Origin of the sequence: Staphylococcus sp. Ze2 (assembly GCF_048568365.1) — a bacterium.
GTDB classification, from domain to species: domain Bacteria; phylum Bacillota; class Bacilli; order Staphylococcales; family Staphylococcaceae; genus Staphylococcus; species Staphylococcus xylosus.
On record NZ_CP183486.1, the window covers coordinates 1,268,772 to 1,384,114 of the forward strand.

102 protein-coding genes, 35 tRNA genes and 3 rRNA genes are annotated in these 115,343 nt (G+C 32.9%); 111 read left to right on the forward strand and 29 right to left on the reverse strand.

Translation table 11 applies throughout. The features are described from left to right. Positions 1-76: 76 nt before the first annotated feature. Entirely contained in the window at positions 77-487 is a 411-nt protein-coding gene (locus ACM591_RS05710; RefSeq protein WP_069810220.1) for a YolD-like family protein, read from the reverse strand. A gap of 119 nt (positions 488-606) precedes the next feature. Here ACM591_RS05710 and ACM591_RS05715 point away from each other — a divergent pair, with 119 nt between their 5' ends. After that, entirely contained in the window at positions 607-1,650 is a 1,044-nt protein-coding gene (locus ACM591_RS05715) for a lactonase family protein (protein ID WP_042362386.1), read from the forward strand. Positions 1,651-1,761: 111 nt separating this feature from the next. Here the strand turns inward: ACM591_RS05715 and ACM591_RS05720 are convergent, their stop codons facing one another. The 3 genes from ACM591_RS05720 to ACM591_RS05730 all read right to left on the reverse strand — a co-directional run bounded on the left by ACM591_RS05720 (position 1,762) and on the right by ACM591_RS05730 (position 4,824). Further along, positions 1,762-3,141, reverse strand: a complete 1,380-nt coding sequence (locus ACM591_RS05720; protein WP_029378948.1) for an aldehyde dehydrogenase — start codon at positions 3,139-3,141, stop codon at positions 1,762-1,764. 149 nt (positions 3,142-3,290) lie between these two features. Further along, positions 3,291-4,217, reverse strand: coding sequence for a manganese-dependent inorganic pyrophosphatase (locus ACM591_RS05725; protein ID WP_029378949.1), 927 nt, complete (start codon positions 4,215-4,217; stop codon positions 3,291-3,293). Positions 4,218-4,272: 55 nt separating this feature from the next. Then, complete coding sequence (locus ACM591_RS05730; protein ID WP_029378950.1) at positions 4,273-4,824, reverse strand: cysteine hydrolase family protein; 552 nt, start codon at positions 4,822-4,824, stop codon at positions 4,273-4,275. 137 nt (positions 4,825-4,961) lie between these two features. Between ACM591_RS05730 and ACM591_RS05735 the strand changes: the two genes are divergently transcribed. Continuing rightward, positions 4,962-6,050, forward strand: coding sequence for a glycosyl hydrolase family 28-related protein (locus ACM591_RS05735; RefSeq protein WP_029378951.1), 1,089 nt, complete (start codon positions 4,962-4,964; stop codon positions 6,048-6,050). Between the two features lie 136 nt (positions 6,051-6,186). Further along, on the forward strand, positions 6,187-7,746 hold the full coding sequence (locus ACM591_RS05740) for an SLC13 family permease (RefSeq protein ID WP_029378952.1): 1,560 nt from the start codon (positions 6,187-6,189) through the stop codon (positions 7,744-7,746). 301 nt (positions 7,747-8,047) lie between these two features. Here the strand turns inward: ACM591_RS05740 and ACM591_RS05745 are convergent, their stop codons facing one another. Continuing rightward, on the reverse strand, positions 8,048-8,851 hold the full coding sequence (locus ACM591_RS05745; protein ID WP_029378953.1) for a prephenate dehydratase: 804 nt from the start codon (positions 8,849-8,851) through the stop codon (positions 8,048-8,050). Positions 8,852-8,892: 41 nt separating this feature from the next. Further along, positions 8,893-9,957, reverse strand: coding sequence for a nitric oxide synthase oxygenase (locus tag ACM591_RS05750; protein WP_038678856.1), 1,065 nt, complete (start codon positions 9,955-9,957; stop codon positions 8,893-8,895). A 242-nt stretch (positions 9,958-10,199) separates the two neighbouring features. Here ACM591_RS05750 and ACM591_RS05755 point away from each other — a divergent pair, with 242 nt between their 5' ends. From ACM591_RS05755 to ACM591_RS05805, 11 genes are all read left to right on the forward strand, one after another. After that, a complete protein-coding gene (locus ACM591_RS05755) occupies positions 10,200-11,669 on the forward strand; it encodes a nicotinate phosphoribosyltransferase (RefSeq protein WP_029378955.1) in 1,470 nt (489 codons plus the stop codon). After that, a complete protein-coding gene (gene nadE / locus ACM591_RS05760; protein ID WP_418354309.1) occupies positions 11,662-12,483 on the forward strand; it encodes an ammonia-dependent NAD(+) synthetase in 822 nt (273 codons plus the stop codon). Before ACM591_RS05755 ends, nadE begins: the two co-directional genes overlap by 8 nt. An 82-nt stretch (positions 12,484-12,565) precedes the next feature. After that, on the forward strand, positions 12,566-13,144 hold the full coding sequence (locus tag ACM591_RS05765) for a DUF2179 domain-containing protein (RefSeq protein WP_017723468.1): 579 nt from the start codon (positions 12,566-12,568) through the stop codon (positions 13,142-13,144). After that, entirely contained in the window at positions 13,141-13,326 is a 186-nt protein-coding gene (locus ACM591_RS05770; RefSeq protein WP_029378957.1) for an NETI motif-containing protein, read from the forward strand. The genes ACM591_RS05765 and ACM591_RS05770 overlap by 4 nt, the downstream gene beginning before the upstream one ends. Positions 13,327-13,548: 222 nt before the next feature. After that, entirely contained in the window at positions 13,549-14,844 is a 1,296-nt protein-coding gene (gene purB, locus ACM591_RS05775) for an adenylosuccinate lyase (RefSeq protein ID WP_029378958.1), read from the forward strand. Positions 14,845-14,930: 86 nt separating this feature from the next. Beyond that, on the forward strand, positions 14,931-15,233 hold the full coding sequence (locus tag ACM591_RS05780; protein WP_017723471.1) for a YerC/YecD family TrpR-related protein: 303 nt from the start codon (positions 14,931-14,933) through the stop codon (positions 15,231-15,233). 343 nt (positions 15,234-15,576) lie between these two features. Beyond that, positions 15,577-16,188: a M15 family metallopeptidase gene (locus tag ACM591_RS05785; RefSeq protein ID WP_225489542.1), complete on the forward strand. Its 612-nt coding sequence runs from the start codon at positions 15,577-15,579 to the stop codon at positions 16,186-16,188. A gap of 116 nt (positions 16,189-16,304) precedes the next feature. Then, positions 16,305-16,997, forward strand: a complete 693-nt coding sequence (locus ACM591_RS05790) for a heptaprenylglyceryl phosphate synthase (protein WP_135059321.1) — start codon at positions 16,305-16,307, stop codon at positions 16,995-16,997. Beyond that, positions 16,994-19,204: a DNA helicase PcrA gene (gene pcrA / locus ACM591_RS05795; RefSeq protein ID WP_069796820.1), complete on the forward strand. Its 2,211-nt coding sequence runs from the start codon at positions 16,994-16,996 to the stop codon at positions 19,202-19,204. Before ACM591_RS05790 ends, pcrA begins: the two co-directional genes overlap by 4 nt. Positions 19,205-19,207: 3 nt before the next feature. Beyond that, positions 19,208-21,211: an NAD-dependent DNA ligase LigA gene (ligA, locus tag ACM591_RS05800; RefSeq protein ID WP_038678849.1), complete on the forward strand. Its 2,004-nt coding sequence runs from the start codon at positions 19,208-19,210 to the stop codon at positions 21,209-21,211. 12 nt (positions 21,212-21,223) lie between these two features. Beyond that, a complete protein-coding gene (locus ACM591_RS05805) occupies positions 21,224-22,432 on the forward strand; it encodes a CamS family sex pheromone protein (protein WP_029378963.1) in 1,209 nt (402 codons plus the stop codon). 91 nt (positions 22,433-22,523) lie between these two features. Here ACM591_RS05805 and putP read toward each other — a convergent pair whose 3' ends face one another. Continuing rightward, positions 22,524-24,059, reverse strand: a complete 1,536-nt coding sequence (gene putP / locus ACM591_RS05810) for a sodium/proline symporter PutP (protein ID WP_326013360.1) — start codon at positions 24,057-24,059, stop codon at positions 22,524-22,526. A 369-nt stretch (positions 24,060-24,428) separates the two neighbouring features. Between putP and gatC the strand changes: the two genes are divergently transcribed. The 7 genes from gatC to dinB all read left to right on the forward strand — a co-directional run bounded on the left by gatC (position 24,429) and on the right by dinB (position 32,408). Continuing rightward, positions 24,429-24,731 carry an Asp-tRNA(Asn)/Glu-tRNA(Gln) amidotransferase subunit GatC gene (gene gatC / locus ACM591_RS05815; protein WP_029378965.1) on the forward strand — a complete coding sequence of 101 codons (303 nt, stop codon included), beginning with the start codon at positions 24,429-24,431 and terminating at the stop codon, positions 24,729-24,731. A 1-nt stretch (position 24,732) separates the two neighbouring features. Next, entirely contained in the window at positions 24,733-26,190 is a 1,458-nt protein-coding gene (gene gatA / locus ACM591_RS05820) for an Asp-tRNA(Asn)/Glu-tRNA(Gln) amidotransferase subunit GatA (RefSeq protein WP_029378966.1), read from the forward strand. A gap of 12 nt (positions 26,191-26,202) precedes the next feature. Then, entirely contained in the window at positions 26,203-27,630 is a 1,428-nt protein-coding gene (gene gatB, locus ACM591_RS05825) for an Asp-tRNA(Asn)/Glu-tRNA(Gln) amidotransferase subunit GatB (RefSeq protein ID WP_029378967.1), read from the forward strand. A 390-nt stretch (positions 27,631-28,020) separates the two neighbouring features. Then, positions 28,021-28,938, forward strand: coding sequence for a diacylglycerol kinase (locus tag ACM591_RS05830; protein ID WP_225489545.1), 918 nt, complete (start codon positions 28,021-28,023; stop codon positions 28,936-28,938). A 71-nt stretch (positions 28,939-29,009) separates the two neighbouring features. Next, the gene (rlmD, locus tag ACM591_RS05835) at positions 29,010-30,371 is read left to right on the forward strand and encodes a 23S rRNA (uracil(1939)-C(5))-methyltransferase RlmD (RefSeq protein WP_225489546.1); all 1,362 of its coding nucleotides are present in this window, start codon (positions 29,010-29,012) and stop codon (positions 30,369-30,371) included. 212 nt (positions 30,372-30,583) lie between these two features. Continuing rightward, on the forward strand, positions 30,584-31,135 hold the full coding sequence (locus ACM591_RS05840; protein WP_029378970.1) for a DUF3267 domain-containing protein: 552 nt from the start codon (positions 30,584-30,586) through the stop codon (positions 31,133-31,135). Between the two features lie 202 nt (positions 31,136-31,337). After that, entirely contained in the window at positions 31,338-32,408 is a 1,071-nt protein-coding gene (dinB, locus tag ACM591_RS05845; RefSeq protein WP_029378971.1) for a DNA polymerase IV, read from the forward strand. A 48-nt stretch (positions 32,409-32,456) separates the two neighbouring features. Here the strand turns inward: dinB and ACM591_RS05850 are convergent, their stop codons facing one another. Both ACM591_RS05850 and ACM591_RS05855 read right to left on the reverse strand, forming a co-directional pair. Next, positions 32,457-33,011 carry a 3'-5' exonuclease gene (locus ACM591_RS05850; RefSeq protein ID WP_029378972.1) on the reverse strand — a complete coding sequence of 185 codons (555 nt, stop codon included), beginning with the start codon at positions 33,009-33,011 and terminating at the stop codon, positions 32,457-32,459. A gap of 282 nt (positions 33,012-33,293) precedes the next feature. Next, positions 33,294-33,797 carry a ferritin gene (locus ACM591_RS05855; protein WP_029378973.1) on the reverse strand — a complete coding sequence of 168 codons (504 nt, stop codon included), beginning with the start codon at positions 33,795-33,797 and terminating at the stop codon, positions 33,294-33,296. A gap of 168 nt (positions 33,798-33,965) precedes the next feature. Between ACM591_RS05855 and ACM591_RS05860 the strand changes: the two genes are divergently transcribed. Both ACM591_RS05860 and ACM591_RS05865 read left to right on the forward strand, forming a co-directional pair. Continuing rightward, a complete protein-coding gene (locus ACM591_RS05860; RefSeq protein ID WP_042362405.1) occupies positions 33,966-35,285 on the forward strand; it encodes a Mur ligase family protein in 1,320 nt (439 codons plus the stop codon). Continuing rightward, positions 35,282-36,004 (forward strand): type 1 glutamine amidotransferase, encoded by a 723-nt coding sequence (locus ACM591_RS05865; protein WP_029378975.1) that lies wholly within the window; start codon positions 35,282-35,284, stop codon positions 36,002-36,004. Before ACM591_RS05860 ends, ACM591_RS05865 begins: the two co-directional genes overlap by 4 nt. Before the next feature lie 200 nt (positions 36,005-36,204). Here ACM591_RS05865 and ACM591_RS05870 read toward each other — a convergent pair whose 3' ends face one another. Continuing rightward, entirely contained in the window at positions 36,205-37,191 is a 987-nt protein-coding gene (locus ACM591_RS05870; protein ID WP_029378976.1) for an FUSC family protein, read from the reverse strand. 176 nt (positions 37,192-37,367) lie between these two features. Here ACM591_RS05870 and map point away from each other — a divergent pair, with 176 nt between their 5' ends. The 5 genes from map to ACM591_RS05895 all read left to right on the forward strand — a co-directional run bounded on the left by map (position 37,368) and on the right by ACM591_RS05895 (position 40,988). Further along, complete coding sequence (map, locus tag ACM591_RS05875; RefSeq protein WP_029378977.1) at positions 37,368-38,120, forward strand: type I methionyl aminopeptidase; 753 nt, start codon at positions 37,368-37,370, stop codon at positions 38,118-38,120. Positions 38,121-38,224: 104 nt separating this feature from the next. Continuing rightward, positions 38,225-38,611, forward strand: a complete 387-nt coding sequence (locus ACM591_RS05880) for a hypothetical protein (RefSeq protein WP_326026239.1) — start codon at positions 38,225-38,227, stop codon at positions 38,609-38,611. Between the two features lie 16 nt (positions 38,612-38,627). Continuing rightward, positions 38,628-39,329 carry a cell wall-active antibiotics response protein LiaF gene (liaF, locus tag ACM591_RS05885; protein ID WP_029378979.1) on the forward strand — a complete coding sequence of 234 codons (702 nt, stop codon included), beginning with the start codon at positions 38,628-38,630 and terminating at the stop codon, positions 39,327-39,329. After that, entirely contained in the window at positions 39,326-40,369 is a 1,044-nt protein-coding gene (locus ACM591_RS05890; RefSeq protein WP_029378980.1) for a sensor histidine kinase, read from the forward strand. Before liaF ends, ACM591_RS05890 begins: the two co-directional genes overlap by 4 nt. Further along, positions 40,359-40,988, forward strand: a complete 630-nt coding sequence (locus tag ACM591_RS05895; protein WP_017723494.1) for a response regulator transcription factor — start codon at positions 40,359-40,361, stop codon at positions 40,986-40,988. The genes ACM591_RS05890 and ACM591_RS05895 overlap by 11 nt, the downstream gene beginning before the upstream one ends. Positions 40,989-41,256: 268 nt before the next feature. Here the strand turns inward: ACM591_RS05895 and ACM591_RS05900 are convergent, their stop codons facing one another. The 3 genes from ACM591_RS05900 to ACM591_RS05910 form a co-directional block, all read right to left on the reverse strand. Then, positions 41,257-42,402 (reverse strand): YihY/virulence factor BrkB family protein, encoded by a 1,146-nt coding sequence (locus ACM591_RS05900; protein WP_029378981.1) that lies wholly within the window; start codon positions 42,400-42,402, stop codon positions 41,257-41,259. Between the two features lie 355 nt (positions 42,403-42,757). Then, positions 42,758-43,042 (reverse strand): hypothetical protein, encoded by a 285-nt coding sequence (locus ACM591_RS05905; protein WP_029378982.1) that lies wholly within the window; start codon positions 43,040-43,042, stop codon positions 42,758-42,760. 6 nt (positions 43,043-43,048) lie between these two features. Further along, complete coding sequence (locus tag ACM591_RS05910; protein ID WP_326026237.1) at positions 43,049-43,513, reverse strand: low molecular weight protein-tyrosine-phosphatase; 465 nt, start codon at positions 43,511-43,513, stop codon at positions 43,049-43,051. Positions 43,514-43,647: 134 nt separating this feature from the next. On the opposite strand from ACM591_RS05910, the gene ACM591_RS05915 reads away from it, so the two are divergent. The 3 genes from ACM591_RS05915 (at position 43,648) to ACM591_RS05925 (ending at position 45,716) form a co-directional block, all read left to right on the forward strand. Next, on the forward strand, positions 43,648-43,851 hold the full coding sequence (locus ACM591_RS05915; RefSeq protein ID WP_017723498.1) for a DUF1128 family protein: 204 nt from the start codon (positions 43,648-43,650) through the stop codon (positions 43,849-43,851). Between the two features lie 17 nt (positions 43,852-43,868). Next, positions 43,869-45,107 carry an aminopeptidase gene (locus ACM591_RS05920; protein ID WP_326026905.1) on the forward strand — a complete coding sequence of 413 codons (1,239 nt, stop codon included), beginning with the start codon at positions 43,869-43,871 and terminating at the stop codon, positions 45,105-45,107. 87 nt (positions 45,108-45,194) lie between these two features. Continuing rightward, positions 45,195-45,716, forward strand: coding sequence for an acyl-CoA thioesterase (locus ACM591_RS05925; RefSeq protein WP_029378985.1), 522 nt, complete (start codon positions 45,195-45,197; stop codon positions 45,714-45,716). A gap of 148 nt (positions 45,717-45,864) precedes the next feature. On the opposite strand, the gene yfkAB is transcribed toward ACM591_RS05925, so the two are convergent. Then, complete coding sequence (gene yfkAB, locus ACM591_RS05930; RefSeq protein ID WP_038678837.1) at positions 45,865-47,019, reverse strand: radical SAM/CxCxxxxC motif protein YfkAB; 1,155 nt, start codon at positions 47,017-47,019, stop codon at positions 45,865-45,867. A gap of 257 nt (positions 47,020-47,276) precedes the next feature. On the opposite strand from yfkAB, the gene ACM591_RS05935 reads away from it, so the two are divergent. From ACM591_RS05935 to ACM591_RS05965, 7 genes are all read left to right on the forward strand, one after another. Continuing rightward, positions 47,277-47,459 carry an SE1561 family protein gene (locus tag ACM591_RS05935; protein WP_029378987.1) on the forward strand — a complete coding sequence of 61 codons (183 nt, stop codon included), beginning with the start codon at positions 47,277-47,279 and terminating at the stop codon, positions 47,457-47,459. Between the two features lie 86 nt (positions 47,460-47,545). After that, positions 47,546-48,064, forward strand: a complete 519-nt coding sequence (locus tag ACM591_RS05940) for a type 1 glutamine amidotransferase domain-containing protein (protein WP_029378988.1) — start codon at positions 47,546-47,548, stop codon at positions 48,062-48,064. Positions 48,065-48,368: 304 nt separating this feature from the next. Beyond that, positions 48,369-49,178 (forward strand): monofunctional peptidoglycan glycosyltransferase SgtB, encoded by an 810-nt coding sequence (gene sgtB / locus ACM591_RS05945; protein ID WP_029378989.1) that lies wholly within the window; start codon positions 48,369-48,371, stop codon positions 49,176-49,178. Between the two features lie 267 nt (positions 49,179-49,445). Next, a complete protein-coding gene (gene recX, locus ACM591_RS05950; protein WP_326026234.1) occupies positions 49,446-50,264 on the forward strand; it encodes a recombination regulator RecX in 819 nt (272 codons plus the stop codon). Continuing rightward, positions 50,242-50,556 carry a YfhH family protein gene (locus ACM591_RS05955; RefSeq protein WP_029378991.1) on the forward strand — a complete coding sequence of 105 codons (315 nt, stop codon included), beginning with the start codon at positions 50,242-50,244 and terminating at the stop codon, positions 50,554-50,556. The genes recX and ACM591_RS05955 overlap by 23 nt, the downstream gene beginning before the upstream one ends. 15 nt (positions 50,557-50,571) lie before the next feature. Beyond that, a complete protein-coding gene (locus ACM591_RS05960) occupies positions 50,572-52,104 on the forward strand; it encodes an ATP-binding cassette domain-containing protein (RefSeq protein ID WP_326026232.1) in 1,533 nt (510 codons plus the stop codon). 9 nt (positions 52,105-52,113) lie between these two features. After that, complete coding sequence (locus ACM591_RS05965) at positions 52,114-52,950, forward strand: sugar ABC transporter permease (RefSeq protein WP_326026230.1); 837 nt, start codon at positions 52,114-52,116, stop codon at positions 52,948-52,950. Positions 52,951-53,108: 158 nt separating this feature from the next. Here ACM591_RS05965 and ACM591_RS05970 read toward each other — a convergent pair whose 3' ends face one another. Beyond that, positions 53,109-54,086: a metal-dependent hydrolase gene (locus ACM591_RS05970; RefSeq protein ID WP_029378994.1), complete on the reverse strand. Its 978-nt coding sequence runs from the start codon at positions 54,084-54,086 to the stop codon at positions 53,109-53,111. A gap of 121 nt (positions 54,087-54,207) precedes the next feature. Here ACM591_RS05970 and mutY point away from each other — a divergent pair, with 121 nt between their 5' ends. From mutY to ACM591_RS05985, 3 genes are all read left to right on the forward strand, one after another. Beyond that, positions 54,208-55,254: an A/G-specific adenine glycosylase gene (gene mutY / locus ACM591_RS05975; protein WP_326026228.1), complete on the forward strand. Its 1,047-nt coding sequence runs from the start codon at positions 54,208-54,210 to the stop codon at positions 55,252-55,254. Between the two features lie 67 nt (positions 55,255-55,321). Further along, entirely contained in the window at positions 55,322-55,864 is a 543-nt protein-coding gene (locus tag ACM591_RS05980) for a DUF402 domain-containing protein (RefSeq protein WP_017722819.1), read from the forward strand. A gap of 206 nt (positions 55,865-56,070) precedes the next feature. Continuing rightward, positions 56,071-57,807, forward strand: a complete 1,737-nt coding sequence (locus ACM591_RS05985) for an ABC transporter ATP-binding protein (protein WP_029378996.1) — start codon at positions 56,071-56,073, stop codon at positions 57,805-57,807. Positions 57,808-57,886: 79 nt separating this feature from the next. Here the strand turns inward: ACM591_RS05985 and ACM591_RS05990 are convergent, their stop codons facing one another. Together ACM591_RS05990 and ACM591_RS05995 are read right to left on the reverse strand one after the other, a co-directional pair. Further along, the gene (locus ACM591_RS05990) at positions 57,887-58,981 is read right to left on the reverse strand and encodes an FUSC family protein (protein ID WP_029378997.1); all 1,095 of its coding nucleotides are present in this window, start codon (positions 58,979-58,981) and stop codon (positions 57,887-57,889) included. Between the two features lie 64 nt (positions 58,982-59,045). Further along, positions 59,046-60,335: a glutamate-1-semialdehyde 2,1-aminomutase gene (locus ACM591_RS05995; protein ID WP_038678831.1), complete on the reverse strand. Its 1,290-nt coding sequence runs from the start codon at positions 60,333-60,335 to the stop codon at positions 59,046-59,048. A gap of 82 nt (positions 60,336-60,417) precedes the next feature. On the opposite strand from ACM591_RS05995, the gene bcp reads away from it, so the two are divergent. From bcp to fumC, 43 genes are all read left to right on the forward strand, one after another. Continuing rightward, a complete protein-coding gene (gene bcp, locus ACM591_RS06000) occupies positions 60,418-60,873 on the forward strand; it encodes a thioredoxin-dependent thiol peroxidase (protein ID WP_058625644.1) in 456 nt (151 codons plus the stop codon). Positions 60,874-60,878: 5 nt separating this feature from the next. Continuing rightward, a complete protein-coding gene (locus ACM591_RS06005; RefSeq protein WP_326026903.1) occupies positions 60,879-61,829 on the forward strand; it encodes a phosphoglycerate dehydrogenase in 951 nt (316 codons plus the stop codon). Between the two features lie 94 nt (positions 61,830-61,923). Next, positions 61,924-62,376 (forward strand): peroxide-responsive transcriptional repressor PerR, encoded by a 453-nt coding sequence (perR, locus tag ACM591_RS06010; protein ID WP_017722825.1) that lies wholly within the window; start codon positions 61,924-61,926, stop codon positions 62,374-62,376. 704 nt (positions 62,377-63,080) lie between these two features. After that, positions 63,081-64,633, forward strand: a 16S ribosomal RNA gene (locus ACM591_RS06015). 103 nt (positions 64,634-64,736) lie between these two features. Further along, positions 64,737-64,813: transfer RNA gene (locus ACM591_RS06020), tRNA-Ile, on the forward strand. A gap of 20 nt (positions 64,814-64,833) precedes the next feature. After that, positions 64,834-64,909, forward strand: a tRNA-Ala gene (locus tag ACM591_RS06025). A 194-nt stretch (positions 64,910-65,103) separates the two neighbouring features. Further along, positions 65,104-68,026, forward strand: a 23S ribosomal RNA gene (locus tag ACM591_RS06030). A 79-nt stretch (positions 68,027-68,105) separates the two neighbouring features. Continuing rightward, a 5S ribosomal RNA gene (gene rrf, locus ACM591_RS06035) occupies positions 68,106-68,220 on the forward strand. Together the 16S, 23S and 5S rRNA genes with 26 tRNA genes alongside form the textbook arrangement of a ribosomal RNA operon. A gap of 9 nt (positions 68,221-68,229) precedes the next feature. Then, positions 68,230-68,305 (forward strand) — tRNA-Val (locus tag ACM591_RS06040). A gap of 15 nt (positions 68,306-68,320) precedes the next feature. Further along, positions 68,321-68,396, forward strand: a tRNA-Thr gene (locus tag ACM591_RS06045). A gap of 7 nt (positions 68,397-68,403) precedes the next feature. Next, positions 68,404-68,479 (forward strand) — tRNA-Lys (locus ACM591_RS06050). A 14-nt stretch (positions 68,480-68,493) separates the two neighbouring features. Continuing rightward, a tRNA-Leu gene (locus ACM591_RS06055) sits at positions 68,494-68,575 on the forward strand. A 3-nt stretch (positions 68,576-68,578) separates the two neighbouring features. Further along, positions 68,579-68,653: transfer RNA gene (locus tag ACM591_RS06060), tRNA-Gly, on the forward strand. 8 nt (positions 68,654-68,661) lie between these two features. Then, a tRNA-Leu gene (locus tag ACM591_RS06065) sits at positions 68,662-68,747 on the forward strand. A 17-nt stretch (positions 68,748-68,764) separates the two neighbouring features. Beyond that, positions 68,765-68,838: transfer RNA gene (locus ACM591_RS06070), tRNA-Arg, on the forward strand. An 8-nt stretch (positions 68,839-68,846) separates the two neighbouring features. Beyond that, positions 68,847-68,920 (forward strand) — tRNA-Pro (locus ACM591_RS06075). A 16-nt stretch (positions 68,921-68,936) separates the two neighbouring features. Continuing rightward, positions 68,937-69,012: transfer RNA gene (locus ACM591_RS06080), tRNA-Ala, on the forward strand. A 27-nt stretch (positions 69,013-69,039) separates the two neighbouring features. Continuing rightward, positions 69,040-69,113: transfer RNA gene (locus ACM591_RS06085), tRNA-Met, on the forward strand. Positions 69,114-69,140: 27 nt separating this feature from the next. Next, positions 69,141-69,214: transfer RNA gene (locus ACM591_RS06090), tRNA-Ile, on the forward strand. A gap of 9 nt (positions 69,215-69,223) precedes the next feature. Next, positions 69,224-69,316, forward strand: a tRNA-Ser gene (locus ACM591_RS06095). Between the two features lie 44 nt (positions 69,317-69,360). Further along, a tRNA-Ser gene (locus tag ACM591_RS06100) sits at positions 69,361-69,453 on the forward strand. 13 nt (positions 69,454-69,466) lie between these two features. Beyond that, a tRNA-Met gene (locus ACM591_RS06105) sits at positions 69,467-69,540 on the forward strand. Positions 69,541-69,548: 8 nt separating this feature from the next. Then, positions 69,549-69,624 (forward strand) — tRNA-Asp (locus ACM591_RS06110). 12 nt (positions 69,625-69,636) lie between these two features. Continuing rightward, positions 69,637-69,709, forward strand: a tRNA-Phe gene (locus ACM591_RS06115). A gap of 10 nt (positions 69,710-69,719) precedes the next feature. Then, a tRNA-Thr gene (locus ACM591_RS06120) sits at positions 69,720-69,795 on the forward strand. 6 nt (positions 69,796-69,801) lie between these two features. Then, a tRNA-Tyr gene (locus ACM591_RS06125) sits at positions 69,802-69,885 on the forward strand. A gap of 18 nt (positions 69,886-69,903) precedes the next feature. Next, positions 69,904-69,977 (forward strand) — tRNA-Trp (locus ACM591_RS06130). Positions 69,978-69,979: 2 nt separating this feature from the next. Next, positions 69,980-70,052, forward strand: a tRNA-His gene (locus ACM591_RS06135). 11 nt (positions 70,053-70,063) lie between these two features. Further along, positions 70,064-70,135 (forward strand) — tRNA-Gln (locus ACM591_RS06140). A gap of 9 nt (positions 70,136-70,144) precedes the next feature. Then, a tRNA-Cys gene (locus ACM591_RS06145) sits at positions 70,145-70,215 on the forward strand. 100 nt (positions 70,216-70,315) lie between these two features. After that, a tRNA-Gly gene (locus ACM591_RS06150) sits at positions 70,316-70,390 on the forward strand. Between the two features lie 105 nt (positions 70,391-70,495). Further along, positions 70,496-70,570: transfer RNA gene (locus ACM591_RS06155), tRNA-Gly, on the forward strand. Positions 70,571-70,748: 178 nt separating this feature from the next. After that, positions 70,749-71,135, forward strand: a complete 387-nt coding sequence (gene panD / locus ACM591_RS06160; RefSeq protein WP_029376875.1) for an aspartate 1-decarboxylase — start codon at positions 70,749-70,751, stop codon at positions 71,133-71,135. A 272-nt stretch (positions 71,136-71,407) separates the two neighbouring features. Further along, positions 71,408-71,490, forward strand: a tRNA-Leu gene (locus ACM591_RS06165). Positions 71,491-71,757: 267 nt separating this feature from the next. Continuing rightward, positions 71,758-72,825: a PTS transporter subunit IIC gene (locus tag ACM591_RS06170; protein WP_326025856.1), complete on the forward strand. Its 1,068-nt coding sequence runs from the start codon at positions 71,758-71,760 to the stop codon at positions 72,823-72,825. 282 nt (positions 72,826-73,107) lie between these two features. Continuing rightward, the gene (locus ACM591_RS06175) at positions 73,108-74,574 is read left to right on the forward strand and encodes an ABC transporter substrate-binding protein/permease (protein WP_029376877.1); all 1,467 of its coding nucleotides are present in this window, start codon (positions 73,108-73,110) and stop codon (positions 74,572-74,574) included. Next, the gene (locus ACM591_RS06180; RefSeq protein ID WP_029376878.1) at positions 74,567-75,289 is read left to right on the forward strand and encodes an amino acid ABC transporter ATP-binding protein; all 723 of its coding nucleotides are present in this window, start codon (positions 74,567-74,569) and stop codon (positions 75,287-75,289) included. Before ACM591_RS06175 ends, ACM591_RS06180 begins: the two co-directional genes overlap by 8 nt. Before the next feature lie 162 nt (positions 75,290-75,451). Beyond that, complete coding sequence (queG, locus tag ACM591_RS06185) at positions 75,452-76,582, forward strand: tRNA epoxyqueuosine(34) reductase QueG (RefSeq protein WP_029376879.1); 1,131 nt, start codon at positions 75,452-75,454, stop codon at positions 76,580-76,582. A gap of 1 nt (position 76,583) precedes the next feature. Continuing rightward, positions 76,584-77,054 (forward strand): tRNA (uridine(34)/cytosine(34)/5-carboxymethylaminomethyluridine(34)-2'-O)-methyltransferase TrmL, encoded by a 471-nt coding sequence (gene trmL / locus ACM591_RS06190; RefSeq protein ID WP_029376880.1) that lies wholly within the window; start codon positions 76,584-76,586, stop codon positions 77,052-77,054. Positions 77,055-77,236: 182 nt separating this feature from the next. Then, positions 77,237-77,836, forward strand: a complete 600-nt coding sequence (locus ACM591_RS06195) for a 6-phosphogluconolactonase (RefSeq protein WP_029376881.1) — start codon at positions 77,237-77,239, stop codon at positions 77,834-77,836. Positions 77,837-77,856: 20 nt separating this feature from the next. Continuing rightward, the gene (locus tag ACM591_RS06200) at positions 77,857-78,042 is read left to right on the forward strand and encodes an SAS053 family DNA gyrase inhibitor (RefSeq protein WP_029376882.1); all 186 of its coding nucleotides are present in this window, start codon (positions 77,857-77,859) and stop codon (positions 78,040-78,042) included. Positions 78,043-78,250: 208 nt separating this feature from the next. Beyond that, positions 78,251-78,661 carry a hypothetical protein gene (locus tag ACM591_RS06205; protein ID WP_029376883.1) on the forward strand — a complete coding sequence of 137 codons (411 nt, stop codon included), beginning with the start codon at positions 78,251-78,253 and terminating at the stop codon, positions 78,659-78,661. Positions 78,662-78,888: 227 nt separating this feature from the next. Then, positions 78,889-80,274, forward strand: coding sequence for a class II fumarate hydratase (gene fumC, locus ACM591_RS06210; RefSeq protein ID WP_029376884.1), 1,386 nt, complete (start codon positions 78,889-78,891; stop codon positions 80,272-80,274). Between the two features lie 372 nt (positions 80,275-80,646). On the opposite strand, the gene ACM591_RS06215 is transcribed toward fumC, so the two are convergent. Then, positions 80,647-81,474: an RluA family pseudouridine synthase gene (locus ACM591_RS06215; RefSeq protein WP_029376885.1), complete on the reverse strand. Its 828-nt coding sequence runs from the start codon at positions 81,472-81,474 to the stop codon at positions 80,647-80,649. A 190-nt stretch (positions 81,475-81,664) separates the two neighbouring features. On the opposite strand from ACM591_RS06215, the gene ACM591_RS06220 reads away from it, so the two are divergent. The 6 genes from ACM591_RS06220 (at position 81,665) to ACM591_RS06245 (ending at position 88,064) form a co-directional block, all read left to right on the forward strand. After that, the gene (locus tag ACM591_RS06220; RefSeq protein WP_186335584.1) at positions 81,665-82,774 is read left to right on the forward strand and encodes a GAF domain-containing sensor histidine kinase; all 1,110 of its coding nucleotides are present in this window, start codon (positions 81,665-81,667) and stop codon (positions 82,772-82,774) included. Positions 82,775-82,795: 21 nt separating this feature from the next. Then, positions 82,796-83,419: a response regulator gene (locus ACM591_RS06225; RefSeq protein ID WP_029376887.1), complete on the forward strand. Its 624-nt coding sequence runs from the start codon at positions 82,796-82,798 to the stop codon at positions 83,417-83,419. 120 nt (positions 83,420-83,539) lie between these two features. Continuing rightward, positions 83,540-84,820 (forward strand): dicarboxylate/amino acid:cation symporter, encoded by a 1,281-nt coding sequence (locus tag ACM591_RS06230; RefSeq protein WP_081225089.1) that lies wholly within the window; start codon positions 83,540-83,542, stop codon positions 84,818-84,820. A 275-nt stretch (positions 84,821-85,095) separates the two neighbouring features. Further along, on the forward strand, positions 85,096-86,280 hold the full coding sequence (locus ACM591_RS06235; protein WP_081225088.1) for an FtsW/RodA/SpoVE family cell cycle protein: 1,185 nt from the start codon (positions 85,096-85,098) through the stop codon (positions 86,278-86,280). Positions 86,281-86,326: 46 nt separating this feature from the next. After that, positions 86,327-87,241, forward strand: coding sequence for an LCP family protein (locus ACM591_RS06240; RefSeq protein WP_029376890.1), 915 nt, complete (start codon positions 86,327-86,329; stop codon positions 87,239-87,241). Between the two features lie 34 nt (positions 87,242-87,275). Continuing rightward, positions 87,276-88,064, forward strand: a complete 789-nt coding sequence (locus ACM591_RS06245) for a sulfite exporter TauE/SafE family protein (protein WP_029376891.1) — start codon at positions 87,276-87,278, stop codon at positions 88,062-88,064. Positions 88,065-88,362: 298 nt separating this feature from the next. Here the strand turns inward: ACM591_RS06245 and ACM591_RS06250 are convergent, their stop codons facing one another. From ACM591_RS06250 to purU, 5 genes are all read right to left on the reverse strand, one after another. Further along, positions 88,363-88,671 carry a hypothetical protein gene (locus ACM591_RS06250; protein ID WP_058625908.1) on the reverse strand — a complete coding sequence of 103 codons (309 nt, stop codon included), beginning with the start codon at positions 88,669-88,671 and terminating at the stop codon, positions 88,363-88,365. Between the two features lie 171 nt (positions 88,672-88,842). Then, a complete protein-coding gene (locus ACM591_RS06255; protein ID WP_325996764.1) occupies positions 88,843-89,643 on the reverse strand; it encodes an ABC transporter permease in 801 nt (266 codons plus the stop codon). A 222-nt stretch (positions 89,644-89,865) separates the two neighbouring features. After that, complete coding sequence (gene pflA, locus ACM591_RS06260) at positions 89,866-90,621, reverse strand: pyruvate formate-lyase-activating protein (RefSeq protein WP_029376894.1); 756 nt, start codon at positions 90,619-90,621, stop codon at positions 89,866-89,868. 26 nt (positions 90,622-90,647) lie between these two features. Next, positions 90,648-92,897 carry a formate C-acetyltransferase gene (pflB, locus tag ACM591_RS06265; protein ID WP_135059039.1) on the reverse strand — a complete coding sequence of 750 codons (2,250 nt, stop codon included), beginning with the start codon at positions 92,895-92,897 and terminating at the stop codon, positions 90,648-90,650. Between the two features lie 394 nt (positions 92,898-93,291). Then, positions 93,292-94,143: a formyltetrahydrofolate deformylase gene (gene purU, locus ACM591_RS06270; RefSeq protein WP_029376896.1), complete on the reverse strand. Its 852-nt coding sequence runs from the start codon at positions 94,141-94,143 to the stop codon at positions 93,292-93,294. A gap of 432 nt (positions 94,144-94,575) precedes the next feature. Here purU and xdrA point away from each other — a divergent pair, with 432 nt between their 5' ends. From xdrA to yhaM, 6 genes are all read left to right on the forward strand, one after another. Continuing rightward, positions 94,576-95,040 carry an XRE family transcriptional regulator XdrA gene (gene xdrA / locus ACM591_RS06275; RefSeq protein ID WP_017723171.1) on the forward strand — a complete coding sequence of 155 codons (465 nt, stop codon included), beginning with the start codon at positions 94,576-94,578 and terminating at the stop codon, positions 95,038-95,040. Positions 95,041-95,298: 258 nt separating this feature from the next. Next, positions 95,299-96,429, forward strand: a complete 1,131-nt coding sequence (locus tag ACM591_RS06280) for a DUF445 domain-containing protein (RefSeq protein ID WP_038678778.1) — start codon at positions 95,299-95,301, stop codon at positions 96,427-96,429. Positions 96,430-96,497: 68 nt separating this feature from the next. After that, positions 96,498-96,842, forward strand: coding sequence for a YlbF/YmcA family competence regulator (locus tag ACM591_RS06285; protein ID WP_017723169.1), 345 nt, complete (start codon positions 96,498-96,500; stop codon positions 96,840-96,842). Positions 96,843-97,339: 497 nt separating this feature from the next. Then, on the forward strand, positions 97,340-98,524 hold the full coding sequence (locus tag ACM591_RS06290) for a metallophosphoesterase family protein (RefSeq protein WP_029376898.1): 1,185 nt from the start codon (positions 97,340-97,342) through the stop codon (positions 98,522-98,524). A gap of 1 nt (position 98,525) precedes the next feature. Then, positions 98,526-101,459: an ATP-binding protein gene (locus ACM591_RS06295; protein WP_326026778.1), complete on the forward strand. Its 2,934-nt coding sequence runs from the start codon at positions 98,526-98,528 to the stop codon at positions 101,457-101,459. Beyond that, positions 101,459-102,400: a 3'-5' exoribonuclease YhaM gene (yhaM, locus tag ACM591_RS06300; RefSeq protein WP_029376900.1), complete on the forward strand. Its 942-nt coding sequence runs from the start codon at positions 101,459-101,461 to the stop codon at positions 102,398-102,400. Before ACM591_RS06295 ends, yhaM begins: the two co-directional genes overlap by 1 nt. Positions 102,401-102,597: 197 nt before the next feature. On the opposite strand, the gene ACM591_RS06305 is transcribed toward yhaM, so the two are convergent. From ACM591_RS06305 to ACM591_RS06320, 4 genes are all read right to left on the reverse strand, one after another. Beyond that, positions 102,598-103,590: a foldase protein PrsA gene (locus tag ACM591_RS06305; protein WP_029376901.1), complete on the reverse strand. Its 993-nt coding sequence runs from the start codon at positions 103,588-103,590 to the stop codon at positions 102,598-102,600. A gap of 222 nt (positions 103,591-103,812) precedes the next feature. After that, positions 103,813-104,376, reverse strand: coding sequence for a DUF3267 domain-containing protein (locus tag ACM591_RS06310; protein ID WP_029376902.1), 564 nt, complete (start codon positions 104,374-104,376; stop codon positions 103,813-103,815). A gap of 239 nt (positions 104,377-104,615) precedes the next feature. Continuing rightward, positions 104,616-104,987, reverse strand: a complete 372-nt coding sequence (locus ACM591_RS06315; protein ID WP_325996768.1) for a YtxH domain-containing protein — start codon at positions 104,985-104,987, stop codon at positions 104,616-104,618. 79 nt (positions 104,988-105,066) lie between these two features. Beyond that, positions 105,067-105,492, reverse strand: coding sequence for an HIT family protein (locus ACM591_RS06320; protein ID WP_029376904.1), 426 nt, complete (start codon positions 105,490-105,492; stop codon positions 105,067-105,069). Between the two features lie 128 nt (positions 105,493-105,620). Between ACM591_RS06320 and ecsA the strand changes: the two genes are divergently transcribed. Both ecsA and ecsB read left to right on the forward strand, forming a co-directional pair. Further along, positions 105,621-106,358: an ABC transporter ATP-binding protein EcsA gene (ecsA, locus tag ACM591_RS06325; protein WP_029376905.1), complete on the forward strand. Its 738-nt coding sequence runs from the start codon at positions 105,621-105,623 to the stop codon at positions 106,356-106,358. Then, entirely contained in the window at positions 106,355-107,578 is a 1,224-nt protein-coding gene (ecsB, locus tag ACM591_RS06330; protein WP_029376906.1) for an ABC transporter permease EcsB, read from the forward strand. The genes ecsA and ecsB overlap by 4 nt, the downstream gene beginning before the upstream one ends. 79 nt (positions 107,579-107,657) lie before the next feature. On the opposite strand, the gene ACM591_RS06335 is transcribed toward ecsB, so the two are convergent. Continuing rightward, complete coding sequence (locus ACM591_RS06335) at positions 107,658-108,161, reverse strand: signal transduction protein TRAP (protein ID WP_326026777.1); 504 nt, start codon at positions 108,159-108,161, stop codon at positions 107,658-107,660. Between the two features lie 263 nt (positions 108,162-108,424). Here ACM591_RS06335 and hemE point away from each other — a divergent pair, with 263 nt between their 5' ends. From hemE to ACM591_RS06395, 12 genes are all read left to right on the forward strand, one after another. Continuing rightward, on the forward strand, positions 108,425-109,459 hold the full coding sequence (hemE, locus tag ACM591_RS06340; protein WP_029376908.1) for a uroporphyrinogen decarboxylase: 1,035 nt from the start codon (positions 108,425-108,427) through the stop codon (positions 109,457-109,459). Positions 109,460-109,544: 85 nt separating this feature from the next. Further along, complete coding sequence (gene hemH, locus ACM591_RS06345; protein WP_326026776.1) at positions 109,545-110,468, forward strand: ferrochelatase; 924 nt, start codon at positions 109,545-109,547, stop codon at positions 110,466-110,468. Positions 110,469-110,485: 17 nt separating this feature from the next. After that, positions 110,486-111,880 carry a protoporphyrinogen oxidase gene (hemY, locus tag ACM591_RS06350; RefSeq protein WP_216715227.1) on the forward strand — a complete coding sequence of 465 codons (1,395 nt, stop codon included), beginning with the start codon at positions 110,486-110,488 and terminating at the stop codon, positions 111,878-111,880. A gap of 165 nt (positions 111,881-112,045) precedes the next feature. Next, on the forward strand, positions 112,046-112,603 hold the full coding sequence (locus ACM591_RS06355) for an alpha/beta hydrolase (protein ID WP_029376911.1): 558 nt from the start codon (positions 112,046-112,048) through the stop codon (positions 112,601-112,603). Positions 112,604-112,980: 377 nt separating this feature from the next. Then, positions 112,981-113,054, forward strand: a tRNA-Met gene (locus ACM591_RS06360). Between the two features lie 9 nt (positions 113,055-113,063). Then, positions 113,064-113,139 (forward strand) — tRNA-Asp (locus ACM591_RS06365). Positions 113,140-113,148: 9 nt separating this feature from the next. Then, a tRNA-Phe gene (locus ACM591_RS06370) sits at positions 113,149-113,221 on the forward strand. A 20-nt stretch (positions 113,222-113,241) separates the two neighbouring features. Continuing rightward, positions 113,242-113,317 (forward strand) — tRNA-His (locus tag ACM591_RS06375). Positions 113,318-113,330: 13 nt separating this feature from the next. Further along, positions 113,331-113,404: transfer RNA gene (locus ACM591_RS06380), tRNA-Gly, on the forward strand. Positions 113,405-113,414: 10 nt separating this feature from the next. Next, positions 113,415-113,489 (forward strand) — tRNA-Asn (locus ACM591_RS06385). Between the two features lies 1 nt (position 113,490). Continuing rightward, positions 113,491-113,562: transfer RNA gene (locus ACM591_RS06390), tRNA-Glu, on the forward strand. Between the two features lie 39 nt (positions 113,563-113,601). After that, positions 113,602-113,690 (forward strand) — tRNA-Ser (locus ACM591_RS06395). Positions 113,691-113,862: 172 nt separating this feature from the next. Here the strand turns inward: ACM591_RS06395 and ACM591_RS06400 are convergent. After that, positions 113,863-114,438, reverse strand: a complete 576-nt coding sequence (locus ACM591_RS06400) for a site-specific integrase (protein ID WP_231495823.1) — start codon at positions 114,436-114,438, stop codon at positions 113,863-113,865. 37 nt (positions 114,439-114,475) lie between these two features. Here ACM591_RS06400 and ACM591_RS06405 point away from each other — a divergent pair, with 37 nt between their 5' ends. Continuing rightward, positions 114,476-114,796 (forward strand): hypothetical protein, encoded by a 321-nt coding sequence (locus ACM591_RS06405; RefSeq protein WP_253902537.1) that lies wholly within the window; start codon positions 114,476-114,478, stop codon positions 114,794-114,796. Positions 114,797-115,343: the final 547 nt, after the last annotated feature.

Below are 115,343 nucleotides of genomic sequence, written 5' to 3' on the forward strand. Positions count from 1 at the left end.
TTTAGTTGAACTTCCTAAAGCTATATGAAGTGAAATAAGACTGAGTATAAGATTTGTAGTACAAAAACGATTGTAGCTATGGATTATATGGATTAATGCGAGTGATATCAAAAAGTGATAATTTAATAATTTCTGAGTTGTTTAGCGAATACCCCTCTAAACACATATGAATCATGTCAATATTCTTAATTTTTAAGGTTATATGTTCTAGCCAACCAGATTGGTAATATTCAATTGTAATGTGTTTTTCCGTATGTAATGCTTGATGAAGTTGTAAATTAAGTTCACTCAATTGATCGTCTGATAACATTGGGCGATCAATTTTATTTTGGTCAATCAAATATTGCTGTATGGTTTCGAATTGTTCTGGCAAGGTAGCGAACGGCTGCCATTTAACCATGCCACGACCTTTAGGTATATTGGGATTTAAATATTCTCTAGGAATATTTCTATAATCAGTTTCATTCTTAAATTCTTTCGGAATCATTTTATCACCTCGATACTATTATAGAACATATGTTCGATTAAGTGAAGTGATAATTCATTATATTGTATTTGTAATAAATCTCTATTAAAATGAAACTATCATAATATGGAGGGGTTTTCATAATGACGATAGGTTATATCGGTACTTATACAAAAAAAGAAGGTAAAGGGGTCTACCGTTTCCAACTTGATGAACAAACTGGAAAAATAATTGAAGTTGAAACTGGGTATGAACTAGAAGCATCAACTTATTTAAATCAGCATAATTCATTTTTATATGCGATAAATAGAGAAGGCGACAATTGTGGTATCGCTAGCCTTAAAATAGAGAAAGATGGCAAGTTAAGCCTCATTAATAAATGTTTAGCGTCAACAGCTGGTACTGGTTGTTATGTTTCAGTATCACCAGATGGTAAATATATTTTTGAAACTGTTTATGGTGCAGGATTAGCACGTATATATGAAGCAAATCCACACACAGGAGAAATTGTTCGACTTATACAGGAATTAGCACATGATTTTCCAACTGGTCCGTCAGAGCGACAAGATCATGCACATATTCATTTTATGGATATCACGCCAGATAAAAAATATGTAGTGGCAATGGACTTAGGTACGGACAAAATGGTGACATATGAGTTTGGTGATGAAGGATACAGTGAATATGCTGTATTTGATTTTGAACCAGGTGATGGACCTAGACATATTACCTTCCATGAAAATGGTAAATATGCCTATGTAGTTCATGAAATATCAAATATTGTAAGTACAGTAAAATATGAAGATGGTAAATTTACAGAAATAGAACGTCATTTGACGATTCCAGAAAACTTTGAAGGTGATACAAAATTAGCAGCAGTGAGATTATCAAAAGATCAAAAATTCTTATACATTAGTAATAGAGGTCACGATAGTATTGCTATTTTCAAAGTAGCTGATGAAGGAGATATGATTTCATTAGTAGATATCGTATCAAGTGGCGGTGAGTTTCCACGTGATTTTAACATTACTGATTCAGATGATTACTTAGTGTGTGCACACCAAGAAGGTGATTATGCACTTACTGTATTTAGACGTGATAAAATAACTGGTGAACTAGAAAAAGTAGACGATAAACATACTGCGCCTGAAGGTGTCTGTGTACAGTTTTTAAAAGAAACATAAACTTAGAAGTTTATTGAATAACGTAATCACTAACTTAATACTATAAAAAATGCGCCTATCCCAAATATATTGGGAGGGCGCATTTTTGCTTTAGAACTTCCATAAATAGAGTTACTTATTAAAGAAAGCTTTAATATATTTAAATTTCCCTTTATATGGTGGAAACAACAAACTAGATTCAAGTCGAGTTGATTTAAAAATATATGATTTGTCATGGCTAAAAGTATCGAAACTGTATTTACCATGATATTGACCAATGCCAGAAGCGCCAACACCACCAAATGGTAAGTTTGAATTTGCTAATTGCATCAAGGTATCGTTAATTGCGCCACCGCCAAATGATATTTCATTTAATACACGCTCTGTTGCATTTTCATCTTCACTAAACAAATATAAGCTTAGTGGTTTAGGTTTGGAACGTATTAAATCAATAGCTTCATCGAAATCATCGTACGTAATAATTGGTAAAATAGGACCAAAAATTTCGTCTTCCATTATTTTAGCGTTAAAAGTAATCCCATCTAACAGTGTAGGAGCAATGTACCTTTCATCTTCATTTGATCCACCACCAAAGACAATCTCAGCATGATGAACCTTTAATAAATTATCTAAACGACTAAAATGTTTATGGTTTACAATACGTCCAAAATCAGGGCTTTCTTGAATGTTATTACCATAAAATTCGGTAATGGTTTTTTTAAGCGCAGCGATTAATTCATCCTTAACTTTACGATTCACAAGTATATAGTCAGGAGCAACACAAGTTTGTCCAGCATTTGTAAATTTACCAAAACTGATACGTTCGCTTGCAACTTTAATGTTTGCTGTTTCATCAATGATTACTGGAGACTTACCGCCAAGTTCTAACGTTACAGGAGTTAAATTTTTACTCGCTGCTTGATACACAATTTTACCAACTTGTTCGCTACCAGTGAAAAAGATATAATCAAATGGTAACCGGATTAATGATTGCGTAGTTTCAGCATCACCTTCACAAATACTAATGTATTCAGGATCGAATACATCTTCGATTACACGTTTAATAACTTCTGAAACGTTTGGCGTGAATTCAGAAGGTTTGAGTATGGCAGTATTTCCAGCTGCTATAGCACCAATAAGTGGCTCAATTAGTAATTGGAAGGGATAATTAAAAGGTCCAATTATTAAAACTGTGCCATAAGGCTCTTTTATGATATAGCTTTTAGTTGGAAACATATAAATAGGCGTATTGACTTGTTTTCTTTTAGCCCAATTTTTGAGTTCTTTACGAGCATTTTTAATACTTTTTAAAGTGAAACCAATTTCAGTAGCATAAGCTTCAACTTTATTCTTACCTAAATCTTTTTGAAAGGCCTCTAATAAGGCGGCTTCATGATTTTTGATACTTTTACCCAAAAGTTTAAGCTGTTTTCTTCTAAATTTTAAATCTTTAGTCACGTGTGTTTTAAAATATTGAGTACTATTGTGGAAAGTTTGCTCTATTGAATTCAAATATATTCCTCCTAGTATGATAGATGTGTTTCGTAGGTATAAGTGATAAAAAACTGGAACATATGAACTATGTTCCAGTATAATGAATGTTTAAATCTAGATATTTAATTAAAATCACCTTAAAACTGTAGTAACTTAAAGGCTTTTGACTAGTTTAAAGCCTCTGTGATTTGAGGAACTACTTGTTTCTTACGTGATACAACACCAGGTAAGAATGCAGTATTGTTATCAAGCTCTACATTGAAAGCAATACCAACTTTATCTTTCTCTGCACCAACGACTAAGATTTTAGAGTCACTATTAATAATGTCTGTAACTACTAATACAAATAAATCATATTTTTCATTAGCACTTACTTCTAACATTTCTTTTTCTAACTCTTCTTGACGTGCAAATACTTCATCAATATCAACAGTATTAACTTGTGCGATACGTGTTACATAGTCACCCATGTTGAATGACTTCGCGTCCATAGTTAAAATGTCTGTTGCTGATTTTTCTTTAGTAGAAGCGCCAGCTTTTAACATTTCTAAACCATAACTTTCTAAGTCAACACCAGCAATTGATTTTAACGCTTCAGCTGCTTTTACATCTTCTTCTGTACAAGTAGGTGATTTGAATAATAGGCTATCAGAGATAATTGCTGATACCATTAATCCAGCAATTTCTGGTTTGATTTCAAAACCGCGTTCTTGATACATTTTGTATAAAATTGTAGCTGTACAACCAACTGGCTCGGAACGGTAGTATAATGGTGCAGCCGTTTCAAAGTTAGAAATTCTGTGATGATCGACCACATGGTGAATTGTAGCGCCATTAATTGAATCAGCACTTTGTTGGAATTCATTATGGTCTACTAATATTACTTTTTGATCGGATAAATCATCGTTAAGTAACTCTGGTGCAGTTACATTAAAATGATCTAAAGCATATTGTGTTTCAGGTCCTACTTCACCTAAACGGTATGCAGTAGCTTCAGTATTACCTGTTTGTTGTTCGAAATCTGCCATGATAATAGCAGATGAAATTGCGTCTGTGTCTGGATTTTTATGTCCGAAAATATAAGTTTTTGCCATATCTAAATTCTCCTTATTTATGTAATTATTATTATTCTAGCACGATTTTGCATCGTTATTCTACTACAGCACCTAGTGAATTTTTAAAATGATCTAAAGCCCACGCGTGACCCGAAGGATTAAAGGAAGCGACCCCACGATGTGAAATAGTTATTGCGTACCCTAGATTATAAGCACTAATTGCTGAATGAAGCACGCAAATATCAGTACATACACCGACAAATTCTAAATGTGTAATATTCCTCTCTCTTAGCATTATATCCAAAGAGGTTCCACAGAAAGCATCATAACGTGTTTTATCTAGGTAATGTATGTGATCATTAAACAAAATATTTTGATAGATATCATTTACTTTGCCGTACAGTTCTCTGCCAACAGTACCAATAATATTATGTGGAGGGAATAAATTACTTTCTGGGTGATATTTATTTTCTTCATAATGTAAATCCATCATGAAAAAGATATCGTGTTGTTTTTTATTGTACGCTTCAATTCGTTCAACAATATAATTTTCAATCTGCTGACCTGGAAGGCCACAAGTTAATTTCCCGTTGTCTGCTACAAAGTCATTCGAGTAGTCAACAACGATTAATGCGCTTTTTTTCATAAGATAAAAACACTCCCAATAAACAATATAAAGGTAATTATATACTAAGTCGCTCAATCAATAAAGGGAGTGTAAATGGGTTTAAAAGATATCATTTTTGTATATTATAAAGTAATAGCTCAGAAAGGAATTAGTATATGATAATTAATGCAAAAAAATTTGGTTTAAAAGGAAAGAGTAAATACACAGATACAAGAGCATTACAAAAAGCGCTAAATTATGCTAAGAAGCATAAACCAACGACGATATTCGTACCAGAAGGCGAGTATCATATACGCAAACCACTGGTTATATATGATTCAACAACACTATTATTAGATGAAGCGGCAGTACTTAAAAGATGTGGAAAAGATACATTGTTGAAAAATGGACGCAGATTCAAATTGTATTATGGGTATAAAGGTAATAGTCATATTCACATATCAGGTGGTACATTTGATATGAATGGTTTCAAATACCCATACAATAATACAACGATGTGCATGGGACACGCAGAAGATATTCAGATACAAAATGTAACTTTTAAAGATGTTGTAGGAGGGCATTGTATAGATGCGTGTGGTATCAATGGATTGTATATCAATAATTGTAAGTTTTTAGGATTTAGAGATCTTGATGGAACACGATTTTTCTCTGAAGCAGTTCAGATAGATATACAGGTACCAGGTGCTTTTCCTAAATTTGGTGCTACCGATGGAACAATTACTAAAAATGTAATTATAGAGCACTGTTATTTTGGTAATTCAGATACACTAACAATGCAAACATGGAATCGTGCAATAGGCTCACATGCCAGTCGTTATGATCAATACTATCAAAATATCCATATACGCTATAATACATTTGATGGTCTGAACCAATACGCACTCACACCACTGAAATCAAAAGATACTTATATTCATCACAATATATTTAAAAATTGTGATGGCGGTATAAGGTTTTTAGCGGTTAAAGACGGTAAAAATGCTAAAGACTTAAAAGGTAAAGAACGTGGAACGCAAGCCGGCAGCAATTTAAATATTTATCAAAATAGTTTTGTTGGAAAAATGAGTAAAGAATCGATACGTATTCAAAGCTATAATAAGATTAAACATCAAACTGTACTCATAGCTGACAATAGTTTTGATGACTCATCACAAAGTATGCATTTACAAGATATAGAATCATTATTGCTATTTAATAATAGTTATAATGATATTAAAATAAAAAAAGTCCGTGTAGAGTGATTATATTTTTGAAATAAAATCATAAATATTCTTTATGTAAGTGATTAAAAATACTAACCCTATTTAAAATGTATTATGTTATACTCTAATAAATTATTATGAATATTCAGATAATAATTAAAAGGGGGAAGACATGATGAACGATTTGAATAAAGGGGATAAGAGACGATCGCATTATTTGACGTTTTTTTCAAACAAAAAAGAAAAGAAGTCATATAATGCCGGTCAATTAACAGGTTTAATATTGGGGCCATTATTATTTGCGTTAACGTTATTGCTATTTCATCCGGATGATTTATCAGGTAAGGGAATTTATGTTTTAGCAATCACACTTTGGATAGCGACTTGGTGGATTACTGAAGCGATACCTATTGCTGCAACTAGTTTATTACCATTGATTTTATTACCAATTGGTCATGTGTTGAATCCAGAAGAAGTTTCAGCTCAATATGGTAATGATATTATTTTCTTATTCTTAGGTGGTTTTATTTTAGCAATAGCGATGGAAAGATGGAATTTACATACTCGTGTTGCTTTAACTATTATTAACACGCTTGGAACTAGTACTGGGAAGATTTTATTTGGTTTTATGATTGCTACTGCATTTTTGTCTATGTTTGTTTCAAATACGGCCGCAGTTATGATAATGATTCCGATAGGTTTGGCGATTATTAAAGAAGCAAATGAGTTGAAAAGTGAAAACACTAAATCCGAAAGTCTATCTAAATTTGAACAGTCACTCGTGCTTGCAATTGGGTATGCAGGAACAATAGGAGGACTTGGAACGTTGATTGGTACGCCACCTCTAATTATTCTGAAAGGACAATACCAATCGGCGTTTGGCGAAGAAATTAGTTTTGCTAAATGGATGATTATTGGTGTACCTACAGTTCTTGTTTTATTACTCTTAGTTTGGGGGTATATTCGTTACATTGCATTCAAACATGAAATGAAAGAATTGCCAGGTGGACAAAATTTAATTAAACAAAAGTTAAATGAGCTAGGAAATATGAAGTATGAGGAAAAAATGGTCTTAATAGTCTTTTTACTTGCTAGTACATTGTGGATAAGCAGAGAATTTTTATTAAAGCATTGGTCATATACTTCTGAAGTAGCTGATGGCACAATTGCAATGTTTATATCTGTTTTGTTATTTCTTATTCCTGCTAAAAACAAAGAAAAACATAAGAGGATTATAGATTGGGAAGTTGCTAAAGAATTGCCCTGGGGTGTTTTAATACTGTTTGGTGGCGGTTTAGCATTAGCAAAAGGCATATCCGAAAGTGGGCTAGCAAAATGGCTAGGTGAACAATTGAGACTTATTGAAGGTGTGAGTCCATTAATTATAGTTATCGTTATTACTATTTTTGTATTGTTCTTAACAGAAATAACTTCTAATACGGCAACCGCAACAATGATTTTACCAATTTTGGCAACACTCTCTGTTGCAGTAAATGTGCATCCATTATTACTTATGGTACCAGCAGCTATGGCTGCCAATTGTGCATATATGTTACCAGTTGGAACACCACCAAACGCTATCGTATTTGGAACGGGGAAGATTGGTATCAAAAGAATGGCATCCGTTGGTGTTTGGGTTAATTTATTAAGTATTATAATTGTTGTATTGGTTGTGTATTTCTTAGTACCACCAGTGTTAGGTATTGATGTTACAAAACCATTACCATTGAAATAATAAAATAAGAATCATTTATATAATACTGAAGGCATATCGTATCGAAGTTACTCAACGTAACTTTGCTACGGTGTGCCTTTTTAATAACATATCAAGTTAATTTTTTTATTTATATGAATAATAATTGTTCAAAATTTGGTGAATATGAAAGATACAAAAAAATCGACATCATCAGGTGAGACGATGTCGGTATCGCGGTATCTATTTATTGAATAATTTTTTTGACGATAGACAACGCAATTTAATAGCATTTTTAAATATAATATTAATCGTCAGGTATCTTGTTGCTTATTAGGTTGTGCTAATTCAATTTATTAAATGAACCGATGATAGTAACTTGGAAATCTAAAGTGTTGAGAATTTTAATTACTTTAGATAAATCTTCTGTTATTGGTGTGTCTGCTTGGACAAAAAAATGATACATGCCTAGTTGAGTTTTTAATGGTCTAGACTCTATCCATGATAAATTTATGTTAAACAATACAAAAGTGTTTAAGATACTAGCTAATAACCCTGGTTTATCGAACTGTGGGGTTATAAGTAACATAGTATCACTAGCATTTTCTATATGACGTGGTTGATTACTAACGACTAAAAAGCGAGTAACGTTATGAGGATAATCTTCTATATTTTGCTCTATAGGTGTGTAACTATAGGCTTCTCCACTACCCAGCGGTGCTATAGCACCGACACCATTCTTAATCATATCTAAGCTTTTAATTGTACTATCTACATAATCAATCTCGAAACCATGTGATTGAATATATTTACTAGTTTGACTAATGGCAGGCCCAATAGAATAAACTTTTGAAATATCGTTAACAGAAGCGCCGTCAACACCATATAGTGCAAATTGAATATCTAGATGGAGCTCGCCTTGTGCATAAATATTTTGTTGTGTTAATGCATCGGCAACGATATTGATAGTACCTTCTATAGAATTTTCAATTGGCACAACTGCTATGCTATCGTCATCTTCAGATACAGCAGCGACTACTTCATATAAATTAGATTTTGATACATAATCTATGTCTGTTTCTGATTGGTATTGAGTTGCAGCTAAATACGAAAAAGTCCCTTTTGGACCTAAATAATAAAGTTTCATTTGACGTTACCCCTTGTTTATATGTGTGTGTGGTAGGGTCGTTAATGAAATGGACAACCAGTAGCTTCTGTTTTTTTATAAAAGAAATTAGGCTCTTTCATAACATTTTTATATCCGTGATGATAATTGGAAACTAATGTGGGTGACAGGGAAGGAGCTAGCCATGACCATTTACCAGTAACTTCTCTACCATTTCTTGTTTCGTTTAATTCGAATCTTTCAAATTGCTTTGATGCAGTGAGATGATCAACAATAGATACCCCAGATTTTTTAAATGAATGATAAACTGCATAATTCAATTCGACAAGTGTGCGATCTTTATTGAAAGAATTATTCTTTAGTGTATCAAATTCAAACGCTTCTGCAACACTTTCTAATAAATTATAACGATAAGAATCTGTGAAATTACGTACAGCTATTTCGTTTACCATATACCAACCATTAAAGGGGGCGGTTGGATATGTAATTCCACCAATCTTTAGATCCATGCTTGATATGATTGGTACCGCATACCATTTTAATCCAAGTTGCTGTAATTTTGGAAAATGATCATGTTCAATTGTAACTTCTTTGATTAAGTGTGGTTGATAGTTATGATATTTCATTGTGCCATTAGGCATTTTATAGATTAAAGGTAAAATATCGAAGTCAGTATGTGAACCCTGCCAACCAAGATGTTCAGCAAGTTTAGTAATACTTTTTTCTGCAGGATCCCCTATATCTTCATAACCTGCATATCTGATTAACTGATTATTATATATTTGAGGAGGATCATCCTTCGAAAATATTGTGATATAAGGTTTTATTTTTCCGTTATTTGTCGCTATTGCGATATGATTTTCAATTGCGTTAATAAAGTCATTTTCAGATTGTATGTGTCTTGCATCGACAACAGTTAATGAATCCCAAAAAAATCGTCCAATACAGCGATTAGAATTTCGCCAGGCCATTTTCGTTCCATAAGTTAATTCTTCGGCGGTATGTTCATAAGTTCCGGTTGCTTCAATGGCATATTCAATTTCTCTAATTCTTTTTGAAATACTTTGATCATCATAATTTAATTCTCTATACATTGTGTCGATGAAGGATTTCGCTTCTTTTAACATATAAACACCTCAATATAGATTATAAATCATTTTTAAGATTTTATAATCTTATATCATATAAATGTCACAACATTGTCGTTAGTCATGTCACATTTTAAACAAATTTAAATCATAGATTAAATAGTATGTGAAAAAAATATAATCTTATGTTGAATTTTTCCAGTATATTTAAGTCCTTTTTCATGTGCTATCAAGCTTTCTTTTATGCTAAACTAATGGAAAAGCCGATTGGAGAGATGGTTGTGTACCAATTTGAAGACGATACGTTAGTATTGCATAATGATTTATATCAAATAAATATGGCAGAAAGTTATTGGAATGATGGGATTCATGAACGTATGGCAGTATTTGATCTATATTTTAGAAATATGCCATTTGATAGTGGCTATGCTGTTTTTAATGGATTGAAACGTGTCATTGATTACGTTAATAGTTTTCAATTTTCAGAATCAGATATCGATTATTTAAAATCTATTGGTTACCAACAAGATTTTCTAAGTTATTTAAAAAAATTGAAATTTACTGGCAATATCCGTTCAATGCAAGAAGGGGAGCTTTGCTTTGGTAATGAACCGTTACTAAGAGTCGAGGCGCCGTTAATACAAGCACAATTAATAGAAACGATGCTATTAAATATTGTTAATTTCCATACATTGATAACAACAAAGGCGAGTAGAATTAGACAAGTAGCACATGAAGATATGCTAATGGAATTTGGTACGCGTCGAGCACAAGAAGCGGATGCAGCATTATGGGGAGCTCGAGCAGCTTACATTGGTGGATTTAATTCTACAAGTAATGTGCGAGCGGGAAAACTATTTGGTATTCCAGTTTCAGGTACACATGCACATGCCATGGTACAAACATATGGTGATGAATATATTGCATTTAAAAAATATGCTGAGCGTCATAAAGATTGTGTATTCTTAGTGGATACGTTCCACACATTGAAATCTGGAGTGCCAACAGCAATTAAAGTCGCTAAAGAATTAGGTGATAAAATTAATTTCGTCGGCATTCGTTTGGATTCTGGAGATATAGCATATTTATCGAAAGAAGCACGTCGTATGCTCGATGAAGCCGGTTTTCCAGATGCTAAAATTATCGCTTCGAATGATTTAGATGAGCAGACGATTACGAGTTTAAAATCACAAGGTGCAAAAGTTGATTCATGGGGTGTTGGAACAAAACTCATTACTGGGTTTGATCAACCTGCATTAGGCGCAGTATATAAATTGGTAGCAGTAGAAGATGGTAACGGTGAGTATGTGGATCGTATTAAACTTTCTAATAATGCCGAAAAAGTTACAACACCAGGTAAGAAAAATGTTTACCGTATTATCAATAAAAAAACAAATAAAGCTGAAGGTGACTATATTACGCTCGAACATGAGGATCCATATGAAGAATCGCCTTTAAAACTATTCCATCCAGTTCATACTTATAAAATGAAATTTATAAAAACATTTATCGCAAAAGATTTACATCATGATATTTTTAAAAATGGTCAACTAGTTTATGAAATGCCAAGTGAGGGTGAGGCGCAAACGTATCTAAGAAATAGTCTTAATTACTTATGGGATGAAAATAAACGTCATTTAAATCCACAAGAGTATCCAGTAGACTTAAGTACAGCGTGTTGGGAAAATAAACACAAACGTATTTTTGAAGTTGCTGAACATGTTAAAGAGATGGAGGAAGAAAATGAGTAACCTACAAGATATTGTTGTTAGAGAAATGAAAGTGAAACCTGAGATTGAAAGTAAAGTTGAAACAAAACAGATTGTTCACTTTATAAAAAGTTATATACAATCCCATTCATTTGTACAAGCATTAGTATTAGGAATTTCAGGCGGTCAAGATTCGACATTAGCAGGGAAATTGTGTCAAATGGCAGTAGAAGAATTAAGAGAAGAAGGGAATTTATGTGAATTTATAGCTGTTAAGTTACCTTATGGTGAGCAAAAAGATGCTTCAGAGGTTGAAGACGCATTAACCTATATTCAGCCAGATGAAATCAAAACTATAAATATTAAACCTGCAGTGGATCAAAGTGTTCAATCACTTATAGATGCCGGAATTACATTAACTGATTTTCAAAAAGGAAATGAGAAAGCTAGAGAGCGCATGAAGGTTCAATATTCAATCGCATCTAACAAAAAAGGTATCGTTGTAGGCACAGATCATTCTGCCGAGAATATAACGGGTTTTTATACTAAATATGGAGATGGTGCTGCTGATATTGCGCCATTATTTGGTTTAAATAAAAGACAAGGCAAGCAATTATTAAAATACTTGGGTGCACCAAAGCATCTTTATGAAAAAGTTCCTACTGCTGATTTAGAAGAAGATAAACCCCAGTTACCTGATGAGGAAGCGCTAGGTGTAAGCTATAATGATATCGATGATTATTTAGAAGGTAAATCAGTACCTAGTGATGCAAAGACTACAATAGAAAACCATTATATTAAAACTGCACATAAAAGAGAGTTAGCATATACAAGATATACTTGGCCAAAAAATTAATTAAGTTCCAAATATTTTTAGTGACAAAATAAAAAGATGTTGGTAAAATAACTTGAATTTAATAGCAGAAAGGAAAATGGTCATGTCAGTGATAACATCTAATCCATGGTTAATGGTTTTAGCGATTTTTATTATAAACGTTGCCTATGTAACGTGTCTTACAATGAGAACAATATTAACACTTAAAGGTTATCGCTATGTAGCTGCAATTGTCAGTTTTTTAGAAGTTCTTGTGTATGTCGTTGGATTAGGTATGGTAATGTCTAGTTTAGACCAAATTCAAAATGTGTTCGCATATGCGTTTGGATTTTCAATTGGGATTATTGTAGGTATGAAAATAGAAGAGAAATTAGCGCTAGGTTATACTGTCGTTAACGTTACCTCATCTGAATATGAGTTAGATTTACCACGACAATTAAGAGATTTAGGTTATGGTGTAACGCACTACACAGCATATGGTCGTGATGGAAATCGATTAATCTTACAAATTTTAACACCAAGACGTTTTGAATTTAAATTAATAGAGACCATTAAGCAAATAGATGAAAAAGCCTTTATCGTAGCGTATGAGCCTCGTACAATTCACGGCGGTTTCTGGGCGAAAGGTGTCAGAAGTAAAAAACTTAAACAATATGATACGGATGAAGTTGAAAGTATATGAAAAAACAGCAAAAATTTAAAGTAGAAGAAAATGAGACAATTCAAGATTGTTTGCAACGCATGCGTGACGCAGGATATACACCTGTGAAGCGCTTTGAAAAACCACTTTATAAAGAGAATAAAGATGGAACTTTCGAAGTTTATAAACAAGAAATAGAATTTGTTGGTAAAATTTTACAATAATGATTGGCAAACCGTTATGGAATACCATGTCCATAACGGTTGTTTTTATCGGCGCTTAATTTTTTTATACAGATAGTTGAAAAGGTTTATACTTTTTACAAGAATTCTGTTAAACTAATAGTGAAAAGGATAAACACGAACTTTTATTAAAAATTATGTTTTAATGTACATGTTTTAAGGCGTAATACTAACAAAATTTATGTATGATAGGAGCTTATTTCAATGATTGAACGTTATTCTAGAGAAGAAATGTCTAATATTTGGACTGATCAAAACCGCTATGAGGCGTGGTTAGAGGTGGAAATCCTTGCGTGTGAAGCGTGGAGTAAATTAGGAGATATACCTACAGAAGATGTAAAAAAAATACGTCAAAATGCCAAGGTTGATGTGGCACGTGCACAAGAAATTGAACAAGAAACACGTCATGATGTCGTTGCATTTACAAGACAAGTATCAGAAACGCTTGGTGAGGAACGTAAATGGGTCCACTACGGTCTGACATCAACAGATGTTGTAGATACTGCATTAAGTTATGTTATTAAACAAGCGAACGATATTATTGAAAAAGATTTAGAGCGTTTTATTGAAGTATTGGCGAAAAAAGCAAAAGACTATAAATATACATTAATGATGGGACGCACACATGGCGTACATGCTGAACCAACAACATTTGGTGTTAAGATGGCATTATGGTACACAGAAATGAAACGTAATTTAGAACGTTTCAAGCGTGTAAGAGAAGAAATAGAAGTTGGTAAAATGAGTGGTGCAGTAGGTACTTTTGCAAATATCCCGCCTGAAATTGAAGCATATGTTTGTGAACATTTAGGTCTAGACACAGCGGCAGTTTCAACACAAACATTACAACGTGATCGCCATGCTTATTACATTGCAACACTTGCTTTAATTGGTACATCAATGGAAAAATTCGCTGTAGAAATACGTAACTTGCAAAAAACTGAAACTCGTGAAGTAGAAGAAGCATTCGCGAAAGGTCAAAAAGGATCTTCTGCAATGCCACATAAACGTAACCCAATTGGTTCAGAAAACATTACTGGTATCGCACGTGTGATTAGAGGATACGTAACAACTGCATATGAGAACGTACCACTATGGCATGAACGTGATATTTCACATTCATCTGCAGAACGTATTATGTTGCCGGATGTTACAATTGCCTTAGATTATGGATTAAATCGTTTCACAAATATTGTAGAAAGATTAACAGTATTTGAAGATAATATGCTTGATAATATAGATAAAACATTTGGTTTAATTTATTCACAACGAGTATTACTTGCCTTAATCAATAAAGGTTTGGCTCGTGAAGCTGCATATGATAAAGTACAACCAAAGGCTATGGAATCATGGGAAACAAAAACGCCGTTTAGAACTTTAATCGAACAGGATGAGTCAATTACAGAGTTATTGACTAAAGAAGATTTAGATGAATGCTTTAATCCGAAGCATCATTTAAACCAAGTAGATACAATTTTCCAAAGAGCCGGTTTAGAATAATTGAATTTTTCAAGTGAAATCGTTACACTTTAATGTATTAGTACGTTAAACTGAGATTAAATTGAAAAATACAGGGGTTGTTTTAAATGCAAATAGAAAAATTAAAAGGGAAAGCATTAGATGAATTGTTTGATGCTATTTTAACACTAGAAAATAGAGAAGAATGTTATCAGTTCTTTGATGATTTATGCACTGTTAATGAAATTCAGTCATTGTCACAGCGGTTACAAGTAGCGAAAATGATTAAACAAGGCTATACGTACGCAACAATTGAACAAGAGTCTGGTGCATCAACTGCAACTATTTCACGTGTAAAAAGATCATTGCAATGGGGTAATGATGCTTATACGATGATTCTAGAGCGCATGAATATAGAAACGGCCGATTAACGATTTCGCAAATTAGAAAAATAAAAGATTAGGCTTAGTTGAGCTAACGATAAGATGTTTTACATCTTTGTCGTTAGCTTTTTTGTTTTAATAAGAAATATTATTTGCACTATAAAACAGTCCTTTTCAACTGTAAGTACATTTTGAAACCTGATGTAAATGTTTATAAAAGGAAAGTGAGGCAATTGATATGTAACAATGAAATAAATATAATAATCAATGAACTGACTTGTGGAATTGAATGAAAGGAAGTAACGATATGTTCAAAAAATTGTTATTTGGGCTAATAATATTATTTAGCCTGATAATGTTATTCCTGTTAGCCCTTATAGTTGGAATATGTTTGGCAGTATTTTCAAATCCATACACACCCACTAAATCGAGTATTGTAAAACCTACCAATGCATTGCCAATCATTAGTAAAACACAAGGAGTTACACGTGTGAATGGTCACGTGATTGTAAATAAAAAGTATAAACTCCCAGCACAATACCAGCCAGGTGAAGATAAAGTCGCGAAACAAAATCTTAATAAATTATTGGCTAATGGTGAAGCAGACCAATTAGATTTAAAATTTACTAGTGGTTATCGAAGTTATAGAGAACAACAAGAAGTAGTGAAAGATTTTGAAGAAAAAGATGGTAAAAAAGTTGCGCATCAATACACTGCAAAACCTGGGCAATCAGAACATCAAACAGGTCTTGCATTTGATGTTGGTACCAATAAACCGTTAGATGATTTTCATAAAGATTTTGAGAAAACCAAAGAAGGTCGCTGGATAGAGCAAAATGCGTCAGACTATGGCTTTATTATTAGGTATCCAAAAGGTCAATCACATGAAACAGGTTATGCATACGAGGCATGGCATCTTCGTTATGTTGGTAAACCGCTTGCCAAGATTATTGATGAACAAGATACTAATTTAGAAAGTTACTATCATTTAAATGAAAAATGAAATTAAACAAACAAATCACTTCGAAAATTCGGAGTGGTTTTTTCTACATCATTTTTAGAACTCAAGGCATAAAAATGATATAATCTAATGTATGCTAAAAGAAGGAGTAACATGTTATGGATGAGATTAAAAAGTGGAAACATATTTTTAAATTAGATCCTGCAAAGTCAATTAATGACAAGGATTTAGAGCGGATTTGTAAATCTGGGACCGATGCTATTATGATAGGTGGTACAGATCATGTTACCGAAGATAATGTTTCACACTTAATGAAAAAAGTTAAGACTCATTCCGTACCGCTAGTATTTGAATTTTCAAATTTAGAGAGTATTGTGCCAGGGTTCGATTTATATTTTATACCTACAGTGTTAAATAGCATGGATGTAAAGTTTCATAATGGTATGCTCTTAGAAGCACTGAAAAATTATGGGTATTTAATCGATTTTGAAGAAATAGTATTCGAAGGTTATGTTGTACTAAATCCCGATTGTAAAGTGGCAAAATTAACACAAGCTAACACACAAATAACAACAGAAGATATTGAAGCATATGCACAAATGATTAATGATATTTATAAATTACCGGTTATGTATATTGAATATAGTGGTGTTTATGGAGAAGTTGATATGGTAGAAGCAGCAGCTGATTCATTATCTAATACACAATTATTTTATGGTGGTGGTATTAGTGATTATGAAGAAGCAGAGGCAATGGCTTCTGTAGCTGATACAATCATCGTCGGCAACATTATTTATGAAGATATAAATAAAGCACTAAAAACAGTTAAGATAAAGGAGACACATAAATGAATGCATTAGTTAATAAAATGAATGATGAACAAAGCCAGGCAGTACGTACAACAGAGGGCCCATTACTTATAATGGCAGGCGCGGGTTCAGGTAAAACGCGTGTCTTAACACACCGTATTGCTTATTTGTTAGATGAAAAAGGAGTGTCTCCGTATAACGTTTTAGCGATTACTTTTACAAATAAAGCAGCTAAGGAAATGAAAGCACGTGTCCAAACTTTAGTTGGTGAACAAGCTGAAGTTATTTGGATGTCAACATTCCACTCAATGTGTGTGAGAATTCTTAGAAGAGACGCAGATCGTATCGGTATTGAGAGAAACTTTACGATTATTGATCCGACTGACCAAAAATCAGTTATTAAAGATGTTTTGAAAAATGAAAATATAGATAGTAAGAAATTTGAACCTAGAATGTTTATAGGTGCAATTAGCAATTTAAAAAATGAATTAAAGACACCTGAAGATGCGCAAAAAGAAGCGAATGACTACCATACTCAAATGGTTGCGACTGTATACAAAGGTTACCAACGTCAACTTTCAAGAAATGAAGCGCTAGACTTTGATGATTTAATTATGGTCACAATCCGATTATTTGAGCGTGTTCCAGAAGTATTAGATTATTACCAAAACAAATTCCAATACATCCATGTGGATGAATATCAAGATACGAATAAGGCGCAATACACATTGGTGAAATTATTAGCATCAAAATTCAAAAATTTATGTGTAGTAGGGGATTCTGACCAATCAATTTACGGTTGGCGTGGTGCAGATATCCAAAACATCTTGTCATTTGAAGAAGATTATCCTGAGGCAAAAACAATTTTCTTAGAACAAAATTATCGTTCTACTAAAAACATATTAAATGCAGCAAATGAAGTTATTAAAAATAATTCAGAGCGTAAACCTAAGGGATTATGGACAGGCAATACAGATGGCGATAAAATCCATTACTATGAAGCAACAACTGAACGCGATGAAGCAGAATATGTCGTACGTGAAATCATGAAACATCAACGAAATGGTAAGAAATATCAAGATATGGCAATTTTATATCGTACCAATGCACAATCACGTGTACTGGAAGAAACTTTTATGAAATCTAATATTCCTTATACTATGGTTGGAGGGCAAAAGTTCTACGATAGAAAAGAAATTAAAGATTTATTAAGTTATTTAAGAATAATTGCAAACAGTAATGATGATATTAGTTTACGTCGTGTTATCAATATTCCAAAACGTGGTATTGGTCCATCTTCAGTAGATAAAATTCAAGCTTATGCCGTTCAAAATGATTTGAGCATGTTTGATGCGTTAGCAGAAGTTGATTTTATTGGTTTATCAAAAAAAGTAACACAAGAATGTATTACTTTTTACGATATGATGCAAAACATCATCAAACAACAAGAGTTTTTAGAAATTACAGAGATTGTAAATGAAGTATTAGAAAAATCAGGTTATCGTGAAATGCTAGAACGTGAGCAAACATTAGAATCTAGAAGTAGATTAGAAAATATTGATGAGTTTATGTCTGTACCAAAAGATTATGAAGAAAATACTCCTTTAGAAGAACAATCCTTGATAAACTTCCTTACTGACCTGTCATTAGTTGCTGATATAGATGAAGCGCAAATTGAAGACGGTATAACGTTGATGACAATGCACTCTGCTAAAGGTTTAGAATTCCCAATTGTTTTTATAATGGGTATGGAAGAATCACTATTTCCACATATTAGAGCGATTAAAAGCGATGATGAGCATGAAATGCAAGAAGAAAGACGTATTTGTTATGTTGCTATTACACGTGCAGAAGAAACATTATACTTAACACACGCTACATCTAGAATGTTATTTGGTAGACCACAGTCTAATATGGCATCTCGATTTTTAAGAGAGATTCCTGAAGATTTATTAGAAAATGAATCTAAGCGTAAGTCTAGTTCTCAAAGTAAAGGGAATAGTTTCCAATCAGCTACAAAACAACCAGCTAAAAGATCTTATAGTCAAAAGACTACTAGTTCAAGAAAAACTCAATCAACAACTAATTGGAATGTTGGTGATAAAGTGATGCATAAATCATGGGGTGAGGGTATGGTTAGTAATGTGAAGGAAAAAAATGGCTCAGTAGAATTAGATATTATCTTTAAATCAGAAGGACCGAAACGTTTATTAGCACAGTTTGCACCAATTGAGAAGAAGGGGGAGTAACAAGTGGCTGATTTGCAATCGCGGGTAAATGAATTACATGAATTATTAAATCGATATAGCTATGAATATTATGTTCAAGATAATCCATCTGTTCCTGATAGCGAGTATGATAAGTTGCTACACGAATTAATAGATATTGAAACAACTCATCCTGAATATCGAACAGAGGATTCACCTACAGTGAGAGTAGGTGGTAGTGCGCAATCAACATTTGAGAAAGTGCAACATGATACCCCTATGCTTAGTTTAGGCAATGCATTTAACGAAGAAGATTTGAGGAAGTTTGATCAACGTATACGTGACAACATCGGTGACGTAGAGTACATGTGTGAATTAAAGATAGACGGTTTAGCCGTATCGTTAAAATATGAAGACGGAAGATTTGTCCAAGGATTAACACGTGGCGATGGTACTACAGGTGAAGATATAACAGAAAACTTAAAAACCATTCACGCTATTCCATTAAAAATTAATGAACCTAGAACATTTGAAGTTCGTGGTGAAGCATATATGCCTAGAAAATCATTTTTTAATTTGAATGAAGCTAAAGCAGAAAATGATGAACAACCTTTTGCAAATCCAAGAAACGCAGCTGCAGGTTCACTAAGACAATTAGATTCTAAACTTGCAGCTAAACGTAAATTAAGCGTCTTCTTATATAGTGTGAATGATTTTACACAATTTAATGCAGATACTCAAAGCGAAGCGTTAGATGAGTTAGACCAATTAGGATTTAAAACAAATCAAGCACGCCAACGTGTTAAAACGATAGACGAAGTGTTGGCTTATATTGAAAAATGGACAGAGCAACGGGAAGACTTACCATATGATATTGATGGTATAGTAATTAAAGTGAACGCTTTAGAACAACAAGAAGAACTTGGATTTACACAAAAATCACCGCGTTGGGCTATTGCATATAAATTCCCTGCAGAAGAAGTAATAACAGAGTTGTTAGATATTGAGTTAAGCATTGGTAGAACGGGTGTAGTGACACCAACTGCAATATTAGAGCCGGTAAAAGTTGCAGGAACTACTGTTTCTCGCGCTTCTTTACATAATGAAGATTTGATACATGAGAAAGATATTAGAATTGGTGACAGTGTTGTCATTAAAAAAGCTGGAGATATTATCCCAGAAGTTATCAAAAGTGTGTTAGATAGACGTCCTGAAAACGCAGAGCAATATCATATGCCTACACATTGTCCTAGTTGTGATCATGAGTTAGTAAGGATAGAAGGTGAGGTTGCACTACGTTGTATCAATCCGAAATGCCAAGCACAGTTAGTGGAAGGTTTAATACATTTTGTTTCTAGACAAGCTATGAACATTGACGGTCTAGGTACAAAAATTATTCAACAATTATATGAAAATGAATTGATAAAAGATGTAGCTGATATTTTCTACCTTACGAAAGAAGATTTAGAGCCACTTGATCGCATGGGTGAGAAGAAAATTGATAATCTGCTTAAAGCTATCGAGTTAGCAAAGTCTAATTCTCTTGAACAATTATTATTTGGATTGGGTATAAGACATTTAGGTGTAAAAGCAAGTCAAGTTATAGCGGAAAAATATAGTACTATGGATAAGTTGTTCGATGTTACGGAAGAAGATTTGATAGCAATCCATGATATTGGGCATAAATTAGCCCAATCAGTAGTAACTTATTTAGAAAATGAAGATATCCGCGCACTTATTGAAAAATTAAAAGTTAAAAATGTTAATATGACTTATAAAGGTGTTAAGACAAGTGAACTTGAAGGGCATCCTGAATTTAAAGATAAAACAATTGTTCTAACTGGTAAGTTGTATCAAATGACACGAAATGAAGCATCAAAATGGTTAGCGTTACAAGGTGCAAAAGTAACTAATAGTGTTACTAAAAGTACAGATTTAGTTATTGCAGGTGAGGACGCTGGTTCTAAGCTGACTAAAGCAGAAAAATTTGGTACAGATGTTTGGTCTGAAGAAGATTTTGTTCAGAAACAAAAAGAAATTGAGGGATAGAGGAGATAATGCATGAAAAGAACGATAATATTAATCATTTCAGCAATTTTTGTATTATCAGCATGTGGTCAAAATGAAGAGAAACCAAAAGAAAAGTCGAAGGATAACGCACAGCAACAAGAATCAGGTTCTATAAAAGAAATCGCGACAGATAAAAATGTACAAGGTGATAACTACAGAACAATTTTACCTTTTAAAGAAAGTCAGGCTCGAGGATTATTACAAGATAATATGGCTAATAGTTATAACGGAGAAGACTTTGAAAATGGGCTTCTAGATTTAAGTAAAAGCGTATTTCCAACAGACGAATATTTATATCAAGACGGTCAATACCTAGATAAATCCACAATTAATGCGTTTTTAAGTCCGAAGTATACGAAATCTGAAGTAGATAAGATGGATGAAGAAGAGCGTAAAGAGAAAAAAGCAAATGAAAATTTAGGACTTAATCCTTCTCACAATGGTGAAACAGATCCTGAAAAAATCGCTGAAAATTCACCAGCCTATTTATCTAACATTTTAGAACAGGATTTTTATGGTAGTGGTGATACTAAAGGTAAAAAAATCAAAGGTATGACAATAGGTTTAGCAATGAATAGTACATACTATTATCAAAAAGAAAAAGATGGCGAAACTTATAGTAAAGATTTAGATGATAAAGAAATTAAAAAGCAAGGTAAGCAAATGGCAGGGGAAATTCTATCTAGAATTCGTGAGCATAAAGAATTAAAAGAAATACCAATCCATTTTGCAATCTACAGACAAACTGGTGAAAATTCTATTGTACCTGGAGAGTTTATTGCAGGTACAACTGTCGAAGAAGGGAAAACTCGCATCAATGATTGGAAAGATATTAATCAAAAAACAGTTTTATTACCTTCACAAGAAGCGGCTGATTTAGATGAAAACTTAAATAATGATTTTAAACAGTTTAATGATGATTTACAAACTTATTTTAATAACTTTACTCAAGCAGTCGGAACGGTTAAATTTGATAAAAAAGAAGCGAAACAATTATCTGTCGATGTACCAATTGATTACTATGGTAAAGCAGAAACAATCGGTATTACGCAGTATGTAACGGAACAAGCAGAAAAATATTTTGATGATATTGATGAATATGAAATTCATATTAAAGATGGTAATAATCCAAAAGCCTTAATTAGTAAAGCAAAAGGTGATAAAGAACCTCAAGTTCATATTTATAAAAATAATAATTAATAAATGTATGTAAAATGACACCCTTCAAAATTGTCACTATAAGTCAATTTTGAAGGGTGTCTTTATATTAATATGAATGATTAGAACATATTTATTCTTTAATAATTTGCTTGACCCTGTTGAGGTCTTTTTCGACAAAATCCCCCGGTTTTTTAGTATATTTACTAACGAGATAAGTTACAATCACACTTGCTAAGAAACCAGGAATAATTTCATACATACCAAATAACTCATTGATATTAGCTAGAGGTTTTACCCATGTAATCCAAATAATAACGACTACTGCACCTGTAATCATTCCAGATAAAGCTCCTGCATGTGATAGGCCTTTCCAATATAGGGAGAAGATGACTAAAGGACTGAAAGCAGCGCCAAATCCTGCCCATGCATTCCCAACTAAATTTAAGATGGTGTCATTTGGAGACCAAGCAATCCAAATAGCAACAATGGCTACTAACAATACAGACAATCTTCCAACCATCACGAATTCTTTTTCGTGTTCTCGGGCTTGATCTTCTCCACGAATTAATTTATAAAAATCCTCAGTTAATGAACTAGACGTTACAAGTAACTGAGAAGATATTGTACTCATAATTGCTGCCAATATCGCTGCTAATAAGAAACCACCTACAAGCGGATGGAATAAAATCTGGCTCATGACAATAAATAGAGTTTCAGGGTCTTCTAATTGAATATTGCGTGCAGAAATAAATGCAATACCAGTAAGCCCGACCGCTACAGCGCCTAACAAACCTATAACCATCCAACTAATACCAAGTCGTCTCGCTTTAGGTAATAATTTATGTGTTTTAATAGACATGAATCTAACGATGATATGTGGCTGACCAAAATAGCCCAACCCCCAAGCAAATAATGAAATTATACCTAATACGGTTGTACCTTTAAATAAATTCATATTAGTCGGTTTCATTTCAGCTACTTGTCTAAACGTATCTAAACCGCTGAGCTCTATGAGCGCAACAATAGGTACCATGACCATAGCGATTAACATGATAACACCTTGGAAGAAGTCTGTAATAGAGACGGCTAAGTAACCTCCAAAGAAGGTATAGAATATAACGATAGCCGCTACAATAATAAGTCCCCAATGATAGTTCAAACCAAAAGCACTTTCGAACAATTTACCTCCTGAAACAAAACCAGAGTGTGTATATAGCGTGAAGAAAATTACGATAATTAAACCAGAAATAATTTTTATATAATTATTTTGATCATTCAGTCTATTTTTGAAAAAATCTGGTAATGTAATTGCATCACCTGCGAGCTCAGTATAAACTCTTAACCTAGGAGCTACGACAAAGTAGTTCACATATGCCCCTAAAGAGAGCCCAATTGTAATCCACATTGCTGAAAGACCAGTGCTATACACAGAGCCTGGTAATCCCATAATCATCCAACCACTCATATCCGATGCCCCAGCTGAAAGAGCAGTGACATAAGGACCAATACTTCTGCCTCCAAGCATAAATTCACTCAAATTACTTGTAGACTGTTTATATCCATAATAACCAATAACGAGTAGTACAATGAAATATATTACAATCATAATATAAGTCTGCCAACTCGCTTGAACTTGATTAGCTAACGAAGTGCCCAAAATCAGCATGGTTCATCATCTCCCTTTATCTTTATCTATTAAATTGTTTTACATGAATGATTATACAATGAAATTTATAAATAGAGTAGTACTATTTTTATTTTTAAAGAAATATTACTTATCACAACATATAATTAAGCGCTTACATATAGTTGTTGTAATGATACACTCGTTATAAATTTTAGTGATTTATTATGCAAATTAAAAATGAGTTATCTATAGATAAAGTTAATGAATCGATTAAACTTTAAAAAGTAAATAGTACAACTTGCGAAATTAAATCGCTTTAATTTGTGTATATTATTGAAAAACTTAGATTTTTGGCTGGAATTTTGGTACAATTTTGTAATGAATGAGTAAAAAGGAGGCTTTTATTTAATGGCTAAAGTTACACGAGAAGAAGTTGAACACATCGCTAATTTAGCAAGACTTCAAATTACTGAAGATGAAACTGCAGAAATGCAAAACACTTTAGAAAGTATTTTAAACTTTGCTAACCAAATAGATACAGCGGATACAAGTAACATTGAACCAACATATCATGTATTAGATTTACAAAATGTATTACGTGAAGATAAAGCAGTCGAGGGCATTCCCCAAGAACTTGCATTAAAAAATGCTAAAGAGACGGAAGATGGACAATTTAAAGTACCATCTATCATGAATGAGGAGGACGCTTAAGATGACGATCCGTTATGAATCTGTGGAGAATTTAATCAGCTTAATCAAAAATAAAGAAATAAAACCATCACAAATTGTTAATGACATTTACGATGCAATTGAAGAAACGGATCCAACTATTAAATCATTTCTTGCGTTAGATAAAGAAAATGCAATTAAGAAAGCACAAGAGCTTGATGAGTTACAAGCTAAGGACCAAATGGAAGGTAAGTTATTCGGTATTCCAATGGGAATTAAAGATAACATTATTACTGAAGGTGTGGAAACAACTTGTGCTAGTAAAATGTTAGAAGGATTTGTACCGATTTATGAATCAACTGTAATGAATAAGTTACATAATGAAAATGCGGTACTTATCGGTAAATTGAATATGGACGAATTTGCAATGGGTGGTTCAACAGAAACATCTTATTTCAAAAAGACAGTAAATCCATTCGATCATACTGCCGTTCCAGGTGGCTCATCTGGTGGTTCAGCAGCAGCTGTAGCAGCGGGCTTAGTACCATTTAGTTTAGGTTCAGATACTGGTGGCTCAATTCGTCAACCAGCTGCATATTGTGGTATCGTAGGTCTAAAACCAACATATGGACGTGTGTCTCGTTTCGGTCTTGTTGCATTCGCATCATCATTAGATCAAATTGGTCCATTGACACGTACGGTTAAAGATAATGCACTAGTGCTAGAAGCAATTACAGGCGTTGACGAAAATGATTCAACAAGCGCTCCTGTTGAAGAAGCTGATTATACAGCTGATATAGGAAAAGACATCAAAGGCCTTAAAGTAGCTTTACCAAGTGAATATTTAGGTGAAGGTATTTCTGATGAAGTTAAAGATTCAGTTAAAGAAGCAGTTGAAACACTAAAATCATTAGGTGCAACAGTTGAAGAAGTTTCATTACCTAATACGAAGTATGGTATTCCATCTTACTATGTCATAGCTTCTTCAGAAGCGTCATCAAACTTATCTCGTTTTGACGGTATAAGATATGGCTATCATTCGCCTGAAGCTAATTCATTAGAAGAATTATATAAAATGTCTAGAAGCGAAGGTTTCGGTGAAGAAGTTAAACGTCGTATCTTCTTAGGTACATTTGCGTTAAGCTCAGGATATTACGATGCCTTCTACAAAAAATCACAAAAAGTTAGAACTTTAATTAAGAATGACTTTGATCGTATTTTTGAAAATTATGATGTTGTAGTAGGTCCTACTACACCAACAACTGCATTTAATTTAGGTGAAGAAATTGATGATCCACTTACAATGTATGCGAACGATTTACTAACAACGCCTGTAAACTTAGCAGGGTTACCAGGTATCTCTGTACCGTGTGGACAATCAAATGGTCGACCAATTGGCTTACAATTTATCGGTAAACCTTTTGACGAAAAAACATTGTACCGTGTCGCTTACCAATATGAAACACAATTCAATTTTCATAATGAATACGAAAAATTATAAGGAGTGGAAATCATGCATTTTGAAACAGTTATTGGGCTAGAAGTCCATGTTGAGTTGAAAACAGATTCTAAAATGTTCTCATCATCACCAGCGCATTTTGGAGCGAAACCAAACTCAAATACAAATGTAATTGACCTTGCATATCCTGGTGTCTTGCCAGTAGTAAATAAACGTGCAGTTGATTGGGCTATGAGAGCATCAATGGCATTAAATATGGAAATTGCTACGGAATCAAAATTTGACCGTAAAAACTATTTCTATCCAGATAATCCAAAAGCATATCAAATATCACAGTTTGACCAACCAATTGGTGAAAATGGTTATATTGATATCGAGGTTGATGGAGAGACAAAACGTATTGGTATCACACGTTTACACATGGAAGAAGATGCTGGTAAATCAACACATAAAGATGGCTATTCTTTAGTTGATTTAAATAGACAAGGTACGCCATTAATTGAAATCGTATCTGAACCAGACATTCGTTCTCCACAAGAAGCGTATGCATACTTAGAAAAATTACGTTCTATTATTCAATATACAGGCGTTTCTGATTGTAAAATGGAAGAAGGCTCACTACGTTGTGATGCTAATATTTCTTTACGCCCATATGGTCAAGAAGAATTTGGTACAAAAGCAGAACTTAAAAACTTAAATTCATTCACTTATGTTCGTAAAGGACTAGAATATGAAGAAAAACGCCAAGAAGAAGAATTGTTAAACGGTGGGGAAATTCTTCAAGAAACACGTAGATTTGATGAATCTAATGGTAAAACATTATTAATGCGTGTTAAAGAAGGTTCTGACGACTATCGTTACTTCCCGGAACCAGATATCGTTCCTCTATACGTTGATGATGAGTGGAAAGAACGAGTTCGTCAAACAATCCCAGAACTACCAGATGAAAGAAAAGAGAAATATGTTAAGCAATTTGGTTTACCAGCTTATGATGCACATGTACTTACACTTACTAAAGAAATGTCAGATTTCTTCGAAGGTGCTGTAGCACAAGGTGCTGACGTCAAATTAACATCTAACTGGTTAATGGGCGGAGTAAACGAGTATTTAAATAAAAACCAAATTGAATTATTAGATACTAAACTTACACCCGAAAACTTAGCTGGAATGATTAAATTAATCGAAGACGGCACAATGAGTAGTAAAATTGCTAAAAAAGTATTCCCAGAACTTGCCGAAAATGGTGGGGATGCCAAGCAAATTATGGAAGATAAGGGCTTAGTTCAAATCTCGGATGAGGCAACACTTCTTAAGTTTGTTAATGAAGCATTAGATAATAACGAACAATCAATTGAAGACTATAAAAATGGTAAAGGTAAAGCGATGGGCTTCTTAGTTGGACAAATTATGAAAGCTTCAAAAGGCCAAGCTAATCCACAATTAGTCAACCAATTATTGAAACAAGAACTAGATAAAAGATAATAAGTTAACACATAGATATTTATAAGTACTAAATTGTTATCATATGTATTAAATCTATAACTAGTATTAGCGGGCTGGGACAATTAAATTGTCTCAGCCTTAATTATTTTATTTGCAACAGCTAACGTCCCACTTCGCTAAAGAAGCATTTCTTAATTTATTGGTTAGTTCTTCTTATGCATGAGCGGAAGTTCAGCTAAATCTCTTAATCCTAGTTATCATATACAAGGGAGCGAAGTAATATTTTAAAAAGAAAATTAAATTCCTTTGTTGCTCTTGATTTTTGCACGTTGTTACATATTTTCTTTTAAAATTTAATCTAAAATGCTTTTATCATCTATGTAAATCATTTAATATAGGTAATGAGTATACGAAGTTGAGGGATAAATTATGAGAAAACGAGCTAGAATCATTTATAACCCAACATCTGGCAAAGAACTTTTTAAACGTACCTTACCAGATGTTTTAATTAAATTAGAAAAAGCAGGTTTTGAAACAAGTGCTTATGCAACTGAAAAAGTCGGAGATGCTACAACGGAAGCAACACGTTGTTTAGATCAAAATTACGATGTACTCATAGCCGCAGGTGGCGATGGCACTTTAAATGAAGTTATCAATGGCATAGCAGAAAAGGCCAATAGACCAAGTTTAGGTATCATTCCGATGGGCACTGTTAATGATTTTGGTCGTGCGTTACATTTACCTACTGATATAATGAGTGCGATTGATGTCATCATTGAAGGTCACATTACGCGTGTAGATATAGGGAAAATGAATAGTCGCTATTTTATTAATTTAGCGGCAGGAGGACAATTAACTCAAGTATCGTATGAAACACCGAGCAAATTAAAATCCATTGTTGGACCGTTTGCATATTATATAAAAGGGTTTGAAATGTTACCGCAAATGAAAGCAGTAGATATCCGCATTGAATATGATGATGAATTATTTCAAGGCGAAGCACTTTTGTTTTTGCTCGGCTTGACTAATTCAATGGCAGGTTTTGAGAAATTAGTGCCTGATGCGAAATTAGATGATGGTTATTTTACTTTGATTATCGTTGAAAAGGCAAATCTTGCTGAACTAGGCCATATAATGACTTTAGCATCAAGAGGTGAACATACGAAACACCCAAAGGTACATTATAAAAAAGCGAAATCTATAAGTGTTTCCTCATTTACTGATATGCAACTCAATGTAGATGGTGAATATGGTGGTAAACTACCAGGTAATTTCTTAAATTTGAAACAACATATTGAAGTGTTTACACCAAGTGATATACAAAACGAAGAAATAGTAGAACAATAAAATACAGAATAAACTACGAGGTTAGGTCAGTCTATAAATATTCCTAACCTCTTTTAGTGTGGGGTGAAATAATGAACGCAATTCAAAAAAATGAAGTCGTAGAGGGTAAAGTTGTAGATTTAACGCATGAAGGTCATGGTGTTGTTAAATTTGATCGTTATCCTGTTTTTGTTCCTAATGCATTAATAGACGAAATAATTGAATTTAAAGTGATTAAAGTAAAAAAGAATTTTGCAATAGGTAAACTAATCACTATTAAAGAACAAAGTGAGTCACGTGTAGAACCACCATGTGTCTATTATTATAAATGTGGTGGCTGCCAGTTACAGCATATGACTTATCAAGCACAATTAAATATGAAAAAAGAACAAGTGGTGAATTTATTTCAACGAAAAGCAGGGTTTAAAGATGTTGTTATACACGATGCAATTGGAATGGACAACCCTTGGTATTACAGAAATAAATCACAAATTCCAGTAGGAAAAAATAATGAGCATGAAATAATAACAGGCTTTTACCGTCAGCGCAGCCATGACATAATCGATATGGATGAATGTTTAATACAAGATAGTTTACATCAAGATGTAATAAATAAGGTTAAAGTATGGTTTAACGAACTTAATGTGAGTGTTTATAATGAACATCAGAAGCAAGGATTAATGCGTCATGTGGTTATTAGAACTGGGCACCACTCAAGAGAATTAATGGTAATCTTTGTCACAAATGGTAAAAAATTTAAACAAAGTGATGTTATAACTGAGAGATTAGTAGCTGACTTTCCAGAAATTGTCAGTGTTAAACAAAATATAAATACAACACATTCCAATGTGATTATGGGAGATAATTCATATACTTTATATGGAAAAGATGAGATTGAAGATACATTATCTGATGTTACATTCAAAATAAATGACCAATCGTTTTATCAAATTAATTCCGTACAGACTGAAAAGTTATATCAACGTGCTATAGAATATGCTGAACTACAAGGTGAAGAAGTAGTGCTTGATACGTATTGTGGTATTGGTACTATTGGATTATACATGGCTCCAAAAGCGAAACATGTCTATGGGGTTGAAGTTGTACCTGAAGCAATAAAGGATGCGCAGTTAAATGCGACTATAAACCAATTTGAAAATACTACTTTTGTCTGTGGTAAGGCTGAAGATGTTATCTTAAAATGGGAATCAGAAGGAATTAAACCAGATGTAGTAATGGTTGATCCACCTCGTAAAGGGTGTGACGAAACATTTTTGGAAACTTTATTAGAATTAAAACCCAAAAAGATCGTCTACATTTCCTGCAATCCATCGACACAGCAGCGCGATGCTCAATTACTAGCACAACATTATAAATTAACCCAAATAACACCTGTAGATATGTTTCCTCATACAACACACGTTGAAACTGTTGCACAATTTGAGAGACTTTAGATTTAAATCAGTAGGTTAATAAAATGTTTTATTATATATAGTAATTGTGAAAGTAATTAATTATTTGTTTACTGAGTATTGCAGATTATTGCAAATAGAGTAAGTTTGTTAAAATTTAATTACAAGCAACTAACTTTGTTGAAAAGCCCTTTATTAGTGTAGGTAATCGTTGTATACTCTAGGTAATAACGAATGACATGGAGGGGTGACTGATGTTCAAAATTGATTTGTTTTCGAGCAAAAAGGCGCTTGAAGGCTTTATCTTATTTCAATTTACAATTGTGATGATAAGCATTTTAGTATCTTATAAAATAGCTTATTCTATGACACATATTATTGAACAGAACATTGTTTTAAATTTGTTGCTTGGCATAATAGGTTTTGCAGTTGTATACTTCTTACATGAATTTATTCACAACATTATGTTTCGAATGTTTTCAAAAGGTAATAAACCTACGTATCAGATTCGATTAGGTTTAATGACAACACATATGCCGAACGTTTATTTTAAAAAATGGCAGTACATCAGCATCATGTTGGCTCCATTTGTCATTATTACAACTGCGATATTCATACTATTTTCTTTCTTTGCATATTCATCATTTATATTTATAGCGTGTTTCCACATAGGATACTGTGTGTTGGATTTGTACTTTCTATCAGGTGCATTCAATAAAAACGTGCAATTGATTGAAGACACAGAAGATGGCATTATATTTTACACGAAAGCTTCACTTCAAGACTTACAAATAGAAGCAAAATAGCTTATATTTAATATAAATTGTTTTTAATTAGAGAGTTAGTATTCTACTATTAAAATACATATTGACGATACGTTCGTTATGTATTTTAATAGCTAGAACTAACTCTTTTTTAATGAGCAAATTTGAAGAATTATAATATAGTAAATTGTAAGATATAAGTAATGTAAAGTTTGAAACTTAATAAAAAGAGGAGGTGAGGACATTGTCAGAGAGAAGAATTATTCATATTGATATGGACTGTTTTTTTGCGCAAGTTGAAATGAGAGACAATCCAAAATTAAAAGGGAAACCAGTTATTGTAGGTGGTAAAGCAAGTGGTAGAGGCGTTGTTTCTACAGCGTCTTATGAAGCAAGAAAATATGGTGTTCACTCTGCAATGCCCACCGCTCAGGCTCATAAACTTTGCCCAAATGGTTATTACGTGACGCCTCGGTTTGAGGCTTATAGGGAAGCATCAGAACAGATCATGAAAATATTTAAAAGTTATACTGACATCGTTGAACCACTTTCTTTAGATGAGGCTTACTTAGATATTACCCATCTTGTCAGACCAGATTTACCTGCTTCTCAAATTGCACAATATATACGGAGAGATATTTTTGAAGCGACCCAACTTACATCATCTGCAGGTGTCTCTTATAATAAGTTTCTAGCAAAGTTAGCTAGTGGTATGAACAAACCAAACGGTTTAACTGTAATTGATTATCGTAATGTACACAAAATATTGATGGAGTTAGATATTGGTGATTTTCCGGGAGTAGGTAAAGCTTCTAAAGAAAAAATGCATGAGCATCACATATATACGGGGCAAGATTTATATAATCAAAGCGAGCGAGAGCTTATTAGGCTGTTTGGTAAAAGAGGTCACGGTTTATATAATAAGGCAAGAGGGATAGACAATAATCCAGTTAAATCAACGAGGATTAGAAAATCAGTCGGTACAGAGCGAACATTTGCTGCCGATATGAACGACGATGATGAAATATTACAAAAAGTTTGGGAGCTTAGTAATAAGACAGCAGAACGGTTAGCTAAATTGCATAAATCAGGTAAAACGGTAACTGTTAAAATAAAGACATTTAAATTTGAAACATTATCAAAGCAACGTAGCTTACGTGACCCTGTACGGAATGAAACCGATATCTATAATGTTGCATATAGTTTATATACCGAATTAAAAGATTCCAATACACCTATTAGACTTATAGGTGTAACTGTAGGGAACCTGGAAAAGGCGACATTCGAAAATATGACAATTTATGATTATATTTAAAAGATTTTAATTGATATAGTTTCATCAACTTATAGTCACTGATAAGGTTTAGTCTTTATCTCTAAGGTCTTTACCGTATACCTTAAGCATACTTGATAAATTGTCATAGTGTTTTAAAAGTCTAAATGTAATCATAGCACAAGCTTTAGCATCGTTAAGGGCATCGTGATGTCCATGAAAGTCTAAGTTATAATATTGCATCATATAGTTCAAACCATAACGATGATGCTGAATTGTTCTTCGAGATAATTGAAGTGAACAAAAATAAGTCATGCATGGCGTTTCAATTCCTAATGATCTAATACTTTCATGTAAAACAGTCATATCAAAAGCTGCATTATGAGCTACTACTGGTAAATCATCTATAAATTTTAACATGTACGGGTACACAGTTTTAAAAGTAGGAGCGTCTGCAACTTCCTCGGGATGAATACCATGTACTGCAATATTTTGTTGTGAAAAGAAATCATTAGGATTAATGAGGGTGTAAAATGTTTCTGTTATTTGATGGTTAACAACTTTAACCATCCCTACTGAACAAATACTCGTACGTTTCCCATTTGCAGTTTCAAAATCTAGAGCAATAAAGGCATCTGAATTCATGTTACAGGTTTCCTTTCTTAATATTAATATGTAATGACTTTATATAAATATGGGAAACTAGTCAAGCTAACAAAACTATTCAAGGTGGCTTTTGTAATCAGTTTAAAGAATATTAATTTGTGGAAGGATAGTAATAAGAAGGATATGACAAAAAATTGATTTCTAGGTTGATTCCTTTATAATTTGCCAAAGTCGAGCATGGAGACAAAAAAATAAGATATTTATGCTATGGCATTAGAATAGCATAAATATCTTATAAGTGATTTAAATGTACGATAAGACTTAAGCTTCCTCTTCGAACGAACGTGCAGCTAATTCTTTTTCATAAAGATAGAGCGTATTACTGTCATCACCAATACGATTTAAGTAATCGATGTGTGTTTCAAACATAGCTTCTTCTTCAACTTGTTCATCTAAGAACCAATTTAAGAATGAAATTGTTGCGTAGTCTTTATCTTTAGTTGCTAAGTCAGATAAATTATAGAATCTACGTGTAACTTCTTGTTCTTGAGCTAAACCATCTTTAAATGTTTCTAAAATACTTGTGAATTCTGTTTTTGGTGCAGGGATAGAACTAAAAAGTGCGTGGCCGCCACGGTCATTAATATAGTCATATATTTTTTTACCATGGAAACGTTCTTCTTTCGCTTGTTGGATATAGAAGTTAGCAAATCCTTCATAAGAATTGTCATCACAGAAAGCAGCCATAGCCATATATGCATGAGCGGCATAAAATTCATGGTTCATTTGTTCATTTAATGCATTTAATAAGTCTTCATTTAACATAATTAATAAGCCTCCAATGCTTTTTTTTAAGTATATCAAAACTATTCATAGTAGTAAATTATACACAATAATCATAGTAAAAATGTAACGGTAATTTAGATTTAGAATTGTTTGGAATACAACATAATCATGTTATAATATTCTAGTGAAGAGTAGAGGAGGAAGTATATGAGACATTGGACTGCAACCCGATTAGCAAAAATAGCTAGGCAAGCGAGTAAAGCTGCCGGTAAAAAAGGTACAGATTTGCCAGGTCAAGTTGCTAGAAGAATAGATAAAAATATATTACGAAAATTAGCTTCTCAAGTTGATGAGATAGTCTTCATTAGTGGTACAAATGGCAAAACGACGACTTCGAACTTAATCGGTCATACTTTAAGAGCTAATGATATTGAAATCATACATAATAATGAAGGCGCAAATATGGCTGCAGGTATAACATCAGCTTTTATTTTACAAAATAAAAAAGATACAAAAATTGCAGTTATTGAAATAGATGAAGGGTCAATTCCAAGAGTACTTAATGAAGTAACACCGACAATGATGGTTGTTACGAATTTCTTCCGAGATCAAATGGATCGTTTTGGCGAAATCGATATTATGGTTAATAATATAGCAAATGCAATTAATAATAAGGGAATTAAGTTGCTGTTAAATGCGGATGACCCATTTGTTAGTAGATTAAAAATAGCTAGTGATACAGTCGTTTATTATGGGATGAAAGCACACGCTCATGAATTTGAGCAAAGTACAATGAATGAAAGCCGTTATTGTCCAAACTGTGGTCAGTTATTACATTATGATTATGTACAATATAACCAAATAGGGCACTATCATTGCGAATGTGGATTTAAACGTGAAGATGCTAAATACGAAGTATCTAAATTTACACTTACACCATTTATTAATTTAGATGTTGGAACAACTACATTTAATATGAAAATAGCTGGTGATTTTAACGCGTATAATGCGATAGCAGCATACACAGTTTTAAGAGAATTAGGTATAAATGATGAAGGTATACGACAAGGTTTTGAAACTTATACTTCGGACAATGGCCGTATGCAGTATTTTAAAAAAGATAGTAAAGAGGCAATGATTAATCTTGCGAAAAATCCTGCTGGAATGAATGCAAGTTTATCTGTGGGAGAACAATTGGCTGGTAGTAAAGTTTATGTGTTGAGCTTAAACGATAATGCAGCAGATGGTAGGGATACATCATGGATATATGATGCTGATTTTGAAAAGTTAACCAGACAGCAAATTGAAGCAATTGTTGTTACAGGTACACGTGCTGAGGAATTGCAATTAAGATTAAAACTTGCTGGCGTTAACGTGCCGATTATTTTGGAAAAAGATATATACAAAGCAACGGCTAAAACAATGGATTATAAAGAAAGTTTTACCGTGGCAATTCCAAATTACACTTCACTTGCACCAATGTTAGAACAATTAAACCACTCATTCGAGGAGGTCAAAGTGAAATGAATGAATTAACGATTTATCATTTTATGCCAGACAAATTAAATTTATATAGTGATATAGGTAACATTATTGCATTAAAGCAACGTGCCAAATTAAGAAATATTAAATTGAATGTTGTAGATGTTAATGAAACAGAAGGTGTTACGTTAGATGGATGTGATATATTCTTTATCGGCGGTGGAAGTGATAGAGAACAAACGCTTGCTACAAAAGAGTTAAGTAAAATTAAAGATATTTTAAAAGAAGCAATAGAAGATGGCATGCCAGGTCTAACGATTTGTGGAGGGTATCAGTTTTTAGGTAGTAAATACATTACTCCTGATGGTACAGAACTTGCGGGCTTAAATATATTGGATTTTTATACAGAATCACAAAAAGAACGTCTTACTGGTGACATCGTCATACAAAGCGAGACTTTCGGTACGATTGTTGGTTTCGAAAATCACGGTGGTCGTACATATCATCCTTATGGTACTTTAGGTAAAGTAACACATGGTTATGGCAATAACGATGATGAAGCGACAGAAGGTATACATTATAAAAATCTATTAGGCACATATTTGCATGGTCCAATTTTACCAAAAAATCATGAAATTACAGATTATTTATTAGAGAAAGCTTGTGAGCGTAAAGGTATAGAATTTGAGCCTAAACAAGTGGATAATACAGAAGAAGAAGCTGCTAAAAGAGTAATTGTTGAACGTGTACAAAAAAGTAATTAATTAAATTTAAAGGCACTATAATAAATGTTTTGAATAAAGCGTATTAAGGGTTTATGCTAATACGATAGCATTATATACAATTGACGCAAAAGAGTGGTACAGAAATTATTTTTGACTAAAATAATTTCTGTACCACTCTTTTTTTATATCTAATTAGTTAGCAAATACAATTATCTAACAATTGGCTAAGTATAATATTGTTAAGCGAAACGATGATCTAATATTCGATAAATTAATAGTATTTCATAAATGATGTGACTCTTAATTTGATTTTCGTCAAATTCATCTAAACCTTTGACTGATGTCTTGAGTATTGAAGCGTGGCGTGGTTGGCGTTCAAAATGTCCAGTAACATAGATGTTATTTATACTCTGTGCAATATAAAGGATGGCCAATTTTTCCTCATGTGTAAATGTTACATTAGTATCTTTTGGTAGGTAGACTAAATTTGATAAATGAGTTATAAATAACCTATTTGTGTGAGATCGGGTAGTTAATGACTTTAACCGTAACCAATCGGAGTCATTATGCTTATGGTAACTGAGTTCATCTTTTTGATAAGCTAATAACGTTTCTACTTTCTGATTAATGTCGACTAAAGCATTTAACTGACGATAAGGTGCGCTTTTAGTGAATTTACCAAGTAGGAGTTGACGCATTCTCAAATCAAAAAGAGCATACATTTTACGTTCTGAAGTATTAATGGAGGATTCTAATTGATCATAATACTTTGGAGGTAAAATAATAAAGTTTACAAGGCCAGCAGTTACAAGACCGATGATAGCTGTTAAAAGTCTAGAAAAGAAGTTAAAGAAATAAGCATCGTGGATGCCTGGAATCATAGCCATTGCAGTAAGCGTGGCAACAGTTGTGCCTACATGTAAATTTAATTTTGTACACAAAATAATTGTAAATGTTGCACTAAAAGCATAAGTAAAAGGTGATTGGTCACCGAAGATAAAGGTAAATACTACGGCAAATAAAGCGCCTATAATTGTTGCTGGTAGTCTTCGATAGCCTTTTTTCAGAGAAGCTTTAGCAGTTGGTTCAATTGTAACAATTGCTGTTAAAATTGCAAAAATAGGATTTAAGTCTAATGCCAAGCATAACAATGCTGTTAAAAATGTAGCTAATCCTGTTTTGATTGTTCGTGCACCAATAATCTTTTTATACCAAATGTCATTCATAGAAAAACTCCTAATGGTATGTATAGTAGTTAAAACAATATGAAATATTAAAAGTAGTCATGTCATTCGTTCCATAAAATGTTAAACTATACATGTTAAAATTTTCTAATTTATTATATCAAAAAAATTCTGCTATAATAAGAGAGAATATAATATATATAAAGGAACGGGATAATATGATCGTAAAAACAGAAGAAGAATTAGCAGCTTTAAAAGATATTGGTTACATATGTGCTTTAATAAGAGATAAAATGCAAGCTGCCACTAAACCAGGTGTAACTACTAAAGAGTTAGATGATATAGCAAAAGTATTATTTGAAGAACATGGTGCAATCTCAGCACCAATTCATGATGAAAACTTCCCAGGTCAAACATGTATCAGTGTGAATGAAGAAGTTGCTCACGGTATTCCGGGTAAACGTAAAATAAACGAAGGTGACTTGGTGAATATTGATGTATCAGCCTTGAAAAATGGTTACTATGCGGATACAGGTATTTCATTTGTTGTCGGTGAAGCTGATAACCCATTGAAACAAAAAGTTTGTGACGTAGCATTAGAGGCTTTTGAAGCAGCGATGACAAGAATTAAACCAGGTGCTAAACTTAGCCAAATTGGTAAAGCAGTGCATGCAACTGCACGTAAGAACAACCTTACTGTAATAAAAAACTTAACTGGTCATGGTGTTGGACAATCATTACATGAAGCACCAAACCACGTGATGAACTATTACGAACCAAAAGATAAAACGTTACTAAAAGAAGGTACAGTCATAGCAGTAGAACCATTTATTTCTACAAAAGCAACATACGTTACTGAAGGAAAGAATGAATGGGCATTTGAAACAAAAGATAAAAGTTTTGTGGCTCAAATTGAACATACTGTCATTGTGACAAAAGACGGACCAGTATTAACTACTAAAATAGATTAGATGGTGTTTCGGTCTAAAGTCCTAATATAAGATGGTTCCGGAGCCTATATTAAAGGTTCCGGATATTTTTTATAATAGAAGCTAATCAATCATGAGGTGATTCTATGAATTATATTAAGACTTACTTAGAAAAAATGACAAAAAACACTTTCTATACTAGTTTAGTAGAATATAGAAAGTATTTAGATAACAAATTAAGAAGTATTGAAATGTACATAAATTACTTACGCGATAGAAAAGTTTATTTAGGAAAATTAATTGATAATTTAACGTTATCATTAGAAAATAAGTATATTGATATGATAGATGAAGATTACATTTATTGTGCTCAAGAGATTGAGGATATCGAAATAGATAGAATAAAAAATGACTTAAATGAAATGGAAGCAGACTACGCTCGAATCGAATCCGATCTATCACAACAAGCAGTTGAAAGAGCAAATATCGAAACTGAGTGTGATTTAATCGAACGCATTAGTTTAGTCGCTTGAAGAAAGGTGGCGAAACATGACTCATAAATATATATCGACAGAGATGCTTATCGTTTTTACAGCATTGATGATTATTGCCAATTTTTATTATATTTTCTTTGAAAAAATTGGCTTTTTACTTGTTTTATTACTTGGTTGTATTTTAGTTTATGTAGGTTATATTTATTTTCATAAAGTACGTGGACTACTCTCGTTTTGGATAGGGGTATTGTTTATTGCATTTACGTTACTTTCTAATAAATACACAATTATAATCTTGTTTGTATTTTTAATAGTACTTATTGTTAGATACATTATTTATAGATTTAGACCTTTGAAAATAACTGCTACTGAAGAAGAGGTCGATACGCCAGATTTTATAAAACAAAAATGGTTTGGTGAACAACGTACACCTGTGTATGTATATAAATGGGAAGATATTCAGGTACAACATGGTATTGGGGACATCCATATCGATATGTCGAAGGCAGCCAATATTAAAGAGAATAATACGCTAGTCATCCGTCATATTATTGGGAAAGTACAAATTATCGTCCCATTGAACTACAATATAATTTTGCATTTCACGACGTTATATGGTAACGCCTATGTAAATGAGACATCTTATAAAGTTGAAAATAATAATATCAAAATTATTGAGAAAACTAAAGAAGATAACTATGCTGTAAATATTTATGTTTCGTCCTTCTTAGGTGATGTTGAGGTGATTTATAAATGAATCACTACATTAGAGCAATAGGTTCGATGTTGATATTAGTTTATAGTACATTTTTTGCTATATTTTTTATTGATAAAGTATTTGTTAACGTAATGTACTTTCAAGGTATGTTTTATACCCAAATATTTGGTATACCCGTCTTATTATTTTTAAATTTAATGGTTATTTTGCTCTGTATTATTGTAGGTTCTGTATTAGCTTATAAAATAAACCAACAAAATCATTGGTTAAAAGACCAAATAGAAAGATCAATAGAAGGGCAAACTGTAGGTATAAATGATCAAAATATAGAATTGTATAATGAAACCATTGAGTTATATCAAACGTTCGTCCCTTTAAATCAAGAAGTACATAAATTAAGGATGAAAACGCAAAATTTAACTAATGAATCATATAATATTAATGATGTAAAAGTGAAAAAAATTATTGAAGATGAACGACAAAGGCTAGCACGTGAATTACATGATTCAGTGAGTCAGCAGTTGTTCGCAGCAAGCATGATGTTATCAGCAATAAAAGAAACAAAATTAGAGGCACCATTAGATCAGCAAATTCCGGTACTAGAGAAAATGATTCAAGATTCTCAGCTAGAAATGAGAGCTTTATTACTACATTTAAGACCTATAGGATTGAAAGATAAATCACTTGGTGAAGGTATTAAAGACTTAGTTGTAGATCTACAGAAAAAAGTACCGATGAAAGTTATACATGATATAGAAGAATTTAAAGTACCTAAAGGTATTGAAGATCATTTATTTAGAATCACACAAGAAGCTATATCGAATACATTAAGGCATTCAAAGGGAACTAAAGTAACTATAGAGTTATTTAATAGAGATGATTATTTATTATTGAGAATACAAGATAATGGTAAAGGCTTTAATGTTGATGATAAAGTAGAACAAAGTTATGGCTTAAAAAATATGCGTGAGCGTGCACTTGAGATTGGTGCAACGTTTCATATTGTGTCACTACCTGATGCAGGTACCAGAATTGAAGTTAAAGCCCCATTAAATAAGGAGGATTCATATGCCGATTAAAGTTTTATTTGTGGATGACCATGAAATGGTCCGAATTGGAATATCTAGCTATTTATCAACACAACCAGATATTGATGTTGTAGGAGAAGGGAAATCGGGAAAGGAAGCAATTGAAAAAGCTCACCAATTGAATCCTGATTTAATATTAATGGATTTACTAATGGATGATATGGACGGTGTTGAAGCAACCGAACAAGTAAAAAAAGATTTACCTCATATGAAAGTAGTCATGCTTACGAGTTATATAGAAGATAACGAAGTATACCGTGCACTTGATTCTGGTGTGGATAGCTACATTTTAAAAACAACGAGTGCTAGTGATATTGCAGAGGCAATAAGAAAAACCTATAATAATGAGTCGGTTTTTGAAGCAGAAGTTTTAGTTAAGATGAGAAATAGAATGAAGCAACGTGCAGAATTATATGAAATGTTAACAGAACGTGAGATGGAAATCTTATTATTAATAGCAAAAGGCTACTCAAACCAAGAAATAGCAAGCGCCTCACATATAACAATTAAAACTGTTAAAACACATGTAAGTAATATTTTGAGTAAATTAGAAGTACAAGATAGAACACAAGCTGTTATTTACGCTTTTCAACATAACTTAATTCAATAAGTTACAAAGTATATAATAAATAAAGGCTAAAACAGAAACGTAATCATTAAATACGTTGTGTTTTAGCCTTTATTTTTATATCAAGATGACGTAAGCCAACCATAATCAGTATAATGAGTTAGTAGGCTTGCACCAAATTTTTTAGATTTAGATCAGGCGAACTGTCTAACCTAGTCATCTTAGCTAGGTTAGAATGGCGAAATCTTTTTAAATAAATTAGATTTCTGTCCCGTTCACATGACTTTAGCAATTATAGCGTTATTAAAATTTATTGATTATTATTTTGACTATTTTTTGAATCAGTAGCTAAATTCACATCTTCTGAATTTGAATCTTGTTGTTCAGATGGTGTATGATTTTGCTTGATTTCCGCAAAAGTTTGTTCTTCAGGTGTCTTACCAGCAACAACTTTTCTTTGATGGAAAATGGCATTGATTTCAGCACCTATAATAATAATGAAACCAGTGATATATAACCAAAGCATTAATATAATAATACCAGCGATACTACCATATGTTTTAGAATAATTGGAAAAATTAGATATATATATACCAAATAAGTATGAACCAGCTAAGAAAACGATAGTTGCAAAGATAGCACCAGGTATAACGGACATTAACTTAATTTTAACATTTGGAGCTAAGGTATATAAGACCATGAATGCAATTAAGACTACAATTACTGGAAGTACATAACGAACCGTATCAAATACCCATTTCACTTGTTCTCCAAGTCCGAGTGGACCGAATAATAAATCGCCAATTTGTTGACCGAATGTTGGTAATACAAGTGCTACTGGCATAACAATTATCATAGCTAATGTAAATAAAACACTATATAATTTTGAAACAATAAAATTTCTACTATCTTCAACATCATAGGCAACGTTAAATGAATTCATTAATGCAGTCATTCCATTTGATGCTGACCATAACGCTAAGATCAAACCTACAGATAAAATACTACCACTAGCATTACTCATGATATCGCCAATGATATCAGCTACCTGTGAAGCATATGTAGGTGGTACATGATCTTTAATCATATCTCTAATAGTAGATTGTTTTACACCAACTACAGGAACTATTGATAGTAAAAATAATAACATTGGGAATAAGGATAACATAAAATAATAAGACAGTTGTGCTGATAAACCAGATGCGTCGTCTTTACCTATTCTATACACCAAATAAGAGAAAAAATTTGAGTCTTTGGTATATTTAGCTGGTTTGTTAATACGCGATACAAAGAACGCTTGATTGTCCTTTTTAGGTGATTTTGATTTGAATTCGTCAGGTGTAATATATGTACGATCACGTTTAATCTGTTCACCACTATTTTCATTTGAGTTCTTATTTTCCATCTCTTTAGCAGAATTTAAAAAGTTAGAATTAGTTTTTTCTTTTTTAGACATATCAAAACTCCTTATGTATTTATATTTTTAATATACTTTAAAATGATAATAAGGTAAATATGTGTTGCCATATTCTTACTATAAAAATGAAAAGAATAATTTCAGATAATATTGTAAATTATAAAATAATATAAAAAGGAGCGAGACAGAAATCAAAATTTTAATTTGATTTCGTGTTTCGCCCCAAGTTAGAGTTATTGATATCTAAAAAATTAAAATGAATAATACTTAATATTTAAATATCAATTATTACTGTGCATTGTATCATTAAAAAGTTATAAATTTAGAATTTACTTTGTTAACAATAATCTATTAGTGCACAATGTAATACCTCAAGTTTAATTCAGAGACTTCATTAGCTGTTTAAACGATTGTTTTTACGTTCGACAAATGTGTTCTTAGCATCTTTTATTGAGCGTTCCAATTCAGGATTGTTGCGTCTAATTTCTTCAACAACATCTTTCCAATAAAATACTTCATCTTTTATATTATTAATTGCAGATGATTTTTGAGGACGGTTGCCTTCTTTTCTGTCTTTGAAAGATTGTTTTAAAGACTGTCTTGTTGATTTGTCTGCTAATGTTGCTGCTCCTCCGACGATGGCACCTATTAATATTCCTGGAATTAATTTGTTTTGCATTATATTTTACCCCTCTCTTAAGTTTGCATCTTTAATTATAAAATTAATTAAATTATCACAAGATGATTGTACCATTTTATAAACGCCTTCGAAATTATTTGTATAATAAGGGTCTGGTACATCAGTTTCGTCCATATCACTAAAGTCTAACAATTTATATAATTGACCTTTAATGTTAGGATTGATTTGTTTAATATTCTCTACGTTACTTTGATCCATTGCAATGATATAGTCAAAGTCATCATTAGGTTGAAACAATTCGCTAATCATACCGTCGAATGGTATGTTATGCGAGTTTAAAATTGCTTGAGTCCCTTCATGAGGAGGTTGTCCTAAATTCCATTTCCCTGTACCTTTAGAGGATACGTTGATATCTTTAATGTTTCTATCTAGTAATTTTTGTCGCATAATGGCTTCTGCCATAGGTGAGCGACATATGTTACCTAGACATACGAATGCTACAGTTTTCATATGAGTACCTCCAAATTTATATAATCCTCATTCCCATTTTAAAGCTTTTTCAATCATTTCTAAAGGGGGAATTATGATAAAAGTTTTACAAGGTTGTTAAATTTGATAAAATGAGAAAAAAAGAGGTGAATAATTTGGCAAATAATAATGAGCAAATGATAGACGAAATAAGAGGACGATTAAATCTTGTGAATCAAAGTGTAATTGATCCTGAAAAGTTTAAAACAGCGAATGAACAAGAGATTCGTGAAATTTATGATTATGTAACATCAAAGGCGTCGTTTACGCCAAGTGAAGCATCAGCTATTGCAGAGGCGCTTGGTCAGATTCGTCAATAGGAATGGAGTGAGTACATATGACTCAATTACAAGATAAACTAAAACAATATGCCGAACTTTTAGTAGCTGTAGGTATGAACGTTCAAAAAGATCAACCAGTATTTATTCGTTCAAGCGTAGATGCGCTTGAGTTAACACATTACATAGTAGAGGCTGCTTACCAACGTGGTGCATCTGACGTTAAAGTAGAATATAGTGATGATAGATTATCACGTTTGAAATTTGAGTATGAGACAGTAGAACATTTTGAGAAAAATGAAGTTAAATCATACGAAGTTGAACAACGTATGGATTACGTTAAAAGAGGTGCAGCGAATCTTGCGTTAATTACTAAAGACCCTGATTTATTAAGTGGCATAGATGGTGATAAATTATCTGCATTTCAAAGACAGTATTCAATGGCATATAAAGGTTATATGGAAGCGAGTCAAAAAAATCAATTTCCTTGGTGTGTAGCAGCATATCCATCAAAATCATGGGCGAAACGTGTCTATCCAGAACTATCTGAAACAGACGCATACTGCAAATTTATCGATGAAGTGCTAGATATTGTGCGAGTAGATGGTAACGACCCGGTGACGAATTGGCAAAAACATGTGGACAATTTAAGTCAACGTGCTAAAAGTTTGCAACTTAAAAACTATAAAGCTTTTCATTATGTGTCAGAAGGTACAGATTTAGAAATTGGTTTACCTGAAGGACATATTTGGGAAGATGCTACGAGTTATACGAGTGAAGGACAAGCTTTTGTAGCTAACATACCTACAGAAGAAGTTTTTACTGCACCACATCGATTGAAAGTTAATGGCTATGTTACGAATAAATTGCCTTTAAGTTATAATGGCAATATTATTGATAATTTCACATTAACATTTAAAGATGGAGCTGTAGTGGACTATAAAGCTGAAAAAGGTGAGTCAGTATTACGCGACTTATTAAATACTGATGAAGGCGCAAAACGTTTAGGAGAAGTAGCGCTCGTACCTGATGATTCACCAATTTCAAACAGAAATACGATTTATTACAATACTTTATTTGATGAAAATGCTTCATGCCACATTGCTCTTGGGGCGGCATATGCTTTCAATATTCAAGGTGGTACAGAAATGACAACGGAGGAAAAAATAGAACACGGACTTAATGACTCGTTGATTCATGTTGATTTTATGATTGGTAGCCCCGATTTAACTATTTATGGTATTACGCAAAATGGTGAAAAAGAATTAGTATTTGAACAAGGAAATTGGGCAAAGTAACATATAACGCTTAATAATTTACAGTGTTTTGATGTAATTTCAAAACACTGATTTTTATTAATTAAAAGCAAAGGAATGGAATATATTATGGGAAATGTAAAGCGTAAGTCAATGTCTGAATCAAGAAGTATTAAGGAAAGACAAGTCTTTCCGCAAGATACAAACCATTTGCATACAATGTTTGGAGGTATATTGATGGCAAATGTGGACGAAATTTCTGCAATAACTGCAACGAAGCATAGTAATTCCCAAGTAGTAACAGCTTCAACAGATTCTGTAGATTTTTTGAAACCGATTAAGACCGGTGATATAGTGTCATACGAAGCTATGGTGTCATATGCAGGACAATCATCTATGGAGGTTTGTGTACAAATTATTATAGAAGATATTATAAAAAATGAACGTCACTTAGCAGCTTTAAGCTTCTTAACTTTTGTTGCATTAGATGAGGATGGTAAACCACGAGAGGTACCTCAAGTATACCCAGAGACACAAACTGAAATGTGGTTTCATGACACGGCGCTTGCACGAGTGAAACGTAGAAAAGAACGTAGAAATGAAAGTAAAGAAACCATAGCATTTTTAGCAAATGCTCAAAATATGAAATAGGTATTGGAACGACAAAATTTAATATAATGACGAAAAAGCGGTTAAGATCATTAATGATCTTAACCGCTTTTTAATCATATTAGAATAACTTGAGTTCATCCCAGTTATATAATTGCAATAAAAACAATACGATAAATTTGAATTATATTTAAAGCATTGTATGTAATGAGTGCATAGTTTTTTCTCTTTCTTTAAAATCAGTATCAGGATAATACATATTTTTTACAAGCACATTAGGGCCGAGACAACTAAATGATGAACAATGACAATTGAGTGATTGTGCGAGCGAGGAGTTTAACCAATGGTTAAACACATCAGGTAATTTATCATTTTTAATATTTGAAATAGTACCGTTTTCGTCTCCAAAGTCTGTCACGATCACATTACCTGTAAACACATTAACATTTAATCGGTTTCTGCCATCCGGATCATTGCGCATTGTAACGTTAGGTGTATCACGTAAACGTTGAAGTAACGCTTGGTCATTCTCGTCATTAATACATGGATAAATTGGTAGCGTCCCAAATAGCATCCATAAATCTGGATCACGTAAATCTAAAAGTTGGTGTATTGCTGTTTTCATGTCTTTAAGTGATAATACATCTAATTGACTTGCAAAATCTGCAGGATACATCGGGTGAATTTCATGTCGTTGACACTTCATGTCATTTACGATTTCTTTATGAATTTTTTCAAGATGTGGCACAGTACTTTGATTTAACATGGTTTCAGCAGAAACAAACATACCTTGATCAGAAAGTGTGCTAGAATTCGTAAGCATTTGATCATATAATTTAAGTTTTGCTTTTAAAGGGGGCTGCTTATCCATTGCTCCGAAACCTACATCTGTAAATTCATCGATTGTACCCCAGTTGTGGGAAATGTGCATCACGTCAATATATTCAGCGATATCTAAGTAGCGATCTAGTGGTAAAGTTAGATTTGAGTTCATTTGTGTATAAATGCCGCGGTCATAAGCATATTTTAATAATGGTTTAACGACATTTTTAATTGATTTTTTAGAAAACATGGGCTCACCACCAGTAATGGACATCGTTTTAAGATCTGGTATTTCATCAAGGCGACGATAAATTAAATCCATTGGTAATGGATCAGGGTCAGCTGTTTGCAGTGTATAACCAACGGCGCAGTGGCTACAACGCATATTACATAAATTAGTTGTAGTAAACTCGATATTGCTTAATGTCAAACGATTATGTGCTTGCATATCATTGTAAGCTTCCCACGGGTCATTGTTTATTGAAATTGGTTTCTTTGAATTAGTAATGTGTAGATTTAGCATAAATTAAACTTCCTTTTTATTAACTTTGTACTTAAGGTAATTGAAAATAAATGTATTTTAGTAATTGCATCATAGCATAATAAAATTAATTAATTTACAAGTAGTGGTGTGATTTCCAAAATAATGTATGTATTTTTGTTGAGGAATAAAAACATAGAACAAAACAGACATTCAATTTAATATTATTAAGACTATACCAAAATTTGTCAAATCCATGTTAGGATATAACTATCATAAAAAAAGGAGTCATTTTTAAAATGGATGAAAATCAAACAATTGATCAAATAAAGGCAAGATTAGAAAAATTTATCGATGACATTGACCATGTTAACCCGGATGAAGTTAAAGTGGAAGATATTGATGAGTGGATTGGCTTACTCGACCAACTAGAAGAAAAAGTTAAAACTGTCTCAAACAATTCTGACTCAAACGAAGCATAAATAATTGAAAAATAAAAATTATGTTTAAATCCTAGTCATTTAGTCTATATTATATGTAGAACTTAAATAGAGAAAGGTGATTAAACATGGCGAAAAAAGTAGCAATCATAGTAACGAATGAATTTGAAGATAGCGAATTAACAAGTCCTAAAGAAGCAATTGAAGAAGCAGGACATGAAACAGTTGTAATTGGCGATGAAGCAAATAGTGAAGTAGTCGGTAAACACGGTGAAAAAGTTACAGTAGATTTAAGCATTGCTGATGCTAATCCTGAAGATTACGATGGATTATTAATTCCTGGTGGATTTTCACCTGATCACTTGCGTGGAGATTCTGAAGGAAGATACGGCACATTTGCGAAATACTTCACTAAAAATGATGTTCCGACCTTTGCAATTTGCCATGGACCACAAATTCTAATAGATACTGACGACTTAAATGGTCGTACATTGACTGCAGTATTAAATGTCCGTAAAGATTTGGCTAACGCTGGAGCACAAGTTGTCGATGAGTCTGTAGTAGTAGATAATAATATTGTTACGAGTCGTACACCAGACGATTTAGATGATTTTAATAGAGAAATTGTAAATCAACTTAACGACTAAAAGTAACATTGATTAAATAAAGTAGTGATTTAATTTAGCATAGCTGGAAAAACATATGATAACGCATATTGAAAAATGATATTTCTTAAATTTATCATGAAGTAATATGTAAGTGTCTTTGTTTTTCCAGTTTTTATTTTATGGAAATGTAAGGTATTTTATGTGGGTTGATAATAATGTAAAACTTCATGTTGAGTATTGCATACACCCTTGGACTGATTTTTGCAATTAGCTCTAGATAAACATTTCAACTATTGATAAACTCACTTATAATGATATGAGAGCAACATAAAGGAGCTACCGCATGAAAAGAAGCGATCGATATAAAGAAAATAAACACTATAAAGCAAAAGGTTCGAATATACCGCATCACAATACTTACTCACAACCTGTTAGTAAGCCAAAGAAAAAGAAAAAAGGCATTGGGTTGTTATTTAAACTGTTAATGCCAATCATTCTCATAATAGGCATTTTTATTGGTGCAATGTACGCTCTGTCTTTAAGAGCCGATGTTGATGAATTAAAATCAATTGAAGACAAAGAAAGTTTTGTTTCGGCTTCAAATATGCCTGATTATACAAAAGGCGCATTTATAGCTATGGAAGATGAACGATTTTACAAGCATCACGGGTTTGATTTCAAAGGAACTTCAAGAGCACTTTTTTCAACATTGAGTGATAAAAGTGTTCAAGGTGGAAGTACTATCACACAACAAGTAGTTAAAAATTACTACTATGATAATGAACAGTCTTTTACTAGGAAAGTTAAAGAATTATTTGTCGCACATAGAGTAGAAAAAAATTATGATAAGAATGAAGTGTTAAGTTTTTATATGAATAATATATATTTTGGTAGCGATCAGTATACTGTCGAATCTGCAGCGAATCATTATTTTGGGGTGACGACAGATAAGAACAATCCAAACTTACCACAAATATCAGTTTTGCAAAGTGCGATCTTAGCAAGTAAAATTAATGCGCCAAGTGTGTATGACATAAATGATATGTCAGATAATTTTATTAATCGTGTTAAAACGGATTTGGAAAAAATGAAACAACAAGATTTTATTACAAATGAGCAATATGAAAATGCTATTCAAGAATTAGGAGTTTAACTAAATAAAGCAGCAATATGACATCTAGTAGCAAGGTAGATGTCATATTGCTGTTTTTCTATTTTTTAGATGGAGTATATGTAAATTGTTTTATGTTGCTCCTACCAATACTCGTTAAACTTTATAATATATTCATAAAAATTTTCACGCTATTAATGCTATAATTTGGTAATACATATTATGAATTAAAATTAATTTTAAATATACTAGACACTATAATTCCATTAATAAACAATATAAGTTATCCTAATAAGTGGAGTGAGGAATATGCCTAAAATTACTAAAATAGAAGTACAGAAAAAGAATAAAGAGCGCTTTAATTTATATTTAGATGGTGAATTTGAAATGGGTATAGATATGGATACGTATATTCACTTTAATTTAAAAAAAGACCAGATTGTCGAAGCGCAAGATATGGAAAAAATTCAAAACTATGATCAATATAGACAAGCTGTAAATACAGCGATTCAGTATATATCTTATCGGAAGAGAACAGATCATGAAGTAATAAAACATTTACAAAAAAAAGAAGTTTCAGAGTCTGTAATAGCAAAGGTAATAGAATATTGCCATGATCAACGTTTGATTGATCATAATGATTATGCTAGTAGCTTAAAAAATACTATGATATTAACTACTGACAAAGGTCCGGGGATCTACAAAGAAAAACTGCGTGAAGCAGGTGTCGAACAAATGATTATAGATGATTATGTAGATAAATATGAAGCTGAACAACCATTAGAAGCGGTTGTTAAAGTAGCAAATAAGATTTTAAAGCAAAAAAAAGGTCCAGTAGTAAAAAGAAAAGAAAAATTAACTCAGTCATTAATGCAAAAAGGGTACTCATTTGAAAAGATTAAAGAAGTTATGGAAGAAATGGATTTTTCTCAGCCTGAAGAAGAATTAGATGGTTTATTACAACAAGAATTAGAGAAAGTATATAACAAACAGTCTAGAAAATATTCTGGTAAGAAATTGATTAATAAAACCATTGAAGGTCTTATGAGAAAAGGTTATAAATATGATAAAATTAAAGGTAAATTAGAAGAGAGTGGTATCGTCGATGGAACAGAAGAAATTGAGTGAAATGAGTGAAATAGAATTACGTCATGAAATTCAAGGCTATAAAGAAAAAATGAGAAAAGCAGAAATGAATGGTATTTTAAATGAATATGATGTATATCAAAGTAAAGTTATAATTGCAGAAAGCTACTTAGTTGATAGAACGAAAGTCGAGCTAGGAAAAATATACAAATTAAATGACGGCACAGGAAGCTATTTTAAAGTTGAAAGATTAAAAGGCGTGTTTGCATGGGGCTTTAGAATTAAAAGTTCAGAACCTGAAGAAGGTTTACCTATTGCATTATTAAAATTATAGAAGGATGAAGATAGGATGGGTAGTTCAATTATATTAAAGTTACTGAATGTAACGCATTATTATAGAAATAGAAAATCCAAAAAATGGTATCAACCCTTTGGTTATGATGCAGAAGATATAGAATTGAATAACATTAACCTACATATCTATCAAGGTGAAGCCTTAGGTATAATTGGTGAAATCGATTCCTCTAAATCATTGATAGGTCGTTTGTTGAGCGGTGAAATCAAACCAGATAAGGGTAAAGTTGTGAGAAAGACAGATATGTTTTTCGCGGATATAGAAGATAAATCATTGTTATCTTTATCTGTTAGTGATTATGTAAAAAATGTAATAACATTATTTAAATACAACACTTCTGAACATAAAGTAGAACAAATAATAAAGTTTTCACATCTTCACGACTTAACAAATGCACCAATTCATTCTTTAACCGATCAACAGTATGCTCAATTGCAATTTACGTTGGCTAGAACATCTAGAGCTAGCATTATAATCATGAACCAAATCTTACATAATTTGGATGAAAGTTATTTTGAAAAAGCAATTGAATTAACAGATGAATACATAAATAATAACTTAACAATAGTTATGATAGATGACGATGTAAATCGTATTTCAAGAGCTAGTAATTATTTAGCTTGGATTTCTCACGGACAATTAAGAATGGAAGGTTCAATAAAACAAGTATTGCCTGTGTTTAATGAACATGAAAAGGATAGACATTCATTAAAGACTGAAGAAGAGAAAGCGAATTTTGATGTAGACTGGAAAAAAAGTAGAACAAGAATTCCAGAATTGACTTATAATTTTAGAAGAATTGAACGTTATAAACATGCAAAGCCACCTGTTGCGTTGATTCGTTTTTGGACTTTATTTACGGTTTTCTTTATGGGACTTTTATTTATGGCACTATTGATGTTTAATGATTTAGGTAAACTTGAGATTGGTGAAAATCAAGATCAGGCTTCTATTCAAAACCAACAGAAAAACCCATATGAAGAGAAACTGGCGTATGGTATTGTATTAAATGATGCTATTAATTTAGAAAATATGAAAAATGATAAGAAAATAACTGCAGATGAATATTCATTTGTAACGATTACTGGTGAAAACTCTAAAAATTATCGTGTGGTTGTAGATAATACGAATTATAAAATTGCCAAAAATAAGATACGTTATTTTGATCCAGCGGGATTATTTGAAGAGCATAGTTTGAAATCATTAGCACCGTATATGCATACAAATTATAGTAATTACAATGAATTTTTCAACAGTCATTTGCATAAAAAGCATAATAAAGTAACCGACTCGCTTGTACCTGAAAATGGGAAGGATAACCGTTTTAATGTACCGATTGTGCAACAACCAATTTCTATGATTTTTGACGATCAAAATAAATTAACTGGTTTTACTTTCCCTATTAAAGATAAAAAAGAATTGAAAGATAAATTTGATATTGAAAATAACTTCTGGATAACTAAATCAGGCGATGGCTATTTCATGACAGATTTAAAGAATAATAAATGGATTTATATTGAATTGTAGGTGTAAAAGATGATTGATAGTATGATTAGCTATTTTAAAAACACGCCATATTTAATGAAACATGCATATCATCGTTTGAAGTCGAAGTGGATGTGGTTAGCAATACCATTCGTGGTAAGCATTGCTATGTTACTTATAATGATGTTGATATTTCATTTAAATGGTACAGAAGAAATAAAGCAAGCACGTGGTTATTTTAGATTATCTTCGTTAGTCTGTTTTGCATTTATTTGGGTTGCGATATATCAAAGCTACAACAGCTTTAAAACTGATTATTTTATAGTGAAATTATTTAATTTCAACCCTATTTACCAAAATATTCTTATTGCGATTGTTACAAGTATAACTATGTTTATAACACTCATAATTATTATGTTAGCAACGCCTGTTAATATTGAAAGTTCTATATACTCTGCATTATTTTATGTTGTTATGACTTTGTTGTTTATCATAGTTACATCTACACTGTTAGGTTTAATTTCAATCATAAATAGTAAAGTTAACATCATATTCTATGTCGTTACATTTATTATGTTCTTTACTGTGCCAATTATTTTTATTCCTAAGAGTGATACATCTATATGGTTACATATTTTAATGTTGAATCCTTTGTTCTATTTGGTTGAAGGTATTTCACAATCTGTAGTGTTAGGTGCATTGAGTTTGAATAATATCCCATATCACTTATTTTTTGTTTTATTTTTAGCAATTATATGTGTATCTATCTATGCATTGTATAGAATTATAGCACATAAAAAATATGTCTATGCGCAATCACCTTCACAAATGAGAGATAAAACGCAAGAAAATCAACAAAATGAAGAACAAGATATCAAAGAAGATTAAACGCATAACCATAATAGTATGTAAAACAGTATATGCGGTTTTTAATTGGAGTATTATTTCTTCATTTTAAGAATAATATTTGTATATGAAATAGAAAAACTGGAGGCAACCGTTAAAATAAACGCGTGCCTCCAGTTTTATTAATAAGATATTGATTTTTACTTTGCAAATAATTTACGTTGCAATTTATCTTCGCTAAACACCCAGCCGATGTATGAATGATCAATCTGCATATCTTTATCTAAGTGAGCAATTGCAACAAAAGAGTAGTGGCCATTTTTTAAATAGCGTAAATCAACTAGCCTTATTTCTGTAGTACCATCCTCTAATTTTTTGGCTTGCCAACGATAAATAGAAGAAAAATTAAGGAAAGTTCTTATGTTTTTATCATTTTTTACATATTGCATCAAATTATCATTAGGAAATGATTGCCGCTTACCTTTATCACTGAAAACAATATTACGTCCGTAACTTCTTCCTACATAATCATGTTCTTCAGTTTGAATAGCGACGCGCCATTGCATAAAACGAATAGTTGGTGCTACAAAAACTTTCACAGGATTATGTTCTTGCTTAATTTGTTTCAATGCTTGTTGTTTAATTATCTCTTGCATTCTAAAACGTATCATATAATATACAACGAGAATAGCAATGATAGGGAAGAAAGCGACATATGGATGAATACCGATTAACCAAAGTAATATTCCAACGCACCATAATATGAAAATAATAGGATCAAAGGTATTGATTACGCTTAACTGAATCCATTTATTAGTAATAGGTCTAAGGGCTTGTGTACCATAAGAATTGAAAATATCTACAAATACATGAAGAAACACAGCTAGTTGCGCCCATAACCAAACATGTGTGTTATCTACATTTTTAAAAAATGTGAAAATAAAAAGTGTTATTAATAAAGGCCATAGAATTGTAAAAGGTATTGAATGTGTTATCCCTCTATGATGGGATATATAAGTAGCATTATCTTTTAATTTAAAAACTGTGTCACCATCAGGTATTAATGAACCAACTACTAATGTTGTAGCTGTTGCTGCAAAAGATCCTGCCATAGCTGGATCTTGGGTAGCTAATGCAGTGAGTCCGATACCCATGACTATATGTGTTCCTGTATCCATAAGTATTCACTCATTTCATGTCAATATTATATTCATTATAATCGAATATGCATAATTTTAAAAATAACATACTATGTTAATCAAAAAAACTTTTACTAAACTAAAGAAAGAGATGTGGAAAATGTTTAATGAACCGAAATTCAAAAAAAATCTTGTAACATGGTTTGAAATCAATCAACGAGAAATGCCATGGAGAGAAACTTCAAATCCTTATTATATCTGGTTAAGCGAAGTTATGTTGCAACAAACACAAGTAAAAACAGTTATAGATTATTATAATAGATTTATTAATCGTTTTCCCACAATTGAAGATTTAAGTAATGCAGAAGAAGATGAAGTGCTAAAGTATTGGGAAGGCTTAGGTTATTATAGTAGAGCGAGAAATTTTCATACTGCAATTAAAGATGTCCACGCAAACTATCAGGGACAAGTGCCTGATTCACCACAAGCATTTGGTGATCTGAAAGGTGTAGGTCCATATACACAAGCGGCAGTGATGAGTATTGCATTTAATTTGCCTTTAGCGACTGTTGATGGAAATGTCTTTAGAGTATGGTCAAGGTTAAATAATGATACAAAAGATATTAAATTGCAATCGACAAGAAAAGCATACGAAAAAGAATTAAAACCATATGTTGAAGAAGATTCTGGTACATTTAATCAAGCTATGATGGAATTAGGAGCTTTAGTTTGTACACCGAAAAATCCAATGTGTTTATTTTGTCCTGTTCAAGAGAATTGTGAAGCATTTGAACAAGGGACTGTCGAAGACTTACCAGTAAAAACAACGAAAATTAAAAAGAAACATGTAAAGCAACATGTATACATCGTTAGAAATGAAGATAATCAGTTATTAATAGAAAAAAGAATGCAAAAATTGCTAAATAATATGTGGGAATTTCCAATGTATGAAGCAGATGAAGCAGAAAATATAAATACGAAACTGAATACGAATCTTCAATTTTCAGAAGTACCCATTTTTAAGTTGAAACATCAATTTACTCATATTACATGGGATATTGAGGTATACCTAGCCGATAAAATAATTAATAAAATGGATGTTAATTTACCTGAAAATATGACATGGATGCATGATGATGAGAAAGAAATGTTTAATTTTCCTGTGATTATGTCGAAAATATTTAAATTCATTTCAACACATTGTTAGACTCGTTGTTGAATACATACTTATGTTATAATTTATATAGTGAAATTAAGAAAAGGTGGTGTGGAGCATGGTAAAAGAATCCATACCTAAAGAAGGTCAGACAATTAAGATTCAAAGTTATAAACATGATGGTAATATACATCGTGTTTGGTCTGAAACTACTATATTAAAAGGTACGGAACATGTTGTAATTGGTGGAAATGATCATACGCTTGTTACTGAAAGTGATAGTCGCACATGGATAACTAGAGAACCAGCAATTGTTTATTTTCATTCTGAATATTGGTTTAATGTTATATGTATGTTTAGAGAAGACGGTGTGTATTACTATTGTAACTTATCATCACCGTTTGTTTGTGATGAAGAAGCGTTAAAATACATTGACTATGATTTGGATATTAAAGTTTATCCAAATGGTAAGTACCATTTATTAGATGAAGATGAGTATGAACAACATATGAGACAAATGAATTATTCTTCAGATATTGATGTGATTTTAAGACGTAACGTTGATATTTTACAACAATGGATTGAACAGAAGAAAGGTCCGTTTGCTCCAGATTTTATAAAAGTTTGGCGTGAACGATATAAAAAAATTAGAAATTATTAAGCACATTTAATGTTTTTAATTTCATTATCATTTATAGTGATATGCGTATGAGCTATTTAGGCATGACAAAACATGGTTAAAATAAATAATCGTATGCGCGCGAATGAAATGATAAACAAACTAAGATACGCGTTTACTACAGCCTCGTTGATAGCTCAACGTAGGCTGTTTCATTTGCTATAAAGTATGGGGGAGGAATGGAATTTATGATTCGTAGATATTTACAATTTGTAAAACCATATAAATGGCGAATCATTGCTACGATACTTGTTGGTATTTTAAAATTTGGGATTCCGATGTTGATTCCATTATTAATAAAATACGTTATTGACGATATTATTAATAATAATTCAATTTCAGTAGAAGAGAAATTTACAAGATTAGCTATTGCTTTGGGAATTGCAGTATTTATTTTTGTAATTGTACGACCACCAATTGAATTTTTAAGACAATATTTAGCACAGTGGACAAGCAATAAGATTTTATATGATATACGTAGAAGACTTTATAATCATTTACAAGCATTAAGTGCTAGGTTCTATGCTAATAACCAAGCAGGACAGGTTATATCTAGAGTGATTAATGATGTCGAGCAAACAAAAGATTTTATTTTAACAGGATTGATGAATATTTGGCTGGATTGTATCACAATTGTGATTGCACTTTCCATTATGTTTTTCTTAGACGCTAAACTAACACTAGCGGCACTTGTGATTTTCCCAGTGTATATACTAACTGTTTACTTTTTCTTTGGTCGTCTAAGAAGTCTAACAAGAAAGAGATCTCAAGCATTAGCAGAAGTACAAGGCTTTTTACATGAACGTGTACAAGGAATGTCTGTTATCAAAAGTTTTGCTATTGAAGATAACGAAGCGCAAAATTTTGATAAACATAACCGTAATTTCTTGCAAAAAGCATTTAATCACACACGTTGGAATGCTTATTCCTTCTCAGCCATTAATACAGTAACCGATATAGGACCGTTAATTGTTATTGGTTCAGGTGCATTTTTAGCTATTAATGGCTCAATAACTGTTGGGACATTAGCTGCATTCGTTGGCTATTTAGAGCAATTATTTGGTCCGTTACGTCGACTTGTATCTTCATTTACAACGTTGACACAAAGTTTTGCTTCAATGGACCGTGTTTTCCAATTAATGGATGAAGGTTATGACATTAAAAATAAAAAAGGCGCATTACCAATTGAAATTAATAAGGGTCGTATAGAGTTAAATGATGTAAGTTTTAAATATAACTCAGAAGAATCAACAATTTTAAATAATATAAATTTAGAAATTAACCAAGGTGAAACGGTAGCGTTTGTTGGTATGAGTGGTGGAGGGAAATCTACTCTAATCAATTTGATACCTAGGTTTTATGATGTAACAGATGGTGAAATTAAAATTGATGGTACTAATATCAAATCATATTTAACTGGAAGTTTAAGAAATCAAATAGGATTAGTCCAACAAGATAACATCTTGTTCTCAGACACAATAAAAGAGAATATCTTATTAGGTCGTCCTGACGCCACAGATGAAGAAGTAATAAAAGCTGCTAAGATGGCCAATGCTCATGACTTTATCATGGAATTATCTGAAGGGTATGATACAGAAGTTGGGGAAAGGGGCGTAAAACTTTCCGGCGGACAGAAACAACGTGTATCTATCGCTCGTATTTTCTTAAACAACCCACCTATTATTATTTTAGATGAGGCTACAAGTGCTCTAGATTTAGAAAGTGAATCTATTATTCAGGATGCATTAAATATTTTAAGTGAAAATCGTACAACATTGATAGTCGCACATAGACTTTCAACTATTACACATGCTGATAAAATTGTAGTAATTGAAAATGGAGAGATTGTTGAAACAGGTACACATGAAGCGTTATTAGCTAAGAAAGGTGCTTATGAACATCTTTATAGTATACAAAATCTGTAAAATAGTACGTTCTTGCTGATTTGATAAAAGACATAAAAAAGCCCGAGAGTGTTGTAATAACACAATCTCGGGCTTTTTTTTATAAGTCGAAATCTTCATCTAAAATATCAATATCATTATCGTTATTATGATATGAGAAGAAACTGATGCGCAGTCTATCTAAATGTTCTAGCGTATAGCGATATTCTTCTATTGCAGATATAATTTGCATAATATTAGCATAAGAGTATACCGTTTGATATGGGTTTTTAATTATTTCTTTTTGGAAAGCATCCATAAGTTCTTTTTTCTGTGGATTTTCTATTTGACTGTCGAATTGACTAACATCATATTTAGCTTTTTTAGATAGACTAATAAATATTTGTTCATGATATGCAATTAGAGTATCTAATTCTAATTTAATTTGAAGTAGTAACTCATGATTTAAGTTGTGTAAATCGTTTTGGTAACGATTCATTTTTTTTAGTACCTCATATGCATGACGAGTACTACGAACGACTTCTTTAAAAAGTATCTTTTTACGATTTTGTGCGTATACTTGTTTTTTAGTAAATGGTCGTTCCTCTTCATAATAACTAAATGTTTGTTCAAGTCTCTTGATGCGATCACTTATTACTCCTCTATCTTCTTTAATATGGTGGTATTCTGATGTATCGTTCAATACGAGTTTAAACCATACAAAAATATCAGAACATATATTCAAAGAGTTGTAATAAATTTTTGATTCAAATTTTGGTGGTAAGAATAATAGATTAACTGTTGAAGAACTAATTACACCAATCATAACTAGTACAAATCTATAAAATGCAGAAACATAAAAATCCCCTGAGTGCTGCCCCATAATAATTAACGCTGTAACACTCGCTAATGTAGCAACATGTGCTAAATTGAAACGGAAAAGTATAGCAATTAAAAGTATGACAGTGACACCCATAATTATGACATTATCTCCAAATACCGTAACCATTGCTACAGCAAGTAATGCACCAACGACATTACCAAGCGCTTGATCAGAAACAGTTTTTATAGATCGAAAAACACTTGGTTGCATAGCAACGACTGCACTGACTCCAGCGATTGCTTTTAAACCAGCTTCATTAGGTAATAGAGAAGCGATAAACAAAGCAAGTATAATGGCTATACCTGTCTTGAGAATACGGGCTCCTAATTTCAAATGTACCGCTCCTTAATAAATGTATTTATACTTGTTATACAATGATTGGAGCTAAAATTCAAGTTTATTTCATTTGACTAAAAGCGTAATCGGCTGCTTTTAGTGTTGCATCTATTTCTTCTTCAGTATGTTCTGTTGTTAAGAACCAAGCTTCAAATTTAGAAGGTGCTAGGTTTATACCTTGATTTAGCATCAATTTAAAGAATTTAGCGAAGGCCTCTCCATCTGAATTTTCCGCTTGATCATAGTGAACAACAGTCTCTTCTGTAAAATAGAGTGTAAGTGCGCCATATACTCTATTAATTGTAGCTGTAATATTATGCTTTTCTATTAATGATAGTAGTCCATCCTCTAAGCGTTTACCTAAGTCGTCTAATTTTTCATAAACGCCATCTTGTTCTAGTACTTCTAATAATGCAATACCAGCTTTCATAGATAAAGGGTTTCCAGCCATTGTACCCGCTTGGTATGCAGGGCCTAATGGGGCAACTTGTTCCATAATTTCTTGTTTACCGCCATACCCACCAATTGGTAGACCGCCTCCTACAATTTTGCCAAATGCAGTTAGATCAGGATAAACATTATACAAATCTTGAGCTCCGCCAAAATGGAACCTAAATGCAGTAATCACTTCGTCATATATTACTAAACTTCCATTGTTATGTGATATTTCATTTACTTGTTCTAAAAAGTTAGGTTGTGGTTTAACCATACCGAAATTTCCGACAATCGGTTCTACAAGAACTGCAGCGATTTCATCGCCCCAATAGTCTATAGCTTCTTTGTATGCATCAATATCATTGTAAGGCACAGTAATTACTTCTTGAGCGACACTTAAAGGTACACCAGCAGAATCAGGAGAGCCTAATTGTGATGGACCACTACCGGCAGCTACTAATACTAAATCTGAATGACCATGATATTGTCCGGCAAACTTGATGATTTTAGTTCGATTCGTATAAGCACGTGCGACACGTATAGTAGTCATTACAGCTTCAGTCCCAGAGTTAACAAATCTAATTTTTTCTAACGAAGGGATTGCTCCGCGTAATTTTTGGGCAAATTCAATTTCTAATTCTGTAGGTGTACCATATAACACACCTAATGCTGCTTGTTCTTGAATTGCTTTAGTAATATGTGGGTGTGCGTGCCCAGTGATAATTGGACCGTAAGCTTGTAAGTAATCAATATATTTGTTTCCATCGACATCATAAAGATATGCGCCTTGTCCAGAACGCATCATTACTGGCGCTCCTCCGCCAACTGCTTTATATGAACGTGAAGGTGAATTTACACCACCTAAAATATATTCATCAGATAATTTCTGAAGTTTTTCACTTTCAGTAAATTTCATAGTTATCAACCTCTTTTAATTTAATATTTACGACTATTATCGTATCATAAAATAAAGAACAAAAAGAAATAGGGTGAATGAAATGTTAAAAAAAGGAAGTCAGTTTCCAAAGTTTGAATTAGAAAATCAGAATGGTGAGTTAATATCAAATGAAAATATTAAAGGTAAAAAGGCTGTGCTTTATTTTTACCCGAGGGATAACACCCCAACATGTACTACGGAAGCTTGTGATTTTAGGGATAATCTTGAAATGTTTAATGAATTAAATGTAAATGTTTATGGAATTAGTGGAGATAGTAAAAAGAAACATCAAAATTTTAGCAATAAGTTAGAGTTGAATTTTGATTTATTGGTAGACGAAGATTATAAACTTTCCGAAGAAGTTGGCGTATATCAATTAAAAAAATCTTTTGGTAAAGAATCAATGGGTATTGTAAGAACTACTTTTATTTTAGATGAAAATGGAATTATTATAGATATAATTGAAAAAGTAAAAGTCAAAACTCAAATTGAAGAACTAAAAGATATATTGGGGTGATTTAAATGAAAGCTGTAAGTCTAATGAGAATGGGTGATCTAGAAACCGATTTAACAGAACGTTTTCCTAATGTTGACTTTGTATTTACAACGGGAGTTTCTAGTATCAATACACAAGATAAACAAAACTTAGATATATTGTTTGGCTACGATAGTAATTTAGATGCTGCATTTTTAAGTGACTGTCCAAATTTAAAATGGTTAGCCTGGTACTCTACAGGTGTGAATAATCTTCCATTAAAATTTATTGATGAAAATAATATAAAACTTACAAATGGAAAAGGTGTACATGCAAAACAGATGTCAGAGTTTATCTTTGCGTATATCTTAGATGATTATAAAAAAATGAGAACTTCCTATTTAAATCAAACTAAAAAGCATTATGATTCGAAAATGAGTGGTAAAAGATTAAGTGGCCAGAGATTATTATTTCTTGGGACAGGCAGTATTGCACAAAATACTACTAAAATAGCTAATACTATGAACATGGAAGTGATTGGCATAAATACTGATGCTCATAGTGTAGAGGGCTTTAGTAAAACATATGCTATTAAAGATTTAAAGGAAGTTATATCTGAAGCGGATATAATTGTTAACACACTCCCCGAAACTAGTGAAACAATACATCTACTCACAAAAAATCATTTTGAATTGATGAAAAACGATGCTCTATTTATTAATGTAGGTAGAGGAACTATTGTAAAGGAAGAAGTATTAGTTGAAGCATTAAAGGAAGAATTGATTAGACATGCATATTTAGATGTTTTTGAAAATGAACCATTAACTCCAGAAAACCCACTATATGAATTAGAGAACGTGACGATTACAGCTCATATTACTGGTAATGGTTCAGAAAACAAAGCGGAAGTAACACAAATTTTCATTAAAAATCTAACATCTATTCTCAATAACAATGAACTAATTGAGAATTTAGTTGATCCAAAGAGCGGATATTAATGAGTTTAGACTAAGAATATTGACATTTCCCCAATTTAACAGTTATATTAATATTAAGTAATAATAATTCTTAAATAGAAAGATGGTGATGGAAATGAGTGCAGAGATGGAAACAGTTGAACATCAACTAGAAGATTCAATTGCATCTTTAAGAAATAATGGCGTGAGAATAACTCCACAAAGACAAGCAATCCTTAAATTCTTAATTGCTTCAGAGTCGCATCCTACAGCCGATGAAATTTATCAAGCACTTTCACCTGATTTTCCAAATATAAGTGTTGCTACTATATATAATAATTTACGTGTCTTCAAAGAAATAGGGATAGTTAAAGAATTGCCATACGGTGATTCATCAAGTCGTTTTGATTTTAGTACACACAATCACTACCATGTTATTTGTGAGGATTGTGGAAAAATTGTAGACTTTCATTATCCACAACTAGATGAGGTAGAACAATTAGCTCAACACGTAACAGATTTTAATGTAACGCATCATCGTATGGAAATTTATGGTTTATGTAAAGATTGCCAAGATAAAAAAGAATAATCAAAACCATAGTTGAAGTAATGATTAATTTAATAGTTACGAAGTAACTAAATTGAAAGAAAGAAACCGAGACATTAAATATCTCGGTTTCTTTTTTGTTTTCAATTCCTTCTATAGTAGAAACAGATATAATTGAAAATATATGATTACTTAAAAATGTAAATACATATTGTATATAAAAATTACATTCATTAACCAATGGAAACAGGAAATTGAAACAAAATGAGTAAATAGTTATGCAGTGTTATTACACAATTTAAAAAACCTATACATCTATTTACTAAATAGTGAATATAAAGGTAAAATTCAACTAAAAAGATTCGTAATAATTATTGACGATAAGTAATAATATTGATACTATATAAAAGTCGTCAAAACAAGACGCACTGCAACATCAATTCAAACAAAAATGATTTTTAAAAAGTGTAAAATTAACGCTTGTGAATATCATTTAGAAGTTATATAATAATAAATGTTGAGTTGAGAAAAACGAAACAAACTTAACAAAAAAACTTAAAAATTATCATTGACTTAACAAAAACTTAATGATAAAATAATTACTTGTAACACATTAATGAACATTGAAAACTGAATTGCAATATGTCAACGTTAATTCCGAACACAACATTAAATTGTTGGTTCAAAACAAGTGTTAGAGATAACACAAATTAGTATTTTATGAGCTAATCAAACATCATAATTCATTTATGGAGAGTTTGATCCTGGCTCAGGATGAACGCTGGCGGCGTGCCTAATACATGCAAGTCGAGCGAACAGATAAGGAGCTTGCTCCTTTGAAGTTAGCGGCGGACGGGTGAGTAACACGTGGGTAACCTACCTATAAGATTGGGATAACTTCGGGAAACCGGAGCTAATACCGGATAACATTTAGAACCGCATGGTTCTAAAGTGAAAGATGGTTTTGCTATCACTTATAGATGGACCCGCGCCGTATTAGCTAGTTGGTAAGGTAACGGCTTACCAAGGCGACGATACGTAGCCGACCTGAGAGGGTGATCGGCCACACTGGAACTGAGACACGGTCCAGACTCCTACGGGAGGCAGCAGTAGGGAATCTTCCGCAATGGGCGAAAGCCTGACGGAGCAACGCCGCGTGAGTGATGAAGGGTTTCGGCTCGTAAAACTCTGTTATTAGGGAAGAACAAATGTGTAAGTAACTGTGCACATCTTGACGGTACCTAATCAGAAAGCCACGGCTAACTACGTGCCAGCAGCCGCGGTAATACGTAGGTGGCAAGCGTTATCCGGAATTATTGGGCGTAAAGCGCGCGTAGGCGGTTTCTTAAGTCTGATGTGAAAGCCCACGGCTCAACCGTGGAGGGTCATTGGAAACTGGGAAACTTGAGTGCAGAAGAGGAAAGTGGAATTCCATGTGTAGCGGTGAAATGCGCAGAGATATGGAGGAACACCAGTGGCGAAGGCGACTTTCTGGTCTGTAACTGACGCTGATGTGCGAAAGCGTGGGGATCAAACAGGATTAGATACCCTGGTAGTCCACGCCGTAAACGATGAGTGCTAAGTGTTAGGGGGTTTCCGCCCCTTAGTGCTGCAGCTAACGCATTAAGCACTCCGCCTGGGGAGTACGACCGCAAGGTTGAAACTCAAAGGAATTGACGGGGACCCGCACAAGCGGTGGAGCATGTGGTTTAATTCGAAGCAACGCGAAGAACCTTACCAAATCTTGACATCCTTTGAAAACTCTAGAGATAGAGCCTTCCCCTTCGGGGGACAAAGTGACAGGTGGTGCATGGTTGTCGTCAGCTCGTGTCGTGAGATGTTGGGTTAAGTCCCGCAACGAGCGCAACCCTTAAGCTTAGTTGCCATCATTAAGTTGGGCACTCTAGGTTGACTGCCGGTGACAAACCGGAGGAAGGTGGGGATGACGTCAAATCATCATGCCCCTTATGATTTGGGCTACACACGTGCTACAATGGACAATACAAAGGGCAGCTAAACCGTGAGGTCATGCAAATCCCATAAAGTTGTTCTCAGTTCGGATTGTAGTCTGCAACTCGACTACATGAAGCTGGAATCGCTAGTAATCGTAGATCAGCATGCTACGGTGAATACGTTCCCGGGTCTTGTACACACCGCCCGTCACACCACGAGAGTTTGTAACACCCGAAGCCGGTGGAGTAACCATTTATGGAGCTAGCCGTCGAAGGTGGGACAAATGATTGGGGTGAAGTCGTAACAAGGTAGCCGTATCGGAAGGTGCGGCTGGATCACCTCCTTTCTAAGGATATATTCGGAAACATCTTCTTACGAAGATGAAATAGGAATAACATTGACATATTGTATTCAGTTTTGAATGCTCATTAGAGTATTCATATCGGAATGGGCCTATAGCTCAGCTGGTTAGAGCGCACGCCTGATAAGCGTGAGGTCGGTGGTTCGAGTCCACTTAGGCCCACCATTAGATTTGAATATTTTTATGGGGGCTTAGCTCAGATGGGAGAGCGCCTGCTTTGCACGCAGGAGGTCAGCGGTTCGATCCCGCTAGTCTCCACCATAAAATAAAATTTGTACATTGAAAACTAGATAAGTAAGTAAAATTTATGATTTTACCAAGCAAAACCGAGTGAATTAGAGTTTTTAACAAGCTTTGAATTCAAAAAGAAATAATCGCTAGTGTTCGAAAGAACACTCACAGATTAATAACATTTTGGGTTTTCAACCGACTTGTTCGTGTTGAAAGTCAAAAAAGATTAAGTTATTAAGGGCGCACGGTGGATGCCTTGGCACTAGAAGCCGATGAAGGACGTTACTAACGACGATATGCTTTGGGGAGCTGTAAGTAAGCTTTGATCCAGAGATTTCCGAATGGGGAAACCCAGCATGAGTCATGTCATGTTATCGATATGTGAATACATAGCATATCTGAAGGTAGACGCGGAGAACTGAAACATCTTAGTACCCGCAGGAAGAGAAAGAAAAATCGATTCCCTGAGTAGCGGCGAGCGAAACGGGAAGAGCCCAAACCAACGAGCTTGCTTGTTGGGGTTGTAGGACACTCTATACGGAGTTACAAAAGAATAAACTAGACGAATCATCTGGAAAGATGAATCAAAGAAGGTAATAATCCTGTAGTCGAAAGTTTATTCACTCTTGAGTGGATCCTGAGTACGACGGAACACGAGAAATTCCGTCGGAATCCGGGAGGACCATCTCCCAAGGCTAAATACTCTCTAGTGACCGATAGTGAACCAGTACCGTGAGGGAAAGGTGAAAAGTACCCCGGAAGGGGAGTGAAATAGAACTTGAAACCGTGTGCTTACAAGTAGTCAGAGCCCGTTAATGGGTGATGGCGTGCCTTTTGTAGAATGAACCGGCGAGTTACGATTTGATGCAAGGTTAAGCAGTGAATGTGGAGCCGTAGCGAAAGCGAGTCTGAATAGGGCGTTGAGTATTTGGTCGTAGACCCGAAACCAGGTGATCTACCCATGACCAGGTTGAAGTTCAGGTAACACTGAATGGAGGACCGAACCGACTTACGTTGAAAAGTGAGCGGATGAGTTGTGGGTAGCGGAGAAATTCCAATCGAACCTGGAGATAGCTGGTTCTCTCCGAAATAGCTTTAGGGCTAGCCTCAAGTGATGATTATTGGAGGTAGAGCACTGTTTGGACGAGGGGCCCTTATCGGGTTACCGAATTCAGACAAACTCCGAATGCCAATCAATTTAACTTGGGAGTTAGAACGCGGGTGATAAGGTCCGTGTTCGAAAGGGAAACAGCCCAGACCACCAGCTAAGGTCCCAAAATATATGTTAAGTGGAAAAGGATGTGGCGTTGCCCAGACAACTAGGATGTTGGCTTAGAAGCAGCCATCATTTAAAGAGTGCGTAATAGCTCACTAGTCGAGTGACACTGCGCCGAAAATGTACCGGGGCTAAACATATTACCGAAGCTGTGGATTGTCCGTAAGGACAATGGTAGGAGAGCGTTCTAAGGGCGTTGAAGCATGATCGCAAGGACATGTGGAGCGCTTAGAAGTGAGAATGCCGGTGTGAGTAGCGAAAGACGGGTGAGAATCCCGTCCACCGATTGACTAAGGTTTCCAGAGGAAGGCTCGTCCGCTCTGGGTTAGTCGGGTCCTAAGCTGAGGCCGATAGGCGTAGGCGATGGATAACAGGTTGATATTCCTGTACCACCATAATTCGTTTTAAGCGATGGGGGGACGCAGTAGGATAGGCGAAGCGTACTATTGGATTGTACGTCCAAGCAGTAAGACTGAGTGTTAGGCAAATCCGGCACTCTTAAGGTCAAGCTGTGATGGGGAGAGGAAATTGTTTCCTCGAGTCGTTGATTTCACACTGCCAAGAAAAGCCTCTAGCTAGAATTGTGGTGCCCGTACCGCAAACCGACACAGGTAGTCAAGATGAGAATTCTAAGGTGAGCGAGCGAACTCTCGTTAAGGAACTCGGCAAAATGACCCCGTAACTTCGGGAGAAGGGGTGCTCTTTAGGGTTAACGCCCAGGAGAGCCGCAGTGAATAGGCCCAAGCGACTGTTTATCAAAAACACAGGTCTCTGCTAAACCGTAAGGTGATGTATAGGGGCTGACGCCTGCCCGGTGCTGGAAGGTTAAGAGGAGTGGTTAGCTTCTGCGAAGCTACGAATCGAAGCCCCAGTAAACGGCGGCCGTAACTATAACGGTCCTAAGGTAGCGAAATTCCTTGTCGGGTAAGTTCCGACCCGCACGAAAGGCGTAACGATTTGGGCACTGTCTCAACGAGAGACTCGGTGAAATCATAGTACCTGTGAAGATGCAGGTTACCCGCGACAGGACGGAAAGACCCCGTGGAGCTTTACTGTAGTCTGATATTGAAATTCGGCACAGCTTGTACAGGATAGGTAGGAGCCTGAGATGCGTGAGCGCTAGCTTACGTGGAGGCGTTGGTGGGATACTACCCTCGCTGTGTTGGATTTCTAACCCGCACCATTTATCATGGTGGGAGACAGTGTCAGATGGGCAGTTTGACTGGGGCGGTCGCCTCCTAAAGAGTAACGGAGGCGCTCAAAGGTTTCCTCAGAATGGTTGGAAATCATTCATAGAGTGTAAAGGCATAAGGAAGCTTGACTGCGAGACTTACAAGTCGAGCAGGGTCGAAAGACGGACTTAGTGATCCGGTGGTTCCGCATGGAAGGGCCATCGCTCAACGGATAAAAGCTACCCCGGGGATAACAGGCTTATCTCCCCCAAGAGTTCACATCGACGGGGAGGTTTGGCACCTCGATGTCGGCTCATCGCATCCTGGGGCTGTAGTCGGTCCCAAGGGTTGGGCTGTTCGCCCATTAAAGCGGTACGCGAGCTGGGTTCAGAACGTCGTGAGACAGTTCGGTCCCTATCCGTCGTGGGCGTAGGAAATTTGAGAGGAGCTGTCCTTAGTACGAGAGGACCGGGATGGACATACCTCTGGTGTACCAGTTGTCGTGCCAACGGCATCGCTGGGTAGCTATGTATGGACGGGATAAGTGCTGAAAGCATCTAAGCATGAAGCCCCCCTCAAGATGAGATTTCCCAACTTCGGTTATAAGATCCCTCAAAGATGATGAGGTTAATAGGTTCGAGGTGGAAGCATAGCGATATGTGGAGCTGACGAATACTAATCGATCGAAGACTTAATCAAATTTAAAATGTTTTGTTTTGATTGAATCATATTTTACTTACTATCTAGTTTTGAATGTATAATTTCATACATTTCATTGTCTGGTGACAATGGCAAAGAGGTCACACCTGTTCCCATGCCGAACACAGAAGTTAAGCTCTTTAGCGCCGATGGTAGTCGGACTTACGTTCCGCAAGAGTAGGACGTTGCCAGGCAATTTATATGGAGGATTAGCTCAGCTGGGAGAGCATCTGCCTTACAAGCAGAGGGTCGGCGGTTCGAACCCGTCATCCTCCACCATTTATTCTTTTAATAGCCGGCCTAGCTCAACTGGTAGAGCAACTGACTTGTAATCAGTAGGTTGGGGGTTCAAGTCCTCTGGCCGGCACCATTTTGATGAGCCATTAGCTCAGTTGGTAGAGCATCTGACTTTTAATCAGAGGGTCAGTGGTTCGAGCCCACTATGGCTCACCATTATTTTAAAAATCGCGGGTGTGGCGGAATTGGCAGACGCACTAGACTTAGGATCTAGCGCCTTACGGCGTGGGGGTTCGACTCCCTTCACCCGCATATGCAGAAGTAGTTCAGCGGTAGAATACGACCTTGCCAAGGTCGGGGTCGCGGGTTCGAATCCCGTCTTCTGCTCCATTATTTTTGCCGGGGTGGCGGAACTGGCAGACGCACAGGACTTAAAATCCTGCGGTGAGAGATCACCGTACCGGTTCGATTCCGGTCCTCGGCATAATCCTATAAAATTAGGCGCCCATAGCTCAACTGGATAGAGTACTTGACTACGAATCAAGAGGTTATAGGTTCGACCCCTATTGGGCGCATTAATTTACGGGAAGTAGCTCAGCTTGGTAGAGCACTTGGTTTGGGACCAAGGGGTCGCAGGTTCGAATCCTGTCTTCCCGATAAACCTAATATATATGGGGGCTTAGCTCAGATGGGAGAGCGCCTGCTTTGCACGCAGGAGGTCAGCGGTTCGATCCCGCTAGTCTCCACCATATTTAATAATACAACCTAAATACAACGGCGGTGTAGCTCAGCTGGCTAGAGCGCACGGTTCATACCCGTGAGGTCGGGGGTTCGATCCCCTCCACCGCCACTAATTATTAGTTGTAAATTATATTTAGGACCTTTAGCTCAGTTGGTCAGAGCTAACGGCTCATAACCGTTCGGTCGCAGGTTCGAATCCTGCAAGGTCCATATAATTTTGGAGGAATACCCAAGTTCGGCTGAAGGGATCGGTCTTGAAAACCGACAGGGGCTTAACGGCTCGCGGGGGTTCGAATCCCTCTTCCTCCGCCATTTTTATCATAATTTAATATAATTTATTTTTAGCTAATATTTGTGGAGGAATACCCAAGTCCGGCTGAAGGGATCGGTCTTGAAAACCGACAGGGGCTTAACGGCCCGCGGGGGTTCGAATCCCTCTTCCTCCGCCATTAATATTATTATCGCGGGATGGAGCAGTTCGGTAGCTCGTCGGGCTCATAACCCGAAGGTCGGTGGTTCAAATCCGCCTCCCGCAATTTTAAAAGGTCCCGTAGTGTAGCGGTTAACACGCCTGCCTGTCACGCAGGAGATCGTGGGTTCGAATCCCATCGGGACCGCCATTTTTTAATTATGGTTCAGTAGCTCAGTTGGTAGAGCAATGGATTGAAGCTCCATGTGTCGGCAGTTCGATTCTGTCCTGAACCATTTTATGCAAGCCGGCCTAGCTCAACTGGTAGAGCAACTGACTTGTAATCAGTAGGTTGGGGGTTCAAGTCCTCTGGCCGGCACCATTCTTAGGAGGGGTAGCGAAGTGGCTAAACGCGGCGGACTGTAAATCCGCTCCTTCGGGTTCGGCAGTTCGAATCTGCCCCCCTCCACCATTTATTTTTTAATTTAATAGGGGCATATTTCAACGGTAGAATAGAGGTCTCCAAAACCTTTGATGTGGGTTCGATTCCTACTGCCCCTGCCATGGCGGTTGTGGCGAAGTGGTTAACGCATCGGATTGTGGTTCCGACACTCGTGGGTTCGATTCCCATCATCCGCCCTTTATATTAATGGGCTATAGCCAAGCGGTAAGGCAATGGACTTTGACTCCATCACGCGCTGGTTCGAATCCAGCTAGCCCAGTTTTTTATTGGCGGCATAGCCAAGTGGTAAGGCAGAGGTCTGCAAAACCTTTATCACCGGTTCAAATCCGGTTGCCGCCTTCATCAAAATGCGGGAGTATTTCAACTTTTAGAATCCGTTCCTTCCCGGAACGAGGTATAGGTGTAAGTCCTATCTTCCGCTCCATAATTTAATATTTAAGCGGGAGTAGTTCAACTCTCAGAACACATTCCTTCCCGGAATGAGGTATAGGTGTAAGTCCTATCTTCCGCTCCATAATTTATTACTTATGCGGGGGTATTTCAACTCTTAGAATACGTTCCTTCCCGGAACGAGATATAGGTGTAAGTCCTATCCTCCGCTCCATAATTTAATATTTAAGCGGGAGTAGTTCAACTCTCAGAACACATTCCTTCCCGGAATGAGGTATAGGTGTAAGTCCTATCTTCCGCTCCATTTATTCTTCCTTGTAGGAAGTTTTTTTTTATCTTAGTATATATCCTTATTTTAACTTCCAATATTTGTAGAAATATCTGTATAATATGGTAATATGAATAATTACAAAAGTGTTTTGTACTATTAATTTAGATAGCATACACTATTAAAAATACTTTTTGATAGGAGATTATATATAATGATTAGAACAATGATGAATGGAAAAATTCATAGAGCGAGAGTGACGGAATCAAACTTAAATTATGTAGGAAGTATTACTATAGATAAAGATTTATTAGAAGCAGTTGACATATTACCTAATGAAAAGGTTGCTATTGTAAATAATAATAATGGGGCGAGATTTGAAACATATGTGATTGAAGGTGAACGAGGTAGTGGTAAGATTTGTTTGAATGGTGCTGCATCTAGATTAGTTGAAGTGGATGATGTGGTAATCATTATGTCTTATGTTCAGCTGAATGAAGAGGAGCTTTCTATACATGCACCAAAAGTTGCTGTTTTAAATGAATATAATCAAATTACACAAATGATTCATGAAGTTGAGAATGAAGTTATAACAGATTAGCTTTTAATAATTTCTTATATTAAATATTTTAGTGGTCTTTAAATTACAGTATTTATATAAGTAAATATACTTTAGCTTTGAAGTTAAATAGTGACAAAAATTACAATTTACATGTAAAAAAATTGTACCTAAACTAAGCAATTACAGCTTTTTTAATAAATCTATTGACGACAAATGTAGTTAGTAATATAATATACTTATGCCATTTAGAAGTTGTAAAATATTTACAGATATAAATGATAATTTATAAATAGTCTCGTATGAGCTATTGAGCCGGCGTGGCGGAATTGGCAGACGCGCGGGACTCAAAATCCCGTTCCTTTTTGGAGTGTCGGTTCGATCCCGACCGCCGGTACTAATAAAATAACTAACATTTAAGAAACATCATTTAATGATGTTTCTTTTTTTTACTCTCTTTTAGTTTATATAGAAATAGAGAAGTTAGTTTAACAATTGTATTTTAATTATATGTTGTTGTTTCCATTAGACAGAGGTTACTTTTGTTAATTTCTATATTTGTAAAACCTTTAAAATTAATTATTACTATGTCTAAGTTAATATTGTAGTTTAATACAATGTGTAATATTATTAGTCTAATGTTATATTTGGAGGACATAATTTAATGGTTAAATATAAAAGTTCAGAATCAAGCGGAAAACAATTTTTTACTAATATTTTACAAGCTGTTGGTGCAGGTGTAGTTATTGCTTTGCTACCTAATGCGCTATTGGGAGAATTATTAAAGTTCTTTAAAGAAGGTAATCAATTACTAGAATCAATATATCAACTTGTAGTATTAATTCAGTCGTTTATGGCATTTATAATCGGTGTTTTAGCAGCACATCAATTTAAGTTTAATGGTGCAGGAGCTGCTATGGTAGGTGTTTCTGCTATGTTAGGTAGTGGCGCTGTGAAAATTACAGCTGATGGATTTGTGTTAAATGGTATTGGTGATATTATAAATACTGTTCTCATCGTTATTGTTGCATGTTTTTTATATTTATTACTACGCGATAAACTCGGCTCATTAGAAATGATTATTTTACCAGTGTTAATACCTGTTATTAGTGGTGTGATTGGCTTATATACGTTAAGTTATGTATCAAACGTAACTAAAGGTTTAGGCCATGTTGTTAGTTCATTTACAGAACTTAATCCAATGTTAATGTCGATATTAATTTGTATCACTTATTCATTACTAATGGTAACACCAATATCTGTTGTAGCTATTGCAACTGCCATAGGTTTATCTGGATTAGGAAGTGGTGCAGCAAATATGGGTATAGTTGCTGCATGTGTGACGTTCTTATTTGGTTCAATTAGAGTTAATAGTGTTGGGGTGAATCTAGTCCTAATAATCGGTGCTGCAAAAATGATGATACCGGTTTATTTTAAACATTTAATTATTGCAGTTCCATTAACTATAAACGGTATAATTGGTGGTTTAATTGCTTATTTCATAGGTATACATGGCACACCAATGTCTGCAGGGTTTGGATATACAGGGCTTGTAGGGCCAATAAATGCATTTAATCGTATGGATGGTGATCCGATGACCAATATTATTCTACTTATTTTTGGATACTTTATCATACCTTTTGTAGCAGCATTTTTTGTACATGAATTATGCAAAAAATTCATTGCTAAATATTCTGATGAAATTTATAGATTCGAAATCCCAAGACAATAGGCGTTTCGTACTTTACAAACTCAAAATAACTAACTATCTAAATTTTGCATATAAAAGATAAAAATAAGTATATGTTATATCACTCTTTTAAGTGCTAAATACAACGGTTTAAGAAATCATTACCAAACATTTGATTTCTAACCGTTTTTTTATACATAAGTATTGCATAATAATTTATTATCATAAAAGAAAATGCGATATAACAATAATTTTAAAAAATATTATTGAATAATGTTGCGTTATTGTGTATAATAATTAATATTATAGAGAGGGGATACAAAGATGAAACACATATTAAAAGGCTTTATGGTATGTATAATTATTCTTAGTGCCATAATAAGTTATATAAACCCTACAGCTCATGCACAAACGCAAGACGATCAATGGGAAAAAATAAAAGAACGTGGTGAGTTAAGGGTTGGTTTGTCAGCTGATTATGCACCTTATGAATTTGAACATAATGTTAATGGTAAGTCTGAATACGCGGGAATAGATATTGAATTAGCGAAAAAAGTAGCAAAGGACAATGGTTTAAAATTAAAGATTGTAAATATGCAATTTGATAGTTTACTGGGAGCTATTAAAACTGGGAAAGTAGATTTAATCATTTCTGGTATGACACCTACGCCAGAACGTAAAAAAGAAGTAGACTTTTCTGATCCATATATGACCGTTCAGCAAAAAATGATTATAAAAAAATCTGATGCTGATAATTTAAAAACTATCGATGATTTTACTAATAAAAAAATAGGTGTTCAAAAGCAGACACAACAGGAAAAAATCGCTCAGTCAGATATTGAAAATGCTCAAATTCAATCACTTACTAGAGTTCCAGAAGTAATTATGTCATTAAAAAGTGGAAAAGTAAGCGGCATGGTTATTGAAGGACCAGTTGCAGAAGCCTATTTAAAGCAAAATAAAGATCTAACTTTTGCTGATGGAGTGAAATTTAATGAAGGAACTAAAAGTACAGCAATAGCTGCACCAAAAAACTCTCCTAAATTGATGGAAAAATTAAATACTAGTATTAAAGAGGTTAAGGATAAAAACTTAATTGCAGACTATAAAGACTCAGCTGCAGAAGCTATGAAAAAAGATGATGGTAACTTCTTTAGTAAGTATGGTAACTTTTTCTTGAAAGGTATCCAAAACACTATTTTAATTTCAATTGTTGGTGTGTTATTAGGAACAGTTTTTGGAGCTATTATAGCATTAATAAAACTTAGTAAGATCAAAGTACTTAGATGGATAGCTTCAGCTTATATTGAATTCCTAAGAGGTACTCCATTGTTAGTACAAGTATTTTTAGTCTATTTTGGTACCACAGCGATGCTTGGTTTAGATATATCAGCCTTAATTTGCGGTATGATCGCGCTAGTAATTAACTGTTCAGCGTATATTGCCGAAATAATTAGAGCAGGAATCAATGCGGTAGATAAAGGGCAAACGGAAGCTGCACGTAGTTTAGGGCTTACATACGGTCAAACTATGAAAACAGTTATATTGCCTCAAGCAATTAAAAAGATATTACCAGCGTTAGGAAATGAATTTGTGACTGTTATTAAAGAGTCATCAATTGTTTCTGTAATAGGTGTAAGTGAAATTATGTTTAATGCACAAGTAGTTCAAGGTGCTTCATTTGATCCATTCACGCCACTATTAGTTGCAGCAGTATTATACTTTATACTTACATTCACACTATCTAGAGTGATGTATTTCTTTGAAGGGAGAATGAAAGTTAGTGATTAATATTAAAAATTTATATAAAACTTTTGGGAAAAATGAAGTTTTAAAAGGTATTGATATGACAGTGAATCAAGGAGAAGTTGTAGCTATCATTGGTCCTTCAGGTAGTGGGAAAAGTACATTACTGCGTTGTATGAATTTATTAGAAACACCTACAAGTGGTGAGGTTATATTTAAAGAACATAGCTTAACAAGTAAAAATACAGAGTTAGAAAAATTACGTCAACAAATGGGTATGGTATTTCAAAACTTTAACTTATTCCCGCATAAAAAAGTGATTGATAATATCATTTTAGCACCAAGTTTGTTAAAAAAAGACAAGCAAAGTAATTTAAAGGAGCAAGCTCAGGAATTATTAGATAAAGTAGGATTAAGTGATAAAGCGGATGCTTATCCATCGCAATTATCAGGTGGGCAAAAGCAGAGAGTTGCTATTGCTAGAGCATTAGCGATGAATCCGGAAGTTTTACTCTTTGATGAACCTACTTCAGCACTAGACCCTGAAGTAGTTGGTGATGTTCTGAAAGTTATGAAAGATCTAGCAAAAGAAGGTATGACAATGGTTGTTGTAACACATGAAATGAATTTTGCTAGAGATGTGAGTGATAAAGTAGTATTTATGGCAGATGGGGTTATCGTTGAATCAGGTAATCCTGAGGCAATATTTGAACAACAACAACATGAAAGAACTAAAAACTTCTTAAGTAGAGTATTATAAATTTTTATTAAGGCCAGGTAGATAAAGTAATTATGACAATATAATTGCTTAACTACTTGGTTTTTATTTTTGATAATAAAAAATGAATTTATGCACACTCTAAACACGAAATAATGTGTTAAACTGTAGGATGTATGTTTTTAATGTGGGGTGTAAGAATAAATGGATTTAAATCAATTAAAACAAGATGTAATTGACTATGCACATACGATAGGTATCGATAGTATAGGTTTTACTACTGCTGATCCATTTGATGAAATGAAACAAAAGTTAGTAGATTATCATGCTAAAGGTTATGCATCAGGTTTTGAAGAATCAGATATAGAGTTAAGAACTGAACCGACATTAACATTACCGACAGCACGGTCTATTATCGCAATTGCGGTAGGATATCCTAATAAATTAAAAGGCGCACCTAAGAGTACTAGAGGAGATAGAAGAGGTATGTTTGCTCGTGCTTCATGGGGGCAAGACTATCACTCTATTATGCGAAAACGCTTGGATAAACTAGCTGATTATTTGAGATATAGAGTAGAGGGCGTTGAAATTCAGTCAATGGTAGATACTGGAGCATTGTCAGATAGAGCTGTGGCAGAGCGTGCTGGTTTAGGTTATGTTGGTAGAAATGGTTTTGTAATCAACCCTGAACTAGGAACCTGGACATATTTAGGAGAAATGCTTGTAAGTGTGCCTTTTGCACCGGATGATCCATTACTGGATAGTTGTGGAGACTGTACCATTTGCGTTGATCGTTGTCCGACTGGTGCACTTGTTGGAGATGGTCAACTAAATAGTCAAAAATGTATTAGCTTTTTAACCCAAACAAAAGGGTACCTAGCAGATGAATATCGTTATAAAATAGGTAATCGACTATACGGATGTGATACTTGTCAGCAAGTATGTCCGAGAAATAAGGGTATAAACACCCAGCATGATGATATTGTCTTAGAGCCTGAAATTTTAAAACCAAGATTAGTGCCATTACTAAAAATGAGTAATAAAGAATTTAAAAATACGTATGGTCATTTAGCAGGTGCTTGGAGAGGTAAAAAGCCTATTCAGCGTAATGCAATAGTAGCATTAGCACATTTCAAAGAAGAAAGTGCTATTCCTGATTTACAAGATGTTGCATTGAATGATCCTCGTCCAATGATTAGGGGAACAGCGTATTGGGCAATTGGGCAAATACAGGGAGAAAATGCTAGAAGCTTTATTGAACAACAATACCAAAATGAACTAGAAGAAGTTCAACAAGAAATGTTAAAAGGATTAGAAATGAGGAGAGAACAATAGCATGACAAACCATATCGTATTATTTCAACCACAAATACCAGGTAACACTGGTAGCATCGCAAGGACTTGTGCAGGAACATATACCAATTTACATTTAATTAAACCATTAGGATTTAGTACAGATGATAAAATGTTAAAACGTGCAGGATTAGATTATTGGGAAACTGTAAATATTATGTATCATGAAAGTATAGAAGAATTTTTTGAAGCCACTGAAGGAACATATTATTTATTAACAAAATTTGGAGAAAAAACGTATTCAGACTTTGATTTTACAAATACTGAGCATGACCACTTTTTCATATTTGGTCGAGAAACAACTGGCTTACCTGACTGGGTAAAAGAAAAATATGCAGATACTGCACTTCGTATACCTATGAATGATAATATTAGATCGCTGAACCTTTCTAACACTGCTTCTTTACTAATTTATGAAGCTTTGAGACAACAGAATTTTCCGGAGTTGCATTAATATTTATCGAAATGAATGAAAATATGCTAAAAGCTTTGTATAATGATAATAAGTCTTATAATGGCTATTTGGACAAATCATCATTTAGTTTAATAAAGTATGGGTTTATAGGAACATTATGTAGGGTATTAATAAAAATAATGCTAGAACCGTCTTAATTGAAAAAGAGGAGTGTAATTACTATGGCAATGAACTTTAAAGTTTTAGAAAACGAAAGAGTTGTAGCTGAATATGCTGCAGATATTTTAAGAAAACAATTTAACAATAATCCAACAACTATCGCAGGTGTACACCTTGCTAATGACAATGCTCCTGTATTGGATGAATTGAAGAAAAATGTAGATAAAAATGCTGTAGATTTCAGTCAAATTAATATACTTGATTATGATGATAAGAAATCTTATTTTGAAGCATTAGGCGTACCAGAAGGTCAAATTTATAATGTATCATTTAGTGAAGACACTGAATCGTTTATCAAAGATAAGATTAAAACTAAAGAAAATAAAGGCAAATTAGTTACACAAGTACTTTCTATTGATACAAAAGGTAATTTAGACGTAAGTATCAAGCAAGGCCTTTTCTCAGCACGTGAAGTGATTTTAATCATTACTGGTAGTGAGAAAAAAGAAATTGTTCATAAACTTTATGAAGAAAATGGTAAAACAAGTTTTGAACCTTCAGATTTAAAAGCTCACCGCATGGTTAATGTAATTTTAGATGAAGCGGCTGCAGAAGGTTTACCTGAAGATGTTAGACATTATTTCACAGCACGTTTTGCATAATCAAATGTGAGGTGATCCAAATGACAAAAAATAAGAATTCAAATGAACAACCAAACGAATCTTTAGTGCCAGAGAATGAAATGGTCGATGATTTCGATGATGTTGTTGAATTAGGTAAAGAGATGGAACAAATTTCAGAAGAAAATGATGAAGATAAATTAGATAAATCACATGATGCTGAAGTACGTTCTGACCTTAATGATTAATATATAGCTAACCGAGACATTAATTAGTGTCTCGGTTTTATATATTAATTATTATTTTACAATTAAATAACCTTATATCATTGTTAGCTTATCAAATTAGATTTACAGTTATGTAAATTTAAATGTAGTGTGAGTTACAAAAAAGCAATGCCATGTTAAAAGTTAATATGGTATGATTAAAGCATTATTGATTTAAGGAGATTTATATATGTTAAGTAAGCAATGGAAATATATCATGATAGTTGCAGTAATTATTAACTTATTATCAATTAAAGGTTTTCCAATGGCAATTGGTGCTATCTACTTACCAGTATTATTTAAAATTATTAAATTGCAGATAAATTTATCACGTGGCCTTGTAGATCAGGTTAATGCTTCTACATTTGTTAAAGGTAATCAAACAGGTATTATTATTAGTGTTTTATGCTGTATGATTGTAACTGTTTTATTATTTAAGCCGTTAGGCGATTTTTATAGCAATTTAGACGGCTTTTTAGGTTTATTAATCACAATAAGTCCAGTAACGATGGTAATCGGTGCTATACTGTTAATTTTAACTGCTATTGGTATTATTCAAGCTGCTAAAGAACAGTTTAAAAATGTAAATATAACAAAATAATTATAACGTCTAATAATTTTTAAGAAGAAAACCTCGGAAATAGTTGAGGTTTTCTTTTTATATATAAAGAAATAGGTTATTGAAGAGAGTGAAGAAAGAATTGATAAATATTATGTTTTTAAGAAAAATGAATTTATAATGAAAACGCTATATAATACAATTGCCCGTTTAAAATGATTAATGCTATACTTAAAATGAACTAAGATTAATGAAGGGGAGATTTATAAATGTCAGTTAGAATTGAACATGATACATTCGGTGAAATAGAAGTACCATCAGACAAATATTGGGGTGCTCAAACAGAAAGAAGTAAACGTAACTTCCCTGTTGGTAAAGAACGTATGCCAATTGAAGTTGTTTATGGATTTGCTCAATTAAAAAGAGGTGCCGCTTTAGCTAACTATGAATTAGGAAAATTATCAGCTGCTAAGAAAGACGCAATTGTTTATGCATGTGATCGTGTATTAAATAAAGAATTAGATGATCATTTTCCTTTAGTAGTATGGCAAACAGGCAGCGGTACGCAAAGTAATATGAATGTTAATGAAGTTGTAAGCTTTGTGGCAAACACTTACTTAAAAGAGCAAGGTAGCGATGAATCTATTCATCCTAATGATGATGTCAATAAATCACAAAGTTCTAATGATACGTTCCCTACAGCAATGCACGTGGCATTATATAACGAAGTAGAAACGAAACTAGAGCCTGCATTAAAATCTTTAAGAGACACATTTAAACAAAAAGAAGAACAATTTAATGATATTATTAAAATAGGTCGTACACATTTACAAGATGCTACGCCAATCCGTTTAGGTCAAGAAATTAGTGGTTGGCGCTATATGTTAGATAAATGTGAAACATTATTAACTGAATCAAAAGCACATATTTTAAATTTAGCAATAGGTGGAACTGCGGTTGGTACTGGTATTAATGCGCACCCTGAATTTGGTGATAAAGTCGCTAAGTTCATCGCAGAAAATACAGGATATCCATTTGTATCTTCTGAAAATAAATTCCATGCATTAACTGCACATGATGAGGTAGTACAACTGCATGGCTCATTAAAAGCGCTTGCGACAGACTTAATGAAAATTGCTAACGATGTTAGATGGTTAGCATCAGGCCCACGTGCAGGATTAGCAGAAATTTCAATACCTGAAAATGAACCAGGTTCATCGATTATGCCGGGTAAAGTTAACCCTACACAATGTGAAATGTTAACAATGGTTGCTGTCCAAGTTATGGGGAATGATACAGCAGTAGGAATTGGTAGTTCACAAGGTAACTTTGAATTAAATGTATATAAACCTGTTATATTATTAAATACACTACAATCTATTTATTTATTAGCAGATGGTATGGATACATTTAATAGTAACTGTGCTGTTGGCATAGAACCAATTCCTGAAAACATCGATAATTACTTAAATCAATCGCTTATGTTAGTTACTGCTTTAAACCCACACATTGGTTATGAGAAGGCAGCAAGTATTGCTAAAAAAGCCCACAAAGAAGGCTTAACTTTAAAAGAATCTGCAATTCAGTCAGGCTATGTAACAGAAGAACAATTTGAGCAATGGATTAAACCAGAAGATATGGTTGAACCGAAGTAAATATATCGTAAAAAGCAATTGTTGTGATCAATTAAGTAATGACTTGTAATCGCATCGAAAGGTATATTCTTAACTAATAAACGCACTGTCATTTTAAATGACAGTGCGTTTTCTTTTTATGGTATTAAGAATTTTGAAATTATACATACATATACTAACTTATATGAAAATAAGGGGTGAATGATAGTTATAACTTTGAGTATAAGTATTGATTTGAGTAAATAGTGAAGTATAGATTAAAAAAAGACACTTCAATATAAGTATAGTCTTTGTTACTTTATATTGAAGTGTTTATATATTTTGTAGAAAAGATATTAAGATAAGTTTTAGGCATGTAATAGTATAAAATTTATGATTAAGTATACTACTAAATTAGATTTCATCATCTAGACTGACAGAAATTTGTGCTTGTGTCAGTGGATGGATGAATTCAATTTTATAACTATTTAATTGAAGTTGTCTCAAAGTAGAGTTTCCATATAATGGGTCGCCTATAACTGGATGTCCAATTTCAGCTAAATGAACACGGATTTGGTGAGTGCGGCCTGTATCTAATTTTAATTCTAATTCACAGACGTCTTCTTTGACCATTTTTGAGTCAAGAATATGTGTAATTGCTGATTGTCCGGTTGGTGACACCCTACGTTTGTTAGAATGAAATTTATCTTTACCAATTGGCATATCAATAGTTTGAGGTTTGATTGGTAATAAACTATGAACATTTGCTTTATAGATGCGATCAATTTCATTTTCTTCTAACATACGATCTAATATTTTTTTCATCAATGGGTTTTTTGCTACGATTAATAAACCAACAGTTTCTTGGTCTAAACGGTGAATTGGTTCAACATAGTCACTTTTAACTGTATAAATTACATGATTCATTAATGTATTACTTTCTTTTAAATCATTTGGGTGTGTTTTAACACCTTTTGGCTTCATGACTATAGCGATATCATCATCTTCGTAGTAAACTTGTGCAAAACGATAACTAGGTAAATAGTTACTTACTTCATCTGGAGTAGGGATAAACACATTGTCACCTGTGTTAACTCTTGTCATTAATGAAGCGGTTGCGTCGTTAATTGTAATTGCTTTAGACATGTTTAAATTATGCAAATCTTTTTTAGGTAAATGCAATTGTTGAAAAATTTCTCTTAACGTTAAATCATTGTATTTAATAGGGATTTCAAATTTCATAGTATCCTCCTTGATAATCAACTATTATCATACCATAAACATAGATTTAAAAATATTAGATAAATACTTTCAGTAGATTAAAAATTACATTTGTAATTAAATTATATATTCAATCAAAAAATCAGGATTTTTAAATTATTATCTTAGAAGGTATAATAAACATAAAGTTGTAAAGGAATGGACTGGTTAAATGGAAAAACCAACTAGACTTGCATTGTTAAAAGAAATTGCTGAATTTTTAAATGAAGAGACAGAAACATATACTATGATTCAAGGCGCATTGAAATATTTAATTGAAGGTACTGCATTTACTACGGGGTGGATATTTTTTATAGATGACGCGGGACAACATGAATTAGTTGCCCATTATGATTTGCCTGGCGCATTATCAAAACAAAATTGTAAATATATGTGTGAAGGTACCTGTTGGTGTGTGCAAGCGTATCAAAATAAAAAACTGACTAAAGCGTCTAATATAATAAATTGTTCGCGTATTAATCTTGCAAACCGTGCATTTCATGAAGAAACAGAAGGCATTACCCATCATGCAACGGTGCCGCTACGCTCTGGGGATGAGTTGTTTGGTCTCTTAAATGTAGCAACGCCATACAAGACAAGTTATAGTGAAGAGGATTTAGAATTACTAGAGTCTGTTGCTTTTCAAATTGGTTCTGCAATAAAGCGTATCGTATTAACGGATCAAGAGAAGGAAGCTGCGCGTACCAGTGAAAGAAATCGACTCGCGCGTGATTTACATGACTCAGTAAATCAATTGCTTTTTTCTGTAAAGTTAACTGCGCATGCTGCACAAGGTATTTCTAATGAAGAAGTATCGCGTAAAGCTTTTAATATAATTGAAGAAACAAGTCAACAAGCTGTAAATGAAATGCGTGCATTAATTTGGCAACTAAAACCAGTTGGATTAGAACATGGTTTAGTTAAGGCTATTCAAAATTATAGCGACGTATTACAATTGGATTTATCAGTTAGCGTTGAAGGTTTGATTAGCTTGCCAAGTATTATTGAAGAAAATATCTACAGAATTATCCAAGAAGGTATGAATAATACGAAAAAGCATGCCCAAGATACAGAAATTACATTAAAACTAGCACAAAATCAGGACTATTTTTATGTAGAAATTAAAGATTTCGGTATAGGCTTTAACATGCAACAATCAAACTATAATAATTCTCATGGCATTAATAATATGAAACAACGAGCAAAAGTGATTAATGCCAGTATAGAGATAAACTCCGAAGAACATAAAGGAACTCAAATTTATATAAAAGTGCCTTTATAAAGTAATGAAAGGAAGATTAAATTGAATCGAATTGTGCTTGTTGATGATCATCACATTGTAAGACAAGGTTTAGAATTTTTATTGTCTACAGTAGATGATTTAGAAGTCATTGGAGGATTTTCAGATGGTAAATCATTTTTATCATACTTAACAACTAATGATTTACCAGATATTGTATTACTAGATTTAGTTATGCCAGAAATGAACGGCATTGAAATTACAAAGATATTAAAAAGTAATTATCCCCAAATAAAAATATTGGTCTTAACGAGTTATGTTGATGATGAACACGTGATATCTGCTATTGACCAAGGGGCAGATGGATATGAAATGAAAGATGTTGAACCAGAGCAATTAATTAAAACAATAAAAAAAGTGCTAAATGGAGAAAAAATTATTCATCCACAGGCTCAAAGTGTTATGGAAGCTGTTAGTAAAAAGCCACATTTTACAAATAAATTATCTAAGCGTGAGGCAGAGGTTTTAGCTGAAATGGCCAAAGGTAAGACTAATAAAGAAATTGCAGAAACATTGTTTGTGTCTGAAAAGACGATTAAAACACATGTGAGCCACATTTTTAATAAATTACAAGTAACGGATCGTACACAAGCAGCTATCTATGCGATGCAGAATAATTTAATATAAATCTGGATTTTATTTAAAAACATACCACGTGGAAGCAATTTTCTTCTTATTTAGAAAAATTACTTTAAAATATATAAAAATACTATATAATAAAGTTAATACTCAAAAGGGGATGTTGCTATGAAAACAAAAAATCTTTCGTTGAAGATTGTCATAGCATTAATACTAGGTATTGCAATTGGTTCTATATTTAATATTTTTACGGACTCAGCTTTTGTCGAGAACGTAGATAAATACCTATTTAATGTTATCGGACAAATTTTCTTGAATTTAATCTTTATGCTTGTAGTACCAGTAGTATTTGTATCCATTGTTTTAGGAGTAGTCGGTGTAGGGGATCCGAAATTATTGGGAGGGATTGGACTAAAGACAATTGCTTTCTTTCTAACTACGACTGCAATTGCAATTACAATCGGACTTACTTTGGCAATGTTGTTACAACCTGGTGCAGGTAAATCTGAGCTTTTAAATAGCGATGATGTATCAAGTTATCAACAAACACTAAACAAAGAAAACAGTGCACAAGATTCAGCTGCAAAACAAACATTTGATCAAACGCTTATTAATTTGTTTCCTAAAAACCCATTACAAGCAATGACCGAAGAAAATATGTTGCAAATCATTACATTTGCGATATTCATTGGCGTTGGTATTATTATGGTAGGTTCCAAAGCACAGATGGTACATAAATTTTTAGAACAAACCAATGAAGTGCTAATGTATATCGTGACTATGATAATGAGCGTATTTGCTCCAATAGGAACTTTTGCCCTAGTGGCACACGCATTTACAGGGGCAGGATTTGGGGCAATTCAGCAACTGGGGATGTACTTCTTTATTGTATTGTTAGCCTTGGTAATCCATTTCTTTGTAGTTTATGGTACTGCTGTCAAGGTTATGGGAAGAACGAGTCCATTAAAATTTTACAAGGAATTTATTCCTGCGATTACATTAGGGTTTAGTGCTTCAAGCTCAACCGCAACTTTACCTGTTTCTTTAGAATGTACAAAGAAAATGGGAGTTAGGCGTGAAATTGCTTCATTTGTTCAACCATTAGGCGCAACGATTAACATGGACGGTACAGCAATAATGCAAGGTGTTGCTACTGTATTTATTGCTCAAATATCTGGCGCAACCTTATCTTTTACACAAATTATAACGGTAGTCGTAATCGCCGTAGTAGCTTCAATTGGAACAGCAGGTGTTCCTGGTGTGGGTCTAATAATGTTAGCCATGGTGTTAAACGCAGTAGGCTTAGATCCAGCTGCAATCGGTATAATCCTAGGTATAGATAGATTGCTAGATATGACAAGAACTTCAGTGAATATAACTGGTGATGCAGCTTGTGCATTAATTATTTCTAGATCTGAAGAGAGAAAATTAACCGCAAATAATGAATGAATTAAAATAGTTTAGAATGGATAATTTAAGAGGATGAAACATTATTTTAATGTTCTGTCCTCTTTTTTTATTAAAATCATTAGTTGTAAAAATAAAAGTGTTATTGGTTAATTATTTTTGCAAATTATTCTATAAAAATAGACTATATGTTTTAAGTTGTTGTTAAAAAAGTTTTTGTTATTAAAAATAAGACTTTAGGACTACCTAAAAAATATTGCTATAACATTACCTTTGTGCAACAATTGTAAACATAGTATTAAGAAAGGGTAAAGTTAATGTTAAATATATTGAGAAGCTTTAAAAAGCGATTAAAACATTTAGATATTGGTATCATAATTAGTTTTATAATTCTAAGCGTCATCGGTGTCATAATGGTATACAGTGCAAGTATGGTTCCTGCTTCTAAGGGGAGTTTAACAAATGGAACACCCATTGAAGCTAATTATTTCATGAAAAGACAATTTATCTTTTTCATTTTAAGTGTTTGTATAATCTTATTTATTAGTATGTACTTTAATATTAAAATGCTAAGAAATGCCAGTACTCAAAAATTTCTAATAGTAGGGACATTTGCATTATTAATCCTGACGTTACTAATTGGTAAGGATGTAAATGGTTCTAGAAACTGGATCAATCTTGGGTTGTTTAGTTTACAATCATCTGAGTTTTTAAAATTAGTTGCTATTTTTTATCTTTCATATATTTTAGATAAAAAATTAACAAACAATCGAGATTATAAGTTGAAGAATATTGTTCCACCTTTAGGCGTATTAGGTGTGGGATTAGCTCTAGTATTAATGCAGGGAGATCTAGGGGGTACATTATTAACTGTTGCAATTATTGTGGCTATCTTAATGTATTCTGATATCAAAAATAAAATAAAAATACAAATTTTAACTATTACTTCTATTCCTGTAGTACTATACATCTTTTATACTTTAGTTTTTGATTCGAAAAATCTATATAGAATGAAACGAATTAAAGTAGTATTGGATCCATTTAAGTACGAAAATGGTGACGGATATCAACTTACAAATGCATTAGTTTCAATAAGTAACGGTGGCGTATTCGGTCGTGGCCTAGGTAATGGTATTTTGAAATTAGGCTATTTACCAGAACCACATACAGACTTTATATTTACTGTTATTTCTGAAGAATTAGGCCTCATAGGTGTATTACTTATACTACTGATGTATGGTTTTATTATCTTAAAAGGATTTATTTATGCAAACAAAACGCGTAACCACTTTTACAAATTAATTTGCGTAGGTGTAGTTAGTTATTTATTTATGCAAGTATTTGTAAATATAGGCGGTGTATCTGGATTAATACCATTAACTGGTGTAACACTCCCTTTATTAAGCTATGGTGGGTCATCCATCCTAAGTATTAGTATAGCATTGGGAATTTTATTGGCAGTTATCCGAGAAATAAAAAAAGAGTCCAAAGTATATGAATAATACATGGAAAAATCAATTGAATAATTAATGGAAAGGAAGAAGTAATTTGAAGTTATCGAAAATAGGCAAAATTGTAGCGATTATTTTACTGTTAATACTTATTATAATCGGATTTTTTGCATATAAGTTATTTCATCTTAATCAAGCAATACATGATTCAGACGGTACAGATGAAGCAACGAAAGCAACACAAGAAAAAATAAAAAATAACAAACCAATTTCTATCGCAATATTTGGGGTGGATTCAGATGCGAAGCGCGCTGAGGAAAACATGGGACAACGTACAGATACACTATTAATTGCATCAATTAACCCCGAAAAGAAAAAAACAAAACTCATTTCTATACCTCGTGATATGAATAGTAATATCCCTGATGTCGCTGGTAATCAAAAGATTGCGCATGCTTATGCATACGGTGGTCCAAAGACAGCAATGGACACACTTAGACAAAATTTAGATGTACCGGTAGATGCTTATGTTACTTTAGACATGGATGGTTTCGAAAAGATGATTGATATCTTTGATGGTGTAACTGTAACAAGCAACGCAACATTTAGTTATAATGGTTCTAGTTTTAAAGAGGGACAAAAAGTGAAATTAGATGGCGATAAAGCACTGAATTATGTGCGTAGTCGTAAAGAAGAAGGTGCAGGTGGTGACGAAGGTCGTACTGAAAGACAACGTCAAGTGATTGATGAACTATCTAAAAAAGCAAATGGTTCTTCTAATTTATTTAAGATAAATAAAATACTTAAAGTTAGTGAAGAAAATGTTAAAACCGACCTGAACGTTGGAGATTTAAAATCTTTATATTCAAATTATAAGGATGCTACAAATTCTATTGATAAAGAATCTATCGATGGTGAAAATTTAATAGAATCTGATGGAGTTTGGTATTTTGAACCAAATGAAGAAGATAAAAATGTTAAAATAAATGAATATAAGAATAATTTAAAATAGAATATAGGGTTTTAATGTTGAGAGGTGTAAAGCAATGACAGTTATAATATTGCTTATAATAGGACTCGTTTCTTCTATTATAGGTTCTTTAATCGGTGTTGGTGGAGGTATTATCATTGTACCTACGCTAGTTTTTATAGGTGCAAATTTTGATTTATTAAGTGGTATTACAACTCAAACTGCAATTGGTATATCATCTGTGACGCTTGTTTTTACAGGTTTATTTTCAATAATTGCATACCGGGGCAAAGGCAAAGATGCGATTGATTTTAGAAATGGTATTTTATTTTCTATTGGTATTATTCCCGGATCGTTATTAGGGGCTTACCTAAGTCAATTTCTGAATGATATATACTTTAATATTATATTTGGTATATTTTTATTTTTAATTTCAATCTTACTTTTTATAAAAGACTACTTAGCATCTAAAAAGGACAGTACTACAGAAAAAAATGTGAATCTAACATTAGGAATTATTTTTGCATTTTTTGTAGGTATCAGTGCTGGTTTGTTTGGAATTGGTGGCGGTGTGTTAATGACGCCGTTAATGATTATTGTTTTCAACTTCACACCACACGTAGCTGTGGCAACAAGTATGATTATTATTTTTACTTCAAGTTTAGCAAGTTCAGTAGGACATGTGATTCAAGGACATGTGATTTGGGGCTATGGATTGATATTAATCATTGCAAGTTATGTAGGAACAAAATGCGGTGTGAAAATTAATAGATCAATTAATTCTGCAAAGTTATCCAACTTACTTAAATTTGTTTTGATTTGTTTAAGTATCTATTTAATCATCAAAGGATTTATTGAATTGTAAATTTAACAAGTATGAGTAAGATAATGTGCTGATTAATTAAACATTATCATTTGCTTATGACATAGTTGACTAGAATTGAAAATATCATCTTAGCGCATTTTGAATTCTAGCTAGCTTATTAACAATTTATTAGAATAGAAAAAGATGGGTAAATGTAATTTTATTATGCATGCTAACTTATAATAATTTTTACAGAAAATCAGCCTAAAACATGTTATTGTTTTAGGCTGATTTTTTTAATAATAAACATTAGTAGAATAAAATAATTTATATTAACTCCGTACGCTATATTTTTAAACTATTGAATTTCATTATAAAGCTCTATAAATTGTTTGCCTCTTTTACGATTTATAGAATTAAAAATCCATGTTTCACCATCTTTGTCCATAACAACCATTCTATAACAGGTTAATGCTAAACCCATTTTAATGTTTTTAATGTCTGAAAATAAGAATTCATTTTTAAATTTTGGCAGTTTTGCACCATCGCTAGTTTTAAAATATATACGATCGCTGAGCAAAATTAAATCACCAGCAATTGATTGTGAAAGTGAATATTTCAATGTGGCTTGAATAACAAATACCGGATTGTTAAAATCTATATTCATAACTTATTCCTCCAAATTTTAATTAATGAGTTAAATTCAATGAGGTTTGACAGAAGATTCAACTATTTACTTAATATTATCACTAATGTTGCGTGCTATAAAATATAAACGGAAGCAATAACCCACTTTATTTCATCATGAATGATTTAAAGTGGGTTTAGTATAGTTAAATTATATAAAATCGGCAAAATGGTCTCTATAACGCATATGCAATATAGAACCAACAATAAATAAAATAGTTACTAGGGCAAGGTTATACAGCGTTAAGTGCCAGTGTTCTATAAAATACCATTGATGGTGAAGAACAGATGCTCTATAGCCCTCCGCTAGAAAATAGATAGGATTTAATTTCATTACTGTCATTACTATTTCATTTTTAGGCGTATACAAAATAGAAGATACGAAAAATATGATTCTCATCAACGATTGAACTACCATCTGTGTGTCTCGAATGAGTACACCTAATGTAGAAGTTAATAGTGAAATAACTATAGTGAGTATAAGTGCATAGGGTACATAAATTAATAATTGTAATGAATATATGGAAGGATAATAACCTCCAAAGAAACATAATATTAATACAATCATAAGTAAACCAAGATGTCCATAAAATCTACTGAATACAATATAACTAGGTATGATAGATAAAGGGAATTTCATTTTAGCTACTTGATTATACTTTGAAGTGATTGATTTTGTACCTTCTAATACACCTTGATTAACGAAAAACCACATGCTAATACCGACAATTAACCAATAAATAAATGGAATACCATCATGTGTTGTATTATTTCGTAACCCTAAACCAAAGACAAACCAGTAAACTGCAATTTGCATGGCTGGGTTTATAATCTCCCAAGCGATTCCTAAGTAATTATTGTGATTTGAAATGCGTAGTTGAAAGTCTGCTAATCTTTTAATTAAATATAAATTTTTTAATTGCTCTTTTAAAACAAAATATACCGCATTCATTTGAATATATCACTCTTTCATGCTAACTTTTAAAAACTGACAAATAAGATTATACATTATTTAAAAAAATATAAGCAAATATAAATATAATATTAATGATATTAAACGTTAAAGCATATCTATAGAGAGGTTAGTATATCGTCATTAAATACTTTATTTAAGCTAAAACGAACCTCCCGAATTAGCGAAGCGGGAGGTTCGTTAAAACATTATATAAAATGGTTATATTTTCAAAGGGATATTACCTTTAAAATTTACAAACTGATAAGCTAATTTAACATCGTTATCTGTAGGTGGTTGAACATCCTTTAAAGGATAGCTAAAGTTCATTGCTTCCCATTTATGAACACCAAGTTGATGATAGGGCAATATTTCAAATCTTTCTACATTATCTAATGTATTTATAAATGCCCCTAATTGTATCAAATCTTCTTTAGCATCAGTATATCCGGGAACTAGCACGTGTCTAATCCAAACAGGCTGTTTTAGCTCTGATAACTTTTTAGCAATTTTTAATATATGTGTATTAGGTTTTTCAGTTAATGCTATATGTTTTTCGTTATCAATATGTTTAATATCTAATAGTATTAAGTCTGTATATTTTAATAATTCATCGAAGTGACGTTGAAAGGCTAGTGTGTCATTTGCGCAGCCTGCAGAAGTATCGATGCATGTATGAATTCCGTTTTCCTTTAATGCTTTAAATAAAGCTGTAATAAAGGGCATTTGCAGTAACGGTTCACCACCACTTATAGTTACGCCTCCTCCAGATGCTTCGAAATAAGGTTTGAAAGATGTTATTTCATCAATCATTTCATCAACTGTTACTTCTCTAGAAAATGAATTAACTTTCCATGTATCTGGATTATGACAATACAAACATCTCAATAAACAGCCTTGCATAAAGAGTATATATCTAATACCTGGACCGTCGACAGTGCCCATACTTTCGACAGAGTGCAAGTGTCCTTTAAGCATTTTGCTCCCACCTTATTAATATTTATTTACATTCTTTCATGGAACGTACGAGAAATAACATCTAACTGTTGTTCTCGTGTTAATTTAATGAAATTAACAGCATAGCCAGAAACACGAATAGTTAATTGTGGATACTCTTCAGGGTGATCCATTGCATCTAGCAAAGTGTCTCGATTAAAGACGTTTATGTTTAAATGATGGCCGTGTTGCATAGCGTATCCATCGAGCATACTTGTAAGATTTCTATTTTGTTCTTCTGGTAATTTTCCTAATGATTTAGGAACGATGCTAAAGGTATTTGAAATACCATCTTTACAACAATCATAAGGGATTTTTGCAACAGAACTTAGTGACGATAATGCACCTTTTTGATCTCGTCCGTGCATTGGGTTGGCACCAGGAGCAAATGGTTCACCAGCTTTTCGTCCATCAGGTGTGTTACCAGTCTTTTTGCCATAAACGACATTTGAAGTGATAGTGAGTACACTCATCGTATGTTCAGAATCACGATACGTTTTATGACTTCTTAATTTAGTCATAAAGCGTTCTACTAAATCAACGGCAATATCATCTACACGAGTATCATTGTTGCCATATTTAGGGAAATCTCCATTTATTTCAAAATCAATTACTAAGCCATTTTCATCACGTATTGGAGTAACTTGAGCATATTTAATTGCTGACAATGAATCCGCAGCAACTGATAATCCTGCAATACCAGTCGCCATTGTACGTATAATATTAGTATCATGTAACGCCATCTCGATACGCTCGTAACTGTATTTATCGTGCATATAATGAATAACATTTAAAGAATTGATGTAAACACCTGCTAACCAATCCATCATTTTATCAAATTTTTCAAATACTTCATCGTAATTTAATACATTTGAATTGATAGCTTCATAGGATGGTCCTACTTGCATACCAGATTTTTCATCTTTTCCACCATTAATTGCGTATAATAGAGTTTTAGCTAAGTTCGCGCGAGCACCAAAGAATTGCATTTGTTTACCAATTTTCATTGCAGATACACAACATGCAATGCCATAGTCATCACCGTATGATTCTCGCATTAAATCATCATTTTCATATTGAATTGAACTTGTTTTTATACTCATTTTTGCACAGTAGTTTTTAAAATGGGACGGCAATTGTACCGACCAAAGTACAGTTAAATTAGGCTCTGGTGCAGGACCTAAGTTGTCTAATGAGTGCAAGAAACGGAATGAGTTTTTAGTTACAAGTGGTTTACCATTAATTCCTATACCGCCAATTGATTCAGTAACCCAAGTAGGATCCCCAGAGAACAATTCATTATAATCAGGTGTACGTGCAAATTTCACAATACGTAATTTCATAATAAAATGGTCAATTATTTCTTGAACTTCACTTTCTGTTATCGTTCCATTTTTTAAATCTCGTTCAGCGTATATATCTAAGAATGTAGACGTACGTCCTAAACTCATAGCAGCACCATTTTGTTCTTTAATAGCAGCTAAATATGCTAAATAAAGCCATTGTACAGCTTCTTTAAAATTATTAGCAGGGCGTCCAAGATCAAAGCCATATGTTTTCCCTAATGTCTTCAATTCTTTGAGCGAACGATATTGTTCTGATAATTCTTCGCGTAAACGAATAACATCTTCAGACATTTCAGTAGACATAGTATTAAAGTCGTGCATTTTTTCTGCCATCAAAAAGTCAATACCGTATAGCGCAACACGACGATAGTCACCAATTATTCTTCCACGACCGTAAGCGTCAGGAAGACCTGTGATAATACCAGCTTTTCTACAATTAAGCATTTCGTTAGAGTAGGCATCAAACACGCCTTGATTATGTGTTTTACGATAATCTGTAAATATTTTTTCAGTTTCTGAATCTAGCTCATAACCATATGCTTCACATGCTGCTTTAGCCATACGAATGCCTCCAAAAGGCTGCATAGATCGTTTAAATGGTTTCTCAGTTTGGACACCGACAATAGTTTCTAAATCTTTATTTAAATATCCAGCTTCATGTGAAGTTATTGTAGAAGGTACTTTTGTATCCATATCCCACATGCCACCACGTTCACGTTCTTCTTTGGATAAAGCCATCACTTGATCCCAAAGCTTTGTTGTTGCCTCAGTTGGTCCTTCTAAAAATTGATCGTCGCCTTCATATAGTGAGTAGTTTAGTTGGATAAACTCACGAACATCAACATGGCGATTCCAACGTCCATTTTTGAATCCTTGCCAAGCGGTTTCGTGTAATTTTTCTTTTGCTAACATTTTTACTCCTCCATTCATTTTGTTAATAATTTCACAAACATTGTAACATTATCCTTGTTATATTTTTCACAATGTTTGTGAAAGTTTTTAATACAAACTGTGAACGATTTGAGAAACTGTAGGAATTTATATGACAGTTTTATAATATTGTGTGTCTGTTATACAACAGGTGATAATAGGAGTATTATTGGTGAGTAAAGAAAAGGCTAGAATGATGATGAGTATAAAAAAGGGAAGAAATACAAAACAAACCATATTTATCCTTAATAATTAGTGGATAAATATGGTTTAATAAATTGTGCATATATAATAGAAGGTTTTAGAAATTAAATTGTGCATAAATTTATATTAACCATTATGATAACAGTAATTAGTACACTTTTTATACACAATATTAATTAAAAACAATTGTTTTATTGCCATCATTAACGATGACTTTATGTTGAACATGATATTCAACTGCTTGAGCTAAAACAGAAGACTCGACATGACGACCAATTTTACGTAAATCTTGTACATTATAACGATGATTAATACGTGTGACATCTTGGTCTATAATTGGTCCTTCATCTAAATCAGATGTTACGTAATGGCTTGTTGCACCGACTAATTTTACGCCGCGTTCCCAAGCTTGTTTGTATGGATTTGCTCCAATAAATGATGGTAAGAAAGAATGGTGTATATTAATAATTTGATTAGGATAGTGACTGACAAAATTATCAGTAAGTATTTGCATATACTTAGCTAAAACGATTAATTCTACTTCGTGTTTTGCGCAAATATCTAATATATTTTGTTCGACAACTGCTTTGTCATTATTGCTTGGTACATAGTAAAAAGGGATATTAAATGATTCCGCAAAATGTCTATTGTTTTCATGATTACTGACAACACAAGTGATTTCAGCGGGGATTTCTTTACGCTGAACTCTTAATAACACTTCATTAAAAGCATGATCTTCTTTCGATACAAATAATGCGATTTTTGTTTTGTCACTTGTATCAAAAATATCAAAATTAATATCATTTTGACTTAAAGTGCTTTCTAGAGCTTCTTTCAATTGTTTTGCTTTTTCAAACTCAAATCTTAAAAATAATTTTCCTTCGGTATCTTGCGCATGATCATATTCTGTAAAGTGATCAAGATGTAAAATATTAGAGCCGTATTCTGCAATAATATTTGTAATTAATGATGTTATACCGACTTTGTCATTGCATGTTGCGAGTAATATGTATTTATCTTCCATTTAAGCACCTCAAAGTTTAATAAAGTACTTAAAATTATAGGGAATATTCTGAACAATGTAAATAAATAAAATGTTTTTCAACAAAATCAGAACAATTTATAGTTTTAACTATACTATTATAGTAGAAATAAGCTATAATGATAAATAGTGTTTTTATCTTTTATGAGTAATAAGTAAATCTTGATGATGACACTTTTCACGAAAATAATACGCTTACAAACAAAGTGATTTTTGTTTGTAAATTAATTATAAGATATAAGATTGATTATTTTGATAATTGCGCCAATGATAAAAAACGATGAAAATTTGATTTCACTCTTTTATTTTCTTAAAAATTGTATTAAGATGTAATTTGTGTTTCAAGAAGCGTGTATTATTGCAATTTCTTGTGTCCGGATAAAATATTCTTTAGATGAAAGGTAGATTAAAGTAATGGATAGACAGAATTTCACAGATTTAATTCAAACAAAATTTAAAATGGTACGTATTGAAGCAGGTTATACGCAAGATACGATGGCCCAAACTATTGGTCTTTCAAAAAAGACTTTAGTACAAATAGAAAAAGAAAGAGTACTACCTAACTGGACAACATGTGTGTCAATTTGTGCATTATTTAGAGACTCAGATGTTTTAAATAGTACATTTGGTTGTGATCCTTTAGAAATGGTACAAACTATTTCTCGTAATCACTGTGCGTACCCTAACCATTCAACAACAAGTGACATTTACTGGAACACTGTTGATAGCCGTAATGGTTTTATCTTACAAAGCAATAAAGTAAGTGATATTTATCGCGTACTTAACCAAGAAACACAACCAATATTTGGTACTTCTAAATTAAGAGAAGCAGAAACATATTTTGGTAGAATTTCTAAAGAAGAGTTAATGCACGTATAATATTAATTCAATTTGTGATAGAAGAATCATTATTTATATAATTTGGTGACATAGGACTTTAAATTGTATATGAATGATTTAGTCACTATACACTACTTGACCTAAACAAAAGATTTAGGTCTTTTTTTATTTTTAATGTTTTTTTAAAATGAATAAGTGTGTTCTTCTACACAATTAAACTATATGTATTGTACAATGTTTAAGAGTGTATTTTTATTATAAGTACGTAATCAAGTTAAATAAAAAGGAGAAACTTTTATGCATGCATTTTTAATAATTATATTTATGATGATAATTGGTGCATTAATAGGTGGAGTAACGAACGTTATTGCTGTAAAAATGTTATTCCATCCATTTAAAACATATTATATTTTTAACAAACGCGTTCCATTCACGCCAGGTTTAATACCAAAACGAAGAGCAGAAATTGCTGATAAAATTGGTCAAGTTGTTGAAGAACATTTACTTACTGAAAGTATGATTCAATCTAAATTAAATGCAACAGCAACGAGAACTGCAATCGAAGAGGTAATACAAAAGCAAATTGAGAAATTAAAAGAAGATCGTATATCTTTAGATTATTTAGCAAATAAAGTTGATATAGATATTGCCCAATTGGCAAATGGTAAAATAGAAACGATTATGTCAGAAAAATTAGAACTGTTTTATTATGATCATCGCAATACACCTATTACACAATTAATTCCTGAAAATATTGAAAAAAGTATAGATAATAAAGTTGAAGCTGTACCAGAAATACTATTTGATAGAGCGCGTGTCTACTTAAAATCTGAAAAAGGCGCAGCAGATATCGCCTCAATGTTAGATACATTCTTCAATGAAAAGGGTAAAATTGTCGGGTTATTACAAATGTTTATGACGAAAGAAAGTATTGCTGATCGTATCCAACATGAATTAATCAGATTGACTAATCATCCCAAAGCGAAAGATATTGCGAATCAAATTATCGATAATGAATATGAAACATTCAAATCCAAACAATTAAGTGAAGTGCTAAATGAACAACAATTTCAATCTTTTAAAACATCAATAACTGATTTAGTAATAGGTTACATGGATATCAATAATATGGCAACGAGATCACTAAATACGCTTACGCCAAACTTTATACAATTTTTAGAAAATAAAGTAACCCAAAAGTTAACGAATGTGATTATTGAAAATGCATCAAAACATATGTCGCCAATTATGAAGAAAGTTAATTTACGACAAATGGTTGAACAACAGATTAATACGTTTGATTTAGCATATATTGAAAAACTTATTATAGATATCGCAAATAAAGAGTTGAAATTAATCATGTTTTTAGGTTTCTTATTAGGTGGTATTATAGGTTTATTACAAGGGATAATTGCAATTTTTGTATAACATATTAAATTATGTTATTGTAATATCGATGTGGTTTTAACACATATACAAAAAAGGAGTGAAGCATAGTGGCAGTAAATTTATACGATCATGCAAATCAATTAGAACAAGCATTAAGAGAAAGTGATGAATATCAAGCTATTCAAAATGCTTATGCAAAAGTTAAAGAAAATCAAGAATCAAAAGATTTATTTGATGAATTCCGTGAAACACAATTAAATTTCCAACAAAAACAAATGCAAGGTGAAGAAATCGGTGAAGAAGAGCTACAAAAAGCACAAGAACAAGCTCAAAAAATCGAAAATGATTCTAACATTTCTGAATTAATGGCTGCTGAACAAAACATGAGTCAAGTATTCCAAGAAATTAACCAAATCATTGTAAAACCTTTAGATGAAATTTACGCTGACTAATTTTTGTTAGTGTAACGTATAAAGACTATGATACAAACAAATATTGTGTTGTAGTTTAAATGGAGAGTACAGAAAACTAATTATTTTATAACTAAGATTTTGTCATCCATCATGGTGCTAGTGACTATAATTGAAATAGTTTAAATTAAGCGCAATTCCAATTAGTCAGTAGTTACTAATACAATATTTGAGGCTGAGGCATATATTTATGTGTCAGCCTCATTTTTTTGTGACCCTTTTTAAAGAATTTGTTTTAATTTAAAAAACGATGAATATGGCTATGTGATAAGGTATTCAATAACAATTTGGAATGATATTGTCTTGAATTGAGCATCTTTTGTTTTATCGACTGTCTAATAGGCAATGTGGTAAAATATACTAATACAAGGTATTTGTATGCATAAATTTTAGTAATGGTTGAAATATGTAATCTGTTACTGAAGTATTCAAAATGCATCAGCTTAAATAAAGCTTTCAATAAAGGAGAAAGATACTGTATGGTGAAATTTATTCATTGTGCTGATTTACACTTAGATAGTCCTTTTAAGTCTAGAGATTATCTCAGTCAGCCTATTTTCGAAGATATTCAAAAAAGTGCTTATGAAAGTTTTGAAAAAATAGTGGACTTAGCATTAGCCGAAGAAATCGATTTTATGATTATTTCAGGTGATTTATTTGATCAACAAAACCGCACATTACGTGCAGAAGTGTTTTTAAAGAAGCAATTCGAACGTTTAGAAAGAGAACAGATTTTTGTCTATTTATGTCACGGTAACCATGATCCTTTATCATCAAATATTGGTACTGTGTGGCCAGACAATGTATCAGTTTTCTCTGAAAATGTTGAAACATATCAAACAATAACTAAAAACGGTGAGGAAATTTATCTTCATGGTTTTAGCTATCAAAATGATGCTAGTTATGAGAATAAGCTCGATGCATATCCAACTAGCCAAGGCTATAAAGGTATTCACATTGGCATTTTGCATGGCACATATAGTAAAACTAGTACAAATGACCGTTACACAGAGTTTAGATTAGAAGACTTAAATAATAAATTGTATCACTACTGGGCATTAGGACACATACACGAACGTCAACAATTGAGCGATATGCCACAAATACATTATCCTGGCAATATACAAGGAAGACACTTTAAAGAGCTTGGTGAAAAAGGTTGTCTCCTCGTTGAAGGTGATAACTTAAATCTCAATGCTAAATTTGTGCCAACGCAATTTATACGTTTTGAAAAAGCGACTCTAGAAACAAAACAAACGTCTAAACAAGGCCTTTTTGATGCTATACAAGCATTTAAAACACAAGTTAGAAAAAATGGTAAGGCAATCTATCAGCTCAAGGTATTAGTAGATTCAGATCAATGGATATCTGAACAAGATATTTTACAAATTCATGAAATGATAAGTGACTATGAGGCCAATGAACATAACTTTGTATTTATTGAAGATTTAACAATTAAGAATAAGTATGAGGATCAAAATACATTAGTTAAAGAATTTTCTCCTGAGTTAATCGAGGACAATATCTTATATGATCAAGCGATGAATGACTTATATTTAAACCCTAAAGCATCTAAGTATCTAGAAAACTATAGCGATTTTGATAGACGAAATCTTATTGAACATGCTGAAGAACTCTTGAAGTCAGATATGAGGGGAGAATAAAATGAAAATTAAATCATTAGAGATTTACGGCTACGGTAAATTTATACAAAGAAAGATTGAATTTGATGAATCATTCACTGAAATTTATGGAGAAAATGAAGCGGGTAAATCAACGGTCCAAGCATTTATTCATTCCATACTTTTCGGCTTCCCAACTAAGAAAGAAAATGAGCCACGGTTAGAGCCTCGATTAGGAAACCAATACGGCGGTAAGTTGACTTTAATTCAAGATGATGGGTCTTTAGTAGATGTTGAACGTATTAAAGGCAGTGCAACAGGTGACGTAAAAGTATACTTACCTAACGGAACTATTAAAGATGAAACTTGGTTAAATAAAGAACTGAATTTTATTTCTAAGCGTACATATCAAGGTATTTTTTCTTTTGATGTACTTGGGCTTCAAGATATTCATAGAAAAATGGATGAAACTCAATTACAAAATTATTTGTTACAAGCAGGCGCATTAGGTTCAACAGAATTTACAAGTATGCGCGAAATATTAAGTAATAAAAAAGAAATGTTATATAAGAAAAATGGTCGTAATCCTATCATAAATCAACAATTAGAACAGTTGAAAGAACTTGAAGGACAAATTCGAGAAGAAGAAGCAAAGTTAACATCATATAAAAGATTAGTTGATGATAAAGATAAAGCTGAACGTAGGTTAAGTACTTTAAAGCAAAACTTAACACAACTATCTAAAATGCATGAGCAAAAACAAAAAGAGATTGCATTACATGAACAGACTCAAGAATGGAAACAACTAGAAACCCAATTAAATATTGAACCAATAGTGTTTCCAGAACAAGGTATTGATCGTTATGAATCTGCGAAAATACAAACACAAAATTTAAAACGTGATATTGGTTTGCGTGAAGAACGATTAGCACATCTAAAAACAGAAAATGAAAAAGTAAATGTGCCCAAACAAAGTGATATAGATGCATTTAATCATTTACATCAACAAGAAAACGAAATTAAGCAAAAAGAATATGAACTAAAATCTGTAGAAAAAGAAATAGAAGATAAAAAGCGTGAAAAATCAGGGTTAAGTTCAAATATTGGTTGGCAAGATGTGCATCATCAAGTAGACGATTCTGAAGCAATGAAAAGTCACGTTAGCAATCAAATAAAAAACAAACAAGAACAAACTGCATATATACAACAACTGGAACGTAACATTGAAGAAAATAAAATTGATAAAGACACAAACAACGCAGAAATAGAATCATTAGAAGCAGACATTGTTCCAGAAGAAAATTTCGAGAAGAAAAAGCAATATAATAAAAGAGTATTTGAATTACAAGAAAAAAATAATCTCTATCAAAAAATGAAAGAGGCATTTGATACTGAACAACGAGAAAATGAGAAAAAACAAAATTTATTACGTATAGCTCTAATGGTATTAGCGGTAATAGGAATTGGGTTAACAATCTTTTCGTTTGTATCAGCAAATATTATTTTCGGTATCGTATTTGCTATTTTATCTCTAGTCTTTATCACAGGTTTATTCTTTGTAAAAACAAAAGAAATTGGGCATAGCGAAACATTTTCAAAAGAGATTGATGATTTGCAACAGCAAGTGAATCATTTAGAGGACAATTATGACCTTGATTTTGATTTGGATGATCAGTATAGAGTTCGCGAACAATACCAAACTGCAATTAAAACAAAAGAAGCAATTAATAAGAAAGCAACTTATTTAGAAGACACATTAGAGCAAGCCAAACAACATTATCAAACTGCACAGAACAATATTAATGATGTTAAAGCAGACTTGTTCTTATCTAATAAAATGTCAGATGAATTAATTATTGATAGCATTAATACAATGAATAAAATTAAAGAACATGATATTCATATTACTGAACTTCATAAAAAAGCACATGAATTACAACAACAATTAGATGAATTCTATGCTCATGCACAAGAAATCACTAAAAACCAATTTTCATATTTTAATAAACTTTCATTGTTCCACGATATAAGACAATGGCTAAAAGAAGAAACAAATAATTTAGATAAGTGGAATAGAAATAATGAACAAATTAAGCTACTTGAAAGTGAGGTTTCACAACTTCATAATAGACTCAATGAAAATAGTAATGTCATTTCACAATTATTCAATTTTGTTAATGTTAACGATGAAGAGTCTTATTATCAACATCATGTTCAACATCAAAATTACCATCAACAGATGGCACGTTTTAATGATTTATCAAAATATCTAGAAAATCAAAATTACAATTATGATTCTAGTTCTAGATTGAGTGAGAAAACTGCTGCACAATTGACAAATGAAGATGAAGTACTTGCACGTCAAGTTGATGATTATAACGACCAATATTTAGAATTACAGTCACAAGTAAGTGACTTAAATGCTAAAATAACTGATATGGAAACAGATAAAACTTTAGCTGATTTAAGGCATAGATTCCATATACTTAAAAATAAAGTAAATGATGAAGCTAAAGATTGGGCTAGCCTTAGTTATCTACAAGCTTTGGTAGAAGGGCATATTAAACAAATTAAAGATAAACGTTTGCCACAAGTGATAAACGAAGCGACTAATATCTTTTCGCATTTAACAAATGGTCATTATGTGCAAGTAACATATGCTAATGACGATTTAATGGTAAAACAAGTAAATGGACAGATGTATGAACCAGTAGAATTAAGTCAATCTACGAAAGAAATTTTATATATTGCATTACGTTTGAGTTTGATTCAAACTTTGAAACCGTATTATCCATTCCCAATTATTATTGATGACGCTTTTGTGCATTTTGATAAATATAGAAAAGACATCATGATGAATTATTTAAGACAAATGCCAAGCAGCTATCAAATTTTGTATTTTACATGTGTGAAAGATACGAGTGTGCCTTCAAAACAAATTATAACTTTAAATAAAATAGAGGAAGGCGGTAAATAATGAGAAATGTTGAAAATTTAAATCCTGGAGATTCAGTGGATCATTTTTTCTTGATTCATAAAGCTACACAAGGTGTAACTGCTCAAGGTAAAGACTATATGACGCTTCATCTACAAGACAAAAGTGGAGATCTTGAAGCGAAACTTTGGACTGTAAGTAAAGAGGATATGAAAGTATTAGAGCCTGAAAAGATTGTACACGTTACAGGCGATATTATAAATTATCGTGGCCGTAAGCAAATGAAAATTAATAAAATAAAATTGGCTACACCAGAAGATAATATGAAAACACAAGATTTTGTAGACGGTGCACCTATGACACCTGATGAAATTCAAGAAGAGATTTCACATTATATGTTAGAAATTGAAAATGCGACATTACAACGCATTACACGTCATTTAATACGTAAACATCAAGAAGCATTCTTTACATTTCCGGCTGCAAGTACACACCATCACAACTTCTCAAGTGGTTTAAGTTACCATGTGTTAACAATGTTGCAAGTAGCTAAATCAATATGTGATATTTATCCATTATTGAATCGCAGTTTATTATATAGTGCTATTATTTTACATGATTTAGGTAAAGTCAGAGAATTAAGTGGACCAGTGGCTACGTCTTATACAGTTGAAGGAAACTTATTAGGTCATATATCGATTGCAAGTGATGAAGTTGCTGAAGCTGCTAGAGAATTAAACATTGATGGTGAAGAAGTATTATTATTACGCCATATGATTTTAGCACATCACGGTAAAATGGAATTTGGATCACCTAAATTACCACACATGAAAGAGGCTGAAATATTGTTCTTTATTGATAACATAGATGCGAAAATGAACATGTTTGAAAAAGCATTTAAGAAAACAAATAAAGGACAATTTACGGAACGTATCTTTGGATTAGATGGTAGACAATTTTACAATCCAACATCATTAGATTAATAGTTAAGGCTATTTGATTAAGCTAGAAAATTTTCTTGAAATAGCTTGATGAAAGAGGTTTTTAAATTAAATATTGAGAGTAGGGCTGCAATTACTTTTAAAAAGATTGCATCGTCCTACTCTCATTTTTATAACTTACTTTTCTTTATAGTATAAAAAAGAGGTTAGGAAAATTCCTAACCTCTTTTTTGAATTTATTATTGTCCTGTAGACATGCCAGCGCCACTTTGTTGCATCATTTGTTGTTGTTGTTGCTGCTGTTGTTGTTGTTTAATTTTTTCAGGATCTAATATTGAGTCTTCGATTGCTTTTTTGATATCTCTATCTTTGTAATCTACTTTATATTCATCCAATAGCTCTTTATATGCATCTGTTAGTAATTTAGGTTCTTTTTGAACTTTAGATTGAATTAATTGTGATTTAAGTTTGCCTTTTTCTTTATCAAAATCATCTTGTTTATCTGCTTTAATGATGTGATAACCATAATCAGTTTTGACTACGTCAGAGATGCTACCTTCTTTAAGCTTGAAGAGTGCTTTTTCAAATTTATCTTCCATTTGACCTTTGATAACGTAACCTAAGCTACCATCTTTTTTAGCTGAAGATTTATCCATTGATTCTTTTTTAGCAATTTCGCCAAATTTATCTGGATCTTTTTCAACTTGTTTTTGGATTTTTTCTGCTTTAGCTTTAGCATCTTTATCTGATAAACCTTCTTTATCATCTTTGTTTTCTTTAACTTTAATTAAGATGTGAGAGCCTTTTTTAGTATCTTCTTTAATCTCTTTATCTGAGATATCTACTTTGTCATTAAGCAATTCTTTTTGATAAGCTTGTAATTTTTTCTGCTCTTTGTAATCGCCTAGAGACATTTTTTGTTGTTTTAACATGCTTTCAAATTGGTCTTTACCACCATATTGTTTTTGCTCTTTTTCAACTTCCTTATCAATATCTTTAGTGTTAACTTCATCTTTATATTTATCAGCCAGTAGTTTGTTTAATAAAATAGAGAAAGAACTGTTAGCAATTTGTTCATCGCCAATTTTATTCATAACATCTTCTACTTTAACGTCACCAGCTTTGGAAGAAATGATTGTATCTTCTTTTGAGTCTGTTGCACTGTTACCACACGCACCTAATAATAAAGCACTAGCTGTAACAGGAAGTATAACTTTTTTCAATGTTTTCATGGTTGTAACTCCTTTTGTAAGAATAACAACGTAAATATAACATATTATTGTTTAATCACCAATTAGAAACACAATTTCTAAGACTATAGTATTAGTTTGTTTATAAAAAAACAACAAAATCGAATTTTAAAAATAAGATTTTGTTGCTTTATTAAAATAATTTAAATTGTAAAAACTTATTGAAAACAGCTTTTGAAACATTATTATTATTTAAAATTTTAGTTATATATGACGTTCATGTTTGGACTCAACTTTATTTAATATATTAATGCCTGTTTGATGTTCTTCAATGTAAGTGCCTTCGTTTGAAAATATAATAATCTTTAAGTATAGAAAATCCATTACTGAATAGCCCATGTTTAATGCAATAAGAAACATTAGATAATGTCCATACTGCGGGAATAAAGTGCTTAAATAAGCGCAAACTGTAGTGATTATAATAACTGGTGTCATCAAATCAAAACAAAAATAATACTTATTTACAGGCGTGTTCACGTACGTGTTATAAAAAGGAATGTTTTTTTGCTTTAATAACTTATACTTTTTAAATGATTTATAGTACGGAAACAAAAAGAATAAATGAATTGCTTTATGAATAGGGTATAAAACTAATACGAGTAACAAGAAAATTAAAAAATATTTATCTGTTAACTTTGTATTTGAAAAGAAGTATAAAATTTCATAAGCAATGAGAAATGTAATGATTGTTGTGACTAAACTAAGAAAAGCAATCCTAGGTAAACCAAAACGAGCATTAATATCTATTTGCCGTGTACAAAGATACATTATTCGGTCATACTCCTTTATATTATAATTCGCATGCTATATACTTTCGTATTATCTATCTTAATAGAAAAATCGTCAAGATAAATTTGTATCTAGTATTTGCACTTAAATTTAAGTCTTATATTACGGTTTTAGCCTGAATAGCTAATGATTAAAAAAGAACTGCAACTCACACCAATAAAGGGTGAGTTGCAGTTCAGAAATATTGGCAACAGACTTTAAACCAAGCCGCGATTAACTTAATTATCTTTTTCAAACGCTTTAGTAATTTCATCTCCGCGGTTTTGGAGGTTCTCTATATGAGATTGTAGTTTTTCAATGTTAGGGTCTATATCTGATTTAAAATCACCAATCATTGTTTTAACTTCATCACCAATTGAACTACCAAATTCAGTGCCTTCAGACTTTATTTGAGCAATATAGTTAGTGATGTCGTTTATGCTTTGCTTAATTGTATTGATTTCTCTATTAAATTCAGACTCAGCGCCAACGGGTTTCTTCGCGTGTTCAATGTATTCATTAGAATGTTTTTTATCACGATTCATCAACGCTACGCCTAGACCAGTAGCAACTCCGGCACCTAGACCTAATAGTATTTGAGCTGTTTTCATAAAAATTCTCCTCATTTCTAAATAATATCTCAACGGTTAATAATTTTTATATACCCTATATGTTATAAGGTAAGCATTTTTAATCGAAGTGAGCAGCTATCTCTTCTGCGATTTTTGCCTTTTGTTCGTCATCGATACTTTCTGCATGTGTTTCCCATTTATAACCAAAACCATCCACATCGTTTTCGTACCTTGGTAATAAATGGAAATGAAGATGGAAAACAGATTGATCGGCAAATTCGCCATTATTTTGTATAATATTTAATCCGTCAGGGTTAAAAGCTGATTTTATAGCATTTGCTACTTTTGGTAAAGCAACTCCGATATGTGTCATAGTTTCACTATCAGTTTCAAAAATATTTGCAGATGCTTTTTTTGGTATTAATAATGTGTGACCTTTTGTAACTTGTGAAATGTCTAAGAATGCATATACGTGTTCATCTTCATATACTTTATAACTCGGAATTTCACCATCGATAATTTTACTAAAGACTGTTTCTGACATAAAAGCTTCACTCCTTGTAAGATTGTTACTGCCTATTATAGCATTACTATATTATTCACGTCAGTTTTCGCAATAAATTTATACCTAAAGCTTAATTTTTGATACAATATGATTTGTGGAGGTGCCATATGACAGTAAAAGTAGAACATTTAACAGGCGGATATGGTAAACGACCTGTAATTAAAAATATAAATTTTGAACTCAATCAAGGAGAAATTGTTGGCCTTATTGGGCTAAACGGTGCAGGAAAGAGTACGACAATTAAACATATGTTAGGATTACTGACGCCAATGGAAGGTAGTCTAACTATTTCAGATATCAACATTAATCAAGATGTAGAGACTTATAGAAGGAAACTATCGTATATTCCTGAATCTCCAGTTATATATGAAGAACTAACATTACAAGAACACATTTATATGACGGCTATGGCTTACAATATTAGTAGGGAAGAAGCAATGGAACGAGCGCACCCGTTACTCAAGACTTTTAGATTAGAAGATGAGTTACATATCTTCCCAAGTCATTTCTCTAAAGGAATGAAACAAAAAGTAATGATAATCTGTGCTTTTATAGTAGATCCTGAACTATACATTATTGATGAACCATTCTTAGGTTTAGACCCTTTAGGAATTCAATCAATGTTAGATTTAATGGTTGAGAAAAAGAATGAAAATCGAACAGTTTTAATGAGTACACACATTTTAGCAACTGCAGAAAGGTATTGCGATCGATTTTTAATCATGGATGAAGGTGAAATTGTAGCTTTCGGTAATTTAGAAGAACTTCGTAAGCAGACAGGCTTAGAAGGTAAAACACTAGATGAGATTTACATCCATGTAACACAAGGTGGCAATAATTCATGACACAGAATGCTAAGCAATTATTTTTTAGTAGAAAAAAGGAAATCAGTAAAGAAAAGCAATATTATAATAAATTTATTTTCAATGGCCATTTTTCTGTATTTCTTGTTATTTTATTAGGTGCATTTATATTAGGATATGGTGATTGGTTAAAGTCTATACCACAGCATATTAATTATGCTTTGATTACAAGTGTTATTGTGGCAATTACCTCTATGTTTCCATTAAGGACTTTACTGAAAGATGCAGACAGGTTATTTTTATTGCCTTTCGAAAAAAATATGGAAACATACATGACACAATCGCTTGTTTATAGTTATTTTTCGCGAATAGGACTTCAACTTTTAATTTTAATCGTGCTATTTCCATTGTTTTTCGTAATAAATAACCGATCATTTGGATTTTATATACTGTTTGCTGTGTTAATGCTAGTTATGCCTTATTTAGGATTATTAGTGAAATGGCAATGGTACAAGTATAAATTAGAAAGTTGGTCTCTCCATCTTGTATTGTTTATCGTTTACGCTTCGGGGTACTATGTTGCGTTAGATGCAAAGCATTTATCTAGTTTAACCTCTATATTCGTATTAATTGGATTAGCCATTTTGCTTAAACACCAAAATAAAAATCAATTATTTCCTTGGGAAAGAATGATTAAGTCAGAACAACAACATCATATGAATTATTATAAATTTGTGAATATGTTTACCGACGTTAAACACTTAAAGGAAACGGCAGTACGTAGAAGTTATCTTGATCCATTGTTAATCACTCCGAAAAACAAGAAATTTAATGAAAACTATATGTATCTTTATTTATTTATTAGAAGTTTTGCAAGAGGTAAAGATGCGTTTAACATAATATTAAGATTAGTTGTATTAGCGATGATTTTAATGTTTTGGTTAGATCAACCATTGGTTACTCTAATTATAGGTAGTCTTTTTATGTATATAATTTTATTACAAATGGCTCAGTTTTATACACAGCAAGCATATGGCTTGTGGCCACAAGTTTGGCCGAGCCCAGATACTAAAGTAATAAAAGGCTATGAACAATTTCTATATAGACTCATGTTTATTGTTGGTGTATTGTTTGTAATCGTTTATGCAATCACATTACCGATGTATAGCTATTATGGTTTGTTATTCTTTTTAGTAGGGTGGTTAACCATCAGAAACGTTGTCAAAAAACTCAAATATCAAGAATCATTACTAAAAGATTAAAAAAGTGGTCGTTACTCTATACATCATTAAATGAAATGAGCAACGACCACTTTATTTTGATATGATCTTTACGAAAAAATTAATTATCGTCAATTGGGAACAGATATCTTTCGAAATAACTTGAATGTTGACTACTAGAGCCAAAGAATTGACTAAGTGCAAGTTTATCAAAATTATCTTTGAAAACAGATGAAGCTTTAAAATCTTCATAAGCTGTTCTACTTTCAAAACCAAAGTAAATCTTATAAGTTAAACCATGCTCTGGTTTTAAGAAACGGTAGCATCTATAACCTGCAAATTGTTTGAAATCAGTAGTTAAATTTTCTAATCTTTTTTCTAGTTGATAAGCATGATCTTCTGATGTTGGCACAAAGATTACAGAATAAAAATAGTTTTCGTTTAAATCTCCTTCAGACTCAAGGATATTATAAATTAAAGGCTGTTTTAATACTGATTTTTCATCTGTTTCTTCCAAAATCACTGAAGAATCTGATGCAGAAAATTGTAATAAGTTATGGTCAGGATTATTCAATCTGATTTGATTTAAATAACCAAACGTCCCATAAGATGCAAAAATTTTCATAAAGATTTTCCCCCTTGCTTTGTTTATGGAAGTATAGTTAACTACTATACCTTACTATAAGATATATCTAGTTTTTCAAATAGATATAAAATAAGCTTTGATAACATTATAATTGATTTCTATCATAAAACAATAGTCAAATGATTAAATCGGGAAAAGCTAACAGTTTGTCTTTTTTATGACATTTAAGCACAATGAAATACGAGTGATAATGCAGTATGGTATTATAGATAAGAATGATTACAATGTAGGAGGATTAAAAGGTGCATAATAAAAATAATACAATCCTAAATATGATTAATGGTGAAGCTGTGTCACATACGCCAGTATGGTTTATGCGACAAGCAGGGAGGTCACAACCTGAATATAGAAAATTAAAAGAAAAGTATTCGTTATTTGAAATTACGCACCAACCAGAATTGTGTGCATATGTAACACATTTACCTGTAGATAATTATGATACAGATGCAGCTGTACTTTATAAAGATATTATGACGCCATTACAACCGATTGGTGTAGACGTTGAAATAAAGTCAGGAATTGGTCCGGTTATTCATAATCCGATAAAAAATATCCAAGATGTTGAGAAACTAGGTGTTATAGATCCAAAACGAGACGTGCCCTATGTTTTAGATACAATAAAATTATTAACTGAAGAAAAATTAAATGTACCTTTAATAGGCTTTACTGGTGCACCATTCACTTTAGCGAGTTATATGATTGAAGGTGGACCTTCAAAAAATTATAATTTTACAAAGGCAATGATGTATAGGGACGAAGCAACATGGTTCGCATTAATGGATCATCTTGTTGATATGTCTATCACTTATACTGCCGCTCAAGTAGAAGCGGGTGCCCAAATCATTCAAGTATTTGATTCTTGGGTGGGCGCGTTAAATGTTCAAGATTATCGTTATTATATAAAACCAGCTATGAATAAGTTGATCAGTGGTATAAAAGCAAAATATAATGTGCCAGTTATTTTATTTGGAGTTGGCGCGAGTCATTTAGCTGATGAATGGAATTCTTTACCAATCGATGTTTTAGGGTTGGATTGGCGTTTATCTATTAAAGAGGCCAATGCGATGAATATTAATAAAACGTTACAGGGTAATTTAGATCCATCTCTGTTATTAGCACCTTGGGATGTTATAGAAGAAAGATTAAAAGTGATTTTAGATCAAGGTATGGAGCATGGGAAACATATTTTTAATTTAGGTCATGGTGTTTTTCCAGAGGTGAAACCTGAAACTTTAAAACGAGTGACTACGTTTGTACATGAATACACACAAAGATAGTACGACATAAACTTTGGCTACCAAGATTCACAAATAATTATGTCATATAAATCTAAAATTTATTATACAAGAGGATGATTTTAAAATGACTAAAACGATAGGTCTATTAGTAATGGCTTATGGTACACCATATAAAGAAAGTGACATTGAACCATATTACACTGATATTAGACGTGGTAAAAAGCCATCTGATGCAGAATTACAAGATTTAAAAGATAGATACCAATTTATAGGAGGACTATCTCCTTTAGCAGGTACGACAAATAGACAAGCTGAAGCTTTACTAGACGCGCTCAATGAAGCATATGATGATGTGCAATTTAAACTTTATATAGGATTGAAACACATCTCTCCATATATAGAAGATGCAGTACAATCAATGCATGAAGATGGTATAGATGAGGCAGTTACCGTTGTGTTAGCGCCACACTACTCAAGTTTTTCAGTGGGATCTTATAATACACGTGCCCAAAAAGAAGCAGATAAATTCGGTATACAATTTAAACATGTAGCGCATTATTATCAACAGCCTAAATTTATACAATACTGGACTGAAAAAATTAATGAAACACTAACAAAAATTCCACGCGAAGAGCATGATGAAACTGTATTAGTAGTATCGGCTCATAGCTTACCTAAAGGACTGATTGAGAAAAATAATGATCCTTATCCGAATGAATTACATCATACTGCACAATTATTAGAGGAGCAATCTGATATCATTCATGTGGCAAAAGGATGGCAATCGGAAGGTAACACGGGTACGCCGTGGTTAGGGCCAGATGTTCAAGATTTGACGAGATCTTTGTATGAAACACACGGATATAAGCATTTCATATATACACCTGTAGGATTTGTTTGTGAACATTTAGAAGTATTGTTTGATAACGATTACGAATGTAAAGTGGTTTGTGATGAACTAGGAGTAAATTATTACCGACCTTCAATGCCTAATACGGATCCATTGTTTATCGGTGCAATCGTTGATGAAGTTAAAAATGTTTATTAAAGGAAGCGTGAATTAATTTGGGTAAAAGTATCGCAATAATTGGTGCTGGTATTACAGGATTATCTAGTGCTTATTTTATAAAAAAATTACGTCCCGATGTAGATGTAACTATATACGAATCTTCTAATAGAACTGGTGGAAAAATCCAAACATATAGGAAAGATGGTTATACTATTGAGTTAGGCCCAGAATCTTATTTAGGTCGCAAACAAATTATGACTGATATTGCTCAAGAGATTGGTTTAGAAAATGACTTGATTACTAATCAAACTGGACAGTCTTATATCTATGCAAAGAATAAATTGTTTCCAATACCTGGTGGGTCTATACTAGGCGTGCCAACAGATATAAAACCATTTTTAAAGACAAAGTTAATCTCTCCTAAAGGAAAATTGCGTGCTGGATTAGATTTATTTAAAAAGCCGACAGAAATGGATGAAGATATTTCAGTAGGCGCATTTTTCCGAGAACGTTTGGGTGATGAGGTACTAGAAAATCTAATTGAGCCTTTAATGGGTGGTATTTATGGTACAAATATTGATGATTTAAGTTTAATGAGTACTTTTCCAGAGTTTAAGCATAGAGAAGAACAATTTGGTAGTTTGATTAAAGGCATGAGACATGAAAAAATACAGCGCCAAAAGCAGCGTCAATTATACCCAGGTGCGCCCAAGGGACAATTTAAACAGTTTAAACATGGACTTAGTTCATTTATAGAATATTTGACTGAATACGTTGTCAAGCAAGGCGTTGAAATTAAATATCAAACGCCAATTAAAGATATCATAACTTCACAAAATAATTATGAAGTTATCAGTGGAGAAAATAAAGACACTTACGACAGTGTGTTAGTGACTACACCACATGAAACATTTATGCAATGGTTTGGTAATGATCCTGCCTTTGATTATTTTGATTCTATGGATTGTACCACAGTAGCCACTGTTGTATTGGCCTTTGACGAAAAAAATATTGAAAACACATATGATGGTACTGGATTTGTAATTGCACGTACAAGTGAAACCGACATAACAGCTTGTACATGGACAAGTAAGAAATGGCCATTTACGACACCTGCAGGCAAAGTACTTCTACGTGCCTATGTAGGTAAACCTAATGACACAGTTGTAGACGATCATACAGATGAAGAATTAGTTAATATTGTTAAAAAAGATTTGAGCCAAATGATGACTTTCAAAGGGTCTCCAGACTTTAGTATTGTGAATAGACTACCTAAAAGTATGCCACAATACCACGTTGGTCATATAAATAAAATTAGATCAATCCAAACACATATTAAACAAAATTATCCAAAACTACGTATCACAGGTGCGTCTTTTGAAGCGGTAGGTTTACCTGATTGTATTCAACAAGGTAAAAATGCTGTAGAAGAGTTATTAGCAGAATTATAATAATTTAATAAACACAATTAACCATATCATCTATATAGATGATATGGTTTTTTAATTAAGACTATTAGATTCTTTATAATAGAGAAGAATCTATGAGATAATGAAACAGTTGTAAAGTTAATATGATATATAGCAAATGTGATTCAAATAAAGTGGGGGATATTTATGACTGATATCGTAATAGTACATTCAAAATATGGAGATGCATCAAATCATTGGTATGATTGGCTCGCAAATAACCTTACATTAGAAGGTTATGATGTAACATTATTTAATTTACCTTATGAAAAAGATAGCAAAATTGAAAAATGGGTAAGTGAAATGAAGAAACAAATTCAAATTAATAAATATGAAACTTATTTTGTTACACATGGCTTTGGTACTTTAGCATCATTAAAATTTATTGAAGAAGTGGATGTAGATTATATAGAAGGTTTTTTCAGTATTTCAGGATTTATGGAAGATGCTCAAGTGCCGAATGAATTAGCTCACACAGAAAGCTTTCAAGTCGATTATGAACAAGTTAAAGGTAAAGTAGAATCTTTTTATGGTTTGTGCGCTAAAGATGATAAATGTATATCATATGAAGAAACTAAAAGGTTAATGGATACATTAGGTGGCAAATGTAAGGTGACTGAATATGGGGGACATTTTATGGAAGATGATGGATTTACAACATTTACAAGATTGCAAAGTAAAATGCAAGGTATTATGAGTCAATAAATAACAATTTTAAATAGAGTTATCTAGGTTGAAGGTCTTTATCTATTGAACTATTGTTACACTTTTTGATTGAGAAAATATCTAAAAACTGTAAATAAATGGGTGAAGGCACTAATTATTTGTATAAAAAGGAAACTAAAATTAAAATAATATTATTATAAACCATTTTTACACAAATTAGTTTTTGAAATCCATTGACTAAACCGTAAAATCTTTATATACTAAGTTAGTCTTATTTGATAGGTGATGTGCGAACAGCCACTATCACACTTAGTTTTAAATTTGATTAAGCCAATGTAAATTAATTTTAAAAAAACGTTGACATTAAGTTAACATTTATGGTATATTTAATTGGTAGTCGTCATTAATAATATTAACGCGGGATGGAGCAGTTCGGTAGCTCGTCGGGCTCATAACCCGAAGGTCGGTGGTTCAAATCCGCCTCCCGCAATTTTTAAAAGGTCCCGTAGTGTAGCGGTTAACACGCCTGCCTGTCACGCAGGAGATCGTGGGTTCGAATCCCATCGGGACCGCCATTTAATTATGGTTCAGTAGCTCAGTTGGTAGAGCAATGGATTGAAGCTCCATGTGTCGGCAGTTCGACTCTGTCCTGAACCATTCTTTCTATTTTTACTTTGGCGGTTGTGGCGAAGTGGTTAACGCATCGGATTGTGGTTCCGACACTCGTGGGTTCGATTCCCATCATCCGCCCCATAATCGTTGAAATGCGGGTGTAGTTTAATGGCAAAACCTCAGCCTTCCAAGCTGATGTTGTGGGTTCGATTCCCATCACCCGCTCCATTATAATTATTCCACAGTAGCTCAGTGGTAGAGCTATCGGCTGTTAACCGATCGGTCGTAGGTTCGAGTCCTACCTGTGGAGCCATGGCCCCGTGGTCAAGCGGTTAAGACACCGCCCTTTCACGGCGGTAACACGGGTTCGAGTCCCGTCGGGGTCATACAAACAGAAGTGAATTATCGCTTCTGTTTTTTTATATGGAGAGTTGTCCGAGTTGGCCGAAGGAGCACGCCTGGAAAGTGTGTAGGCGCCACAAGCGTCTCGAGGGTTCGAATCCCTCACTCTCCGTTAATTACATAATTAAAGATTTCTTAAAACATCGAAAGCCTTGATATTATAGGTTTCGATGTTTTTGTTTTACATAGACTTTTATAAAACATGTCATCCGCATGTCAAAATGGCGTAAAAAAATAATAAAACCATGTCAAAATTAAGGTTTCGTTGACATAAAATCTCTGTATCACATGTGGCGCAAGGCTTCTAGCCTCTTTGTTTCTTCTTGTTTTTGACTTTCTTCTAATAAATGACTATATGTCGATAGGGTAGTTGTTATATCTGCATGCCCTAATCTTTTTGAAATATAATATATTGATATGCCTTCGTGAATCAACATTGAACAGTGTGTATGACGTATGGAATGCAATGTATAATTACCTATTCTATTATTTAAGCAGAAACGTTGTAGCACTTTAGAAACTGCATTATGTGTAATTAACGATGCACCAGTTCTGAATATATCTCCATCTAAATTAATAGGGAAGTGGTTTAATACTTGTCTAACATGTTTTATATCTTCTCGTGATATTTTAATCACACGATCTGATGTAACATTTTTAGTACCTCTAATGTGAACAGTTTCGTTTTCTATATCGAAATCTTTGTATCTCATTTTCTGAATTTCGCTAAATCTAGCACCAGTTACAATAGCTAAATATATAAAAAGGTAGGATAGCTGGTTTTGACTTTGTGCATATTCTTTTAACTTATAAAAGTATTCTAGTTGCATAAACTTATCTTCCTCTGGTTGTTCTTTCACTGCACCTTTAATATTAACTTTGTAATATGACTCTAATATGTACTTTGTGCGTCCTAACTTTAAAGCAGCAGAAAAAATTACATGGAATTGGTCAGGGCGTTTTACAGCTAAGACAACGATTAAAGTAAGACGCAGTGCTGGATTAAAAGGTGAAGTTGTGGATAGTGGTTCATGGATTTATGCGAATGAATGGGTCGACTTTGTAAGCATAACTAAAAAGGATGGTTATTGGTGGATTAAATTTAAATATCCAACAAATCCAAGCGCTGGATATTTCTACTTAGCTGTATGTAAGATTACTGATAAAGATGAAAAAATAAAGAACGAAAAATATTTGGGTAGTATTAATTGGAGTTAGGTATATTAATAATTAAAAAAAGTATTGCAATTTTATATTTTACAATATAAAATTAAATTCATGGAGTTCCTCCAGAACTTCATTCCTTTTGAACCACTCTTCTCTGATAGGCGAGTGGTTGTTTATATATAGGGAATACAGACTTATATGTGTCTGTCATTTAATTTATATGGTACAATATGTTTGTAGGTTGCCCCCTTAGCAGCCTATAACCTTAAATATATTTTTTCACGGCCACTCTTATGGGTGGTTTTTTATTTATTACTTATAGGTTACAGAATGTTCTGATAATATAAAAACATCCTTTGCTAATAGTTTGCAGTCCAATAGCATTCATATACTTAAGTGTCATTTCGACGGTATTTTTTTTGTTTATTAATTATAATAACAGGGTACATAAAAATACGATTGTTTTTAGACATATTGTCGCTTCTTAATTAAATGTTTAGCAGCTACTATATGTGGCTGCTTTTTTATATGATTTGAATTGTTTTCTATCTTGTTTTTAGGGAAATAAAATAGTACGATTGTTTTAACGAATTTTGAA

Coding starts and splice junctions, on each gene's coding strand:
- ACM591_RS05710 (WP_069810220.1), bottom strand. CDS start 487: ATGATTCCGAAAGAATTTAAGAATGAAACTGATTATAGAAATATTCCT.
- ACM591_RS05725 (WP_029378949.1), bottom strand. CDS start 4,217: ATGGCAAAAACTTATATTTTCGGACATAAAAATCCAGACACAGACGCA.
- ACM591_RS05730 (WP_029378950.1), bottom strand. CDS start 4,824: ATGAAAAAAAGCGCATTAATCGTTGTTGACTACTCGAATGACTTTGTA.
- ACM591_RS05735 (WP_029378951.1), top strand. CDS start 4,962: ATGATAATTAATGCAAAAAAATTTGGTTTAAAAGGAAAGAGTAAATAC.
- ACM591_RS05740 (WP_029378952.1), top strand. CDS start 6,187: ATGAACGATTTGAATAAAGGGGATAAGAGACGATCGCATTATTTGACG.
- ACM591_RS05745 (WP_029378953.1), bottom strand. CDS start 8,851: ATGAAACTTTATTATTTAGGTCCAAAAGGGACTTTTTCGTATTTAGCT.
- ACM591_RS05750 (WP_038678856.1), bottom strand. CDS start 9,957: ATGTTAAAAGAAGCGAAATCCTTCATCGACACAATGTATAGAGAATTA.
- nadE (WP_418354309.1), top strand. CDS start 11,662: ATGAGTAACCTACAAGATATTGTTGTTAGAGAAATGAAAGTGAAACCT.
- ACM591_RS05765 (WP_017723468.1), top strand. CDS start 12,566: ATGTCAGTGATAACATCTAATCCATGGTTAATGGTTTTAGCGATTTTT.
- ACM591_RS05770 (WP_029378957.1), top strand. CDS start 13,141: ATGAAAAAACAGCAAAAATTTAAAGTAGAAGAAAATGAGACAATTCAA.
- purB (WP_029378958.1), top strand. CDS start 13,549: ATGATTGAACGTTATTCTAGAGAAGAAATGTCTAATATTTGGACTGAT.
- ACM591_RS05780 (WP_017723471.1), top strand. CDS start 14,931: ATGCAAATAGAAAAATTAAAAGGGAAAGCATTAGATGAATTGTTTGAT.
- ACM591_RS05790 (WP_135059321.1), top strand. CDS start 16,305: ATGGATGAGATTAAAAAGTGGAAACATATTTTTAAATTAGATCCTGCA.
- pcrA (WP_069796820.1), top strand. CDS start 16,994: ATGAATGCATTAGTTAATAAAATGAATGATGAACAAAGCCAGGCAGTA.
- ACM591_RS05805 (WP_029378963.1), top strand. CDS start 21,224: ATGAAAAGAACGATAATATTAATCATTTCAGCAATTTTTGTATTATCA.
- putP (WP_326013360.1), bottom strand. CDS start 24,059: ATGCTGATTTTGGGCACTTCGTTAGCTAATCAAGTTCAAGCGAGTTGG.
- gatC (WP_029378965.1), top strand. CDS start 24,429: ATGGCTAAAGTTACACGAGAAGAAGTTGAACACATCGCTAATTTAGCA.
- gatA (WP_029378966.1), top strand. CDS start 24,733: ATGACGATCCGTTATGAATCTGTGGAGAATTTAATCAGCTTAATCAAA.
- gatB (WP_029378967.1), top strand. CDS start 26,203: ATGCATTTTGAAACAGTTATTGGGCTAGAAGTCCATGTTGAGTTGAAA.
- ACM591_RS05830 (WP_225489545.1), top strand. CDS start 28,021: ATGAGAAAACGAGCTAGAATCATTTATAACCCAACATCTGGCAAAGAA.
- rlmD (WP_225489546.1), top strand. CDS start 29,010: ATGAACGCAATTCAAAAAAATGAAGTCGTAGAGGGTAAAGTTGTAGAT.
- ACM591_RS05840 (WP_029378970.1), top strand. CDS start 30,584: ATGTTCAAAATTGATTTGTTTTCGAGCAAAAAGGCGCTTGAAGGCTTT.
- ACM591_RS05850 (WP_029378972.1), bottom strand. CDS start 33,011: ATGAATTCAGATGCCTTTATTGCTCTAGATTTTGAAACTGCAAATGGG.
- ACM591_RS05855 (WP_029378973.1), bottom strand. CDS start 33,797: ATGTTAAATGAAGACTTATTAAATGCATTAAATGAACAAATGAACCAT.
- ACM591_RS05860 (WP_042362405.1), top strand. CDS start 33,966: ATGAGACATTGGACTGCAACCCGATTAGCAAAAATAGCTAGGCAAGCG.
- ACM591_RS05865 (WP_029378975.1), top strand. CDS start 35,282: ATGAATGAATTAACGATTTATCATTTTATGCCAGACAAATTAAATTTA.
- ACM591_RS05870 (WP_029378976.1), bottom strand. CDS start 37,191: ATGAATGACATTTGGTATAAAAAGATTATTGGTGCACGAACAATCAAA.
- map (WP_029378977.1), top strand. CDS start 37,368: ATGATCGTAAAAACAGAAGAAGAATTAGCAGCTTTAAAAGATATTGGT.
- ACM591_RS05880 (WP_326026239.1), top strand. CDS start 38,225: ATGAATTATATTAAGACTTACTTAGAAAAAATGACAAAAAACACTTTC.
- liaF (WP_029378979.1), top strand. CDS start 38,628: ATGACTCATAAATATATATCGACAGAGATGCTTATCGTTTTTACAGCA.
- ACM591_RS05890 (WP_029378980.1), top strand. CDS start 39,326: ATGAATCACTACATTAGAGCAATAGGTTCGATGTTGATATTAGTTTAT.
- ACM591_RS05895 (WP_017723494.1), top strand. CDS start 40,359: ATGCCGATTAAAGTTTTATTTGTGGATGACCATGAAATGGTCCGAATT.
- ACM591_RS05900 (WP_029378981.1), bottom strand. CDS start 42,402: ATGTCTAAAAAAGAAAAAACTAATTCTAACTTTTTAAATTCTGCTAAA.
- ACM591_RS05905 (WP_029378982.1), bottom strand. CDS start 43,042: ATGCAAAACAAATTAATTCCAGGAATATTAATAGGTGCCATCGTCGGA.
- ACM591_RS05910 (WP_326026237.1), bottom strand. CDS start 43,513: ATGAAAACTGTAGCATTCGTATGTCTAGGTAACATATGTCGCTCACCT.
- ACM591_RS05920 (WP_326026905.1), top strand. CDS start 43,869: ATGACTCAATTACAAGATAAACTAAAACAATATGCCGAACTTTTAGTA.
- ACM591_RS05925 (WP_029378985.1), top strand. CDS start 45,195: ATGGGAAATGTAAAGCGTAAGTCAATGTCTGAATCAAGAAGTATTAAG.
- yfkAB (WP_038678837.1), bottom strand. CDS start 47,019: ATGCTAAATCTACACATTACTAATTCAAAGAAACCAATTTCAATAAAC.
- ACM591_RS05935 (WP_029378987.1), top strand. CDS start 47,277: ATGGATGAAAATCAAACAATTGATCAAATAAAGGCAAGATTAGAAAAA.
- ACM591_RS05940 (WP_029378988.1), top strand. CDS start 47,546: ATGGCGAAAAAAGTAGCAATCATAGTAACGAATGAATTTGAAGATAGC.
- sgtB (WP_029378989.1), top strand. CDS start 48,369: ATGAAAAGAAGCGATCGATATAAAGAAAATAAACACTATAAAGCAAAA.
- recX (WP_326026234.1), top strand. CDS start 49,446: ATGCCTAAAATTACTAAAATAGAAGTACAGAAAAAGAATAAAGAGCGC.
- ACM591_RS05955 (WP_029378991.1), top strand. CDS start 50,242: ATGGAACAGAAGAAATTGAGTGAAATGAGTGAAATAGAATTACGTCAT.
- ACM591_RS05960 (WP_326026232.1), top strand. CDS start 50,572: ATGGGTAGTTCAATTATATTAAAGTTACTGAATGTAACGCATTATTAT.
- ACM591_RS05965 (WP_326026230.1), top strand. CDS start 52,114: ATGATTGATAGTATGATTAGCTATTTTAAAAACACGCCATATTTAATG.
- ACM591_RS05970 (WP_029378994.1), bottom strand. CDS start 54,086: ATGGATACAGGAACACATATAGTCATGGGTATCGGACTCACTGCATTA.
- mutY (WP_326026228.1), top strand. CDS start 54,208: ATGTTTAATGAACCGAAATTCAAAAAAAATCTTGTAACATGGTTTGAA.
- ACM591_RS05980 (WP_017722819.1), top strand. CDS start 55,322: ATGGTAAAAGAATCCATACCTAAAGAAGGTCAGACAATTAAGATTCAA.
- ACM591_RS05985 (WP_029378996.1), top strand. CDS start 56,071: ATGATTCGTAGATATTTACAATTTGTAAAACCATATAAATGGCGAATC.
- ACM591_RS05995 (WP_038678831.1), bottom strand. CDS start 60,335: ATGAAATTTACTGAAAGTGAAAAACTTCAGAAATTATCTGATGAATAT.
- bcp (WP_058625644.1), top strand. CDS start 60,418: ATGTTAAAAAAAGGAAGTCAGTTTCCAAAGTTTGAATTAGAAAATCAG.
- ACM591_RS06005 (WP_326026903.1), top strand. CDS start 60,879: ATGAAAGCTGTAAGTCTAATGAGAATGGGTGATCTAGAAACCGATTTA.
- perR (WP_017722825.1), top strand. CDS start 61,924: ATGAGTGCAGAGATGGAAACAGTTGAACATCAACTAGAAGATTCAATT.
- panD (WP_029376875.1), top strand. CDS start 70,749: ATGATTAGAACAATGATGAATGGAAAAATTCATAGAGCGAGAGTGACG.
- ACM591_RS06170 (WP_326025856.1), top strand. CDS start 71,758: ATGGTTAAATATAAAAGTTCAGAATCAAGCGGAAAACAATTTTTTACT.
- ACM591_RS06175 (WP_029376877.1), top strand. CDS start 73,108: ATGAAACACATATTAAAAGGCTTTATGGTATGTATAATTATTCTTAGT.
- queG (WP_029376879.1), top strand. CDS start 75,452: ATGGATTTAAATCAATTAAAACAAGATGTAATTGACTATGCACATACG.
- trmL (WP_029376880.1), top strand. CDS start 76,584: ATGACAAACCATATCGTATTATTTCAACCACAAATACCAGGTAACACT.
- ACM591_RS06195 (WP_029376881.1), top strand. CDS start 77,237: ATGGCAATGAACTTTAAAGTTTTAGAAAACGAAAGAGTTGTAGCTGAA.
- ACM591_RS06200 (WP_029376882.1), top strand. CDS start 77,857: ATGACAAAAAATAAGAATTCAAATGAACAACCAAACGAATCTTTAGTG.
- ACM591_RS06205 (WP_029376883.1), top strand. CDS start 78,251: ATGTTAAGTAAGCAATGGAAATATATCATGATAGTTGCAGTAATTATT.
- fumC (WP_029376884.1), top strand. CDS start 78,889: ATGTCAGTTAGAATTGAACATGATACATTCGGTGAAATAGAAGTACCA.
- ACM591_RS06215 (WP_029376885.1), bottom strand. CDS start 81,474: ATGAAATTTGAAATCCCTATTAAATACAATGATTTAACGTTAAGAGAA.
- ACM591_RS06220 (WP_186335584.1), top strand. CDS start 81,665: ATGGAAAAACCAACTAGACTTGCATTGTTAAAAGAAATTGCTGAATTT.
- ACM591_RS06230 (WP_081225089.1), top strand. CDS start 83,540: ATGAAAACAAAAAATCTTTCGTTGAAGATTGTCATAGCATTAATACTA.
- ACM591_RS06235 (WP_081225088.1), top strand. CDS start 85,096: ATGTTAAATATATTGAGAAGCTTTAAAAAGCGATTAAAACATTTAGAT.
- ACM591_RS06245 (WP_029376891.1), top strand. CDS start 87,276: ATGACAGTTATAATATTGCTTATAATAGGACTCGTTTCTTCTATTATA.
- ACM591_RS06250 (WP_058625908.1), bottom strand. CDS start 88,671: ATGAATATAGATTTTAACAATCCGGTATTTGTTATTCAAGCCACATTG.
- ACM591_RS06255 (WP_325996764.1), bottom strand. CDS start 89,643: ATGAATGCGGTATATTTTGTTTTAAAAGAGCAATTAAAAAATTTATAT.
- pflA (WP_029376894.1), bottom strand. CDS start 90,621: ATGCTTAAAGGACACTTGCACTCTGTCGAAAGTATGGGCACTGTCGAC.
- pflB (WP_135059039.1), bottom strand. CDS start 92,897: ATGTTAGCAAAAGAAAAATTACACGAAACCGCTTGGCAAGGATTCAAA.
- purU (WP_029376896.1), bottom strand. CDS start 94,143: ATGGAAGATAAATACATATTACTCGCAACATGCAATGACAAAGTCGGT.
- xdrA (WP_017723171.1), top strand. CDS start 94,576: ATGGATAGACAGAATTTCACAGATTTAATTCAAACAAAATTTAAAATG.
- ACM591_RS06280 (WP_038678778.1), top strand. CDS start 95,299: ATGCATGCATTTTTAATAATTATATTTATGATGATAATTGGTGCATTA.
- ACM591_RS06290 (WP_029376898.1), top strand. CDS start 97,340: ATGGTGAAATTTATTCATTGTGCTGATTTACACTTAGATAGTCCTTTT.
- ACM591_RS06295 (WP_326026778.1), top strand. CDS start 98,526: ATGAAAATTAAATCATTAGAGATTTACGGCTACGGTAAATTTATACAA.
- yhaM (WP_029376900.1), top strand. CDS start 101,459: ATGAGAAATGTTGAAAATTTAAATCCTGGAGATTCAGTGGATCATTTT.
- ACM591_RS06305 (WP_029376901.1), bottom strand. CDS start 103,590: ATGAAAACATTGAAAAAAGTTATACTTCCTGTTACAGCTAGTGCTTTA.
- ACM591_RS06310 (WP_029376902.1), bottom strand. CDS start 104,376: ATGTATCTTTGTACACGGCAAATAGATATTAATGCTCGTTTTGGTTTA.
- ACM591_RS06315 (WP_325996768.1), bottom strand. CDS start 104,987: ATGAAAACAGCTCAAATACTATTAGGTCTAGGTGCCGGAGTTGCTACT.
- ACM591_RS06320 (WP_029376904.1), bottom strand. CDS start 105,492: ATGTCAGAAACAGTCTTTAGTAAAATTATCGATGGTGAAATTCCGAGT.
- ecsA (WP_029376905.1), top strand. CDS start 105,621: ATGACAGTAAAAGTAGAACATTTAACAGGCGGATATGGTAAACGACCT.
- ecsB (WP_029376906.1), top strand. CDS start 106,355: ATGACACAGAATGCTAAGCAATTATTTTTTAGTAGAAAAAAGGAAATC.
- ACM591_RS06335 (WP_326026777.1), bottom strand. CDS start 108,161: ATGAAAATTTTTGCATCTTATGGGACGTTTGGTTATTTAAATCAAATC.
- hemH (WP_326026776.1), top strand. CDS start 109,545: ATGACTAAAACGATAGGTCTATTAGTAATGGCTTATGGTACACCATAT.
- ACM591_RS06355 (WP_029376911.1), top strand. CDS start 112,046: ATGACTGATATCGTAATAGTACATTCAAAATATGGAGATGCATCAAAT.
- ACM591_RS06405 (WP_253902537.1), top strand. CDS start 114,476: ATGTACTTTGTGCGTCCTAACTTTAAAGCAGCAGAAAAAATTACATGG.